The sequence below is a fragment of the Acidobacteriota bacterium genome (assembly GCA_035529075.1).
In the GTDB taxonomy this organism is placed as follows: domain Bacteria; phylum Zixibacteria; class MSB-5A5; order GN15; family FEB-12; genus DATKXK01.
Window position 1 is genome coordinate 173,015 of the sequence record DATKXK010000015.1, and the last position, 115,343, is coordinate 288,357.

97 protein-coding genes and 2 tRNA genes (2 of these 99 running past the window's edge) are annotated in these 115,343 nt (G+C 58.8%); 57 read left to right on the top strand and 42 right to left on the bottom strand.

What is annotated here, in order from left to right; translation table 11 throughout:
* The 10 genes in view from nuoF to VMY05_10505 are tightly spaced (at most 40 nt apart) and all read left to right on the top strand, a layout consistent with a single transcriptional unit that may run on beyond the window.
* Positions 1-714: the 3' portion of an NADH-quinone oxidoreductase subunit NuoF gene (gene nuoF / locus VMY05_10460; protein ID HUV31496.1), read on the top strand. The gene continues 621 nt to the left of window position 1, outside the view; 714 of the gene's 1,335 nt are visible here — the last part of the coding sequence; its start codon lies off the left edge, out of view; its stop codon occupies positions 712-714.
* 12 nt (positions 715-726) lie between these two features.
* A complete protein-coding gene (gene nuoG / locus VMY05_10465) occupies positions 727-3,285 on the top strand; it encodes an NADH-quinone oxidoreductase subunit NuoG (GenBank protein ID HUV31497.1) in 2,559 nt (852 codons plus the stop codon).
* Between the two features lie 5 nt (positions 3,286-3,290).
* Positions 3,291-4,301 (top strand): NADH-quinone oxidoreductase subunit NuoH, encoded by a 1,011-nt coding sequence (gene nuoH, locus VMY05_10470; GenBank protein ID HUV31498.1) that lies wholly within the window; start codon positions 3,291-3,293, stop codon positions 4,299-4,301.
* Positions 4,302-4,322: 21 nt separating this feature from the next.
* Positions 4,323-4,829, top strand: coding sequence for an NADH-quinone oxidoreductase subunit NuoI (gene nuoI / locus VMY05_10475; protein HUV31499.1), 507 nt, complete (start codon positions 4,323-4,325; stop codon positions 4,827-4,829).
* Positions 4,826-5,413 (top strand): NADH-quinone oxidoreductase subunit J, encoded by a 588-nt coding sequence (locus VMY05_10480; GenBank protein HUV31500.1) that lies wholly within the window; start codon positions 4,826-4,828, stop codon positions 5,411-5,413. Before nuoI ends, VMY05_10480 begins: the two co-directional genes overlap by 4 nt.
* A gap of 1 nt (position 5,414) precedes the next feature.
* Positions 5,415-5,717 (top strand): NADH-quinone oxidoreductase subunit NuoK, encoded by a 303-nt coding sequence (nuoK, locus tag VMY05_10485; protein ID HUV31501.1) that lies wholly within the window; start codon positions 5,415-5,417, stop codon positions 5,715-5,717.
* A gap of 9 nt (positions 5,718-5,726) precedes the next feature.
* Positions 5,727-7,664, top strand: coding sequence for an NADH-quinone oxidoreductase subunit L (gene nuoL, locus VMY05_10490; GenBank protein HUV31502.1), 1,938 nt, complete (start codon positions 5,727-5,729; stop codon positions 7,662-7,664).
* 3 nt (positions 7,665-7,667) lie between these two features.
* Positions 7,668-9,257 carry an NADH-quinone oxidoreductase subunit M gene (locus VMY05_10495; protein ID HUV31503.1) on the top strand — a complete coding sequence of 530 codons (1,590 nt, stop codon included), beginning with the start codon at positions 7,668-7,670 and terminating at the stop codon, positions 9,255-9,257.
* A complete protein-coding gene (locus VMY05_10500) occupies positions 9,254-9,466 on the top strand; it encodes a glutaredoxin family protein (protein ID HUV31504.1) in 213 nt (70 codons plus the stop codon). Before VMY05_10495 ends, VMY05_10500 begins: the two co-directional genes overlap by 4 nt.
* A 40-nt stretch (positions 9,467-9,506) precedes the next feature.
* Positions 9,507-10,961 carry an NADH-quinone oxidoreductase subunit N gene (locus VMY05_10505; protein ID HUV31505.1) on the top strand — a complete coding sequence of 485 codons (1,455 nt, stop codon included), beginning with the start codon at positions 9,507-9,509 and terminating at the stop codon, positions 10,959-10,961.
* Between the two features lie 92 nt (positions 10,962-11,053).
* On the opposite strand, the gene purF is transcribed toward VMY05_10505, so the two are convergent.
* Positions 11,054-12,436, bottom strand: coding sequence for an amidophosphoribosyltransferase (gene purF, locus VMY05_10510; GenBank protein HUV31506.1), 1,383 nt, complete (start codon positions 12,434-12,436; stop codon positions 11,054-11,056).
* Between the two features lie 296 nt (positions 12,437-12,732).
* On the opposite strand from purF, the gene VMY05_10515 reads away from it, so the two are divergent.
* A complete protein-coding gene (locus tag VMY05_10515; GenBank protein HUV31507.1) occupies positions 12,733-13,503 on the top strand; it encodes a histidine kinase dimerization/phospho-acceptor domain-containing protein in 771 nt (256 codons plus the stop codon).
* A 100-nt stretch (positions 13,504-13,603) separates the two neighbouring features.
* On the opposite strand, the gene VMY05_10520 is transcribed toward VMY05_10515, so the two are convergent.
* On the bottom strand, positions 13,604-14,752 hold the full coding sequence (locus tag VMY05_10520) for an FAD-binding oxidoreductase (protein HUV31508.1): 1,149 nt from the start codon (positions 14,750-14,752) through the stop codon (positions 13,604-13,606).
* A gap of 159 nt (positions 14,753-14,911) precedes the next feature.
* On the opposite strand from VMY05_10520, the gene VMY05_10525 reads away from it, so the two are divergent.
* Positions 14,912-16,672 (top strand): chloride channel protein, encoded by a 1,761-nt coding sequence (locus VMY05_10525; GenBank protein HUV31509.1) that lies wholly within the window; start codon positions 14,912-14,914, stop codon positions 16,670-16,672.
* Between the two features lie 103 nt (positions 16,673-16,775).
* A complete protein-coding gene (locus VMY05_10530; GenBank protein HUV31510.1) occupies positions 16,776-19,085 on the top strand; it encodes an HlyD family efflux transporter periplasmic adaptor subunit in 2,310 nt (769 codons plus the stop codon).
* A 467-nt stretch (positions 19,086-19,552) separates the two neighbouring features.
* On the opposite strand, the gene VMY05_10535 is transcribed toward VMY05_10530, so the two are convergent.
* The 19 genes from VMY05_10535 to VMY05_10625 form a co-directional block, all read right to left on the bottom strand.
* Positions 19,553-22,555, bottom strand: coding sequence for a tetratricopeptide repeat protein (locus tag VMY05_10535; protein ID HUV31511.1), 3,003 nt, complete (start codon positions 22,553-22,555; stop codon positions 19,553-19,555).
* A complete protein-coding gene (locus tag VMY05_10540) occupies positions 22,556-24,370 on the bottom strand; it encodes an ATP-binding protein (protein ID HUV31512.1) in 1,815 nt (604 codons plus the stop codon).
* Positions 24,371-24,472: 102 nt separating this feature from the next.
* Positions 24,473-25,114, bottom strand: a complete 642-nt coding sequence (locus VMY05_10545; protein HUV31513.1) for a DUF4390 domain-containing protein — start codon at positions 25,112-25,114, stop codon at positions 24,473-24,475.
* Between the two features lie 30 nt (positions 25,115-25,144).
* Positions 25,145-26,893 (bottom strand): BamA/TamA family outer membrane protein, encoded by a 1,749-nt coding sequence (locus VMY05_10550; protein HUV31514.1) that lies wholly within the window; start codon positions 26,891-26,893, stop codon positions 25,145-25,147.
* A 128-nt stretch (positions 26,894-27,021) separates the two neighbouring features.
* Entirely contained in the window at positions 27,022-28,365 is a 1,344-nt protein-coding gene (locus VMY05_10555) for a sigma-54 dependent transcriptional regulator (protein ID HUV31515.1), read from the bottom strand.
* Between the two features lie 3 nt (positions 28,366-28,368).
* On the bottom strand, positions 28,369-29,802 hold the full coding sequence (locus VMY05_10560; protein HUV31516.1) for a HAMP domain-containing sensor histidine kinase: 1,434 nt from the start codon (positions 29,800-29,802) through the stop codon (positions 28,369-28,371).
* 12 nt (positions 29,803-29,814) lie between these two features.
* Positions 29,815-30,387 (bottom strand): NUDIX hydrolase, encoded by a 573-nt coding sequence (locus VMY05_10565; protein HUV31517.1) that lies wholly within the window; start codon positions 30,385-30,387, stop codon positions 29,815-29,817.
* Between the two features lie 6 nt (positions 30,388-30,393).
* Positions 30,394-32,643, bottom strand: a complete 2,250-nt coding sequence (locus VMY05_10570) for a SpoIIE family protein phosphatase (protein ID HUV31518.1) — start codon at positions 32,641-32,643, stop codon at positions 30,394-30,396.
* A gap of 30 nt (positions 32,644-32,673) precedes the next feature.
* On the bottom strand, positions 32,674-33,093 hold the full coding sequence (locus VMY05_10575; protein ID HUV31519.1) for an ATP-binding protein: 420 nt from the start codon (positions 33,091-33,093) through the stop codon (positions 32,674-32,676).
* Positions 33,094-33,180: 87 nt separating this feature from the next.
* A complete protein-coding gene (locus tag VMY05_10580) occupies positions 33,181-33,519 on the bottom strand; it encodes an STAS domain-containing protein (protein HUV31520.1) in 339 nt (112 codons plus the stop codon).
* Between the two features lie 164 nt (positions 33,520-33,683).
* A complete protein-coding gene (locus tag VMY05_10585) occupies positions 33,684-34,118 on the bottom strand; it encodes a 4Fe-4S dicluster domain-containing protein (protein ID HUV31521.1) in 435 nt (144 codons plus the stop codon).
* Between the two features lie 3 nt (positions 34,119-34,121).
* Positions 34,122-34,895: a 2Fe-2S iron-sulfur cluster-binding protein gene (locus VMY05_10590; GenBank protein ID HUV31522.1), complete on the bottom strand. Its 774-nt coding sequence runs from the start codon at positions 34,893-34,895 to the stop codon at positions 34,122-34,124.
* A 6-nt stretch (positions 34,896-34,901) separates the two neighbouring features.
* Complete coding sequence (locus VMY05_10595; GenBank protein ID HUV31523.1) at positions 34,902-36,755, bottom strand: NADH-ubiquinone oxidoreductase-F iron-sulfur binding region domain-containing protein; 1,854 nt, start codon at positions 36,753-36,755, stop codon at positions 34,902-34,904.
* Between the two features lies 1 nt (position 36,756).
* Complete coding sequence (locus VMY05_10600) at positions 36,757-37,212, bottom strand: NAD(P)H-dependent oxidoreductase subunit E (protein HUV31524.1); 456 nt, start codon at positions 37,210-37,212, stop codon at positions 36,757-36,759.
* Positions 37,209-37,772, bottom strand: a complete 564-nt coding sequence (locus tag VMY05_10605; protein HUV31525.1) for a 2-oxoacid:acceptor oxidoreductase family protein — start codon at positions 37,770-37,772, stop codon at positions 37,209-37,211. The genes VMY05_10600 and VMY05_10605 overlap by 4 nt, the downstream gene beginning before the upstream one ends.
* Positions 37,772-38,536 carry a thiamine pyrophosphate-dependent enzyme gene (locus VMY05_10610; protein ID HUV31526.1) on the bottom strand — a complete coding sequence of 255 codons (765 nt, stop codon included), beginning with the start codon at positions 38,534-38,536 and terminating at the stop codon, positions 37,772-37,774. Before VMY05_10610 ends, VMY05_10605 begins: the two co-directional genes overlap by 1 nt.
* 2 nt (positions 38,537-38,538) lie before the next feature.
* A complete protein-coding gene (gene vorB / locus VMY05_10615) occupies positions 38,539-39,639 on the bottom strand; it encodes a 3-methyl-2-oxobutanoate dehydrogenase subunit VorB (protein HUV31527.1) in 1,101 nt (366 codons plus the stop codon).
* A 29-nt stretch (positions 39,640-39,668) separates the two neighbouring features.
* Entirely contained in the window at positions 39,669-39,902 is a 234-nt protein-coding gene (locus VMY05_10620) for a 4Fe-4S binding protein (GenBank protein ID HUV31528.1), read from the bottom strand.
* 14 nt (positions 39,903-39,916) lie between these two features.
* A complete protein-coding gene (locus tag VMY05_10625) occupies positions 39,917-40,651 on the bottom strand; it encodes a cobalamin biosynthesis protein CbiA (GenBank protein ID HUV31529.1) in 735 nt (244 codons plus the stop codon).
* Positions 40,652-40,868: 217 nt separating this feature from the next.
* Between VMY05_10625 and VMY05_10630 the strand changes: the two genes are divergently transcribed.
* On the top strand, positions 40,869-41,720 hold the full coding sequence (locus VMY05_10630) for a hypothetical protein (GenBank protein ID HUV31530.1): 852 nt from the start codon (positions 40,869-40,871) through the stop codon (positions 41,718-41,720).
* A 59-nt stretch (positions 41,721-41,779) separates the two neighbouring features.
* On the top strand, positions 41,780-42,556 hold the full coding sequence (locus tag VMY05_10635; GenBank protein ID HUV31531.1) for a citryl-CoA lyase: 777 nt from the start codon (positions 41,780-41,782) through the stop codon (positions 42,554-42,556).
* A 98-nt stretch (positions 42,557-42,654) separates the two neighbouring features.
* On the opposite strand, the gene VMY05_10640 is transcribed toward VMY05_10635, so the two are convergent.
* Positions 42,655-43,080, bottom strand: coding sequence for a DUF5684 domain-containing protein (locus VMY05_10640; GenBank protein ID HUV31532.1), 426 nt, complete (start codon positions 43,078-43,080; stop codon positions 42,655-42,657).
* Between the two features lie 258 nt (positions 43,081-43,338).
* Between VMY05_10640 and VMY05_10645 the strand changes: the two genes are divergently transcribed.
* Together VMY05_10645 and VMY05_10650 are read left to right on the top strand one after the other, a co-directional pair.
* The gene (locus tag VMY05_10645) at positions 43,339-44,508 is read left to right on the top strand and encodes a Xaa-Pro peptidase family protein (protein ID HUV31533.1); all 1,170 of its coding nucleotides are present in this window, start codon (positions 43,339-43,341) and stop codon (positions 44,506-44,508) included.
* Positions 44,505-45,338: a hypothetical protein gene (locus VMY05_10650; GenBank protein HUV31534.1), complete on the top strand. Its 834-nt coding sequence runs from the start codon at positions 44,505-44,507 to the stop codon at positions 45,336-45,338. Before VMY05_10645 ends, VMY05_10650 begins: the two co-directional genes overlap by 4 nt.
* Positions 45,339-45,405: 67 nt before the next feature.
* On the opposite strand, the gene VMY05_10655 is transcribed toward VMY05_10650, so the two are convergent.
* Together VMY05_10655 and VMY05_10660 are read right to left on the bottom strand one after the other, a co-directional pair.
* Entirely contained in the window at positions 45,406-47,658 is a 2,253-nt protein-coding gene (locus tag VMY05_10655) for an FG-GAP-like repeat-containing protein (GenBank protein HUV31535.1), read from the bottom strand.
* A gap of 147 nt (positions 47,659-47,805) precedes the next feature.
* Positions 47,806-48,780, bottom strand: coding sequence for a hypothetical protein (locus VMY05_10660; protein ID HUV31536.1), 975 nt, complete (start codon positions 48,778-48,780; stop codon positions 47,806-47,808).
* A gap of 224 nt (positions 48,781-49,004) precedes the next feature.
* On the opposite strand from VMY05_10660, the gene rfaD reads away from it, so the two are divergent.
* Complete coding sequence (rfaD, locus tag VMY05_10665) at positions 49,005-49,946, top strand: ADP-glyceromanno-heptose 6-epimerase (protein HUV31537.1); 942 nt, start codon at positions 49,005-49,007, stop codon at positions 49,944-49,946.
* A 20-nt stretch (positions 49,947-49,966) separates the two neighbouring features.
* Here rfaD and VMY05_10670 read toward each other — a convergent pair whose 3' ends face one another.
* On the bottom strand, positions 49,967-51,103 hold the full coding sequence (locus tag VMY05_10670; GenBank protein HUV31538.1) for a DUF3524 domain-containing protein: 1,137 nt from the start codon (positions 51,101-51,103) through the stop codon (positions 49,967-49,969).
* On the opposite strand from VMY05_10670, the gene VMY05_10675 reads away from it, so the two are divergent.
* The gene (locus VMY05_10675; protein HUV31539.1) at positions 51,076-52,113 is read left to right on the top strand and encodes an NAD(P)-dependent oxidoreductase; all 1,038 of its coding nucleotides are present in this window, start codon (positions 51,076-51,078) and stop codon (positions 52,111-52,113) included. The genes VMY05_10670 and VMY05_10675 overlap by 28 nt on opposite strands.
* 56 nt (positions 52,114-52,169) lie before the next feature.
* Here VMY05_10675 and VMY05_10680 read toward each other — a convergent pair whose 3' ends face one another.
* From VMY05_10680 to VMY05_10695, 4 genes are all read right to left on the bottom strand, one after another.
* Positions 52,170-52,838, bottom strand: a complete 669-nt coding sequence (locus tag VMY05_10680; GenBank protein HUV31540.1) for a hypothetical protein — start codon at positions 52,836-52,838, stop codon at positions 52,170-52,172.
* A 217-nt stretch (positions 52,839-53,055) separates the two neighbouring features.
* Complete coding sequence (locus tag VMY05_10685) at positions 53,056-55,122, bottom strand: M6 family metalloprotease domain-containing protein (GenBank protein ID HUV31541.1); 2,067 nt, start codon at positions 55,120-55,122, stop codon at positions 53,056-53,058.
* Positions 55,123-55,155: 33 nt separating this feature from the next.
* Positions 55,156-57,609 carry a M28 family peptidase gene (locus VMY05_10690; protein HUV31542.1) on the bottom strand — a complete coding sequence of 818 codons (2,454 nt, stop codon included), beginning with the start codon at positions 57,607-57,609 and terminating at the stop codon, positions 55,156-55,158.
* A gap of 409 nt (positions 57,610-58,018) precedes the next feature.
* Entirely contained in the window at positions 58,019-60,676 is a 2,658-nt protein-coding gene (locus VMY05_10695) for a M28 family peptidase (GenBank protein HUV31543.1), read from the bottom strand.
* A gap of 625 nt (positions 60,677-61,301) precedes the next feature.
* On the opposite strand from VMY05_10695, the gene VMY05_10700 reads away from it, so the two are divergent.
* Together VMY05_10700 and VMY05_10705 are read left to right on the top strand one after the other, a co-directional pair.
* Entirely contained in the window at positions 61,302-62,531 is a 1,230-nt protein-coding gene (locus tag VMY05_10700; protein ID HUV31544.1) for a threonine synthase, read from the top strand.
* A gap of 141 nt (positions 62,532-62,672) precedes the next feature.
* Positions 62,673-66,197: a hypothetical protein gene (locus VMY05_10705; protein ID HUV31545.1), complete on the top strand. Its 3,525-nt coding sequence runs from the start codon at positions 62,673-62,675 to the stop codon at positions 66,195-66,197.
* Positions 66,198-66,234: 37 nt separating this feature from the next.
* Here the strand turns inward: VMY05_10705 and VMY05_10710 are convergent, their stop codons facing one another.
* The 3 genes from VMY05_10710 to VMY05_10720 all read right to left on the bottom strand — a co-directional run bounded on the left by VMY05_10710 (position 66,235) and on the right by VMY05_10720 (position 69,401).
* Positions 66,235-67,491, bottom strand: a complete 1,257-nt coding sequence (locus VMY05_10710) for a tetratricopeptide repeat protein (protein ID HUV31546.1) — start codon at positions 67,489-67,491, stop codon at positions 66,235-66,237.
* A gap of 300 nt (positions 67,492-67,791) precedes the next feature.
* Positions 67,792-68,721, bottom strand: coding sequence for a nitroreductase family protein (locus VMY05_10715; protein ID HUV31547.1), 930 nt, complete (start codon positions 68,719-68,721; stop codon positions 67,792-67,794).
* Positions 68,722-68,891: 170 nt separating this feature from the next.
* Complete coding sequence (locus VMY05_10720; GenBank protein HUV31548.1) at positions 68,892-69,401, bottom strand: hypothetical protein; 510 nt, start codon at positions 69,399-69,401, stop codon at positions 68,892-68,894.
* A gap of 255 nt (positions 69,402-69,656) precedes the next feature.
* Between VMY05_10720 and VMY05_10725 the strand changes: the two genes are divergently transcribed.
* Positions 69,657-70,871, top strand: coding sequence for a hypothetical protein (locus VMY05_10725; GenBank protein ID HUV31549.1), 1,215 nt, complete (start codon positions 69,657-69,659; stop codon positions 70,869-70,871).
* A 262-nt stretch (positions 70,872-71,133) separates the two neighbouring features.
* Here VMY05_10725 and VMY05_10730 read toward each other — a convergent pair whose 3' ends face one another.
* Complete coding sequence (locus tag VMY05_10730) at positions 71,134-71,568, bottom strand: CoA-binding protein (protein HUV31550.1); 435 nt, start codon at positions 71,566-71,568, stop codon at positions 71,134-71,136.
* A 359-nt stretch (positions 71,569-71,927) separates the two neighbouring features.
* Here VMY05_10730 and VMY05_10735 point away from each other — a divergent pair, with 359 nt between their 5' ends.
* The gene (locus tag VMY05_10735) at positions 71,928-72,863 is read left to right on the top strand and encodes a DNA adenine methylase (protein ID HUV31551.1); all 936 of its coding nucleotides are present in this window, start codon (positions 71,928-71,930) and stop codon (positions 72,861-72,863) included.
* A gap of 6 nt (positions 72,864-72,869) precedes the next feature.
* Positions 72,870-73,991 carry a restriction endonuclease, SacI family gene (locus VMY05_10740; GenBank protein HUV31552.1) on the top strand — a complete coding sequence of 374 codons (1,122 nt, stop codon included), beginning with the start codon at positions 72,870-72,872 and terminating at the stop codon, positions 73,989-73,991.
* A gap of 692 nt (positions 73,992-74,683) precedes the next feature.
* Here the strand turns inward: VMY05_10740 and VMY05_10745 are convergent.
* The 6 genes from VMY05_10745 to VMY05_10770 all read right to left on the bottom strand — a co-directional run bounded on the left by VMY05_10745 (position 74,684) and on the right by VMY05_10770 (position 79,119).
* Complete coding sequence (locus VMY05_10745; protein HUV31553.1) at positions 74,684-74,947, bottom strand: hypothetical protein; 264 nt, start codon at positions 74,945-74,947, stop codon at positions 74,684-74,686.
* A gap of 65 nt (positions 74,948-75,012) precedes the next feature.
* A tRNA-Arg gene (locus VMY05_10750) sits at positions 75,013-75,086 on the bottom strand.
* A 347-nt stretch (positions 75,087-75,433) separates the two neighbouring features.
* On the bottom strand, positions 75,434-76,573 hold the full coding sequence (locus VMY05_10755; GenBank protein ID HUV31554.1) for a cytochrome c3 family protein: 1,140 nt from the start codon (positions 76,571-76,573) through the stop codon (positions 75,434-75,436).
* A gap of 1 nt (position 76,574) precedes the next feature.
* The gene (gene hybB / locus VMY05_10760) at positions 76,575-77,825 is read right to left on the bottom strand and encodes a Ni/Fe-hydrogenase cytochrome b subunit (protein HUV31555.1); all 1,251 of its coding nucleotides are present in this window, start codon (positions 77,823-77,825) and stop codon (positions 76,575-76,577) included.
* Positions 77,822-78,724, bottom strand: coding sequence for a 4Fe-4S dicluster domain-containing protein (locus VMY05_10765; protein HUV31556.1), 903 nt, complete (start codon positions 78,722-78,724; stop codon positions 77,822-77,824). Before VMY05_10765 ends, hybB begins: the two co-directional genes overlap by 4 nt.
* Before the next feature lie 321 nt (positions 78,725-79,045).
* Positions 79,046-79,119, bottom strand: a tRNA-Pro gene (locus VMY05_10770).
* 142 nt (positions 79,120-79,261) lie between these two features.
* Here VMY05_10770 and rlmN point away from each other — a divergent pair.
* The 3 genes from rlmN to VMY05_10785 are packed head-to-tail and all read left to right on the top strand — an operon-like array spanning position 79,262 to position 82,161.
* Positions 79,262-80,290 carry a 23S rRNA (adenine(2503)-C(2))-methyltransferase RlmN gene (gene rlmN, locus VMY05_10775; GenBank protein ID HUV31557.1) on the top strand — a complete coding sequence of 343 codons (1,029 nt, stop codon included), beginning with the start codon at positions 79,262-79,264 and terminating at the stop codon, positions 80,288-80,290.
* 33 nt (positions 80,291-80,323) lie between these two features.
* Complete coding sequence (locus tag VMY05_10780) at positions 80,324-81,715, top strand: hypothetical protein (protein HUV31558.1); 1,392 nt, start codon at positions 80,324-80,326, stop codon at positions 81,713-81,715.
* Positions 81,712-82,161 (top strand): hypothetical protein, encoded by a 450-nt coding sequence (locus tag VMY05_10785; GenBank protein ID HUV31559.1) that lies wholly within the window; start codon positions 81,712-81,714, stop codon positions 82,159-82,161. The genes VMY05_10780 and VMY05_10785 overlap by 4 nt, the downstream gene beginning before the upstream one ends.
* A 61-nt stretch (positions 82,162-82,222) precedes the next feature.
* On the opposite strand, the gene VMY05_10790 is transcribed toward VMY05_10785, so the two are convergent.
* The gene (locus VMY05_10790; protein ID HUV31560.1) at positions 82,223-84,022 is read right to left on the bottom strand and encodes a S41 family peptidase; all 1,800 of its coding nucleotides are present in this window, start codon (positions 84,020-84,022) and stop codon (positions 82,223-82,225) included.
* A 291-nt stretch (positions 84,023-84,313) separates the two neighbouring features.
* Here VMY05_10790 and VMY05_10795 point away from each other — a divergent pair, with 291 nt between their 5' ends.
* From VMY05_10795 to VMY05_10810, 4 genes are read left to right on the top strand one after another with little or no spacing between them, the layout of a single operon-like run.
* On the top strand, positions 84,314-85,099 hold the full coding sequence (locus VMY05_10795) for a S26 family signal peptidase (GenBank protein HUV31561.1): 786 nt from the start codon (positions 84,314-84,316) through the stop codon (positions 85,097-85,099).
* Positions 85,096-85,743 (top strand): HAD family hydrolase, encoded by a 648-nt coding sequence (locus tag VMY05_10800; protein ID HUV31562.1) that lies wholly within the window; start codon positions 85,096-85,098, stop codon positions 85,741-85,743. Before VMY05_10795 ends, VMY05_10800 begins: the two co-directional genes overlap by 4 nt.
* An 11-nt stretch (positions 85,744-85,754) precedes the next feature.
* Complete coding sequence (locus VMY05_10805) at positions 85,755-86,255, top strand: methylated-DNA--[protein]-cysteine S-methyltransferase (protein HUV31563.1); 501 nt, start codon at positions 85,755-85,757, stop codon at positions 86,253-86,255.
* A gap of 59 nt (positions 86,256-86,314) precedes the next feature.
* The gene (locus tag VMY05_10810; GenBank protein HUV31564.1) at positions 86,315-87,415 is read left to right on the top strand and encodes an aminopeptidase; all 1,101 of its coding nucleotides are present in this window, start codon (positions 86,315-86,317) and stop codon (positions 87,413-87,415) included.
* A 131-nt stretch (positions 87,416-87,546) separates the two neighbouring features.
* Here the strand turns inward: VMY05_10810 and VMY05_10815 are convergent, their stop codons facing one another.
* Entirely contained in the window at positions 87,547-89,532 is a 1,986-nt protein-coding gene (locus VMY05_10815) for a S8 family serine peptidase (protein HUV31565.1), read from the bottom strand.
* 788 nt (positions 89,533-90,320) lie between these two features.
* On the opposite strand from VMY05_10815, the gene VMY05_10820 reads away from it, so the two are divergent.
* From VMY05_10820 to frr, 17 genes are all read left to right on the top strand, one after another.
* Entirely contained in the window at positions 90,321-90,827 is a 507-nt protein-coding gene (locus VMY05_10820; protein HUV31566.1) for a prepilin-type N-terminal cleavage/methylation domain-containing protein, read from the top strand.
* A 298-nt stretch (positions 90,828-91,125) separates the two neighbouring features.
* Positions 91,126-92,178 (top strand): type IV pilus assembly protein PilM, encoded by a 1,053-nt coding sequence (pilM, locus tag VMY05_10825; GenBank protein HUV31567.1) that lies wholly within the window; start codon positions 91,126-91,128, stop codon positions 92,176-92,178.
* 6 nt (positions 92,179-92,184) lie between these two features.
* Positions 92,185-92,922: a PilN domain-containing protein gene (locus tag VMY05_10830; protein HUV31568.1), complete on the top strand. Its 738-nt coding sequence runs from the start codon at positions 92,185-92,187 to the stop codon at positions 92,920-92,922.
* A gap of 13 nt (positions 92,923-92,935) precedes the next feature.
* The gene (pilO, locus tag VMY05_10835) at positions 92,936-93,556 is read left to right on the top strand and encodes a type 4a pilus biogenesis protein PilO (protein HUV31569.1); all 621 of its coding nucleotides are present in this window, start codon (positions 92,936-92,938) and stop codon (positions 93,554-93,556) included.
* Positions 93,557-93,570: 14 nt separating this feature from the next.
* Positions 93,571-95,160, top strand: a complete 1,590-nt coding sequence (locus VMY05_10840) for a hypothetical protein (protein HUV31570.1) — start codon at positions 93,571-93,573, stop codon at positions 95,158-95,160.
* A 17-nt stretch (positions 95,161-95,177) separates the two neighbouring features.
* Positions 95,178-96,464, top strand: a complete 1,287-nt coding sequence (locus VMY05_10845; protein ID HUV31571.1) for a secretin N-terminal domain-containing protein — start codon at positions 95,178-95,180, stop codon at positions 96,462-96,464.
* Between the two features lie 159 nt (positions 96,465-96,623).
* The gene (locus VMY05_10850) at positions 96,624-98,714 is read left to right on the top strand and encodes a hypothetical protein (GenBank protein ID HUV31572.1); all 2,091 of its coding nucleotides are present in this window, start codon (positions 96,624-96,626) and stop codon (positions 98,712-98,714) included.
* A 124-nt stretch (positions 98,715-98,838) separates the two neighbouring features.
* Complete coding sequence (locus tag VMY05_10855; GenBank protein HUV31573.1) at positions 98,839-100,506, top strand: AMP-binding protein; 1,668 nt, start codon at positions 98,839-98,841, stop codon at positions 100,504-100,506.
* 30 nt (positions 100,507-100,536) lie between these two features.
* Positions 100,537-100,959 (top strand): secondary thiamine-phosphate synthase enzyme YjbQ, encoded by a 423-nt coding sequence (locus VMY05_10860; GenBank protein HUV31574.1) that lies wholly within the window; start codon positions 100,537-100,539, stop codon positions 100,957-100,959.
* Positions 100,956-101,963 (top strand): S-methyl-5-thioribose-1-phosphate isomerase, encoded by a 1,008-nt coding sequence (mtnA, locus tag VMY05_10865; GenBank protein ID HUV31575.1) that lies wholly within the window; start codon positions 100,956-100,958, stop codon positions 101,961-101,963. Before VMY05_10860 ends, mtnA begins: the two co-directional genes overlap by 4 nt.
* An 86-nt stretch (positions 101,964-102,049) precedes the next feature.
* Positions 102,050-102,679 carry a SprT-like domain-containing protein gene (locus VMY05_10870; protein HUV31576.1) on the top strand — a complete coding sequence of 210 codons (630 nt, stop codon included), beginning with the start codon at positions 102,050-102,052 and terminating at the stop codon, positions 102,677-102,679.
* Positions 102,680-103,137: 458 nt separating this feature from the next.
* Positions 103,138-103,569 carry a 50S ribosomal protein L13 gene (gene rplM / locus VMY05_10875; protein ID HUV31577.1) on the top strand — a complete coding sequence of 144 codons (432 nt, stop codon included), beginning with the start codon at positions 103,138-103,140 and terminating at the stop codon, positions 103,567-103,569.
* A gap of 15 nt (positions 103,570-103,584) precedes the next feature.
* On the top strand, positions 103,585-103,977 hold the full coding sequence (gene rpsI, locus VMY05_10880; protein ID HUV31578.1) for a 30S ribosomal protein S9: 393 nt from the start codon (positions 103,585-103,587) through the stop codon (positions 103,975-103,977).
* A 148-nt stretch (positions 103,978-104,125) separates the two neighbouring features.
* Positions 104,126-104,890: a 30S ribosomal protein S2 gene (rpsB, locus tag VMY05_10885; GenBank protein HUV31579.1), complete on the top strand. Its 765-nt coding sequence runs from the start codon at positions 104,126-104,128 to the stop codon at positions 104,888-104,890.
* A 15-nt stretch (positions 104,891-104,905) separates the two neighbouring features.
* Entirely contained in the window at positions 104,906-105,499 is a 594-nt protein-coding gene (gene tsf / locus VMY05_10890; GenBank protein ID HUV31580.1) for a translation elongation factor Ts, read from the top strand.
* Position 105,500: 1 nt separating this feature from the next.
* Entirely contained in the window at positions 105,501-106,226 is a 726-nt protein-coding gene (gene pyrH / locus VMY05_10895) for a UMP kinase (protein ID HUV31581.1), read from the top strand.
* Positions 106,227-106,264: 38 nt separating this feature from the next.
* On the top strand, positions 106,265-106,822 hold the full coding sequence (gene frr, locus VMY05_10900; protein HUV31582.1) for a ribosome recycling factor: 558 nt from the start codon (positions 106,265-106,267) through the stop codon (positions 106,820-106,822).
* Positions 106,823-106,937: 115 nt separating this feature from the next.
* Here the strand turns inward: frr and VMY05_10905 are convergent, their stop codons facing one another.
* Positions 106,938-107,378, bottom strand: a complete 441-nt coding sequence (locus VMY05_10905; GenBank protein ID HUV31583.1) for a CBS domain-containing protein — start codon at positions 107,376-107,378, stop codon at positions 106,938-106,940.
* Positions 107,379-107,530: 152 nt separating this feature from the next.
* Between VMY05_10905 and VMY05_10910 the strand changes: the two genes are divergently transcribed.
* The 9 genes from VMY05_10910 to VMY05_10950 all read left to right on the top strand — a co-directional run.
* Positions 107,531-108,196, top strand: coding sequence for a hypothetical protein (locus VMY05_10910; GenBank protein ID HUV31584.1), 666 nt, complete (start codon positions 107,531-107,533; stop codon positions 108,194-108,196).
* A 100-nt stretch (positions 108,197-108,296) separates the two neighbouring features.
* Positions 108,297-109,085 (top strand): isoprenyl transferase, encoded by a 789-nt coding sequence (locus tag VMY05_10915; GenBank protein ID HUV31585.1) that lies wholly within the window; start codon positions 108,297-108,299, stop codon positions 109,083-109,085.
* Positions 109,082-109,945: a phosphatidate cytidylyltransferase gene (locus VMY05_10920; GenBank protein HUV31586.1), complete on the top strand. Its 864-nt coding sequence runs from the start codon at positions 109,082-109,084 to the stop codon at positions 109,943-109,945. Before VMY05_10915 ends, VMY05_10920 begins: the two co-directional genes overlap by 4 nt.
* The gene (locus tag VMY05_10925; protein ID HUV31587.1) at positions 109,942-110,853 is read left to right on the top strand and encodes a UbiA family prenyltransferase; all 912 of its coding nucleotides are present in this window, start codon (positions 109,942-109,944) and stop codon (positions 110,851-110,853) included. The genes VMY05_10920 and VMY05_10925 overlap by 4 nt, the downstream gene beginning before the upstream one ends.
* A gap of 8 nt (positions 110,854-110,861) precedes the next feature.
* Entirely contained in the window at positions 110,862-111,368 is a 507-nt protein-coding gene (locus tag VMY05_10930; protein ID HUV31588.1) for an NlpC/P60 family protein, read from the top strand.
* 32 nt (positions 111,369-111,400) lie between these two features.
* The gene (uvrC, locus tag VMY05_10935) at positions 111,401-113,227 is read left to right on the top strand and encodes an excinuclease ABC subunit UvrC (protein HUV31589.1); all 1,827 of its coding nucleotides are present in this window, start codon (positions 111,401-111,403) and stop codon (positions 113,225-113,227) included.
* A gap of 140 nt (positions 113,228-113,367) precedes the next feature.
* Positions 113,368-114,582 (top strand): exodeoxyribonuclease VII large subunit, encoded by a 1,215-nt coding sequence (xseA, locus tag VMY05_10940; GenBank protein ID HUV31590.1) that lies wholly within the window; start codon positions 113,368-113,370, stop codon positions 114,580-114,582.
* 5 nt (positions 114,583-114,587) lie between these two features.
* Complete coding sequence (gene xseB, locus VMY05_10945) at positions 114,588-114,833, top strand: exodeoxyribonuclease VII small subunit (protein HUV31591.1); 246 nt, start codon at positions 114,588-114,590, stop codon at positions 114,831-114,833.
* Positions 114,830-115,343: the 5' portion of a farnesyl diphosphate synthase gene (locus tag VMY05_10950; protein HUV31592.1), read on the top strand. It continues 374 nt past the right edge of the window; only the first 514 of its 888 coding nucleotides appear in the window; its start codon is at positions 114,830-114,832; its stop codon lies beyond the right edge, outside the window. The genes xseB and VMY05_10950 overlap by 4 nt, the downstream gene beginning before the upstream one ends.

Here is a 115,343-nt window from a genome sequence, read left to right on the forward strand (position 1 = left end):
CCGCCGTTCCCGGCCGTCGAAGGCCTGTACGGATGCCCGACCATCGTTAACAACGTCGAGACGCTGGCCAGCGTGCCCCACGTGATCAATCACGGGGCCGGCTGGTACCGCTCCCTCGGCACGGAGAAATCCACCGGCACAAAGATCTTCAGCCTGACCGGTCACGTCAAACAGCCCGGGAATTACGAGGTCGAGCTGGGTTTCAATCTGAAAAAGCTCATCTATGATCCGGAATACGGCGGCGGGATTCTCGGCGACAGGAAGCTCAAGGGCGTTATCCCGGGCGGGGCGTCGACGCCGCTGCTGACCGAGGACATGATCGACGTCGGCCTTGACTACGAGGCGCTGACGGCAGCCGGCTCCATGCTCGGCTCAGGCGCCGTCATCGTGTTCCATGAACAAACCTGTATCGTCTGGGTCATGCTCAAGTTGATCCATTTCTTCAGGCACGAGTCGTGCGGCAAGTGCACCCCCTGCCGCGAGGGGACCGGGTGGCTGGAACAGATTATCCGCCGCATCGAGGACGGCTCGGGGAGTCCCGGTGACATCGAAACAATCGATGATGTGTGCAGCAATATCCTTGGCCGCACGATCTGTCCGCTCGGTGACGCGGCCGTGATGCCCATACAGTCGGCCATCAGGCTGTACTGCGATGAATGGGACTACCATATCAAGAACAAACAATGCATGGTAAGATCGGATTTCGGTTTTTAGGGAGTGCCTGACTTGTCCAAAGCGGCAAAGAAAGATGCACCGGCGGTGGACACCGTCACGCTGACAATCGACGGCCGTGCTGTCACCGTCCGCAAAGGGACGACTATCCTTCAAGCGGCCCGGGATATGGGTATAGACATCCCTACGTTTTGCTGGCACCCCAAACTCAAGTCGGTCGGCGCCTGCCGGATGTGCTACGTCGAGGTCGAGCGGATGCCCAAGCTGCAGGTTTCGTGCGCCACCGAGGTCATGGAGTCCATGGTGGTGCACACCGACTCGGATCTCGTCAAGAGGGGGCGGCGGGCGGTGCTCGAGTTCATCCTGCTGAACCACCCCCTGGACTGCCCCACCTGCGACAAGGGCGGTGAGTGCGACCTTCAGGATCTGACCTTTGCCCACGGCTTCGACGACAGCAGGTTTGCCTTCCAGAAGTACCGTTTCATCCCTGAGGAGGGGGAAAGCACCTTTGATGACGTCCAGATCGGTCCCCAGGTGATTCTCAACCGCAATCGGTGCATTCTCTGCTACAAGTGCGTTCGCGCCAACAAGGAAGCGTTCGGCGAGTACGACCTCGGGGCCTACGAGCGCGGCAATATCACCGAGATCAACGCCGCGCCCGGGCAGCAGGTGGACAACCCGTTCTCCGGCAACCTGGTGGAAATCTGCCCCGTCGGCGCCCTGACCAACAAGGACTGGCGGTACAAGATCCGCGTGTGGCTGACACAAACGGTGTCCTCGATCTGTCCCTATATGAGCTCCGGCTCGAATACCACGATTTTCAAGGAAAGTCACCAGAACCGCATCTTCCGGGTAACCGGACGCGGCAACGATGATATTGATGACGGCTGGCTTGGCGACGTGACCCGGTACGGTTACCAGATCGTGCATTCCGAGGATCGGCTGAGAACGCCCCTGATCAGGAAAGAGGGCACCCAGGTGCAGGCTTCCTGGGACGAGGCCATGGCTCTGATCGGGAAACGCCTGAGCGAGATACGCGATCAGAAAGGATGCGTCTGCATCGGCGGCCTGGCCGACCCTCTTATGGACAACGCCACCCTGTACAGCTTCTCCAAGCTGATCCGGCGCACGCTCGGCTCCCACAACATCGATTATCGCATAGATTACCGCATGCTGCCGAAAGGATCGGACGACGATTACTCGATACTGGCGTCGCGGCCGTTCAGAATCGCTGACATTGACGATTCGGACGTCATCGTGACGCTGGGCACGGATCTGCTGAAGGAACATCCGAACGAATACCTGCGAATCCGGAAAGCATACAATTTCCACCAGGCCCGCGTCTTCGTGCTGAATCCGTATTCGGTCAAGGCGTCGGATGTCGCTGAACGTGAGCTGGTGTACAGGTTGGGGACCGACGAAGCCCTGGTCAGCGCTCTGTGCCTGGCCGCGGTCGAGGAAAATCTGGTCCCGGCGGCGGACCTCGATCAGTTGAGACAGGCCGCCGGTTTCCAGGCGGCTGCCGACGCCGCCCGGGTGTGCGGGGTGGACCCGGCGGACGTCAAAGCGGTGGCCCGGGCCATGGCCGCAGCCTCGAAGGTTACGTTTATCGCCGGCGAGATCGTCAGCAGATCGAAAGACCGTCAAGCCATCGCCGCCGCCCTGTGCAACCTCAACCGAGTGTTCGGCCTGGAGGGTAAGGGACAAATTGCGGTGCTGGCCCGATATGCCAACTCCATGGGTGCGGCGCAACTGGGTGTGTCACCGGACCCGCCCGCGCCGGTGAAGGATCAACTGAAAGCCATCTGGTCGGGATGGCCGGATGCCGAGCCGTGCAACACCGACAGCATGATGGTCAACATGCGCAAGGAGGAGATCGACGGGCTGGTCATCATGGGAGCCAACCCCATCATGCTTTACCCTGACCGCGAGTTCACCCGTGAGAGCCTCGAGAAGCTCGACTTTCTGGTCGTATGTGACCTCTTTGAGACCGAGACGACGACCCTGGCCGATGTCGCGCTGCCTCTGAGCAGCTGGGCCGAGTATACCGGGCGCTATGTGAACCTTGAGGGCAGGGTGCAGGTGGCGCACCAGGCGATCACGCCCCTGTATGAATCGAAGCCGGGGTACGAGATTGTCGAAATGATCGCCGAAAAGCTCGGGGCCAGGCTGTTTGAGTCAGCCGGGGCCAGGGACGAAGAAATCGAACGACTCCTGGCGACGGATTCCACGCTGCCCTGGCCGGCCTCGTACGTGAAGGCCGCGGGAAGCAGGGATGAAGATGACAGCGAGTATCCCATACCGCTGGTCATCGGCGATGATCCGCATCACTGCGGGCATCGAACGGAGAAGGCCGGTGCCCTTGTAGACTTCGTCGGCGAGGCGTATATTGAGCTTTCCGCGGATCTCGCGGCGGAGTACGGGATCAACGACGGCGATTCCGTTCGCGTGGAATCGAAGGTCGGCAAGATCATCGTGCCGGCTCGGATTTCCGACTGTATCGAGAACGACGTCGTGTTTATTCCGCGCAACTTCTCTTCTACGCCGGTGACGTCGCTGCTGATGCGGAAGCGGCGTCTCGATATGGTCAAAATCAGCAAGGTGGTCAGTTAGCGGCTATGTTGGAGATTATAGTCACATCTTCCATCCAGGTGACGGTCGTGATCGTGGCCGTCCTGGCCGGCTGCGCCTGGGCTACCTGGCTGGAGCGCAAGGTGCTCGCCCACATGCAGCAGCGCTACGGCCCGCTGTGGACCGGCCCGTACGGGCTCCTTCAGCCGATCGCCGACGGACTGAAGCTCATGTTCAAGGAGGACCTGGTCCCCGACACCGTGGAGCGATCCATCTATGCGCTGGCGCCGATCGTGGCCTTTATTCCGGCCCTGCTGACTTTTGCGGTAATCCCGTTCTCTCCTGATTTCACGGTTTTCGGCTACGAGTTCAAGGGCGTGATTTCCGACCTGAACATCGGCATTCTCTGGGTCTTTGCGATAACGTCGCTGGGCGTGTACGGCCTGATTCTGGCCGGGTGGTCTTCCGCCTCCAAGTATTCTCTGCTCGGCGGGCTGCGCGCGTCGGCGCAGATGATATCGTACGAAATCAGCTACGGCCTGTCCATAGTCGGCGTCATTCTGATTGCCAACACCCTGTCCATGACCGAGTTGGTGGCACAGCAGGACAGCCAGTCGGTCTGGTTCTTCGAAAACTGGTTTGTCTGGAAACAGCCGTTCGGGTTTCTCCTGTATATTACGTGCGCCATCGCCGAAACGAATCGAACTCCCTTCGACCTTCCCGAGGCTGAGTCGGAGCTGGTGGGCGGGTACAACACAGAATACTCGTCCCTGCGCTTCGCGCTCTTCTTCATCGGCGAGTATGCGAATATGCTCGGCGTGGCGTGTGTGGCGACGACGTTGTTTTTCGGCGGATGGCACGGACCGGCCTTCCTGTCGTTCATCCCGCCGGTGATTTGGTTCTTGGTCAAGGTGTTCGTGTTCATGTTCTGCTATATCTGGCTGCGCGCCACGTTCCCGCGCTTCCGGTACGACCAGTTGATGCGTTTCGGCTGGCTGGTGTTGTTCCCGCTGGCTATCTTGAACACGATGATCACCGGCCTGATCGTGTTGCTGTGATGGGGAAAGAAAACTGCTGATATGAAAAAGGTGCTCACAGCTGTCGTCAACGTCTTCTGGAAGATGCCCCAGGCGTTCTGGGTTACCGGGAAGCACTATTTCAAGAAGCCGGTGACGCTTGACTATCCCCGCAAGAAAGTGCCGATGTCCCCGCGCTATCGCGGCAGGCATTACCTCGAGCGCTACGATGACGGCACCGAGCGGTGCGTGTGCTGCGGTTTGTGCGCCGCGGCGTGCCCGGCCGATGCCATCTATATGGAGCCGGAAGAGAACGAGAAGGGCGAGCGCCGGGCCCGCATCTACGAAATAAATCTCCTCAGGTGCATCTTTTGCGGATTCTGCGAGGAAGCCTGCCCCGAGGAGGCGATTTTTCTCGGTCAGGAGTATGAGTTCTCTGATAACAACAGGGATTCGTTCATATATACCAAGGAACAGATGCTGGTCCCGCATCCCAGGAAGGACAACCCGTTCAAGCGGATCATCCGTCGGGTGCGCCGGGCATACGGGGTGCCGGAATCGAGCCTATGAACGCTGATACCGTAATATTCTTCATTTCGGCCGTGGTGGCCGTCTTTGGCGCTACCATGATGATCAGTCAGCGCAATGCGGTGGCCTCGGTGCTTTATCTTATTGTCTCGCTGGTGGCGCAGGTCGTCTGCTATGTGCAGCTCGGCGCCCTGTTTATCGGCGCGGTGCTGATTCTCGTGTACGCCGGTGCGATTCTTGTGCTCTTTTTGTTCGTGATCATGCTCCTTAACCTGCGCGGGGGTGAGGACCTCGGCGAGCCGTCGCGCGGACTCAGCAGGTACAGCACGTATCTCGTTTCCATCCTGCTGATTATCGAGCTTGTCTTTGTCATCAAGGGTGTCTTCTACCGGGGCAGTATGACGGGCGTTCTGTCGATGGCGGCGGACAACTTCGGCGAGGTTGCGGCCGTTTCAAAGCTCCTGTTTACGCGATACCTGTATCCCTTCGAACTGACCGGCGTGCTCCTGCTGGCGGCCATCGTCGGCGCCGTGGTGCTGGCCAGGCGGGAGACCGGGGCGGACCGGCCGGCCACGGGAGAGCGGCAAGGTCGTGGTGAGAATGAATCCAGTGGTGGGGTAGAATAGAATGGTACCTATATCAGCGTACTTGATTCTGGCCGTGGTCCTGTTCGGGATCGGCACCGTCGGCGTGCTGATTTCCCGGAATATGATTATCCTGTTCATGTCGGTCGAGTTGATGCTGAACGCCGCCAACCTGGCTCTTATCGCCTTCTCGCGGGCGCTCAACGTCATGGACGGCCACGCGTTCGTCTTTCTCGTGCTGACCATCGCGGCGGCCGAGGCGGCGGTCGGCCTGGCCCTGATCGTCACCCTGTACAGGAACCGGGGCACCGTCAACATCGATCGCTTCAGCATGATGAAATGGTAGGCAAAACCCGTGACTGATTACCTGTACCTCATTCTTCTGTTCCCGCTGGCGGGTTTTCTGATCAACGGGTTGCTGATCGGCCGGCTGCCCCGGCCGGTCATCTCGCTGGTCGGTTGCGGGTCCGTCGGCCTGTCGCTGGTCGCGTCCGTGCTTGCCTTCTTCGAGTTGAAAGCTCTGCCGGCCGATGCCCGGGTGATCGAGCAGGTGCTGTTCGCCTGGATTCCGTCCGGGTCATTCCACGTCGACGTGGCTTTCCTCCTTGATCCGCTTTCCACGGTGATGATACTGGTTGTCGCCGGCGTCGGCTTTCTGATCCACGTCTACTCCGTCGGATACATGCACAAGGATCCCGGTTACGGACGATACTTCGCCTACCTCAACCTCTTCGTCTTCTCCATGCTTACCCTGGTGCTGGCCAACAACTTCTTGTTCATGTTTGTCGGCTGGGAAGGCGTGGGGCTGTGTTCGTACCTGCTGATCGGCTTCTGGTATGAACGCAAGTCGGCCTCTGACGCGGGGAAGAAGGCGTTCATCTTCAACCGTGTCGGCGACTTCGGTTTTCTCATCGGCATGTTCATTATTTTCTGGCAGGTGGGGTCCCTCGATTTTGTCGCCGTTATGGACAGGGCCCCGGTGATGTTTGCGGCCGGCGGCGGCCTGGTGACGGCCGTCTGCCTGCTCCTGTTTCTCGGCGCCACCGGAAAATCCGCGCAGATTCCGCTTTACGTGTGGCTGCCCGACGCCATGGAGGGTCCGACGCCGGTCTCGGCGCTCATCCACGCTGCCACCATGGTTACGGCCGGGGTCTACATGATCGCGCGGACCAACGTGTTGTATGCGATGGCGCCCGATGCGCTGCTGGTTGTGGCCATCGTCGGTGCCGCCACCGCGCTGGTTGCCGCCACCATAGGTTTGGCGCAGAACGACATCAAGCGCGTGCTGGCCTACTCGACCGTAAGCCAGCTCGGATACATGTTCCTGGCTTGCGGCGTGGCCGCCTTTTCGGTCGGCATTTTCCACCTTATGACGCACGCCTTTTTCAAGGCCCTGCTGTTCCTGGGTGCCGGTGCCGTCATTCACGCCGTCTCCGATGAGCAGGACATGCGGCGCATGGGCGGATTGAAGAAGTACCTGCCGATCACATACGCAACTATGCTGATCGCGACGCTGGCCATCTCCGGTATTCCCGGGCTGTCCGGCTTTTTCTCCAAGGATGAAATTCTCTGGAAAGCGTATTCGTCCCAGTTCGGTCACCCGCTTTTCTGGGTGGTCGGTTTCGTCACCGCCGGGTTGACGGCTTTCTACATGTTCAGGCTCATCTACCTGACGTTCTTCGGCAAGGAGCGCATGGGCGAAGAGACGCGCCGTCACGTACACGAGGCGCCGAAGTCGATGACCGTTCCCCTGACGGTCCTGGGAGCGCTGTCGATTGTCGGCGGGTTCATCGGCATGCCCCACATCTTCGGGGTAGCCAACGTCTTCGAGGAGTGGCTGCATCCGGTGATGGGCGGCGCCGCGGGCGAGCCGGCTGCGCACGCCCTTGCCTCGGGCGGGGCCGATACCGGGATGGAGTGGACCCTGATGGTTGCCTCGGTGATCCTGGTGGTCATCGCCGTCTACGCCGCCTACTACCTGTACCATAAGAACACGGCTGCAGCGACCGCCCTGCGGCAAAAATTATCCGGAATCCACCGCGTCATATTCAACAAGTATTACGTGGATGAATTCTACGGGGCGGCTATTGTGCGGCCGGTCGTGTACGGATCGCTTTTCCTCTGGAAGTTTGTTGACGTCGTGCTTATCGACGGTTTTCTGAACGGTATGGCCCGGGTCAGCCGTGATGTCTCGGACATTCTGCGCTATACGCAGTCGGGGCGCGTGCGTGGCTACGCTACGTTGTTCGTGGCCGGAGTGGTGGTCGTAATCGCCTTTTTCATATTTGGGTAGGCAATGGAACAGATCATTCTACCGCTGGTAACGTTCTTCCCGCTCATCGGAGTGATCATCCTTCTGTTTGTCCCGCAGAAGCAGGTGGAGACGATCAAGGGCGTCAGCCTGATCATCGCCTTTATTACCGTGCTCTTGTCGGTTGCCCTGTACTACTGGTTTGATCCGCTGGCGACCGGGATGCAGTTCGAGATTAACCGGATGTGGGTTACGTCGCTCGGCATCAACTTCCACATGGGCATTGACGGCATTTCCCTGCTCCTCATCCTCCTGACGGCCGTCCTGACGTTCATATGCGTGCTGTCATCGTGGTGCTCCATCACCAAGGGGGTGAAGGGATTTCACATTTCGATGCTCCTGCTGAGTACGGGCATGATCGGCGTCTTCTGCGCCCTCGACCTGTTCCTGTTCTACGTGTTCTGGGAAGTCATGCTGGTCCCGATGTACTTCATCATCGGTGTATGGGGCGGACCCAGGAGGACGTACGCGGCGATCAAGTTTGTGCTCTTTACGATGTTTGGGTCGCTGCTCATGCTGGTCGGACTGTTGTACCTGTACTTCGACTACCACGCCTACGCCGGCGAGTACACCTTCGACCTCCTGCAGATCATGCAGATGCCGATGGCCTACCACGTGCAGCTGTGGTTGTTCGCGGCTTTTGCGCTCGCCTTTGCCATCAAGGTGCCGCTCTGGCCGTTCCACACGTGGCTGCCCGACGCCCACGTTGAGGCGCCCACGGCCGGCTCGGTGATTCTGGCCGGCGTCCTCCTGAAAATGGGCACCTACGGTTTCATCCGCATCTGCCTGCCGCTGTTTCCGGACGCGACCATCACGTACCTGCCGTATATTTGCGTGCTGGCCATCATTGCCATCATCTACGGCGCTTTGGTCTCCATGGTCCAGAAGGACATCAAGTCCCTGGTGGCCTTCTCTTCGGTCTCCCACATGGGGTTCATCATGCTCGGCATCTTCGCGCTCAACGTCAGTGCCCTCGAAGGCTCGGTGATCCAGATGATCAACCACGGTATTTCCACCGGCGCCCTGTTCCTGATCGTGGGCATGATCTACGAGCGCCGGCATACGCGCATGATTGCGGATTTCGGCGGGCTGGCGAAGGTGATGCCGACGTTCTCGGCTATCTTTATGATCGTGATGCTGTCGTCCATCGGTCTGCCGTTCACTAACGGGTTTGTCGGCGAGTTCCTGATCCTCCTGGGTACGTTCAAGGCCAATGCCGTTTACGGAATTCTGGCCGCGACCGGCGTTATTCTCGCGGCCTGCTATATGTTGTGGATGTATCAACGGGTGGTTTTTGGCAAGGTCAGCAATCCCGCCAATGAGAAGCTGACTGACCTGACCGCCCGCGAAAAGCTCGTTCTCATCCCGCTGGTCGTGCTTATCTTCTGGATCGGCATATATCCGAAACCGTTCTTGGAAAGAATCGAGCCGGCCGTCAGGCAGGTGTTGACTCAGGTCAGCAGGGCCAGGGCGGTCGAGCTGGAAGGGGGCTTTCAGATTACGAAAGTCCGTGCCGGCGAGCAGACCGGTGTTGTTGACGTGGAGTTTTCCAAGCCCGGAGGTGATGAGCCGTGAGCGAAGTGACCATATACATGATACAGGGATGCCCATACTGTCAGGCGGCGAAGAAGCACTACACCGAACAGGGCATTGCTTTTACCGAGATTGACGTTCACCAGACGCCCGGCGCCATTGACAAGCTGGTAGAGCTTTCCGGAGGCCGGAGGATGGTGCCGGTGATTGTCGAGGACGGTGAAGTCAAGACGGGTTTCGGCGGGGGCTGAGGGATTTAGGTAAGCGCGACGGTCGTCGCGGAGAGGACCCATGGTTGATTACGTTTCCGCACTCTCGATTGATCTGAGCCTGATCTACCCGGAGATTGCGCTGCTGGCGGCGGCCTCGGTGATTCTGGTCACCGCCTTCGTCAGGAGAATTGCGCCGCTGGCGCCGGTCATGGCCGTGGTAGGGCTCGCCGCCTCGCTTTACCTCGCAATCGAGCAGTGGGGTGACCAGAAGGCCGGTTTTGCCGGCATGGTGACCTGCGACGATTTCGGCGTCATGTTCAAGCTCATATTCGTGCTGGCCGCCCTGCTGTCCCTGTTCATTGCCTACCGCTATCTCAAGGTCAAGGGGATCGAGTCGCCGGAATTCTACGCCTTGCTCCTGATCTCGACCATGGGCATGATGGTCATGGCCAACAGCACCGACCTGGTCGTCATGTTTCTCGGTCTCGAGATCATGTCCGTGCCGCTGTATGTCATGGCGGCTCTCAACCGGCGCTCCCTGGCCTCAAACGAGGCGGGCATCAAGTACTTTATCATGGGTGCCTTCGCCAGTGCCTTTCTGCTGATGGGCATCGCGTTTGTCTTCGGCGCCGCCGAAACCACCAACCTGAGACGCATCGTCGCCGACTTCAACTACATCTCCAGCCATTACAGGGTCTACCTGTATGCCGGTGTCGCCCTTGTGCTGATCGGATTCGCGTTCAAGATAGCCGCAGTACCCTTTCACACCTGGGTGCCGGACGTTTACGAGGGTGCGCCCACGCCGGTGACCGCCTTCTTCTCGGTCGCCCCCAAGGCGGCCGGGTTCGCAGTAATGCTGCGCATTTTTAACTTCGGCTTTGCCGATATCGGCATGCTGACCGGGGTGTTCTGGGTTCTGGCGGTGCTTACCATGTCGGTGGGCAACATTCTGGCCCTCCGCCAGGACAACGTGAAAAGGATGCTGGCCTATTCGTCGATATCGCACGCCGGATACGTGCTGGTGGCGCTGACGGTGGGCGGCGCTGATGCCGTATCGGCGGCCATCTTCTACCTGGTCAGCTACACGCTGTTCAACCTCGGGGCGTTCGCGGCCGTAACCGTTCTGGAAACCCGCTCCGGGTGCACCTGCGAGTATTCTGAGCTGACCGGCCTGTCAAAAAGCAACCCGTACCTTTCGGCCACCCTCGCCCTGTTCATGTTCGCCCTGGCGGGTTTTCCGCCGACGGTTGGATTCTTCGGCAAATTCTACATCTTCTCCGCGGCGGTCAGGGCCGGGTTTATTCCTCTGGCCGTGATCGGCGTCATGAACTCGTTTATATCGGTTTACTACTACCTGCGGGTCATCAAGACCAGTTATTTCGATCAAGTCGAGGCGGGCCGGTCGGAGCCGGCCGTAGTGACGCCGTCCGTGTTTGTCGTCCTGGCCGTAGCTGCGCTGGCTACTCTCGGCCTCGGCTTCTTCCCGCAGGATCTTCTGGAGCTTTCACGCGCGGCCATCTTCGCCTTCCTGTAAGATCCACCGTCGATATTCGGATGAAGTGATGAAAATCTATACGGCGGGGGCCGGGTCTGTCTGCCCGGGCAGCCGGGAGGCCCGGACTCCGATCAGCGGAGCCGGAACTTGCCGTTGATGTCCGGGACCCGGACCGGGTACTTGCCGGAGAAGCAGCCGTGACAGAACGTAGTCCTGGGCAGAGCCGGCATCGACAGCATGCCTTCCAGCGACAGGTAACGCAGCGAATCCACGTGCAGGTACTTCTCGATCTTCTCAACCGGAATCCGCCAGGCAATAAGTTCCTTGACCGTCGGCATGTCGATGCCGAAGAAACAGGGGGAAACGATGGGAGGGCAAGACACGCGGAAATGGATCTCCTGGGCCCCGGCGTCCCGAATCATTTTTACGAGCTTTCTGGACGTCGTCCCGCGCACAATCGAGTCATCCACCACCACCACCCGCTTGCCGTCGAGAACCCCCTTGACGGGGTTGAACTTAAGCTTGACGTCGAGGTCACGGATGCGCTGGTGGGGGTCAATGAACGTCCGCCCGACGTAGTGATTTCGGATAAGGCCGATCTCGAACTTGATCCCGGACTCCTCGGCGAAGCCGAGTGTCGCGGTGTTGGCCGAGTCCGGTATGCCGATCACGATGTCGGCATCGACTGGATGTTCCCGGGCCAGCAGGCGGCCGAGGCGCCGGCGAACTTTGTCGACGTTCTCTCCGAAGACTTTCGAGTCGGGCCGGGCGAAGTAGATAAACTCGAAGATACAGAACGCGTGCCGGGAGTTTTTCGTAAGGAACCGTGACCTGAGCCCCTTCTTGCTGATCTCCAGTACCTCCCCGGGTTCGATGTCGCGAACGTACTTGGCCCCGATGATGTCAAAAGCACAGGTTTCCGAAGCCACGATGTGTGAGCCGCGGAACGTGCCCAGGGCCAGGGGCCGGAATCCGCGCGGATCCCGGGCCGCTATGATGCTGTCCTCGGTGAGGATGAGCAGGGAATAGGCACCGCGAATCCGTGCCAGAGCGTCGCAAATTCGTTCGAAGCGCGTCTTCTTCTTCGAGACGGCCGCGAGGTGCAGGATGATTTCGGTGTCCGACGTGGTCTGGAAAATGGAGCCTTTTTGATCAAGCTTCTTCTTCAGATCAAGCGAGTTTGTCAGGTTACCGTTGTGGACGATAGCCAGGTTGCGGTTGCGGTTGGTGATCATGAACGGCTGGATGTTGATCAGCGACGACATCCCGGTCGTGCTGTACCGTGTATGCCCGATCGCGATGCTGCCGGTCAGCCTGGTGATGTTCTGGCGATCGCCAAAGACCTCCGACACTTCCCCCATTGACTTGTGCAGGTTGAATCGGCCGTTCTCGGAAGTGACGATGCCTGCAGATTCCTGTCCCCGGTGCTGCAGGGCATACAAGCCAAGATAGGTCAGTTCCGCAGCCCGCGGGTTGCCGTAAATGCCGAAGACACCGCACTTATCGTGAATCATGTTGTCCAGCATACTCGTCCAGTCTTTCCCAACGACTCTGGAAAGCGGCTAACTTAGCCCCTGGCCGGGCAAAAGTCAACGGCTTTCGCCCGCCGCGGCGGCCGGATTTGTGAAGCCGGGTGCACTCGTTTGGCCCGCCGGCCGGGCTGTTCAAGGGACGCACAGCGATTGCGCTGGATAACTCGCCGGAATTGCTGTATCTTGGCGGCGTTGCCATTTTACTTGCGGAAGTCCGGTTTTTTCGCAGGAATGCACTCCTTTTGCTGAAAAGGCAATAGGATTGCGGGACTGCGCGTATGGATAACAAAGACTCAAACAGGTATGAGATTCTCCGCCAGTTGGCTCTCGCCGGCTGCCAGGGCGAAGATCTGCAGCAGACGGGCGAGACGGCGCTCCGTCTCGCGGCCGGTCTGATCGGCCTGCAAGCGGCCGCCCTGTACCTTTGGGATGAGGCCATGACGGTCACCATGAACGCCCACTGCGCCGAAACCGAGGCAGCCCGTGAAAGGCTGGAGTCGCTTGAAGGTGATCTCTTCAGATCCCTCCGGCAGGAGCGTAAGCTGCTGTCGGCTTACATGAGTTTCGGCGGAGATTCGCCGCTGCACGCATTTACTCTTCCGCTGTACCACCAGGAGCGGGTCTTCGGGGCGGTTATCGGTATTCACGAAGGGGCCGCAAAGCTGGTCAGCGAAGACGCCTTTCTGGAAGCGTTAAGCGCCGCCATCGCTCTTAATGTCGCAGCTCGGGGAGTTGAGAAGGACACGGCCGTCGGCAGGGACGTGCTGGACAAAGAACGGCTCGGGGCCATCATTGAGACCGCCGTCACGGTCAATCACGAAATCAACAACCCGCTTACTGCCATACTTGGGAACGTCCAGCTTCTTCTGTTGAAACGTCAGGATCTGGATCAGGAGCTGGCGGCGAAACTCAAGACCATCGAGATTTCGGCTCTGAAGATTCGGGACGTTACTCAAAGGCTGCTTCGGCTCACTTCCGCTCGTTCAGTGCCTTACGCGGAAGGCACCAGCATGCTGGATCTCTCTGACCACGGTAAAGAAGATGAATAACTCACGGAGTCATCGGCTCCGGGCCTGATGACGCGCCTCAGGCTGTTCCCTCGTCCCCTGCTCCAGACCCGGCGAGCCTGCCGTCCATCGATCCCCGTGCTCAGATGACGTTGGTTTCTTCCACCAGTTCTCCCAGGCGAAACCGGTCGGGGCTAAGCGACTTGATATCCACGGACGGCTCCTTGCCGGCCGTTATCTCCGAGGTCACGAGACCGGCGGCGGGGGCGTGCATCAGCCCGTGTCCGGAGAACCCGGTGACGTGGAACATGCCCTTGACCGATGGCTCCCAGCCGATTATGGCGCGGTGGTCCGGGGTCGTCTCGTACAATCCAGCCCACTCGTTGGCCATCTCGGCCGTCTCAAGCTGAGGCATGCGCTCAAGGGCCAGCTCAAGAATCCTGTCCGTATAGTCCGGGTCGATGGATATGTCAAAACCCGGCGGCACGGACTTATCCGCCCAGCCGAGCAACAGGCCCTTTGACTCCTTATGGCAATAAAGCCCGGTCTTCACATCCACGACCATGGGGATATCCGGGCGCAGGAAGTCGAGTTCGCCGGTCGTGACAATCTGGCGGCGGTAGGGCTTGACCTCCACGTCGGCACCCACCATCCGCCCGATCCGGGCCGAGTATGCCCCGGTGCAGTTGATCACGAGCGGCGTGGCGATATCCCCCTTGACCGTCTTAACACCGGAAATCGCGCCGGCGGTCACCTCGATCCCCGTGACCTCGGTCTCCAGTTCGATGGCCACGCCAAGCCGGCGGATCGCGCGCTCGTAGCCGGAGAGAAACTCGTGAGGGTCGGCCAGCCCGTCGTCCCCACAGAAGGTCGCCAGCTTGATGTCGTCGGTCCGCACGTGGGGAGCATACTGGTGGATATCCTCGGGCTTGACCAGGTGTACGTCCAATCCCAGGGAACGCTGCAACTCGTACCCCTGCTTGTGCATCTCGATGTCCTTGTCGTCGGACAGCACGAACATGTAGCCCACCTGCTTGTACAGGGCGTCTGAGCCGGTATCCTCCTTGAAGCGCTTGAAGAGCTTCTCGGAAAGCATGGACATTTCGATATTGATCTTGCTATTGAACTGGGCTCGAACTCCGCCGGCCGCCTTGGAAGTAGAGCACGCACCGAGAAACATCTCCCGTTCTACGAGCGTAATCTGTCCCACGTTTTCGCGCGCCAGGTAGAAGGCCACGGTCGTGCCTATAATGCCTCCTCCGACAATGACCACGTCTGCTGTTGCACGCATTGTATGCCCTCGCGCCCGTAATGGCCTAAAGTGAACTTTTTCACTAATTTATGAAAATCCCGCTCCAAGTCAAGCCGGTAACCTCCTGCCTTTGCAACTATCGCAGCGCCAAACAAATGACTTGTCCGGGTAGCAAAAAATGATACATTCAGTCTTTCAATGCAAAGAATAGCCACTGAAAGACTCTCGCGGCTGATACAAATCTCGGAAACCAACCTTCTGATCCTGCTGTCAGTAGTCGTCGGCCTTACGACCGGTTTCGGGGCGATCGGGTTTATTCTGCTCATAGAGTATTTTAACTCCCTGTTCTTCGGGCTGACTGACCAGATCCTGGTCACGGCGGTCGGGTTTGCCAACTGGGGCGGGTATAAGTTCTGGCTGCCGTTGATTCCGATGCTCGGCGGCCTGCTGGCCGGACCCATCGTCTTCAAGTACGCCACCGAGGCCCGGGGTCACGGCGTGCCGGAAGTAATGAACGCGGTCGCCCGGCTCGGCGGCATTATCAGACCCCGCGTTGCCTTCGCCAAGACCATTGCTTCCGCCATCTGCATCGGATCAGGCGGGTCGGCGGGCCGTGAGGGGCCGATTGTGCAGATCGGCTCAGCGTTCGGCTCGACCATCGGCCAACTGTTCCGGATGCCCGGCGAGCGGGTCAAGGTGCTGGTCGGCTGTGGGGCGGCCGCCGGAATTGCAGCCGTGTTTAATGCCCCTATCGCAGGCGTTATCTTTTCGCTGGAAATAATCCTGGGTGACTTTGCCATCAAGACATTTGCCCCCGTCATCCTCTCCTCGGTCGTGGCTTCCGTTGTCAGTCGATGGTTTCTCGGAAACCACCCCGCTTTTGAGGTGCCGAGTTATTCGCTTGTTTCGCCCTGGGAAATACCCCTGTACGTGGTGATGGGAGTGGCGGTGGGTGCGCTGGCGGTACTGTTCACCCGCTCGCTGGGCCGTTTCGAGGATTTCTTTGAAAACCTGCATATGGCCAACTGGACCAAGCCGGCTCTGGGCGGCCTGATTCTCGGCGGCCTGGCAGTGTTCTTTCCGCAGGTGCTGGCCGACGGTTATCACACGATTTCGCTCACCCTTCACGGCAGCATGGCTGTCTGGCTGATGGTGATTCTGATATTTGCGAAAATCGTGGCCACCTCGCTCACGCTTGGCTCCGGAAACTCCGGCGGCATCTTTGCCCCGTCCCTGTTCATGGGTGCGGTGGCCGGGGGATCTTTCGGCGTCCTGATGAACTACCTGTTCCCGGGGGTCACCGCCACGCCGGGCGCCTACGCCGTGGTGGGGATGGCGGGCATGGTGGCCGGTACGACTCACGCCCCCATCACGGCCATGCTGATTATCTACGAAATGACCTGGGATTACCGTATCATTCTCCCGCTGATGGTTACGGTGGTGTTCTCAGCCCTGGTGGCCGGTCGGCTATACCCGCACTCCATTTACACGGCCAAGCTGTTCAAGCGGGGGATCGACATTCGCGGTGGTCGCGATGTCAACGTCCTGCGCTCGCTGCAGGTCAGTGAGGTCATGGATACGGATTTCGAAACGATCCGAGCCTCCACGACCCTGCTGGAAATCCTGCATAAGATAGAACTCTCGAAGGAGACCTACTTTGTCGTTGAAGGCAACGAAGGCAAGCTCAAGGGCGTCATCTCCTTTCAGGATATCCGCAACCTCCTGACCCACGACGAACTGGACTACCTCGTGATCGCTCAGGACTTGGTGGTATCGGATACGGTGGTGCTTGACATCACCGACGATCTGGAACACGCGCAAAAACTGTTCGGCCAGCGCGGCGTGGGGCTTATCCCCGTGGTACGCAAGGACAATCCGGGTAAGGTGATCGGTGTTGTCCGGCGCGATGACCTGGTCGGCTACTACAACAAGCGATTGCTCGAAACGATCCGCAGGTAAATCGGACCGCCGGTGCGGTCGGGCGACAGGGGTCGATCAGCCCGGCTCGCGGGCGGCCTGTTTGAATTCTTGCCGTGTCATTGGTAAGCGCCTATTTTGAGCCATGCCGGGATACGCCAAGCTTCGGGACGATCTGGTTTCCTCCCGGATGACCGTCGCGGGTCAGACCGTTTATACGCTGAAGGACCCGGTGGGAGGCCGATACTTCCGGCTCCGCGAGCCGGAGTTCTGGCTTGTCCATCAGCTTGACGGCCGCACCGAGCCTGAGAGGATCGCCTCGAGATTCAGGGAACGGTTCCAACTGAACATAAGCGCGGCCGACGTGCAGGCGTTTGTCGACCAACTGGAAGAGCTGCTGTTTCTGGAGAGCAGCCGGTCAGAACAACTGGTGTCGCGGGCTGGCTACCGAACCTCCTCGGGTCGGTCGCTGGCCGGCCGCATATTTTACCTGAAGCTCAAAGCGTTCAGCCCGGGGCGGCTGCTTGACCGGCTGACGGCTCTCTATCGTCCCCTTCACCGGCCCGGCTGGTTTGTCGTGCAGGGTGTAGTAATCGTGATTGGTCTTGCTGTGCTGTGGGCCAACGCCGGGCGGTTCGCGGTCGATCCGGCCGGGATCTACAACGTAACCTCGATTGCCGCTATCGTTCTGTCGATATTCATCCTGGTTACATTCCATGAGTTCGCGCATGCGGTTGTCTGCCGGTACTACGGGGGACAGGTGCGTGAAATCGGTTTCCTGCTAATGTATTTCCAGCCTTGCTTCTACTGCGACATTTCGGACGCCTGGCTCTTCGAGAAGAAGTCGCATCGCCTCGCGGTGACGATTGCCGGTCCGTATTTTCAGCTTGTGCTGATGGCGGCTGCGGTGATCATCTGGCGGGTCGCTACGCCGGGCACGGCCGTCAGCGAGGTTTCCCGCCTGGTGGTTATAGTGAGCCTGGTCAGTTACCTGTTCAATTTCAACCCGCTGATCAAGCTCGACGGGTACTATTTGCTGTCGGACTGGCTTGATATTCCCAACCTTCGCCAGAAGTCATTCTCGTACCTCGGCTACCTGCTCAAACGGGGAATCCTGGGCTGGCCGGTGGAGTCACCGGGGGTCACCCGGCGGGAGCGCAGGATCTTTACACTGTACGCTATCCTGTCGCTGGCCTATACCGGCTTCCTGATTACCTATATTCTCTTCCTGGCAGGGCGTTTTTTGCTGGAAAAGGTGGGCGGAACAGGGCTCGTATTGTTGTTGACGATCCTGTTGTTTGTGTTTAGACATAGTGTGATCGGCCTGGGCCGCGGTGTTGTCCGGCACCTTGCGTATATGAAAAGAATACTGAGAAAACCGTTGCGGCTGGCCTCGTACGTGGCCGTGTTTGCCGTCGTGCTGGTCGGGTCGTTGGCCGTGCCCTTCCCGCAGCGCGTCTCGGGTGATGTTATCGTTCGCCCCATCGCTGAGTTCACCCTGTCGCTGTCTCAGGCCGGCTTGCTGGAGACCAATCTTCGTTTCGGCGGCGAGAAACCAGAATCGCGTTCCAGCTTTCTGCAGATGACGTCCAACGAGATGGCTGTGCTTGACCTGGCGCCCCTTGTGCAGGACGGCCAGAGGGTACGTCCGGGCGATACCATTGCCCTGCTGACCTCCAACCAGATTACGCGGGAGATAACGAGCGCCCAGGCAGAACTTGACGGGCTCGAAGGCGAATTGGCGTTGCTGCAGGCGCCGCCAAAGGCGGAGGAGGTCGCCGAGGCAGCGGCTGGCGTGACCGCAGCACAAGCCTACCACGACCAGCAACTTCGCGAGTATGAGCGAGTGAAGCAACTGGTGGAGAAAAAGCTCGAGACCGCAGAGAAACTGGAAGCAGCCGGAGCGGCCCTGGATATCGCCCGGGCGGAGGTGGCCAACAAGACGTCACGCCTGCGGCTTCTGCAGTCGCCGCCCCGTCCCGAGGAGGAAGCGGTACTCCGGCACGGAATCGATAAGCAAAAGGCCAACCTGGACTTCCTTACCCAGCAGGCCGAGGCGCAGATGGTTGTGACCCCTATCGGCGGCACGGTCTCCACCCGCGCGGACGGCAACGAAATTCTCAAGGTGGCCAATCACAACACCGTGGAGCTGACCGTGCCCGTATCCGATTTCGACATCACACTCGTGCGCACCGGTCAATCGACGGCGGTAAAGGTACGATCATACCCGCAGCGCATGTTTGTCGGACGTGTCATACGCATATCGGAGGAGGCCGAGGCCGGCAGCGACAAGTCGTATTTCCCGGTCTCCGTTGTTCTTGACAACGATGACGGGCTGTTGCGTTCCGGTATGTCGGGTTATGCAAAGATCGAGGTTGGCAGAGCGTCTCTGGCCGGCCTGGCGGCACGCAAACTCACGTCGCTGCTTCGAGTCGAATTCTGGTCCTGGTGGTGAACCGTCGCACACTATAATGCGTCCACCGATGCAATGTCGGTATTATCGGTGGATTTTAGTCGCGTGCGCAACGGCAAGGAATACCCGTCCTGCGAATTTTTTTCTGCCCCGCGCGTAGCTCCTTATTTGTGAGTCACACGGGGTAGGAAAATTTTTCTCGCGTTACTGCGATCCGCGAGAATGTGGCGACAAATCTCAAGAAATATGGATCGATCTTCTTGACGGCCTCGTAGGATATACTATCATACTAGTGGAAATTGCATCTGCGTGTGTGCGAAAGCACACAGTATTGCATCCATTCTTCCATTGATAGGGAGAATGTTTAAGCACAAAGGAGGTGAGTGGATGACAGATTACAAGCTGACCGTTGAACTGCTTGAAGCTCGCATTGCACCCATCGGTGGTTGGAGCAATGGCGGCCAGTTACCAGGGATACCGTAAAGGTCTTCCATGATAGGGCAGGCTTCTCAGCCTGCCCTCCCTTTATCACCGAGCAACTCTCCGAGTTGCTTTATTTGTTTGGCCAGGAAGGCCACTGATCGCTTTTGCCGGTACCGTTGCCGGTCCGCCTCGTTGCGCAGACTATCGACAATTTCTTTACACAGTTGCAGGCCTTTTTTGCTGTCCTGGTAGCATCTCTCCCAGGCACCGCGAGTGTGTTGCAGTCTCGCGCTTAGCGCCAGTCCGACCACCATCTCCGGCAGCAATCTGCATCGTTGGGCCACGGTGAGCGCCTTGCCCACGAACGTCTCGGCTCTGTCAGGTTCTCCGGCCTCAAGCAGGGCTTCGCCGATAAGGTTGCACATCCAGGCCAGTTCAATGTCTTCCGTCAATCCGACAGGAATCCCCTGCAGTTGTTCCGCCAGGGCCTCGGCCTTGTCGAACAGCCGGCGTTCCAGAAGAAATTCAAGTCGGTTGAAGGCCAGCAACTGTCTCTCGCGGGCCATGTGCAGATTCTCGGTGAGTTCTTCAGTGCGGCGCACGTAGGCCGGGTCGTCACTCATCCGGGTGATCAGCAGCAGGGCACCGAGCTGGCTCTCGCTGTGGCCGATGGAGTCTGCCTCGTCGAGTGCTTGGCGGGCCAGGGACAGGGCCTGGCCGTCATCTCCGACCGCGTGTCGAAGGGCGGCCTCCTGCAGTTGAAGGGCTGTCTCCAGGAATCTATGATCCATCTCACGGCAGAATTGCCGGGCCGTCTTCAGGTAGTCTTCAGCTTCGGAGAATCGGCCCAGGCGCCGGTAGACCGCGGCCAGGTTGGCGTTGAAGACACCGAGATCCGCCTTGGAGTTCAGAGACTGAGCCAGCTCCAGGCCCTCGCGAAAGTAGTCCAAAGACGCCCGGAGTTGCCCGGCCGTGATCATTATTTCCGCCAGGTTCGAAAGGTTGAACAGGATTTCCTTCTTGGAGCCAATGCGGCGATTTAGCTCGAGTGATTCGGACAGGCAGTCGGCCGCCCGGCCGATTTCTCCGGTCATGTAGAAGGCATATCCGAGGTTGTTCAGGGTGCGGGCTATTTCTCCGGCGTGGCCGATCTCCTTCTTGAACTCGAGAGCCAGGTTTAGAACAGAGAGGCAGCGCGTATAGCGTCCCTGCGCGCCGTAAACGTTCCCGATGTTGTTGAGGGTGGAAGCCACCTCGGCCCTGGCATCCAGCTGCCGCTGAATCCTCAGCGCCCGGCGGTACTTGCTCAGCGCGTCGGGCAACTGGGCGGTAAGCCAGTAGATGTTGCCGAGGTTGTTCAGCACGTGCGATATCTCGAGCCGGTCATCCAACTGTCGAAAGATGTCGAGTGATTGTTCCAGGGCTTCAAGCCCTCTGGCGAACTCTTGTCTGAGACGGTACAGGTCGCCGAGATCCTTATACGTCTCCGCCAGCAGCTTGTCCGGCGGCCTGTTCCGGTACAGGTCGATCAACTCGCGGTAGGTCAGCAGGGCTTCTTCGGTCTCGCCGTTCTCCTTGTGGCAGTCACCCCGCAGCATCAGCAGGTTGCGCACGAAGAACTGATTATTCAGGAGTGCCGCGTACCGTATGACACGGTTGATCAGCGCCACGGCCTCGGTGTTGCGGTGATCCCGGTTAAGTTCGATGGCGCACTGGTACGCGCATCGCTCGGCGCCGTCAAGCTCCCCCGCCTGGATGAAGAGGTCGACGGCCGCCCGGAGCCGGCCCAGCCGTTCGGCCTGGAGCGCATACCTGGCCGAGAGCTTTCTCACCGTTCCGGTTCGCAGCAGGGGCCGCAGGAGCGTGATAAGCGCCGGCGGGATCGTGACGCCGCCCGTACGGCCGGTCAGGTTGAGCTTCCGCGCCGTCTTGTAATCGCCAACAACTGCGGCCATGATGCTCTCTTTCTTCAGCGCATCAGGCAGACTCTGAAAAACCTGAAGCTGCCGCCGACGGCAGGCTGCCGGCCAATAGATGGTCTGCTTGAAATGAAATCGCCCGGCGTCGTAGACCATGTTGTGGCGGACGAAGTTGGCCGTCAACACCAGCCGCAGCTGGGCGTTGTCTCCGTCGCACAGCAGGTCCAGCCGCTCTTTCTCCGCCTCCGACACGGAGACGGCAGCGCGGACGTTTTCCTCATAGTCTTTGTGCGGCTGCAGGAGGTGGGCCGGTCGGAGTGCCCGGGCAAACGGATAGCATGCCCCCAGGGCTTCCAGTTCACGGCACACCTCAATCGCCTTGCCCGGACGATCCGAAGCGTCCTTGGCCAGAAGGCGGCTCACGAGGCCGGCGACTTCCGGCGGGATGTCCCGTCGAAATCGGTTCACCGGGTACGGTTCTTCCTCGCGGACGCGGGCGTTCACGCGCATCGGTTCACTTTCGTCGTGCATAAAGGGATGCCTGCCGGTGAGCAACTGGTAGGCCGTCACGCCGAGCGCAAACAGGTCCGAGCTGTGGCTGACCACGCTATCCGTGATCGTCTCGGGGGCCATGTAGCCGACTGTCCCCAGGCCAAGCCGCCGGCTGTTGTCCTCTGAGACGAGGCGGCCCAGTGAGAAATCGGAGAGCTTTGCATAGAACAGGACCTTGGCCGGGGTGTCGGCCCAGTATGGCGGGATGAAGATGTTCTCGGGCTTGAGATCACCGTGCACCAGGCCCGCGGCGTTCAGGAATTCCAGGTCGACGGCAATTGCCGATATCAGGTCGAGCGTCTTATGCGGGTCCTCGACACGGCCCAGCTCGGCCAGCGACGGCCCCTCGCACAATTCGAGCATCAGGTACTCGCCCTCCCTTTGGGGCGGTTCGAGCAGCCGTACCAGGCCGGGGTAGCGACGGTCGCCGATCAACGCGTATTCTCTTTGGGCCAGATCAGCAAACGGGTGAGTCAGGCTTTTTGCCGTGTTCAGCGGGAACTTGAGCGCGGCCTTGATGTGAAGGTCGGTAACGAATGCCTTTACAACCTCGGCGGTTCCGCCGGTGCCGAGAGGTTCGATGCGTTGGAACCGGGCGTTGTCACGGGGCGTCGGCATTTACATCTGTAGCGCCTTCTGACGCTGTACGCGTGGAATGACGATTCTGAAAACGCTGCCTTCGTTCTCCTTGGAGTGCACGGTTATGTCGCCGCCGTGCAGCTCCAGGATCTTACGGCAGTTGTGCAGCCCCAGACCGTGCCCGCCCTTCTTGGTGGAGAAGTGCAGGGCAAAGATCTTCTCCTGAACCTCCGAAGCCATTCCGGTGCCGTTGTCGGAAACCTCCACGATCGCCTGGTCCGTATCCTTGTCGTAGGACGTACGGATGGCGATCTCTCTTGTGAATTCCCGTCCCTCATCCTGGGCATGAGTGGAACGTTCGCCGATGGCGTCGGCCGCGTTTATGAGCAGGTTCATAAGCACCTGCTGAATCTGTCCGACGTCTATCTCCACTTTCGGCAGGCCGGCGTTCAGGTCGTTGGTGAAGTGAATGAGTTTGAACCTTGGCTGGATGTGGAGAGAAAAGAGAACGTCTTCGACCAGGTTGTTCAGGTCATAGGTGACGTACTCCGACTCCGGCCGGGAGAAATCCATCAGGTTATCAACGAAGCGCTTGATCTTAAGGATGTTCTCGGTGATCGACCTGGCGTTGAACCCGATCTTGTCAAGCTTGCCGCGGTCGATGTTCATGGTCAGCAATTCGGCGTTGTTCGAAATGATTGACAGGTAGTTGTTCAATTCGTGGGCCACCGAGGCCGCCATTTCTCCCTTGGCCACCAGCTTCTCCGAGAGAATCACGTACTGCTCCATCGTAATTTTCTCGGTGACGTCCTCCGCCGTCATGACCAGACCGTCGCTTCCGTCAGTCAGGCCGGCCAACGGGCACAGCTTCAGTGAAAGCACCTTCTCCACGTAGCCGGTATTGTGATAGAATCGGGGGTCGGCGTATTCCTGCTTTGTAGCCAGGGCCGTGGTGATCATGGAGCGCCAGCGCGAGCGTTCCGACTCCGGGATGCAGTCGAGAAACATGCTCGGCTGACCGCCCTGACTCGTTATCCGGACCGTGCGCACATCCAGGTCAAAGATCTCCAGGGCGGCCGGGTTGATGGTGGCGATGGCCCCGCGCGAGTCGACGACGATAATGCCCACCGGCGAAGTGCTCACCACCGATTCGTTATACTGCTCCAGCCGCAGGAGCGAGTCGTAGATACTGGCGTTATGAAGAGCGTTTGACGCCAGTTGCGCGTACAACTCGAACAGGTACAGGTCCGACTTGAGAAACATCTTGGTCTGGCTCGAGTTGTCGAGGTAGATGACGCCGATGACTTTCTCCTTGACGATGAGCGGCACGCACATGATCGAGCGGAGGTGCAGTTCCATGACCGACTTGTGATGCGCGTACCGATCATCGGCCATGGCGTCGGATGTATAGACCGGCTTTCCGGTCCGCGCCACCTCGGAGGTAACGCTGCTGGAGATGTAGAAATCCTCTTCCATCATCTCTTCTTTGCAGAGGTTGTACGCGGACTTGACCTGTAGCCGCTCATTCTCGTCCAGAAGCATGATAAGGCCGCGTTCGGCCTGCATCAGTTCAATGGCCTTGTGCATCACTCGCTGCAGGACGTTATCGAGCACGAGCGAGGAGTTGACCGCCAGGGTGGTCTCGAGCAGGGCTCGAAGATCGGCGTTGCGCGCAGAATCGCCTGACTGCTCCGCCTTTATCCGGGGATTCGTTTCCGCTACCGCTTCGAGCGTCGCCTCCAAATCGGCGAACATGTCGGCAGTCATGCGCACTGTGTTTTCGCCGGCGTCACCAGACCCCGGATCGACCGCCGTTAGTTCTTCCACTGTTTTGTCACGACCGAGCTGTTTCATCGTTGTCCTGTACGTTTTTGGGGCTGTCTCTTCCACGTAATTATCGGCAGAAAGGCGGTTTGGCTTAGTCCGGATGCCCGCAGGAAGGGGGCGCAAGGGGCCTTACGGGCGCCCGGCAAGTTCCGGCAGCGAGAAGGAGCGGGAGTGGGCGCTATACTCTCTCCGGCCATACCCGGTCAGGCCGAGGAATTTCCTGAAGAGAAAGCGTACCGGTGATTCCGAGGAACCCGGTCGGTCCGCCGCAGGCTCTGCTAAGTTGAAATCAGTCAGCGTGATACAGGCGATGGTTACTTGCAAGGCATAGCGAACGTCCGGGTCGAGAGAATCCACAACGGCCAGAGGTATGATCACGGAGTCTTCCAGGTAGCGATTCAGCCCGGTCAGCGAGACGAACGGGCCGGCGCGGCCGGAGTCGACGGTCGAAATTATGATGACAAAGTCCTCGGCCACCGGGCGGAATCTCACCTGGAACGTGCGCTCACGGGCGCCGACCCGGCGGTCACCGAAGAACCTTCGAGACGCCGTCAGGGCCAGACGGCATTCAAACAAGACATCAATGCCGTCCCGTAATTGCTCCACCTCCTCCGCCCCCAGAAACCGTCTCAGATCGATCCAGACGGCCACGTCTGAGCCGGTAACAAAGATGTCGAATTCAACGGTGAGTTCGTCCGCCCTGGCGTCTCCCGGGCCTGCCACCAGCAGAACCGCCAGCGCAAGGAGGGCTGACCGGACGGCTGCCGTCATGAGAGTCTGCCCATGCGCCGGTGGTGCGAATTAAAACACATGAGCGAAACGGGCGTAGATCTGCGAATTGTCATCAGAACGATCCAGCCGCTTGGCCAGGCTGATGCGGAAGTCGTCGCCGAAGTAAGCGGCAATCCCGATTGAGTGTTTCAGCTCTATATCGCGGTCGATGCTGGCATCATTGGCGATCTGAGCAACGTCCCAGAGCAGTGAAAGAGCCAGATCGGTTTTCGGGAAGTCCACCCGGTATTCGGCGTTGGCCATCCAGAAGCGGCTGCCCATAAGTTCCTTGTGTTTGTATCCGCGCAGGGTCCCCAGACCTCCCATGTAGAACCGCTTGTACATCGGCAGGTACCCGTCGGAACCGCCGTACATGGCGCGCAACAACAGCATGATTCGCCGATGCACCCTCTGATACCGCCGCACACTGACCGTGTACCGCCGGTAGTCAAAATCAGAACCCAGGTCGGGAGTGGACCACTCGATCTCTCCCGTGACCGCCCAGGCTGACTGACTGTACGGGCTGTCCATGTCGCGGGTGTCAAAGTCCACGCGCGCCGAGAGATCGGCATTGGTCGCGGTGTCCAGTTCAGCGATCCCGATACTCCGGTAGGCCGGGTCTACGCGCGCGAAGTTGGCCGGGAAGTCCTTGTGGGAGCCAAACAACGAAAACAGGTTCCTGTGGGCGCCAAGCCAGGCCGTCTCTTCGTACCGGTACCGGCCCAGCAACTCGAGATCCTGCAGCGGGCTGACGGTCACGTAAACCGTGCCGCCTTCGGCCTCGTAGTAGTCCTTGAAATCCTCGTTCACCAGCAGGGTGAAGCATATGTTCTCCCTGTCCTCCAGCAACCAGTCATCCTGCGAGGCCAGTCGCCGGTAGTACTCGCCGCCTATGGACAGCGGCGGTCGCCGCAAGATGGTCTGCTCCAGCCCCACGGCGTACCGCCACCGCTCCGAGGCGAAGGCGTACCCGATCGACGCCCAGACCGAAGGCAGGAGAGAATCGATATCCGAGTGCCGCAGGCCGACGCCCAGAGCGGCTCCGTCGACCCGGTTGTAATCGAAATCGCCGGTGAACTCTAACTCCTCCTCGCGCTGCCAGCGGCGAAACCGATGCTTGACCCGGTGCTTGCCGGTGTATATTTCGCCGTAGATGGACGCGTCACGGGAGGCATCGACCCGGCCGGTTATGGAGACGACGTCCCCACGCACGACGGCATCCGGCCCGATGGCTACGTCGCCGAACAGCGATATGACGTCCTTGTTGACTTCACCGTACACCTTGACGCGTCCCGCCACCGAGAACACGAGTCCCCGGATGAATTCGTCCTCATCGACAGTCACACCGTTGAAAGGCTCCACGCGGTTCCGGTACCTGATTCGTGAGGGTCGGTCAACTGCGGCGGTTCGAGCGAAGAAGGTGACAACGGTGTGGTCCGTAGATTCCTCGACGCGCGCGTCGTAAATCTCGTCGTAGGGCAGGACTTCACCGGCGAGGTGCAACCCGTCCTTGTCGAAGATCACCCGGTCACCGGCTACTATGCGCCCGTCGTCTTCTCTGATCTCGTCCAGCGCGAAGCGGTCGGTGAAGTACCGGTCCGCCATGGGAATGGTGATTTCCGCATTCTGCTTGTCGAACGAGATTTCGAAGTATTCCTTACCTGCCTGAGAGCGCCGGTATTCTTTGTACTGAGTTTCTTGTGCGACGGCGCAGGTTGAAGCACAGACAGCAGCCAGTGTCAGGCATGCCAGCAAACGGTTACGTATTCTGCGAGTCATGTTCCCTCCGTTTTACCGGCTTATAAACAAGTATCGTGCCAATATATCAACCTGTTATTCTACAGGCGCTTATGTCCGCCGACAAGATAATACTGTGGCGTTGCGCCACGCCTCCGCACAGTTCCCGGTCAGGGAATCTTCAGCCTGAAGTCCTTCACTTTTCGCGACAGGTTGCTGCGATCGATCTTCAGACGCCGCGCCGTCTCTGAGATGTTCCCGCCGGTTTGCCCCAGGGTCTTCTCGATGATCTGCCTTTCCAACAGGGCGAGACGTTCGCCCAGCGACAACTCCGTCGGTCCGGGGCAGGCCGCGCCGGCCGGACCCCTGAATTCGGCGTCGATGTCCTCCGGCTGAACCGTCCGCCCCCGGTACAGGATGGTCAGGCGCTCGATCAGGTTTTTCAGTTGGCGGACGTTGCCCGGATAGAGGAGCGTGCCGATGCAAGCCAGCGCCTCGGCTGACAGCTTTACCGACTGTGAGGGGTCAAAGCGGCGCAGGAACTCGCCCACGAGGAGCGGAATATCCTCGCGTCGTTCGGCCAGCGACGGCACCCTGAGAACAAAGACCGACACGCGGAAATAGAGGTCCTGGCGAAATCTGCCTTCGCGCACAAGTTGTTCCAGGTCCTGGTTGGTGGCGCATATGATGCGAGTATCCACCAGCCTGTGGCTGTCGGCGCCCAGCGTCTCGATTTCGCCGGTTTCCAGGACGCGCAGAAGTTTGGCCTGACAGGGCAGAGGCAAATCGCCAATCTCGTCCAGGAATATCGTGCCGCCGTCGGCCATCACAAACTTGCCGGGATAGTCTTTGATTGCACCCGTAAACGCGCCCTTGACGTGGCCGAAAAGCTCGGATTCGAACAGGGTTTCCGGAATGCCCGGACAGTTCACCCTGATGAACGGACGATCACGACGGTGGCTCTGAAGGTACAGGCGCGTGGCCACCAGTTCCTTGCCGGTGCCGTTCTCGCCGGTCACAAGCACGGTCGTGTCCACGGGGGCCACGCGGGAAATGGTCGCCAGCGTTTTCTTGATCGCCGCCGACTGCCCCACGATGCGGCACCGCTCATCCATCTCGTCCACCAGCACCGTCCGCTGACGATCAGCCGCGGCCAGAAGCAGGGCGGTTTTCGCTGACGCAATCAGCTTCTCCGGCAGCACCGGTTTTTCGAGAAAGTCAACGGCCCCGAGCCGTACGGCTTCAAGCGCCATCGGAATATCCGCCTGGCCGGAAATGACGAGGACGGGCGGCGCCAGAGGATCTGCCTTGAGCTGCCGGAGAAAGTCCAGACCGGACTGCCCCGGCAACTGCAGATCGAGAAGGATCAGCTCGAAGGATTGCCGCGCGCATTTCTCGGCAGCCTGTTCGGCCGAGGCCGCGGTCACCGGTGAGTATCCCTCGTCCTTCAAAAGCGAGGAGAACGAGAGGGTGATATTGGGCTCGTCGTCAACGATGAGAATGGATATTCGCATGCTTCATTTCTTTGTCGGCAGTGAAATGGTCACGGTCGTGCCGTGCCCCGGGCGGGATTCGACCAGAACCTGACCGCCCAGTTCGCTGATTGATTTTTCCACAATCGCCAGGCCGAGACCGGTCCCGGCTTCTTTTGTCGTGAAATAGGGCAACCGCGCCTGGGCGAGAGTATTCGCATCCATGCCCGCCCCGTCGTCGCGCACGGTTATGCTGGCGCGCTCGGCGTCGGTTGTCACGCTCAATTCGATCCGCCCGCCCTCACCGGTGGCATCGATTGCATTCTGCAGCAGGTTGTGCAGTGCCTCGCGAAGATAGGTGCCGTCGGTTCGCCAGCGCAAGCTGGCCGGCGCGGAGAGAACCAACTGGCGGCTGACACACTGCTGCTGGTAGAGACTGACTATCGAGCGCGCGAGATCGGCCAGGTCAAGGTCTTCCAAGGCAGGTGCCGGGAGTTTGGCAAGGTGCGAAAAGCGGTCGGCCAGGCCGGTCAGGTGACGGATTTCCTCGGAGGCTGCCTTGAGGGGTTCGTGAATTTCACTGAGCGCGGGGGAGTCGGCCAACTGCTTCTCGATTCGGTACAGTGATACCAGAAGCGGCTGCAAGGGGTTTTTCAGTTCGTGGGCAAAACGCCGGGCTACCTGACGCCAAGCCGCGACGCGTTCCGTCTGGGCCAGCCTGGTGGTGGCCCGGTCGAGCTGCCGGGCCATCCGGTTGAAGCTGACAATCAGCGTTCGGAGTTCTCCTTCACCCGAAGCCTTCACCTCCTGGCGGAAGTCGCCGCCGGCAATCCTGCCTGACGCCCTGCTGAGCTCCTGAAGCGGCCGGGCGAGGTTTCGCGACAGGCGCGACGAAAAGAAATAGGCACCGCCCATTGCCAGCAGGGAGAGGACCACAAACAGCACCCCGACGAACTGCAGGTACTCGGATCGCAGGCGGCGGCTCGAACTCTTCAGGGCCGTTTCCCGGCGGATCGTCTCCAGCAATCCCGCGTATCCCCGGTCATGAACGATCCCCGCGTAAACGACCCCGGCGGAGTCCGTACCGCTGCGCACCCATTGGTAGAGACGATGGTCCGCCTCGACGAACCCGCGATCACGGCTCTGTCCCGCGCGTGTCATATTCTCCAGCGCTTCCTGCGGCAACACGGAATCGATCGGAGCCGTAACGGTCCGGGGGTCGCCAAAAGCATACAGGAAATCCAACCGGCCTTCCGGGACGGTGCCGGTCTGGACGTACTGCTCAAGCGCTCGGCCGATCCGTTCGTACAGGTAATCGTTGTAGTAGCCGGTCACCTGGTCGATCCCGGAGTCCTCCCGGCGGTCGGCCAGGCCGGTCTCGGTCGTAAGGTAGTAACCCGCCACGGCCAGCGTCACGACCGGCACGATCGAGAAAACGAGGAAGAGGCGAAACAGCTTTCGTTGAAACGAGGCCTTCATAAGGTCGTGTGGTCACTTCCGTGTGCGCATGCGCCGGTCATAATCGGCCAGGGCCTGCCAGTGGGCTTCGAAGGCAATGTTCTCAGGGAGCTCATCGAACCCGAAAAAACGAACGTCCTGGGCGTCGTCGGACGCGCTCAGCAGACCCCCGATCACCTCTCCGAGATAGAGTATAAGGACGGCGTTGGATCGAGGATCGTCCTGTCCCGAGTATACTTCAAAGAACGAGTTTATTTTCACTTTGAGGCCGGTTTCTTCCTCCAGTTCCCGCACGGCCGTCTGCTCCGGGTGCTCGTGCCATTCCATGAAGCCGGCCGGGATGCACCACCAGCCGACTTTCGGCGGATGCGCACGTTTGACCAGCAGAATGCGATCCTGCTGGACAATGATGACACCGGCCGCCGGGACGGGGTTCTGGTAGTAGACAAAGTCACAATCCCCGGCCTCGCATACGAGGCGCCGATGGCCGTCGAGTACATGCTCGCTAAGGGGCCGCGCGCACAGGGGACAGTACCTGTAGTCGCAGAAGCGGGCTTTCCTCAGAAACAGCCGCTCGGCGTCGAAATGGTCGTGTTTTCGTGTCATGGATCCTCACCTCCGGTCGGTGATCTTCATAGCTACGATCGTGGTGTCATCCTGGGGTGGATAGGTCGGGTCGAAGCCTCGCACGTCCCGCATGAGATCGTCCACGATGGTACGCGGATCCTTGGAGCGTGACCTGACCAGGTGATCGCGAATCCGCGTCTCGCCGTACTCCTCTCCGTCGCTGTTCATGGCTTCCGAGAGGCCGTCCGTAAACAGGAAGAGGATGTCCTCAGCCCTGAGTTGGACGGAGGCCGAGGTGTACTTCATGTCGGAGAGAGCGCCGATGATCGGTCCGCCTTCGTCGAGGAGTTCGACGTCGCCGTTTGCCCTGACAAGGATCGGGTAATTGTGGCCGGCGTTGGCGTAGTGGAACACGTCACTGTCACTGTCGATCTCGCCGTAGAAGAGCGTCACGTACTTTTCGGCCGAGGTGGAGTGCACGATCTGCTGGTTCATGTTCTCCATCATGGTGGAGATCGGATTGCCGTTGTTGACCTCGCAGCGGATTATGGCCTGCACCTGGGCAATCAGCAGCGCCGCCGGCATACCCTTCCCGGAAGCATCGGCGATCACGACGCCCACGCGTTTCTGCTCCGCGATGGTGATGAAGTCGTAGAAGTCACCGCCGACGGTGCGCGAGGGCGTGGACTGGGCAACGATAACGCTGCCCGGCAGCTGGGGCGGATGGTCGGGCAGGAGGTCAAGCTGAATCTGCCTGGCCATGCTGACTTCCTCTTCAAGCCGTATCTTCTCCAGCGAGTCGGCATACAGGCGCGCGTTGGTCAACGCGGTCACCATCTGGTTGGACAGCACGCCCAGCAGGTTGTAGTCCTCGGGCGTGTACCGGTAGCCGGCGGCTTTGGAGGTCAGGGCCAGAAAACCGAGCAGGTGCTGGGCGTCCTTCATGGGCAGGATCAGCCTGATCTTCATCTGGTGCAGGATAGAAGCCAGTTGCGAGTCTTTCTCATAATCGCCCAGGCTGCCGAAATTCGTCGGCCTGTCCAGCAGGTTGATCCCGCGAAGCATGAGGTCGTCGCGGTCGATAACGGTGCGGCGAGGGTAGTCGTCGCTCTGGAGAATCGCATACTCACCGACACCGTCGTCGTACAGCACGAAGTATACATTGTCGATAAGAAGCGCCGTCTTCAGGGTGTCCTGAATCGATTGCCGCAGCTTGACCGGGTCAAACACGGAGATCACCTGGCGCGAGAACCGCTCCATGATGTAGCGGTAGTCGGTGCGGGTGCGCATGAACATGGAGCGAACCACGTTGTCGATCCAGTTGCTGATGGGTGGAAACACCAGCAGCAGCAGGACGATGAAAACATAGCTCACCGTTTGAGCGCGCTCGCCGAAGATCGGCGTCAGGAGTTCCTGCGACCGCAAGGCCAGAAACACGTACGTGCCGACAAGCAGGGTCGAGGCGAAAGTGTAAATGAGCGACTGGCGGAAAACCAGGCGGACGTCGAGAAACTGGTGACGAACGATGGCGTACGCGAAAAACCCCGCACCGGTCGTCATGGCCCCGATGCGAAGGAGAGTCCCGGGGCTGTCGCCCAGGTCGTGTTCCACGACGTAGGTGACAAGGTACGACAAGATGTACAGCCCGAGCCCGAGCCGCGTCCCCCACAGCACGGCACTCGTCTGACTAAGCAGCCTGGGGTTGGTGACGTACCGCCGGCCGGCCTCGAGAAGGTAAACCGCCACGACCACGTAGAAGACGTTGATCGTTCCGAATACCGATTGCTCATACGTGCGCAGCAGGCCGAGAAGGATCACCAGGCGTGAGAACAGGTAGGACAACGGGCCCAGGATGATGCTCAGGAAACCGCCCTCGGCCGCGGAGGCGGACAGGCTCTCGGCAATCTGGCTGAGCTCGCGAAACGACAGCACCAGCAGCAGGTGCATCAGTTGCGGAATCAGGATGACGAGGATCAACCGGGGTCGCCGCACCGTCCTGAGACGCTCTATGGGGAAGTGCAGGGAAAATACCACCAGCAGCGGGAAGAAGAATTCCCAGGCCAGGTAAAGGTTGTAAAAGGCGGTCTGGTCCAGCGGTTGACCGGCGCTCGTGTCCTGTAGCAGAATCGCTCCGAGAGCCATCGAGATGGGACCGAACCCGGCGAAAAACAGCATGGCCCCCGTGATCCGGTTGATCCGGTTGCTGATGTTGTCACGAGTGACCGTGATGGCCAGGAAAATGAGAAAGCCACCCGTCAGGAAATATGTCAGTGTTTTCAGCAGTTCGACGTTCATCGCCACAGAACCCTGGCGCCGGTTACCGGCTCAGATTATCTTGCTGATTGTAACCGCTGTTCCCCTGTCGCTTGTCTTGAAGTCGACCGAGTCCACGAGCGACCTCACGATAAAGATGCCGCGTCCCACTTCCTTGAGCAGGTTCTCCTCGGCAAGAGGGTCCTCAACGTTATCAGGGTCAAAACCGCCTCCCTGATCGGAGACGGTTATATGCACCTGGTCTTCACGTTTCTGGATCCGGATCGTCACTGTCTTGTCCGGTGAGGATTTGTTGCCGTGCAGCATGGCGTTGTTGACCAGTTCGGTGACGGAGATGGCAACATCGGCGATCACCGACTCGCCGGCGCCGTATCCCCGCAGCGTGGCTTCGAGAAAGGCGTCTACGTCCGTCAGGTACTCCTGGTCCGAGGGAACAACCATCGTGTCCCCAACGATTTTCGGTCTAGACATGTAGCTGGGTACTCCAAAAAAACAGGCAGACGGTCACCCGTCTACCTGGCGCTTTCGGGCATAGGTTCACTCACGGATCATCGTCATCTACTTGAAACTCTCGATGGCAGCGTCAACTGAATCATACGCCTCAAATACCGTTACCAGTTTGGTGATGGTAAGAAGGGACTGGATTTTATCAGTGACGTTGGCCAGTTTCAACACACCGTCGTTGTTTCTGAGCGTAGTGTACCCGGAGATCAATATCCCCAGGCCGGTGGAGTTCATCCAGTCCACCTTGCCCAGGTCAATGATTACCTGCTTCTTGCCCTGGTCAATGTACTCGTGGAGCTTGTCATGAAGAAGGCTTGCATCCGGCCCGCCCATGATCTTGCCCTTGGGTTCGAGGACGACAAAACCATCCTGTTCGCGATCAGTCAATCTCATGACGAAGGGTCTCCCGTGCAATAGTTTAATACGCAGGAACGCACGCCGGGTTTCCGAATGCATAGAACCCGCTAAGTTCTTAATTACCTTACTATTGCAGGACAAGTCAAGTCGTTTTTGTGCGTCCCGGCCCCGGACCGGGAAAGCCGGGTCGGCTCTGCAGGTCAGGCGCTCTGCCGCTTTACGGACTCCATGGGCGAGAATTCCAGAGCCTTGGTCGGGCAGAAGTGGGCGCAGACGGGGTCCCCGCCGCACAGGTCGCACTTTACGATGATGCCGTTCTGCCCGTCATGCAGCGAGCAGCCGAACGGGCACGCGGCCACACAGGCCAGGCAGCGGACACAGCGGTCATCGTCAAGCACCATGGCGCCGGTTTCAGGATTGCGGGTAATGGCGTTCACCAGGCAGGACTTGGCGCAGGCGGGATCCTCGCACTGCAAACACGTGACCGGCACCCAGAGTTCCTTGAAGCCGCCGTCAAGGGGATAAATGCGGCTCAGCCCCAGCTTGCCGTCAACGGCGTGGGTGAACGAGCAGGCCAGCTCGCAGGTGCGGCAGCCTATGCAGAGGGTCGGTGTAACTACCAGGCGTGCTTCCACGGTTTATTCCTCCCGTCCCCACTGAGAGATCTTCCCCATCGTCCCCGCAAGCTCCTTGCGGTGGGCGCGGTCACTCAACTGGAAATACTCTTTTGGGATTTCGCGGTGCGCCGAGAGAAACTCAGCGAATTCGCGCGTGACGGTCGGCAGGCCGGTCTGCTCACAGGTAAGCAACTCGAACTTCCTGTCCCAGATGGTCCTGGTGGTGCCCTTGTCGGTGTACGTAATGAATCCGGTAGGGCATACCTGGGCGCAACTCAGACAGCCCACGCAATCGGGTGGTGGCTGCCACAGGGGGGGCGCAATCTCCTTGCCGTGGCCCCTGTTGACCGAGGATATGGCATGAAATCCCATTTCGTCGCAGACGCGCGTGCACAGTCCGCAGAGGATGCAGTCGTCACCGTCCACGACCTCCTGGTAGCTCGTGCGCATGATGCCGTACTCGGCGGCCATGTCCCGAATGAGCCTGGCGCGGGGGGACCGGGCCAGCATCAGGTCGAGGACCGTTCGGCGAAGCTCAATGACCTCGGGCGTGTGCGTACTCACGATCAGCCCGTCTTCGGCCGGGTAGAGGCACGAGGTGACGTAGTTCTTCCACCCGTTCCAGTCGGATTTGGTAATCTCGACGGTGCACAGCCGGCACGCACCGTAGGGTTCGACGGCGTCGTGATGGCAGAGGGCAGGGACGTCGATCTGCTGTCGCCTGATGACGGCCAGCAGCATCTCTCCTTCGTCGGCCTCTACCAGCTTGCCGTTTATGGTCAGCGTAACCATCATCGTCTCCTAGTAAACGTCTATCGCCTCGTAGCGGCAGACCGCAAGGCAGGCCCCACACTTGGTGCATTTGTCCTGGTCGAGCACGTGAACCTCCTGCTTCTTTCCGGTGATGGCGTTGTAAGCGCAGGCGCTGATACAGGCCATGCACCCGGTGCACTTCTCGTTGATTTCATACCGGATAAGCTCGCGGCAGACGCCTGCCGGACACCGTTTGTCGCGGATGTGGGCCAGGTAGTCGTCCCTGAAATACCGTATCGTGCTCAGGAACGGGTTTGGCCCGGACTTGCCGAGTCCGCAGAGCGAACCCCGGACTATCACCTCGGAGAGCCGTTCCATCCTGTCCAGGTCCTCTTCGACGGCCCGTCCCTCGGTGACGGCCGCGACCAGGGCGTGCAACTGGTACAGTCCTTCCCGGCAGGGCACGCACTTGCCGCACGACTCCGACACCAGGAACGAGAGGAAGTACCTGGCCACGTCCACCATGCACGTCTTGTCGTCCATTACGATCATGCCGCCCGAGCCCATCATCGAGCCGGCCTCGGTTAGCGTGTCGAAATCGACCGGCAGGTCAAGTTTGGATTCGGGCAGGCAGCCGCCCGAGGGGCCGCCGGTCTGAACCGCTTTGAACGGGCGGTCGTCGATAGTGCCGCCGCCGATGTCGTAAATGATCTCCCGCAGCGTGATCCCCATCGGTACTTCGATCAGCCCCGTGTTCTTGACTTTGCCGACAAGCGAGAACGCCTTGGTACCGGCGCTTCCCGACGTTCCGACCTTCCTGAACCAATCGGCGCCCTTTTCTATGATGGTGGGGACGTTGGCGAAGGTCTCGACGTTGTTCAGCACCGTCGGTTTATCGTACAGCCCTTTCGTGACGGACCGGATGTACTTGGCACGCGGTTCGCCCACGGCTCCGGCGACTGATTTCATCAGCGCCGAGGACTCGCCGCAGACGAAGGCACCCGCCCCGCGGGCGACACGGACCCGGAAACTGAAATCGCTGCCGAGGATGTTGTCTCCCATCAGGCCGGTCTCTTCGCACTGCTCAACGGCCTGCTGGAGCCGAACCACCGCCAGCGGATACTCTTCACGAACGTAGACGTACCCCTCCGTCGCTCCGACGGCATAAGCGGCTATGAGCATTCCCTCGAGCACGATGTGCGGATCGCCCTCCATGATCGCGCGGTCCATGAATGCCCCGGGGTCACCCTCGTCACCGTTGCAAATCACGTAGCGGACGTCCGATACAACGTCGCGGCACGAACGCCACTTCCGCCCGGTGGCAAAACCGCCGCCGCCCCGGCCGCGAAGGCCCGAGTCGGTGACTTCCTTGATTACACCATCGGGCGTCATCTTTTCAAGGACCCTGGCCAGTGCCTGGTATCCTCCGGTGGCAATGTAGTCGTCGATTTCGGCAGGGTGGATTTTGCCGAGATTGCGCAGTGCAATCCGTCGCTGGTGCGAGTAGAAGCCTATTTCCGGATAGGTCTCTTCAGTGCGGTTGGTTGCTGGATCGGTGTATAGCAGCTTGTCAATGATTTCGCCGTTTCTGATGGACCTTTCAAGTATCTCTTCGACGTCCTTGGGTTTGACCCTGGTGTAAAACCACCCCTGGGGTTCAATCACGACCAGCGGCCCCTTTTCGCACAGGCCGTGGCAGCCGGTATCCCGAAGCGCCTTGACGGAGAAGTCCTTTATGCGGCGGTTTTTGAGCACCTTGTGAAAGGCATCGACAATCTTCTGCGAGCCGCTGGCCAGGCATCCGGGCCCACAACAGACGATGATCCGCCGGGGAAATCTGTCCCGCGCCGCCAGGGCTTCCTTCTGCCGCTTCCTCAGTTGCTGGACGTTCCGTATGTGCATGTCACTTGACCTTGAGCACTTTCTTGACGGTGTTGACGTTCATAGTGCCGTGGTACTTGCCGTTAACGATTACCACCGGCGCCATGGCGCAGGCGCCGACACAGGCGACCACTTCGAGCGTGAATTTGTAGTCGGGCGTCGTCTGACCGACCTGAATCCCAAGCTGCGTCTCCAACTGCTGCTGGATCAGGTTGGCGCCGCGAATGTGGCAGGCCGTCCCCTTGCACAGGCGGACGATGTTGTCTCCGCGCCGGTGCAGGCTGAAGGCGTTGTAGAACGTCGCCACCGAAAAGACTCGGCTTAACGGCACCTTGAGGGCCTCGGCGGCGGCCTCGAGCGCTTCACACGGCAGGTAGTGATACTCCTGCTGTATGTCCTGTAGCACCATTATCAGTGAGTCGGGTTTACGAGGATGGCGATCGATCAGCCGGGGCAGCTTGCTGAAATCGTGGCTCATGCCTTTCTCTCCTGCTTGCGGGCCGAGATCGCCAGTTCATATCCCTGCGCCAACGCTTTCACGTTGGCGGCCAGCAGCTCCTTCTTCCGGCCGAGCTTCTCCTTCATGACCTCTCTGAGGTTGTCCAGCTCGACGATTCCGGAGGCTCCGGCGAAGGCTCCGAGCATGACGATGTTGGCTACTCTGACGTTACCGGCTTCGATGGCCATCTGGCTGGCCGGGACAAGGATCTCGGTGACGTCGGTGCGGTCCGTCGTCACGTTGATCAGCGACGAATTGACCACCAGCAGGCCGCCCGGTTTGACTTGGGGAGAGAATTTGTCAAAGGACGGACGATTGAAAACGCACGCCGCCCTGGGGTTGGCAATAATCGGCGAACCGATTCTGCGGTCTGACACCACGACCGTGCAATAGGCGGTTCCTCCTCGCATCTCCGGCCCGTACGACGGGATCCAGACAACCTGTTTGCCCTCCCGGATACCGGTGTAGGCGAGAAGCTGTCCGGCGACCATGATTCCCTGCCCGCCGAAACCGGCCCAGGTCACTTCGTACTGTGCCATCAGCCGTCTCCCTCCATCTCAGGTGACTTGTAACACCCCAGAGGGTAGTAGGCGACCATGTTCTCCTCGAGCCAGGCCGTGGCTTCGCTCGGTGTCTTGCCCCAGTTGGTCGGGCACGTGGAGAGCACTTCGACCAGGGAAAAGCACCTCTCCTGAACTTGGTACGTGAAGGCTCGCCTGATAGCCTGTTTTGCCCTGATGATGTGCCGAGCCGAGTGCACCGCGACCCGCTCGATGTACGACGGCGTGAACAGGGTCGCCAGCAACTCCGAGACCCGCACCGGCTGACCGACGACCGTTACGTCGCGGCCCAGGGGACACGTCGTCGTCACCTGGCCGGCCAGGGTGGTGGGAGCCATCTGACCGCCGGTCATGCCGTACACGGCGTTGTTGACGAATATAGTGGTGATCTTCTCACCACGGTTCGCCGCGTGGACGATCTCGCCCATGCCGATGGACGCCAGGTCGCCGTCACCCTGGTACGTAAAAACGATGAGATCCGGGCGTAACCGTTTGAAACCGGTCGCAACGGCCGGTGCCCGGCCGTGCGCGGCTTCGAGGAAATCACAGTTGAAATAGTTGTACGCAAAAACCGCGCATCCGACCGGCGCCACGCCGACGGTACGTTCCCGCACGCCCAACTCGTCGAGCACCTCGGCGACCAGCCGATGTATCACGCCGTGCGTGCAGCCGGGACAGTAGTGGGTCACTCTGTCCGTGAGGGAGTCCGGACGGGCGAAAATTGTTTTGGTCTGATCAGCCATAGTCACTGGCCTCTCTTTCTGCGCGGTCGGGCGGATGACTCTTCTCGGACGAGCTTCTTGATCTGCTCCTTGACGTCTTCGGGCGTCGGAACGACCCCGCCGGTGCGGCCGAAGAATTTCACCGGCCGGATACCGACGATCGCCCTCTCAACGTCCTCCAGCATCTGCCCGAGACTCATTTCCACTGTGAGAACCATCTGGATGTTCTTGCGCGAGGCTTCCTTTTTCAAAGCCTCGTTCGGGAAGGGGAAAAGCGAGATCGGCCGGAACAGCCCCACCGAGAACCCTTCCTCCTCCATCTCGTCGATGACCGTCTGGCAGATGCGGGCCATGGTGCCGTACGATGCGATCAGGATCCTGTTTTTTGGTTTGACCTTGTAAAGCTCAAACCGCACTTCCTCGCGCTTCATCTGCTCGTATTTTCGGGAAAGAGTCAGGCTGTTGCGTTCCAGTGCCAGGGGATCCAGGTCCAGCGACTTGATTATTCGCGGTGATCGCCCCTTCGCGCCGGTAGTGGCCCAGTCCTTCGGCGGCAGTTCCGGCTCGGTGTGATGCTCAGGAAACTCCACCGGTTCCATCATCTGACCGATCATGCCGTCGCCGATGATCATGACCGGGTTACGATACTTGTCGGCAAGATAGAAGGCCTGCATCGTCAGGTCGACTGCCTCCTGGATAGTTGAGGGAGCCAGAACGAGGCAGTGGTAGTCGCCGTGACCGCCGCCCTTGGTCGCCTGGAAGTAGTCGGACTGCGCCGGCAGAATGCCGCCGAGTCCGGGTCCGCCCCGCATGATGTTGAAGAGTACGCACGGGAGTTGCGCACCCGCGATGTACGAAATGGCTTCCTGCATGAGACTGATGCCGGGGCTGGAGGAAGACGTGAAAACGCGCTTGCCCGTCGCCGCCGCCCCGAAGAGCATGTTGCTGACCGCGACCTCGCTTTCCGCCTGAAGAAACACCCCGCCGACTTCCGGCATCCGTCTGGCCAGGTACTCGGCCACCTCCGTCTGCGGAGTTATCGGGTAACAGAAGTAATTGGTCGCTCCCGCCCTGATGGCCGCCTCGGCAATCGCCTCGTTACCTTTCATCAAGATCTTTGCCATCGTTTCATCCTCTTGCTCTTCCACATGCCTCAGTAGGCGAACAGGCTGTACATCGTTCCGTTTGACTGCACCGTGATGGCCACATCAGGGCAGACGATGGCACAGATACGACAGCCGATACACCGGGACGGGTCGTGCATTTGCGCGTAAAAGTACCCGCGAAGCGTGATATCCTGCGATAAAGAAAGAATCTGCTGCGGACAGGCCTTGACGCAGAGTTCGCAACCTTTACAGTGGTTCTTGTCAACGATGACACCCGGCATCAGAGAATCCTCATCTATGCGTCAGGCCCCGCAGGTTTGCGTCGTTCCCACGGCTTCAGAAGAGTACGGTCAAGAGCCAGCACCGGAACGTCAATCGCCCCCGCATCGAGCCGGCCGGCAATGTCCGCCGTGACCGTCAGCAGCCTTACGGGCAGCCCCGCCTGCTCACCAACTTCTCGTGTCAGTTGCAGTCCGTCCATGACGGTTTCGACGGTGGTCTCTTCCAGCAGGTGGGTATTGGAAATACAGCCGGTGAACTTCAGCCCGCAGGCCTCCTCGATATCCCGCATAAGCTTTAGCGTCCCCTGAAGCGTCGCGGTAAACGGCCGGTTTCGATTGAGCACCATTAGCAGGTCATAGCGTCCCGGTACGAAAGCCTCTCGCAGTGAACTGAGAACCCGCGCGCCGAGATCCTCGCCGCCCACGTCGAGAATCAACATGCCGGTGTTGGCCTTAATGGCACCCTTTATTTCGGGGATGATTATCGGGGTATCGGCGTAAGCCTGGTCGCCGGGCGGAATCAGCGACCTGATTCCCAGGGCAGCGAGTTCGTCGGCCGCTTCACGGGATCTGAAATAGGGGTTAATGATGTCCAGATCGGCTATCGTCACCGCAAGGCTCTGGCTTTGAGCCAGGTAACGCGCGAGGTTTACGGATACTTCTGATTTGCCGCTGCCGAACCCGCCTACAATGGCGATGATTCCCCTGTCGAAGGCAGGGGACTGAAACCGGATTGTCTCTCTCGTCATTGTTGTTATTTCCATCCGTGACGCTTCCACCTACCTTGGGCAACCCCTCTGGGGATAAAGAAATAGCAATCCAGGACAAGCTTTGTGTTATTTAATCCTAACCTCAAATATCGCAGCTTTTGCCTCTAAAGTCAAGCCGATTTGTGAAAAAAATAACGACGATAATGGAATTGACAGCCCCGGGAAAGATAATTATACTCTTATGTTGTTTGCACTTATGAAAATCAAGAGAAATTTTATCCCGCATTCGATAAAACCGGAAACCGGTGTTTCGTCACCCTCGGTTCGGCAAGGGGTGAGCTTTGTCAGACGGCTTGTGGTGTTGGCGGTCATAGCTATGGCGATCGCGTGCTCACGCCAGCAGGAGTCGGGAAAGCCTGCCGTACCGAACCCATATGAGGGCTGGAAGTACTTCACGTCAGAGAACGTGCGCATTTTCTATCCGCCGGGCCATCCAAACGAGGCGCAATTCCCCGAAGTCTGCTCGCGCTACGTTGACGCGATCAGGCAGGTCACCGAGAAGCTCGGCATGGAGCCGTACACTGATACATTGCTCGTGATCTACTACTCAGGGTGGGGTTCCGGACGGGAAATTACCGGGCGAGAGTACCCGTTCGGTACCGACAGCGCCATCCATCTCTGGTTGCCGAGCTTTCCCGGGCCGACCCTTATGCAGCATCTTCTGCCGCGCTGGGTACCGTTAGAGCCGCGGTCCGCGTTCCTCAAGCACGGTCTGATCGCCCTGTTTGATTTCTCCGGCCAGAACTACCACCTTTCGACAATCAGGCACTACAACCAGGGTAAGTTCATCGGGCTCGCCGATCTGGCTGCGGACACGACTGTCAACAGCAACATCGAACGGTACCAGTCGGCCGAAGCGGCATCGTTCGTAGCTTTTTGTCTGGCGCAGGCCGGGGAAGAGGGGATCAGGGCCTTGTATGCATCGCAACTGCCGTTCGAGCAGAGCAGCCGGACCCTGTTCGGTCTCGAGGTGGACTCCTTGGAGACTCTCTGGCTCAGATTTGTGCGTTTGAACGTACCTTCCGATTCCATCCATGATTCGCTGTGAGGCCGGAGCAATCCCATATACTGAAACCAAGCTGAGTGTTAACAGTTGCGAGGTAAGCCATGGCAGAGGCAGAGTGGAAGACCGCCATTACGGATATCGGGCCGGGGAGAATCGCTGTTCGAGGTTACAGCATCACCGACATTATGGAGCGCCTGTCATACGCGGAGGCGGTGTACCTGATATTGAAGGGGGAGTTGCCGGGGCAGGCGGAAGCGGCGTTGATGAACGCGATTCTCGTATCCTCGATCGATCACGGAGCATCCCCGCCGTCGGTCCTCGGAGCGCGAACGGTCATGTCCGGGGGCAATTCACTTAACGCAGCGGTCGCCGGCGGTGTGCTCGTAATCGGAGATTCGCATGGCGGAGCCATCGAGCAGTCGGCGCGGATCATGCAGGAATGGGCCGGGGAGCTGGACGACTCGGCCGGCAACGTCGTCGATGTAGCCGGGCGGCTCGTGGACCGGCTCAAGAAGACCGGGAAGCGGATGCCGGGCTTCGGCCACAGGCTTCACAAGGTTGATCCGCGGACAGCCCAGCTGTTCGGGGTTGCTGAGCGTCACGGATACAGCGGCAGGCACATCGCGCTGTGCAAAGCGCTTGAGAAGGTTCTTGCTGAGAAACTCGGAAAGCAGTTGCCAATCAACGTCGATGGTGCCATTGCGGCCGTCATCTCCGACATGGGGTTCGACTGGAGACTCGGCAAGGGGTTTTTCATCATTTCGCGGGTCCCCGGGCTGGTGGCGCACGCCTATGAAGAAATGACCCGGGAGAAACCGATGCGCAAGCTCGGACCCACGCCGTACGAGTATGACGGTCCGCCTGACAGGGCTCTGTGAGATCCTGTTTCCAGTCTGAGTAACTTTCGGTGCTGAAAATGACGAAGGGTGAGCCGCACGGCTCACCCTTCCCCGTTTCCGCACCGGAACGATTGCGTTTAGCCTACCTGCTGCGGCTCCCTGTTGACCGGCTGCTCGGGCACGGGCTGCCCGGCCGGCTCGACCTGGCGAACGCGGCCGAAAGCCATCATGCCAATCATGACAAAATTGACCAGCGGGACTATCATGAGCACGCCGATCAGAGGTGGATTGCCGGTCCGCCGGGCAACGTCCATCCACAGAATCGCAAGACAGATGATGTTGACGAACGGCACCAGACAAAACACGAACCAGAGCAACGACTTCTGTGCCATCTGAATCAACTGGATCACGTTCACCATGGGGATGAAAGCGAGCCAGGGGGTGTTGTGCCGGAGCTTCTGCGCGATTCTATACTGCGCGTAGGTGAAATAAACGTAAGCGGCGATGACGACGAGGTAGAAAAGGATGCCCTCGAATCCGCCGCTGTTGCTGGCCTCATACATACCTGCCTCCACGGTTAAGATTTCAGGTCTGGTTGTGACAGTTCGGAGATGATGTTACGATACTGCCGTAAATCGACCGGCAGGGGACGGATCATTAGGTTCCCTTTACCGCCGCGCCCGGCGCGGTTTCGGCCGACGCATACTCTGTGCAAAACTGGTACACCTTGACGGGCCGACGGCAGGCGGCCAATATGGCCGCCCGGCGGCGACCGGCTTTAATAGTTGCTCCGGCTTCGGCATTGCCCTATTATCAGGTTCGTGAGCCTCTTTCAGGAGAAGATTCAGCAGGCGGGAGGCCTGCTCGACGAGTTAAGTATTGACCTCTGGATGATCTTTGCCCGTGAGTCGAGCATGCAGGCCGATCCGGCCATGCCGATCGTGGTGGGCTATGATGTCACCTGGCCGTCGTGTTTCATGTTTACCCGGGACCGGCAGGCCATAGCGTTGGTGGGCAATCTCGACGAGCATAATTTTGTTTCCAGCGGTCGATTCACGGAGGTCCTGACGTACACTCAGGACGTTCGGCAGGAAATTGTCCGCCTGCTTGAACGCATTGATCCGAAGAAGATAGCCATCGATTACTCGCTGAGCGATCCGGCCGCGGACGGTCTGACGCACGGGATGTATCTGGTGCTCTTGGAGTCACTCGAGGATACGCCCTACCGCGAAAGGCTCGTTTCGGGCGAGGTGCTCATATCAAAACTCCGCAGCAGAAAACTGCCGTCGGAAGTTGAGCGGTTGTCCTCGGCCGCCCGGATGGGGCACGACGTCTGGCAGGCGGGGATTCCGGAACTCGCGGTGGCTCTGACGGAGAAGCAGGTGGCCGCCATCCTGGATGATCTCATCGGGCAACACGGGGGTTATAACGCTTTTCCCTCGATTGTCAACGCGGGCGACAAGACGAAGCCGGGCCACGGCCTGCCGACGGACGCGAAACTTGCACCGGGCGACCTTCTGCACGTCGATTTCGGCGTCAGTGTCGACGGTTACTGCTCCGACCTGCAACGGCTCGTCTATTTTCGCAGGCCCGGAGAAAGCCGTCCCGGGCCCGAACTGACCGACGCCTTCGCGCTTGTCTGCGATATCATTACCGAATCGGCAAAGGCCTGCCTTCCGGGGGTCACGGGATACGACGTTGACCAGCAGGCGCGCGACACCCTGCGGGACCACGGCTACCCCGAATACCAGCACGCACTTGGTCACCAGCTGGGACGATCGGTCCACGATGGCGGCGCCATCATCGGTCCCAAATGGGCAAGATACGGCGGCTCACCGTCCATCCCGCTCGAGGTCGGCAACGTCTTTACGCTGGAACTCGAGATCATGCTGCCGGGGATAGGTTGCGTGGGCCTGGAGGAGGATATTTGTATCACCGAGACAGGGGGAGGTTTCCTGTGTCCACGACAGTTGGAACTGGTTGTCAAGTGAGAAAGGTCACTGTTGTGCTTCTTATTGCGGCAGTGGCCGCCGGCTGCGGCCCAAAGAGGATGCCTGAGGAGTCGGCAGGGTGCGGCGCCCCGCAGGGACTGGCCGTGCAACCCGGGAACGGGTCAATGACCGTCACGTGGGAGCGACACGGCTGCAGGATTATAGCCGGCCACAACGTGTACATCAGTCGGGAGCCGCTGGTGCAAAGCTACCCGGGGACCGTCATGCCGGAATCAGTCCGGCCCTTCAACGTAGAGCCGTACCCCGGAGATACGAATCCCGACGACGGCATCGAGCACTTTATGGCCGAGGGGCTGGAGAACGGCGTCAAGTACTACGTTTCCGTGCGGATCGTCTTTCCGGACCGTTCCCTGTCCAGGCCTTCGCGGGAAGTCGCAACCGTCTGTGGCCCGAGGGGGGAGATTGAGCTTTCCGTAAGGTTCAGTTCCGAGAGCGACGGGTACTCGTTTGAGAAGGATGCTTACGTGCGCGCGGACTCGCCTGACAACGACGTCTACTACTTTGTCAAGGACGGGATTGACTACCTCGCCTCGCCGAACCGGCTGGGTGGTTTCCTGCGGACGAACAACCTTGTTGTTCTTCCCTTCCAGGGAGAGCTTGCGGATATCAGTCCGAAGATTGCAGCCCTGGGACCGATCCTCTCCGGCGACCGCGTGATAATCAGGCAGGGAGACTGGGTGCTGGTGCGTACGCCGGAAAACCGGAATGCCCTGGTGCACGTCCTCGGCTTTCGTGGTGAGAACAAGGAACGGCGCGCCCGGCTCTTTTTTGCCTATTCCACTCTTACCGACGGCGAGATGCTGTTCTGACGCCGCTGAAGCGGCGCCAGCGGGGGCCGCGCGCTCCGCGACGCGGGGCTCTTCCACTCCTTACCCGTTACGGGCATACGGGCGGAGGACCCTCAATGAAAAGGTACCTTATCAGGTACGTAAGGTCCGAAATGTCGACCACGCCGTCGGCGGAGCCATCGACGTTTGCCTGTTCCATGGCGGCGGGCGGGGTGTGCGTCACGAACAGGTAGTCTATAAGAGCCGTAAGGTCACCGATGTCAACAATACCGTCCGGGCTGCCGTCCAGGTTGCCGCACGCACCGCTGTAAATGTGTCCGGCAACGACGCGCGGTTGGTACGTCGTGTACAGCGCGTCCAACTCCAGCGAGTATCCTTTCAGGGTCGTGGTGTCGATGGTGTTGGTTCCCCCGATGATCTGGTAGAAGAACAGATAGAGTATCGGGCCCTTGCCGGGTTCGAGCGGGCCGGCCTCTGCTTCTCCCGGCCGCAGGCGGAACACCAGTTTCTGCTCCGAGGGGTTGGATTCGATCAGGCTGACGTCCTGGAAGTACTCGGTTCGGCAGCCGGCCGTACTGAAACCCGTATACCCCAGCGTCGGATCACCCAGGAAGGACACCGGCAGGATGAGTTCGTGCACCGGGTGGGTGTTTTTAAGGACCACCGGAATCATGACACTGGTCGGCGGATTGGTGGCCTGACCGCCGAAGAAGATCGTGTCGCCCAGGGCGACGATCATGCCACGCTGTTGGCGGCGGTGGTGACCGTCCGGCAGAACCGCGTCCAGCGTAACGTCGTACAGGCCGCCTTCGAGGTACTCGTGCGACGGGTTACGTTCCGGCGACGTTTCACCGTCGCCGAAATCCCACAGCCATCCCGATGCGCCCGCCGAACTGTCCGAGAACTGGACAGTCAGCGGTGCCCAGCCGGACCTCGGCTCCGCAAACATCTCTACTGCCGGCCTGGTCGTGTTGGCGAAGGCCATGTTCACCGTATCCCAGTTGGCCACGGTCAGGTCGTTGGTGAACGAGTAGCGGTACTGAACGATGACGTCACTGAGAGGTTCGGACGCCAGCGACACCCATCCGGAGACGAGGTCATAGCAGTAATCGGCGTTCTCGGCGGTGACGCCGTCCACGACGACCGAATCAACCGCATACAGGGGGTGGTGCCGGACATAAAAGAGCCGACGACCGGATTCGGCGGGCATGGTATCCGCAAACAACTCGACCCCGGTGCCGTCGATATCGGCCCAGGCCAGCTCCTCCGCCACAATCTCAATGTCGCTGGTCCAAACCGGCGCCGTGGTGAACGTAACCCCGAGGTTCTCGTAAATGAACAACTGGCGAAACCACCGGCCCGCGGCCAGGTCATCGTCACCGTCATTGTCATAATCATACAGCGCCAGTGCTGAACCGGCGCCGCCGTTGAATGACTGCCAGCCGTAATCGGGGTCAAGTTGCCCCGCGCCGTCATTGAAATAGGCGCGGAAATATCCGTCTCCATTCTGCTGGTTGTTATACGCGACTACCAAATCCAGCCAGCCGTCGCCGTTCACGTCGCCGAAAGTAAGGGTGTTGCCGGATTCGGCCGTTGAGGCCTGCCAGGACGGTGTCGTCTCGAGCACACCCGCGTCGTTGTAATAGACTGCGGCCGGGCTCCAGGTGTAACACAAAGCCAGGTCAAGATCGCCGTCGTTATCGACGTCTCCCCAGGCGACGTCATACGCCATGGTGGAATCGGCCGACTCCCAGACGGCCGGGGCGGCAAAAGCGCCGTCGTCGTTAAGGTAGACCAGATCCCGTTGGCGGTCGCCATAGTATCCTTCCCCGGTCGAGAAGGCGATATCCAGGTCGCCGTCGTTATCCAGGTCGCCGAGGGCACAGGAAAACGTGAAGAGGCTGTCCGGAGTGAACCAACTCGGGTACATCTCCGGAAGGGAGCCGTTGTTCAGATAAAGATCGGAGACGTTGGGGCGGGTAAACCCGAGGCCGAGGTAGTTGGCTACGATGAAATCCGGGAAGCCGTTGTCGTCGATGTCACCGACCGCACAGTGCCCGGAATAGGCGTGGTTGATCGAGGTCCACGTGGCCTGGGCCGGGAGGACGCCCAGCTGAGAGACGTGAATGGTGTTGTGGGCCATGGACATGTCGTTGCCGTTCGAAAAGAAGACGTCAATCACGCCGTCGTTGTTGCAGTCGCGCCACATCATGCCCGTGCTGTAAAGGCCAAGCTCCGCGGTCGACCAGAACGGCATGCCCTCGATTGGCGGGCTGCCGCCAAAAGCCCCGGCCGCCAGACTCACGCACCCCCAGCAGAATATGATTGACCTCAGACCCATCTCGGTTCCCCCGAATCCTATCGTTGGTTTTGTGCCTCCGGAGATCTGCCTACTGTCACAGGTGTTTCCTCACGCTCATACATCAAGACGCCTGTGCCTGCGCCTTCGTTCAATACCGGTCCGGGGCGTTGCCGCGCCCGTGCGCACCTAACGGCAGGGTGCGGGCGGCATGGGCTCAAGAAACAGGTATATGATCAGCGCCGTCAAGTCACCGATGTCAATCAGGCCTTCGGGGTCGCCGTCGATGTTGGCCTCCCCGGGACAGGACAGCGGACTCTTGCTGAGGAAAAGGAAGTCGATCAGGGCCGTCACGTCGCCGATATCGGTAAGGTCCTCGGCGTCCTGATCGACGTTCCCGGTGAGTCCTTCGCAGCAACCGCCCGGGTCGACCGTGGCAACGGCTGAAGGCGGCGAAAAACCGCCGGGAGCGTCAGTCGCCATGATCATGTAGCTGTATGGCTCTGTGCCGGTGGCCGTGGTGTCGACGTACGCGCTGTCGGCGCCCGGGTCGGCCAGGTCGCCGGCCGGATTGTCAATCCGGAAGAATGAACCGTTCGATGAGGCCGCCCGGCGGTAGACGTGGCAGGTCAGGCCGGCAACCCGGTCCCACGCGAGCTGGACTTGCGCCTCCCCGATTTTCACCCCGACCAGGCCGGTGGGCCGGGACGGAAATGCCACCGGCGCTAATTGTACATCCTCCTGCTGGTAGGAATTGTCCGGTATGAGCTTGCTTAGCCGGAAGAACTCCCCCCGGATCGTGTCGAAAAACAGGTAATCATAGGGCATTCCCGGCGCCTCGCTGAGGAAATTCTGGAAATCGTCATACCACTGGCCGTTCTCGTAACCGGCTCCGTCCGATATTGACAGCCGGACCTCGTCGTCAGTCTCGTTGAGGTAGCCGAAAAACACCAGGTCGGAATCTTCCGGTACCGCCTCATCGGCGTTGGTTGTCAGCCCAAAAATGGAGCCCTGTGCCGAAACGGAGGCTCCAAGCACGGTTAGCAGGAGAAAGCTGCTCAGAGCCAGCAGGAGTCGTTTTCCCGCGTCTTTCCGCGGTTTTTGCGCCTCCGGGCGCGGCGCTGCAACTCGCTTTGACTGAAGGTCTGCTGTGGACTGATTCATGCCGGGATCCGCTAATTGAGTATGTGCGGGTACACTGCCAGAAAGTACCGTCTCAATATACCCGATATACCTATCGTCGCAAGACTGATTTTTGAGCAGCCGTGGCCGGGGAAACCGGGCGGCCCGGGTTGTCCGCAAAATGGAGCTTGAATTATCCCGTCACGGGCACTACTATGGAAAAAACCCGGGCGGAGCAGCCACCTGACCGAAAGCAGAGAGGCAAAATGCATCTGGTAACAGGAGGGGCGGGATTCATCGGCAGCCACCTCGTCAAGGGACTCAACAAGCGGGGCGTCTCTGATATTCTCGTGGTTGACGATCTGACGAACGGCGGCAAGTTCAAAAACCTGAGCGATTGCCAGGTGGCCGATTACATGGATAAGGAAGAGATGCGGGTGGCGATCATGGACGGTTCGTTTTCGCTCGAACCCGAGGTCATTTTCCACCAGGGGGCCTGTACCGATACCATGGAGCGGGACGGCCGCTACATGATGGAAAACAACTTCACCTTCTCCAAGCTCCTTCTTGAGTATGCCCTGTCGCACCGAATTCCCTTCATATATGCGTCCAGCGCCGCGATCTACGGGCTGAACAGGTCGAGCGAACCCCTGCCGAAAAACGAACGACCGCTGAACGTCTACGGATATTCCAAGCTTGCTTTCGATCAATACCTTCGCCGCCGTCTGGATGACTCTGCGGCTACAGTTGCGGGACTTCGCTATTTCAACGTGTACGGACCGCGTGAGACCGAGAAGGGTAAAATGGCTTCCATGGTCTACCAGTTGTACCGACAGATTCGCGACACCGGCGAGGCGAGGCTGTTTGAGGGCACCGACGGGTTTGCCAACGGACAGCAGAGGCGTGATTTCATCTACGTCGAGGATCTCGTCCGCATAAACCTGTTCTTTGCCTCGAAAAGCGGATTCAGGGGGATAGTCAACGTGGGGACGGGCGAAAGCCGCAGTTTCAACGACGTGGCAAACGCACTGGTTACGCTTCTTAAGAAGGGGGCGGTCAAATATATACCTTTTGACCGAGAACTCGAAGGCAAGTACCAGAGCTTCACGGAGGCTGACCTGACCGCTTTACGCAAGGCGGGGTACGGTGAGCCGTTTACGCCGCTTGAAGAAGGTATTGCCCAATCTGTGGAATGGTGGGGCCGGTAACGCTCCATCCTCACTGTCCGTCACGTTCCGGCTGATGACAGCCTGACTCGTTCCAGCGCATCGTCGAGCCGTGGTCCGAGATTTTTCCAGCAGTACGGTGACACGGCCTTCAGCCCTCGCTGCGGATCGTCTCCCCATAGTTGACCCGAGTCCGCGAGACTCAGCAGGTGCGTGAGTTTTCTTACCAGGTCCTCGAGGCTTCCGTCGTAGAAGAAATCATCGGAGTTTTCGACGCGGTCGGGGCTGAGAATTTCCGGGTAGGCCAGGCGCCGGGGGAGGAGGGGATAGGCACCGGCCGCGATCGCTTCGACCACGCTGACACCGAAGAACTCATGGGCGGCGGTCGAGACGACGACGTCCGCTTCCAGGAGTGCGCGTTCATAATCCACGCGGCTTTCTTGATAACCCCAGCAGCGGACCCGTTCGCCGAGCCACGCTCTGGCTTCCGCGAAGACCTCCGGTACGCTTGAAAACTGTTCACCGACCACGCTCACCTGGAAGCCGACGCCACGGTTCATAAGTATCCGAAGGGCGCCAAAGAACATCTCCGGGTTCTTGTCGTGCTCCCACCGGGCGGCCCAGAGAAGGCGCGGCGGGCCGGCGGCGCGCCCGGGGTCTCGCTGCGGCATCTCGCGAATTCCCTGCGGCTGGATTCGGGATTTGGCCCGGATGCCGTCAATCCTGTCGGTCAATTGGTGGTCCGGCATCTGCTTCAGACAGCCCGTCAGCGCGCCCAGGAATGAATCCCGGTGGAAGGCCGAGTTGAACCAGACCTCGGTCGCGGCCAGCGCCGTCGTGAAATTCGTCAGGGCGAAATGAACGTCCCGCTCCTCTTGACGGCGAACCGGGTAGGTCAGCTGGTTCTCGTGAAAATACGCTATCGCCGGGAGTGCCGACACCCTCCGGCCGACCAGGCCCCTGAACTCGGCCAGGCTGAGCATGTCTGAACACCATATGATATCCCACGTTTCCCCCGCCGCCAGTAGGCGATTCACTTCCTCAGCGAGGGTGACGGGCGCATGCCGCATGCGCCATTTCCACTTGAAGGGGGGCAGAGTGAGTGTTGTCCACCCATGGTGACTGATCGCCGACCAACCCTCGAGAAAAGCTCGGTGACTGCCGCCAAAGTATGGTTCGAGTGCCAATATTCTCATCATGCCGTCCGATCCGTCAAAATTACTCGGCGGCCCACTTCCTGTCAACGTGCGACTCGACTATCGAGTGCCTTCCTGTTTACAGGCGGGACGATTTCTGGTTTATTCAGGGGGAACGTTTACGACGGACCTTGCAGGTCAACGCGGAAAGGAGCGTAATGAAGGTCGGATTTATAGGACTTGGCAAACTCGGGAGAGCTATGGTCAACCGGCTGCTCTCTCAGGGCGTAGAGTTGACGGTGTGGAATCGAACCCGGGAAAAGGCTGCCGGGCTGGCGGTGCAAGTCGCCGACACTCCGGCCGACGTCGCGTCGTCGGCCGACACGGTAGTTCTCAACCTGTTCGATTCCGATGCCGTCGGAGCGGTCCTGGAAGGTGACGGCGGGCTGCTTCGGGGCGACTGCCGGGGGAAAATCATCGTGGATACGACCACGAACCATTTTGAGGCGGTTCCGGCGTTTTACGAGAGCTGCACGGCGGCGGAAGCAACGTACTTGGAGGCGCCGGTTCTCGGGAGCGTGGTACCGGCCGCGCAGGGGAAACTGACGATACTGGTGAGCGGTTCACCGTCCGGCTTTGAGCGCAGCCGGTCTTTGCTCGAACGCCTGGGCAGTCGAATCTTCTTTCTGGAAAAGCCGACCATGGCCACCCGTATGAAGCTGGTCAACAATCTTGCCCTGGGGTCGTTCATGGTGACGATTGCCGAAGCGCTGGTGGTCGGCGAATCGCTCGGGCTTTCACGGGAGGAAGTGCTGGACATCCTGGCCGCGGGCGGCGGCAATTCCGGTGTGCTCAGGGCCAAAAGGAGCAAACTGATCGACGCCGACTTCTCGCCCCAGTTCGCTGTGGAGGCCATCTACAAAGACCTGGGCTGCCTGCAGGATCTTGCGCGGGACCAGGCCAAACCCTTGTTCATGGGGAGCATGGCCAGGGGGATTTTCGGCCTGGCGCGGGCCAGGGGAATGGCCGAACTGGATTTCTCCGCAGTGCACCGGGTCCTCAGCGAGTCATAGCAAATGCGGCCGGGGCATCACCACCCCGGCCGCGCCGTTTCCACTACCGGATCGATCTACGGCTTCTTGTCTTTGCCCCTGGATTCTTTGGTCTTCCCCTTAGATGCTTTGCGATCACCTTCGGAGCCCTTATCGGCGGCGAACTGCTTCTTACGCTGCTTGTCCTTGCGAGCCTTGACTTCCGTGTTAATGGCCACGAAGTTCTTGCCCTGTTGTCTAATCTTGATAACTTCGTCGGGTGAGTAGCCGTGACGTTCCGAAATGAATCGGAGGTTCACTAGGTTGATGACGTCAGCGTCGGCCAGCCGTATTTCACCCCATTTATTCCGGGCCCGTTTTCGAAAATGCCCGTATGCTTTCCCGTACGGCGGGCCGGGATCCACCGATACCGGAACGTAGAAGATCTCAGCGCTGAGGCCGAAGTGCAGCGTTATGGCCATCCACGACTTGTCCTTCAGGCGAAGGTCAATGATCACCCCGGGGGCTACGCCGGCACGTTTCGCGAGGAAAAAGACTACCGGCAATTCCTCGTCCGGGATATTCCGCTCCCGTACGATCAGTACCTGCTTCTGAGGCACCTGGTAGTGATCGCCGATGGCCAGGTAGAATCCCTTGATACCATCGTCGCCGATAGAGACCCCGACGTCGACATCGGCCCGGCTGCGCGTGGCCGAGAAGCCGAGGCTGAGGATAGATAGTGCAGCGAAAATGAAGATCTTACGCATTGGAATCCTCCCGCGAATTGATCGCGTTTGCGAATTCAGTGATCCGGGGCGTTTCTCAGGAAACTACATGTACCGTATATCGGCGCGAAGGGAGACGTAATTGAGGAAACGGGTCAGGCAGTGGACGGGAGAACGTCGGCCGGTCTGCCGTGTCGGCAGACCGGCCTTCAGTGCTTACTTTAAGCGCGGCGACGCGTTTGCGGTTACCGCTTTACGGTTACTGTGACGGCCGGCGCGCCTGGCCGGTATACGGCGGGCAGGCAACAGGCAACTCGTTCGAAATAAACAGGTAGCCGATCAACCGGGTAAGATCGCCGATGTCGATGGTGGCCGCCTCGTCGCCGTCGGTGTTGGCCTCGGCGTCACAACAGAGCGAAGCCTGGGATATGAACAGGTAGTCAATCAACGACGTCAGATCCCCGATGTCGACAATGTCATCTGGATCACAGTCAACGTTACCCGTGAGAGCGACGCAACAGCAGGAATCGCCAAACCCGTCGCCGTTGGAATCCTCCTGGCCCGGGTTATAGACGAAGATGCAATTATCGCAACTGTCGGGCACGGAGTCCGAATCGACGTTAAGGTGATCGTCAAAGCCCGGGCATACATCGCACGAATCGCCGAACCCGTCGCCGTCGGTATCCTCCTGGCCGGGATTGTAGGCAGCGATACAATTGTCGCAGACGTTGCCCACCGAGTCGCTGTCCTGGTCAGCCTGGTCGGCGTTGGCGCTGTCGGGGCAGTTGTCCAACTGATTGGGAATCCCGTCACCGTCAGCGTCGCCGTATGGGTTGTGCACGTAGGCATACAGATTGTCTCCGATAATGGAGTCGACCCTGACCACGATTCCGCTCGGCCCCTCGTAGCCGTCGCTGGAAGGGTACGTCGTCGGGCTGAATAACTCCTGCCCCGGCACATCGTCGGAGAACGGTGCCTGTAAACGCGTTTCGTACGGGTACCACCACCGGGCGCTGTCGGTCACGAATCCCTCCGGATTGCTCCAGGCGTCCTGCGTCGGGTTATAGCCGGCATCCTCCACGGCCACGGTGTAGTGAGGGTAGTCGGGTGTTCCCGCGTTCACGTTGCCGTACTCCGTGAGCGAATCGTGGACGTGGGTAATCAGCAGGCCCCTGTCCAGGATCTCCGCTCCGTAGGCCAGATGCGGCCAGAAGAAAACGCTGAAGTCGGAATTGCGCTTGTCGAACGACGCGGCAGAATACGGATTTCGATACTCCAGAAGAAAGTACTCGCCCTCGGCCTCGTTGATCGGGAGTTTGAAAAGCGAGTTCTCGCTCACCGTTTCAATGTTGGGAATAACCAGGTTCTCGTAGGTGCCCGCCAGGGTAACGGGCTCAATCCAGCCCAGTTGCTTCCGGCTCCATCCACACGGATGGGAAGGGATGGGGGAACCGAGCGAAAACACTCCGTAACCGTAGTACCCCATTATGCACCAGTCCACCAGCGGGTGGTCATTGGCATCGTCAGGCGTGCTGTACGTCTCCGTGTTCATTTTTTCATCGTAATCGTACAGGTCGGGTAATCCGAGGTTGTGTGTCAGTTCATGGCAGAAGACCCGGATTCTGTTCAGGGTGTCCAGGCCCAGAAACTCGGTGGGATTTGCGGGATTATGCAGCGGCAACAACTCCGGACAGGTGTTCCAGCGCGGGATATGTTCGCCGTCAAAAGGTCCCGGGCCGGTGCCGAGCGGGTAAATATAGGCGTAGGACCAGATATCATACGGGTCCTGCGTATCCTCCATCCCCGTACCGGCACGGAAGAACATGAGAGCATCCACGTTGCCGTCCTGGTCGGCGTCGTAATCAGTGAAATTGATCATCATGTCGATGTCGGGCAGCAGCGCCTCAAAGTCATACCAGCCGCTGCCGTCGTAGTACCCGGCCGGGTACCAGTCAAGGACGTCGCCGACGACCGTCATCTGTCCGTAAGACACTTCGTGGTAGTAGTCCGCGACCGAGCCCCCGGGATACACGCCGCGCGAGAAGAAAAGGCTGTCCAGTGTTTCCCGGGAGTAGGTTCCCGGGCGGTTTGACCATTCTGTCGGAATAACCAGCAGTTTGAGCGTGTCACCGGTGAAGCGGTATTGAGAGATTGCCTGCAGTTCCTCGTCGGTCAGCATGCTCGGGGGCAATCTCCCCACCTTCTGCTCGAGTACGTCCTGCGGGACGTCATAGATTACGCCTCGTGACAGGTCAATTGCTTCTGTTACGGTCGCGACGATCACCAGGAACATGGCAACCGTGAGACCCTGCTTTACCAGTGACATTTTTCCTCCGTCCAGTCGGTCACGACAGCTCAACTACGGGCACGCGGCCGGTGGCTCAGAGGTGATGAACAGGAAGTCGATAAGCGCCGTCAGGTCACCTATGTCGACAACTTTGGCCTCGTCGCCGTCCGTGTTGGCCGCGTTGGGACAACAGAGCGGTTCGGACGTGATAAAGAGATAATCGATCATCGCCGTGAGGTCGCCGATATCGACAACCTCGCCCCCGTCGCAGTCGACGTTGCCCGTCAGCGTAAGGCAGCAGCAGGCGTCGCCGACGTCGTCTGAGTTGGCGTCCGCCTGGTCGGGATTGTATACGTACGGACAATTATCCGTTTCATCCGGTACGCCGTCGCTATCGCCGTCCGGTACCGGAGTTCCGCATTCGAAATACGTCACCCTGACGGCATCGACCGCGGCCTCGACCTGTGAATCGTTCCCTAAATCCGAAGCTTCGAACCGGAACTGCACGCCCGCCGTCGGCGACACGACGTCGCTGACTCGGAACCCGTGTTCGTACCAACCGCCCGACGCCTGCACCACCGGCCCCACTGTCTCGGCCACGGTCCAGGTCGCCCCGCTGTCGTTCGAGACGTAAACCTTGAAGTAGTCACTGCTGGGGGCCGGGCCGTTGTTGTTGGAATACCAACTGACATAGGCAATCCTGCCGTCGCCGTCCGAGATATCGAATATCGGGGAATCGAGCCAGGTGACACCGCCGTCAACGTCCGAGTCGAACAAGCCGTTTCCGGTGACGTAGCACTGTCCCGAACCGTCGAAGTCGGTCGGGGGATCCCCCTCCATGGCGTCCACGGGGTCAGCCCGCTCCCAGTGGCCGGCCGTGGCATCACCGGATACGGTCCAGCCGTGGTCCGTTTCGAAGTCGTCTTCCAAAGCCGTCGTCACCAGGATAGCTCCGTAGGCGCTGTATGCCTCGCCCGGAGCGGGATTGTAATAGGTTCCGGCGGTAACTTCGTCGGCGCTGAAATAGAACGTGCACCAGCTGTCGCAGTCTATCGCGGGCAGCGTGGCGATGTAATGGTTGTCCGAGGTTTCGGTCATGGTTACGGTCGTATAGTCGCCGCCGTCAACGGCGTAATGAAGTCGCGCCGAACCCGGCACCGGCTCGCCCAGCCAGCCGCTGTCGATCACCACTGGGAACGATGTCTCCTCGCCCGGCGTGAGCAGTGCCGGAAGGCCCTCAGGGTATTGGAAGGAAACGGCTCGCGGCGAACCGGTGGCGTTCACCACGTAGGCGGTGGCCAGCGAAGCCTGCGTGAGCTTGGTCATGTAATCGTAGCTCATGTACGTCGTGCTGTCATGGGGCGAGTGGTAGACGTTGGAAAACTCCCATTCGATAATGAACGTGACGGGATAGCCGTACGACTGGAACGGCCAGTGGTCGGAGTACTGCGACGTACCGGACAGATGCCCGTATACATTAACGAGAGAATCGGCCAGCGACCGCCACAACACCGGGTACGTCTGATCCAAGCCGTGGTAAATCGTTGCCTCGTTCGTGTTTTCGTAGTGGGCGATCATATCCAGGTTGAGCATGAACCTGATGCTGTCCTCGCGGGCGTACGCCTCCTCCACGTAGTGCCAGGCTCCGTACAGACCGAATTCCTCGGCGTCCCACAGGGCAAAGACAATTGTCATCTCGGTCTCGATGTCCTTGAGGATACGGGCTATCTCCAGGACCGCGGCCGTGCCCGAACCATTGTCGTTCGCCGCCGGCGAATTATACACGCCGTCATAGTGGGCGCCGATGATGACGTGCTCACCGGGAAATCGCGTGCCTACCTTGTACGCAAGAACGTTCTGGCACTGCTTCCAATCGCCCCACAGGTCGCCCCAAAAATTGTCAATGACGACCGAATCATAGCCGAACGAGGCAAACTTGCCCGCAAGCCAGTCACGGGAAGCGTAGCTGGAGTCCGTACCGGACAATCTCCGGTAGAACGCCTGCAGGCGCTCCGTATACGATTCCAGCGAGTCCCTGTTGATCAGGGAGATGAGATCCTCGAGATCGATATCCTGGTACGGTGCCAGTTCGACCGACGGTGCCGGCTCCTGGTAAAAGATTCTCGGGGCGTGGGAGCCTACCGAAAAGAGTTCAGGCGGTTCGGAGCGGGCGGCAAGCTCATCGTAGTCGATGCGGAACAGACGGATTCCTGCCTCTTCGAATGCCAGAGTATACTTGCCTACGTTCTCGCGGTCACGGCGGCCGTCCAGGGCAAGATCGCGCCTTTCGACGCTGCCCGCTATCAGTTCGACTTCCAGGCCGGCGGTCTGCAGGGGGGCCACGGCGTCCTCATCCGCGATAACCAGGTAGCCGTCGGCCAGGCGGACAATCGGGTCGGTCCCGGCGGCCAGGAGCCGGTCGGCATCGGTGGAGCTTTGAACTGTGACTCTGTACAGATCACCCGCCAGGGCTGTGCCGCCGAGCAGCAGGCCAAAAATCAAGGCGGTGGTTGTCTTTCGAAACATCGGCGAGTCCTTTCCTCCGCGGGACACAGGGTTGTTTGCTGATATCAGCCACAGGCGAGAATAGTCACCGTGAGGGCTTCATCAGGGTGGTGGGTGCCGGCAAGTAAGTCATCGACCCCCAGGCTACCTCCAATATAGCGCCATCTTGCGCTTTGTCAATGAGTTTGACCGCCGGGCTATACTTATAGACGACACCGTCAGCGCAGGCGTGCATGCTTTTTGAGAGGCTCGGAGAAACGAGCACCGGTCCGGGAGTTCAATCGCAGCACCTGCGCCCTGGCTAGCGAACTGTCGGCGACAGGTCAATAGCTTCCGTTATAGACGCGACGATCACCAGGAACGTGGCAACCGTGAGACCCTGCTTTAGCGGTGACATTTTACCACGCTCCAGCCGCTCCGGACAGCGCAATTACGGGCACGCGGCCGGTGGCTCAGATGTGATGAACAGGAAGTCGATAAGCGCCGTCAGGTCGCCAATGTCAACAACTTTCGCCTCGTCGCCGTCCGCGTTGGCCGCGTTGGGACAACAGAGCGAAGCCTGGGATATAAACAGGTAGTCAATCAACGACGTCAGATCCCCGATGTCGACAATGTCATCGGGATCACAGTCAACGTTACCGGTGAGAGCGATGCAGCAGCAGGAATCGCCAAACCCGTCGCCGTTGGAGTCCCCCTGGCCCGGGTTATAGACGAAGATGCAATTATCGCAACTGTCGGGCACGGAGTCCGAATCCACGTCCAGGTGGTCGTCAAAGCCCGGGCATACATCGCACGAATCGCCGATCCCGTCGCCGTCGGTATCCACCTGGTCGGGGTTGTACGTAGCGATACAATTGTCACACACATTGCCCACCGAGTCAGTGTCCTGGTTAGCCTGGTCGGGATTGTATGCGTATGGACAATTATCCGTTTCATCCGCTATGCCGTCGTTGTCGGCGTCCGGCGCCGCGGCTCCGCATTCGAAATAGGTCACCCTGACGGCATCGACCGCGGCTTCAATCTGTGAATCGGTCCCGAAATCCGAAGCTTCGAACCGGAACTGCACGCCTGCCGTCGGCGGCACGACGTCGCTGACCCGGAACCCGTGCTCGTACCAGCCGCCTGATGACTGCACCACCGGCCCCACCGTCTCGGCCACGGTCCAGGTCGCGCCGCTGTCGTTCGAGACGTACACCTTAAAGTAGTCGTTGCTGGGGGCCGGGCCGCTACTGCTGGAGGAATACCAGCGGGCATACGCAATCCTGGCGTCGCCGTCCGAGAAATCGAATATCGGGGAATCGAGCCAGGTGGCACCGCCGTCGACGTCCGAGCCGAAAAAGCCGTTTCCGGTGACATAGCACTGTCCCGAGCCGTCGAAATCGGTCGAGGGATCCCCCTCCATGGCGTCCACCGGATCGCCCCGCTCCCAATGGCCGGCCGTGGCGTTGCCCGATACGGTCCAGCCGTGGTCCGTTTCGAAGTCGTCTTCCAAAGCCGTAGTCACCAGGATCGCTCCGTAGGCGCTGTATGCCTCGCCCGGTGCGGGATTGTAATAAGTGCCGGCGGTGACTTCGTCGGCGCTGAAATAGAACGTGCGCCAACTGTCGCAGTCAATCGCGGGCAGGGTGGCGATGTAGTGGTTGTCCGACGTTTCGGTCATGGTTACGGTCGTGTAGTCGCTGCCGTCAACGGCGTAATGAAGTCGCGCCGAGCCCGGCACCGGCTCGCCCAGCCAGCCGCTGTCGATCACCACCGGGAACGACGTCTCCTCGCCCGGTGTCTGCAGCGCCGGCAAGCCTTCGGGGTAATGGAAAGAAACGGCCTGCGGCGAACCGGTGGTGGTCGCCACGTAGGCGGTGGCCAGCGAAGCCTGCGTGAGCTTGGTCATGTAATCGAAGCTCATGTACGTGGTGCTGTCCTGCGGCGAGTGGTAGACGTTGGATAACTCCCATTCGATAATGAACGTGACGGGATAGCCGTATGACTGGAACGCCCAGTGATCGGAGCCCCATGAAGTACCGGACAGATGCCCGTATACATTAACGAGAGAATCGGCCAGCGACCGCCACAACACCGGGTACGTCTGATCCGAGCCGTGGTAAATCGTTGCCTCGTTCGTGTTTTCCCAGTGCGCGATCATGTCCAGGTTGAACATGACCATGATGCTGTCCTGCCGGGCGTACGCCTCATCCACGTAATGAAAGGATCCGTACAGTCCGGCTTCCTCGGCGTCAAACAGGGCAAAGACAATTGTCATTTCGGTCTCGATGTCCTTGAGGATACGGGCCATCTCCAGGACCGCGGCCGTGCCTGACCCGTTGTCATCAGCCCCCGGAGACGTCGACCCGGCGTCACGGTGGGCGCCGATGATGACGTGCTCGCCGGGAAACCGCGTGCCTGTCTTGTACGCCAGAACGTTCTGGCACGACTTCCAGTCGCCCCATAGGCTCGCCCAAAAACTATCGATGACGACCGAATCATAGCCGAACAATGTGAATTTGTCCGCAAGCCAGTCACGGGAAACGTAGTTGGAGTCCGTACCGGCCGTTCTCCGGTAGAACGCCTGCAGGCGTTCGGTATACGATTCCAGCGAGTCCCGGTTAACCAGGGAGATGAGATACTCGAGATCGATATCCTGATACGGCGCCAGTTCGACCGGTGGTGCCGGCTCCTGGTAGAAGATTCTCGGGGCGTGAGAGCCCAGCGCAAAGAGTTCAGGCGGTTCGGAGCGGGCGGCAAGCTCATCGTAGTCTATGCGAAACAGCCGCACGCCTTCCTCCTCGAATACTAGAGTATACTTGCCCACGTTCTCGCGGTCACGGCGGCCGTCCAGGGCAAGATCGCGTCTTTCCACGCTGCCCGCTATCAGTTCGGTTTTCAAGCCGGCGGTCTGCAGGCGGGCCACGGCGGCCTCCTCCGCGATGACTAAGTAACCGTCTTCCAGGCGGACAATCGGGTCGGCTTCAGCGGCCAGGAGCCGGTCGGCATCGATGGTGCTTTCAACGGTGACTCTGTACAAGTCCCCCGCCAGGGCAGTGCTGCCGAGCAGCAGGCCAAGAATTAAGGCAGTGATTATCGTACGAAACATGGGCGAGTCCTTTCCTCCGTGGGACACAGGGTTGTTTGCTGACAGCAGCCACAGGCGAGGGTAGTCACCGTGAGGGCTTCATCAGGGTGGTGGGTGCCGGCAAGTAAGTCATTGACCCCCAGGCTACTTCCAATATAGGGCCATCTCGCCTTTTGTCAAAGACTTCACCACCAAGTCATATATTGTATAGACGATGCAATCAGCAAAAACATACAGCATAATCATACATGCTCCTTGAGAAATTCGAAGAAGCGAGCACCGGTCCCGGGTTTCAATCGCAGCACCTGCGTTTTATGAAGCCAACCGCCCCGGCCCGTTCGAAAACGGACACCCGGGAAGCTGTTGCGCGCGGTCGGGCTTTCAGGCTAAAAAGCCCGGGACATCTGACCTCCGGACGCTATATTGGACTTTTCGCGGCCCGACGGCCTGCTCTGAGAATACAGACATGCGTCGCTCAATACGTGTATCGAGAGCAACCGTAGGGCAGAACCCTTTAGCGGTTCTGCCATCTCTTTTGATACGCCAGCGCGGCAGAACCACAGGGGTTCTGCCCTACGTTGGCTGATAACGAAGACATGTATGAACGGGTACGTATAACCGAACCGCAGCCTGAGTAGGAAAACATATGTCGACCTTCGTCACTCACCTGGAAAGCGCCCTTGATGGCACCCGCCTGCCGGCCGGGACAATTCAGACCGTCCACCGTGACCGCCCGCTCTGGGTCCGCTATGATCTGGAGCAGGTCGGCCGGGCGGTCAGCAAAGACGAACTCGAGACGCGCCCGCCCACAATGTGGCGGTACCGTGAACTGTTGCCGACCGGCGATGACGTGGTTTCCCTGGGCGAAGGGATGACGCCGCTTTTGCCCTGCCCGCGTCTCGGCGAGCGGTTCGGCCTGTCGGACCTCTGGATCAAGGACGAGTCGTTGTTGCCCACCGGAAGTTTCAAGAGTCGCGGTCTGGCCGTCGCCGTCAACATGGCGCGACAGTTCGGGATCAAACGACTGGCCATCCCCACCGCCGGAAACGCCGGCGCCGCCATGGCCGCCTATGCCGCGCGCGCCGGTATGGAGGCGTTCGTCTTCATGCCCAACGACACCCCCGCCGTCAACCGGTACGAATGCCTGCTTTATGGCGCGAAGACGTTCCTGGTCGATGGCCTTATCACTGACTGCGCCCGCATTGTCCGCGAAGGACGCGACGTCATGAACTGGTTCGATTTCTCCACGCTCAGGGAGCCGTACCGCATCGAAGGCAAGAAAACGATGGGCCTGGAACTGGCCGAGCAATGCGGCTGGAAACTGCCCGACGTCATCCTGTACCCGACCGGCGGCGGCACCGGCCTGATAGGCATGTCCAAGGCGTTCGATGAGCTGGCCGCCCTGGGGTGGCTCGAAAGCGACACCCGCCCACGCATGGTATCGGTGCAGTCCGACGGGTGCTGTCCGATCGTGCGGGCGTATGATAAAGGGGAGAGGTTCGCCGAACCGTGGCAGAACGCGCGAACCATCGCGACCGGCCTGCGGGTTCCGGCGGCGGTGGGAGATTTCATGATCCTCGACGCCGTGCGCGCAAGCGGCGGACGGGCGGTGGCTGTCCGGGAGGAGAGAATCCCGGAGTGGATGAACCTCGCGGCGTCCTGCGAGGGGATACCGGTCTGTCCCGAGGCCGCGGTTTGTATCGGGGCGCTGGAACGATTGGTCAGCGAGGGATGGATAGCCCCCGACGAGCGGGTGGTGATTTTCAACACCGGGGCGGCTCAAAAGTATGTCGAGGCAATCACGACCGACATCCCGCTCCTTGCCAAAGACGCGCCGGTTGACTGGGATTCACTGGCAGGTGGAAAAAGTGATTGAGAATGGAATCGGGTTATGGTACCATTTGAGTGTCGGGGAGTACGAAATGTGGCATTAGCATGGCTCGAAGCAAGCCGGGGGCAGCAACACGACGATACTGGCCAATGACCCACGCCCCCTGAAAGGTGGGAAGGGATCAGCATGACAGATTCAAATATCGACGGAACTGAGTCGCCAGTGTCTGGATTGCGCGCGGCGTCACTGAGGCTGACAGCGCGCCAGATTGTTGTAAGGGATTTCCTTGAAAAAAAAGCCCCCGGTCTTAGCGCCATGTACCACGGCGTCTTATTCGCTTTGTCGCGGCGTGATAACCCGGAGCGATTCGTTCATGCCGCTCAATCTTGTCGTGAACTGATAAGAGGGCTGAGAAGAGCTCTACCTGACGTACCGCAGGACTCGTCTCCAGCGCAGGCGATACACAAGATACGAGACCTCATCGTCTTTGAGGATGGCAACCATACGGACCAGCAAGTGCGTAACGAGGTCGCCAAACTAAAACCCTACTACGAGGCGACCCAGGTCACTCGCCGCCAAAGACATGAGGGAGTGATTGAGCACGCCAGTCAAGGTCCACCGCCGCACGATGCCGATAAGCGAAAGGCTGCCGCAGACTTACAAGGATATGAGGATTGGCTTTCCAAAATCGCTCATCACGGGCGGCAGACCACGGAGGCAGAATTCCTGCGTCGCCTGGATGCATTTGAGTCCACTCTTGAGGTTTTGGCGGCAGAGTATTTCACTGTGGATCAGCGCGTTCAGAATATGATGGAGAAAGCCGACCCAACCGAATCTGAGTTTCTGGAACTGCAACGACTTCTCTCGCTGCGCCCCCCACTTGCCGCCCACTTTTTTCGCAATCTCGCCAATCCAGATTGGCTCCCGAAGCTCAGACAGGCTGGGTACTTCAAGAGACCTGTTGACATAATCACTCACACTGGTGGAGGGGTTTCATGCCCATCTTGGCCTCAGACAACGTATCTGATCCGGTGCGCGGAGAGCAATCCGGAACTGGTGGCGACCATTCTGATGGAGGTCGAGGAAACATCGAATTCTAGAGTTCATCAGGAATTGGTAGAAGTCGCGCTCAAGCTGCCAGCATCCAAGGTTACTGACTTTGCCGAGAAAGCTGTTAGCTGGATTTATAACACTTATCACACCATCACGCTCCTACCGATCCGACTGTCTGAATTAGCCGCAAAACTAGCAGACGAGGGTGAATCAGAAATGGCATTCGAAGTCGCAGACAGAATTCTTGATGTCAGAAGCGATGAAGCTAAGTACGAAAATCAAACAGAGGAGGTAGGATCCAGCCTTTCGCCAAGTGCCGAAGCATATGTCGACGATTGGGATTACGAGAAGATGATCACAGTACTGGAGCGGCACTTGTCGAAGAAAGCCGCTTTGAAGTTCATTCGCGTTCTTTGCTACAAGCTCGCAAAGGCAATTAGATTAGAGAGCAAATACAGGAAGAATGAAGAAGAAGCAACTGATACAGATTACACATACATATCTAGACCGGCAATAGAAGACCACGAGCAAAATTTCCGAGCTGATAGCACTAAAGACTACCTGATAGATCACATCAGGGATTCGTGTGTCACCGCGATCCGAAGCGGCAAGGAGATCACAGCAGTTATCGATGTGCTAAGAGCATACAAGTATCCGGTGTTCCGTAGGATTGAGTTATATCTGCTGACAGAATTCCCCGACGAAGGCATGGAGCACATTGGCCGATGGTTATCTGAGGTCAAGAATTTTGATCACGAACACATATATCACGAGTTCCGAAGGCTCCTGCAAAGGGCCTTCGGATCAGTGCCGCCGGGTGTCCAGAAGCACTACTTGGAGTGGGTAGAAAACGGCCCAGATGTCTGCTCGTACAAGATGAGAATGAAGGAGCGGTATGGTAATGAACCAAATGACGACCAGGTTCGATCATATCTTGCCCGGTGGAGGTTGACCAAGTACAAACCCATAAAGGAGTATTTAGATGACAAACGCCGCCGCGTTCATGAAGGTCTATCCGAATTGGAGAAACCCGATGAGGGAGCGGAATTCCCGTTGTACATGACTAGTTGGGTTGGCCCCACGAGTCCAAAAGACGCCAAGCAACTGAGTGACATGGCGGTCGGTGAGGTTATCGTGTTCTTGCAGAGTTGGCGGGCATCTGGAGGATATCGCGCCTCCTCGCCGGAAGGTTTGGGCCGGTTTCTCAGAGATGACGTCAGGTCACGAGCCATGGAGTATGCCGAAATCGCCGGTACAATTCAACCAGGTTTTCTCAGGCCTGTATACTTGTACTACTTGTTTTCAGGCTTGGAAGACGCCACAAAGGATGCTAGGCAACTGAATTGGTCCGAGGTACTTCTCTTAGCCGACCGGATAGTGTTTGCCAATAATCTGCCGGAACCAGATCAATCAGCCGGCGAGTTTGAAACTGGCTGGGAGGGCGTACGGAAAGCCATAGCAAGTCTGTTTTCGCAGGCGCTGGGGGATATCAATGTAATAGCATCCAGATTTCGAGACGCTATATGGAAGCTTATTGAAAAACTCACACATGAAGGCGAGCCCACGAGTTTCTATGAAGAGCAGTATGGCGGTTCTAATCTCAGCCCGGTTGATATGTCTATTAATACCGTGCGCGGTCAGGCGGCTCACGCTCTGTTTCAGTATCTACTTTGGGTTGACCGGAATGCAAATGAAGGGGTTGAATCTAATGAGCAGAAACACAATATCCCTGAGGAGGCGCTTCCGATCTTGGAACGCTTCCTGGATACAAGCCAGGAAGCTACTCTGACAATCCGCTCAGTACTCGCGTGGTACGTTCAGTGCCTCGCCGGTCTTGATCTGGAATGGACGCGAGAGCATCTGGACAAGCTGATTCCGGCAGAAAAGGAACTGCTACGATATCGTAACGCCGCTTTTGAAGGTTATTTCTCCTTCAACAAACCCAATGGCTATCTGTTTAAGAACTTAAGGGATTTCTTCATGGAAGCGTTCATATGGGCGAACGAGAACGGTTGGCATGATGAATTCCACAGGGCAAAGGAGAACTTTGTTGCCCATGCGGCGGTTTATTATTGGTGGGGCATTGATCCGCTCACCGGCCACGATTGCCTTATAAAAAGGGTATTTGCAGAAGGGCAGCTAAAGCTACGAGCTCATGCTCTTGAGCATATTGGTCGCTCGCTAGAGACACTTTTGCCGATAGCTGAGGATGGTCCGCAGGCGCTGGAAAGGCTTCAAAGACTACTCGAATGGCGCCTCACCGAACTTGCTAAGTCTTCGGTGTGCGACGAAGAGAGGACTGAAGAATTAAAGGAGTTTGGGTGGTGGTTTACCTATGCACAGATGGACGAAAGCTGGCTTCTTGATAAGTTGGTTGAAATTCTCAACGTCACACGTGGCCAGATTGAATGGGCACACAAGGTATTAGAACGACTAATCTCATTTGTTCCGACCAGCCCAATAAAGGTTGCTGAGTGCGTCAATGCCATTGTGCAGGGCGATCCTTCTCCTTGGAATATCGACTATTGGACGGCACACCTCGACAACTTGTTCAAGGCAATAAGAGAATCACAGGACCAAGATGCGTGGTACATATGCCGGGGTACGATAAACTACCTGGGGGATAGGGGCTTTCGTTCATTCGGGAGCCTACTTTAGACCACTCTGGCAGAACCACAGGGGTTCTGCCCTACGTTCACTTTCCCTCAAGCTCCTGTATCATCTCGGCGGCATGCGCGTCGTCAGGACGCAACTCGAGAAATTTCCTGAAATTCTTCAGGGCAAGTTGTTTGTTCCCCATCGCCTTGTAAGCTTCGCCAAGATAGTTGTAACAGGTGGCGGCGTACTTCCCCTCGGGATACTCGCTGAGTGTCAGATCGTAGAACCTGATCGCCTCCGGCAGTCTGTCGTTGGCGTGCAACTTGTATGCGACGATGAGCAGTTGCGTTTCGCCCACCTCGTACTCATCGGCGTGGTTGTTCTTCAAATCGAGAAGGAGTTCGACGGCCGCATCCGTGCCGTTGTCCCTGAGCGCGTAGTACACCGGCTCGAAAACCGACTTGCGGGCTTCTTTGCCGGCTCTCTGCAAGCCCTTGACCAGGGCTCCAATCCAGTAGTCGGCCGGCGTATAGGGGCCTTCAAATGACTTGAAGTCCTTCAGGACGTCTTCCTTCTGCATGGTGGCGCCGTCCTTGCCCTCGGCGAGCCCGGCGCGGACAATCTCGGTGGTTTTGACCAGCATATCGTGAAAGGCCTTGAGATCGTCCATTGAGCAGTTTTCACTGTGACCGGGGACGATCAGGACGTCTTCGGGCAGCATGTCGATAACGCGCTTGGCGATTTCCGGATACTTCAGGATATCGCCGCTGACACCGTCCACGGAAGGAAAGTGAGAGCCGTTGGACACGGCGCCGACACAGACAACCTTTGACTGTGTGAACCAGGCGATTATGTCGTTGTCGGAGTGGCTTCCGGGGACGGCGACCAGCTTGATTTCCTCCCCGTTGAAGTACAGGGACAGCGAATCGGTAAAAGTAATCTCAGGCAGCACATAGTCGGGGAACTCGTCAAAGATGTAGGAGCCGCTCCGCAGCCTGGTTCTCACCTGCGGATGGCCGATGACAACGGGGCCTTTCCCGAACGCGAGAAGTCCCGCCACGTGCTCAACGTGCTGGTGGGTGACTACGATGATATCAGGCGGGCCGTCGTATAGCGTCTTCAGGGTGGCCTTGAAGTCCTCGCCCGCTTCCTTGTCCCCGGCGTCGACCAGCAGCATGCCGTCATCGCCGATGGATGCCACGACCTTCACGGGGTATCCGTCCGCGTAGTAGCTTACTTCGTAAATGTGGTCAGCCAGTGGGGTGACGTTCATGGGGTGTTCTTCCTGCGCCCATGCCGGTATTGCCTGGGCGAAAAAGAAAGTTGTCAGCACTGTTTTCAGCAGGCGTTTCATGGTTGCTCTCCATGTTACGTACGGCTTGCCGCGTACGCGGTGGATGTTCTCCAACCGGCCCCCTGCCTCCTGTCCGCTCTGCTTTGCGGGCAGGCCGGTCGGTTTCTTCCCCTTGCCTGCGTCAACGAAAGCTGACACCACAGGATACGTTGATTGCTCCTGGATGTTCCCCCGAATGACGGCGCAGTATACTATGCACTCGCCACGGTGTCAAGGAATCCCGGTGTCAGTCCACCATGATTCCCCGGTTGCGCAAAGTGGTTGGCTCCCGGCCGCAAACGCCGGGGATACATCCCGCGTTCATTGCGGCTCGTGGCCCGGCGGATGGTACTTCCTGAACCAGCGGAATCCGAATTCATTCATGAGTTCAAGATACGCGTCGTTGTCCGCCGGCATTTGGTCAGCGCGGTAGTGCAACCCGAAATACCGCTGGACCGCGTTTATGTATCCGTTTTCCCTGATCTTGTCGAGGCACGTCTTGGCGAAGTCTTCACCGTGCACCTCCCGGCACACCTTCTCAATGGTCGTCAGGCGCTGGTCGGTAATCTCGATCTTCAACTCGGGATACTTCTCGTCGAACGCTTTCACCAGATCGCGGTCCGGGATTTCACGGTACTTGTCCTTATGGACGATGACGTCGACCGGCAGTTTCCGGCGCCGTGAGGGTTTCGCCTTGGGATAGCCCAGGGAAAGCAGCACAACCGGAAAGACGCCGTCGGGCAGTTCGAACATGTCGCGCAGTTGGCGAAAACACTCCAGGACGGTGCCGACGTACACCGACCCCAGGCCGAGCGCGTCGGCGGCCGTGCAGATATTCTGTGCTGCAATGATCGTGTCCTGAAACGATATCCAGAAGTGACGGAACGAAGCGGTGGCGTTAAACGGGGCGAGTTCGAGCTGCGCCCAGCGTTGCAGACGGTGCCAGTCAAGGCAGAACAACAGATCAACCGGGGCCGTGGCGATGAACGGCTGGTTTCCGCACAATTCGGCCAGCGTCTCTTTGACCGCCTTATCCTCAATCCGGATGATCGAAAACGGCTGCAGGTTGCCGCCGGTGGCTGCGCGCGTGCCGGCCTCGAGCACGAGGCCAAGCACCTCGGGCGGGATCTTCCTGTCCGCGAAACTCCGGCAACTGGCCCGTTCCAGGAGCAGCCTGACGGTTTCGTTCGGATATTCTGTCTCTGAATGTTCGGCCATGCCGTGATGCGAGGGCGTTTTGTCATCGTTCATTGACGTGACTCCTGTGTGGCTGCCGGATGCGGCCGGTGTTGGACGGTAGCGACATATCATGCAAATATACGCCTGTTGCCAGCGTGGCAAAAGGAGAAGCTGATGCGGTGCGGGAGTCTCCGCGTCCTGGCGGCAGGCCGGCCGCAGAAGCGGCAGGCCTGCCGGAGAGGCTACTCTTTCGGCTTTTCGACCTGCTTTCGCGTCAGAAACATCGTGTAATCGCCCGCTTTCTTCTCGAACTCCTTGGGGCGATTGCTGTCGGGCGACGTCCGGATCTCGGCACGGCCGTCTTCGAGAACACGCACGATGCCGAAAAGAGTCGTCCATTCCGAGCCGGGTTGCCCGCACTTTTCGAGACAGAGGTCAATGCCGCACGGTTTCTGGTCTTCGTACAACAGGTACTGACCCTTCATGCCGACCCCTGTACTGTCCTTGTGCTTCTCGTTCTTCACGAAAGTGCTGTTGTCGTTGAACGTGATGTCGCCACTCGGCACGAGTTCTCGCGGCGCTATGATCCATTCACCGATAAGGAAGTCCTTGATCGTTACTTCCTCTTTGGGCGCATCTTTCTTTTCCGCCGGTTTGATCGTAGTGGTGTCAGTCGGTTTTTCCTCGTCCGCCCGCAGGATCGGAGTGATCGCAAGAATAACGATGCCGGCGAGTATAACGGCTTTTCTCATTGGTGGGTCCCTCCGCAATAAGTTCGGTACATCTGCCTACGCTGCAAAGCTATGCCGTCCGACCGTGGAGCGCAAGCTCTTGTTTGATCAACCGTAGTGTTCCGGCTGACGACCGTCCGGCATGGGGCCGCGGCCGCTCAAACGGGGTTGACCTGGCTGCTGTTCGAATGTATACTGTCGCAATCCTGGCGACGATTCTCAGATATGGTTGTCCATTTGCAGTCGCTTAGGGCAAGAGGAGCTAACGGAGATTGTGTGCGTCCCATATCGTTAAGATACTTCTTCTTACTTATCCTGGTCCTGTTGCTTTCCGTGGTTCTGGATGCCTATGAGATAGGGCATGCCCTCATAGCAGCAGTTTTGCTCGTCGTCATAGTTGCTGCCTTTATTACTGCCTTTTCTATCTTGGTAATTGATTTTAAACGCAAGACTGCGAGACTCGCTGGCGCTGTTGGCATTGGAGCCACCCTCCTATGGTTGGGCATGATCGACACTGCACTCAGCCTAGGCGCGCTTGCGGGAATCGTAGCTGCGCTTGCATTGATCAAGTTCTTCAGCAGAGAGACCGTCCGCAGTATCGGACTCCTCCTTTTGGCTCTGGTCGTATTATATAGCGGTTCCCGGTACATGTTTGCAACATTATTCAAACCGGACTTTGAAGTGGTCGAGTATAGTGCAGTTGTGAAGGATTCGTTCGATGAAGGTTCTTTCCTGCTCACCGAGACATTCACTTTCAAGCAAAAGTCCAGCCACGACATTGCCTTGAGTGGTATAATCAGCGGCGATGAACTGCATCGACTCATCGGTGGAGAACTACATGCTGTGAAGTTCCCCTGCACGATCGCTCCATCCGTTGAGTACACATTCGTGTCTACTCGCACGGTGACCGCGAACAAAGCGGGTTTCTTACTCAAGAGATGCGAATTCCGACCTCTCTCAGCGCGATACATATGGTCGCTGAGCGCTTCAGAAGGTGGAAGCGAAACGATATCTTCGTTATCGGACGCGCGCTATGCTACAAGGAGCAGAATCGAAGTGTGGCTACCGAGGGGTTCATTCTCTGGAGCTAATGGGAAGTCTGAAGCCATTCAATACGGGAATGTGGAAATCATCACCTGGGAATTGCCGTTCAAACTCCTGCAACGCGACATTGGCTTCGTTTACGTTGATCCGCCGTTCCACACATTTGCGTGGCTCATCAGACCATTTGCGGGTATCTCCTCACTCGGGGCGTTAATCGCGACCAGCATAGGGTTGGCAATTGCAGCACTTGGCGTCATTCCCCTTCTGGCGTTCAGAGACGTGATAAAAGAGAAAATAGTACAGGGGTTACTGTACAGGTTGCACAAGAGGCGGCAATGGGGGAAGCAAGCTGAACGTGGAAATGGGGAAAGAAAAGGTCCTCTTTCGCCCTCGGCGGAGGAGGCAGGGTCGGACGCCATCGATGATGAGAATGCGCCAGACTCATAGACGGTGTGAAATGGGCGCGACGTAAGCAGCCGCGAGCGGAGAAGGCTCCTGCTCTCTCCGCTTCTTAGTGCTCGTTGAATCCCTCAACTCCAATTGCCTCAATGAGATACGTTTGCGGATGACCCGGAGTGGCCCACAGCCGCGAGAAACCCGACAACCCTTGCCAGGGGCGTCAAGTCTCATGCGATCAGGCACTACGCGTAGTACGACCTATGAGAGCAACCGTAGGGCAGAACCCCTTGGTGGTTCTGCCGTTGCCGTGCTACAACCTGCCGAACAATCGCGCGAGAAACCGATGTACCGCGTGAATCCCCGTGACCGGCTGCGCGTACATGAGGACGCACTTGCGACTGACGGTCTGCATCCCCAATGCCGCTGCCCTGGCTGACGCGCGCGAGAAATTTTTCCCCTGCTGAAACCAGAGCTGTGTTATTCCGGCCGCGTGGGCGTCCTCGACCACTCCCTCGGCAGTGATCGGTGAGACCGCCACGACCGCCGCTTTTACGTGTGGCGGCAGGTCAGTCAGCCGGGGATAGCACGTGTCGCCGTCGAATGACGTACGATTCGGCCGTACCGGGTAGACGGTGTATCCTCGTTGTTTGAGGGCCTTGTATATTGCCCCGCCGAATTTCCTGTCCGACACGCCGACCACGGCGATGTGTTTTTCGCTGAGGAATTTCTCGATTGCCTGATCCACTCTGCCTGCCTCCGTTTTGGCATAAGATAGTAAATCCGCCGCTCAAGTCAAATCCGGATAATGCAGGTCAGGTTTGAGGGCTAACGATGCTCAATTGTAGGTCGGGTTCCGGCGCGGCTCAGGCGGGGGAAGGGGAAACGGCAGGCATTTCTGAGCGGCGGGACCGGTGAGGAATTATGCCTTACCAATACTAGATCGCGGCAGCTTTTTGTTTTACATTATCCTGTAACATGTGGTAATATATCGGAATAGGGCGGTGATTTCTAGGATTTTGCCAGAAAGTGATTGCGACCTTATATGGAATCTGTAGATTTGTTGTGAGTATTTACAGTAAAGGTAACGGGCTATCCGGGTAGCCTATGTCAAAGACAGCATCAAACGAACTAGAAGGTAAGAGCGCCAAGACACGTCGAAACGGTAGAAAGGCAGTGCCCATTGTTCCGAACGGCAACAAAAGGAAGCTGATTGCTTTTGGCTGGTACGGCGGCAAGTTTTCTCACCTTGATTGGCTTCTGCCTTTGCTTCCTGAGGCGCACCATTTTTGCGAGCCGTTCGGCGGGTCAGCAGCTGTTATTCTGAATAGAAAGCCCTCGCCGGTCGAGACCTACAATGACCTGGATGGTGAAGTGGTCAACTTTTTCAGAGTACTTAGGAGCCAAAAAAGAAAACTCGTTCGCTCAATCGCCTTAACTCCATTTTCACGAGAAGAATTCGCAAAAGCCTGTGAGATAGATCCTAGGCTTAGTGACCTTGAAAAGGCTAGACGGTTTTACGTCAGAGCTAGGCAGGTTAGAACTGGACTGGCACAGACCGCAACCCTAGGAAGATGGGCCAACTGCAAGAATACTTCGAGAGCGGGCATGAGTGGTGTTATTAGCAGGTGGCTCGGAGGAGTTGAGGCCCTTCCCGAGATTGCCGTGCGACTACTTCGGGTTCAGATCGAAAACCGCCCTGCTGAGGACGTAATAAAATTATACGATTCGCCCGATACGTTATTCTACTGTGACCCCCCCTATGTTCACGGCACTCGCGGTGATAGCAATGCTTATGGTTTTGAAATGACTGACGAGGAACACAAATCCCTGGCGGCTCTACTTAACCGAGTAAAAGGCGAAGTAGCAATATCGAACTACGACTGCGAATTGATGAATCAACTATATCCGTCTTCGGCGTGGAAGAAGACCGTGGGCCCTGAAAAGACAAATCATGCCACTAAGGGGGTTCGGGTTGAAGTGTTATGGACCAACTACGACCCCAAAAGAAGACGGGAAGAGCACAAACTAACACTCTTCTAGGTGCTTATGAATCCTAATGATATATTGAATAAAGTTCTAATAAGCGCAACCAGCAATCTTAAGAAGAGAAGTGTAGCGGATCCGGCTATTGGAAAACGCTTAGAATATGTCTGCAGATGTATTTCCAACCGTGCTGGCATTAGATTGTTGATGTCTTGTCTTCTTGCAAAGATGCATAAGAAGAACGTCGATCCTCGAAAACCATATACACAAATCGGCTCCACTGATTCCTTCTCCGGGCGAACCTATGATGAACGGTACTTGACACATTTCATAAACGAAAATCAACTTCCATGTAATCCGACTACTGCTTTCTTAACCCCAGCTCTGAGAAACATTGATAGGCCACTAACGACTGATATAGAAATCGTTGGGCGTCCTAGAGAGGTCTACACTTCAACATTACAGCTCTTGCAAGATGTTCATGTTAAGAGGGTAACAGCTGAGGACCTTCTTACTGATGCGGTAAGGTTCTTGATTCAACTGCGTGACGAAAAGCAACGGCGTATGGAAGAATTGGTTCAGGAACTCAAAGAAGGCAAGGGTGCTCTACCCTTATCATCGGAGCACATCGTTATTTTGATTAAGCAACACCTTTCCTGTAAGAACTCAAGCAGGCTTACTGTCTTGGTAGTCGCGGCTGCCTATAAAGCTGCAAGTTCCCGTATTGGAGAATGGAGTAAACCATTGCTCGCGCATAACGCCGCTGACTTACAAACGAAGGCTTTGGGAGACGTTGAAATCTGCCTCGTAGGTGATGAACATGTTGTAACCGCGTACGAGATGAAAATGAAACGCGTGACAGTGGATGACATAGATACGGCTCTTCAGAAGATTGCGAGAGCGAAATCCGAAATTCACAACTACGTTTTTATAACAACCGAGGAAATCGACGCTCTAGTAGCAGATTATGCTTCCAAGTTTTATGAGAAAACCGGCGGGACTGAAATTGCGATTCTTGATTGTATTGGCTTCATCCGCCACTTTCTGCACTTTTTTCATAGACTGCGCGTGGAATTCCTGGATATATATCAGGAGTTGGTCTTGGGAGAACCGGACTCGGCGATTAGCCAACCGCTAAAGGAGGCTTTTTTGACTCTGCGGAAGGCGGCTGAATCTGATGAGTAGAAGAGAAAATGTTGCTACACTGTTGGAGAAAGCTAATGACTATCTAAGACAGAATGATCCTGTACTTCGACGTGTCATCATAGATACTCTACCTTACACAGTATATCGAAAACGAAGCCATTTTGAATCGCTAGTTCGAATCATTATCGGACAACAATTGTCTACCCGGGCCGCGCGTACGATTTTTAACCGAGTCAAATTCACTATAGGAAGCCGCTCTTTCAGTACTAAGGTCTTGTCCGGTGTCCAAGATGAATCCTTGCTTAACGCGGGCTTGTCAGCAGCCAAACTAAGTACGATTCGAAGGTTGATCTCGAGTATAGAATCTGGCAGGCTGGACCTGCGAAGTATGCGCTGGAAAGAGGATAAACAAGTTTCTAAAGAACTAACTCAGATTAAGGGAATCGGACCATGGTCAGCTCAGATGTATCTCATGTTCGTTTTGAAACGTCTTGATGTTTTTCCTGAAGCCGATACAGGCATACTAAACGCGATCAGAAGTCTCTACAATGGCAATGGTGCTGCCATCAACGTAAAGAGTATATCCGATAATTGGAGGCCATTTAGAACGATAGCATGCTGGTATCTGTGGAGGTATCTGGACACTATAGAGTAGTAGAATAGCAAATACCGATAGCTAACGTAGGTCGGATCACGCAGTAGCTCACAGCCGCTAGAAACCGCATAGCCTTCTAAAGCTTGGCCTCCAGCACGGTGATTCTATTCTTCGAAGCATGCAAGGCAAGGTTTACTCCGGATTTCTTGCCTGCAGTAGAGCTTCTCTTGTACTTGTTGAGCTTTCTGACGCACTCGTCCAGCGCCAAATTGAGTTTTAGCGCCTCATCAAAGCTGATCTTGATGTTTATGACCTTCGTGTTCGAAGTCCAGCGTGCCTTTGTTGGACTGAACTTGGCTACTTCGCAGGAGCCATAACCAACGGTCTTGTACCTGCCCACTACGTTCTCCTTCCTTGTATCCCCGTTGTCAGCCTTGAAGAATAGCCCGCCTGTCGGTCTCTTAATACCCCCGGCAGGATTCGAACCTGCTACCCTCTGCTTAGAAGGCAGATGCTCTATCCGAATGAGCTACGGGGGCATTCACTTTCGCCGGTCCGGGCGCACTCAAGCCGCACGTCCGGTCCGCTCCTAAATTAGCCCGTCAGAGCAACCAGGGCAAGATATTTGTCACCGGCCCTTTTGTGGGCGAGGGGCAAGAGGCTTGTCCCGTATGCTGCCGCCCGTGGTAAGCGAGGACGTCAGGTAAAGCGAGCGGTCCGGGCCGTGCGCTCTTGTTGTCCTTCGTATTAGGAAACGACAACATCCGGGTATGGGGGACAGGTGCGCCGCGACGGTCGCGCGGCCTGCAAAAAAGGCCCGCGAACGGGCCTTGCAAGATCGATATGTCGGTGTCAACCAAAGCGGCTCGATTGTCCGCCGGGCCGCTTACCGTGAACTCAGCAGTTCGCCTGGGGGGGCGTCCTCGTGCGTGCGGCCGTCGTCATGACAGGCCGAGCAGTCCGGCGTCTGGTCGAACTTACGGTCGGCGTGGCAGTCGGTGCAGTCCAGTTCGACGTGGATTTCGTCAAGCTGCAACCCGGTGACGGCGTGCGCGAAATTCTCCTGGTTCCACCCGGCGTGGCACGCTCCGCAGTTGCTGTTCAGCCGCCCGATCTGCCGCCCGGTGGGGTGACAGGCCCGGCAGTCGAGTGTCCGGTGATACCGGTTGAGCGGCCAGCCGGTGGAGGCGTGCGAGAAGACCGGCTTTTCTTTCGTGTCGTGGCACTTGCCGCAGGCGTCGTTAACGTGGCAGTCGTTGCAGATGGCGTGGACTTCCTCCATCGACTTAGCCAGCGTGGCCGGTTTCTGGAGGTCGTGGCAGAAGCCGCAGTTTTCCTTCTGGTGGCAGTTGGCGCAGTTCAGCCCGAACAGGTGGATGTGCTCCGCGTGGTGGAACGTCACCACCGGCCCCTCGTTGTACGGTGTCCGGTAGATTTTCGTTTCGGGTTCGGTGATGACGGGGTGCGGGATGCCGATGATGTCGGTCGGGTCGGCCACGGCGGCCATCTCCCGGCCCGCTTCCGGAAGGTGACAGAGGACACAGCGGGTTTCATGGCTCCATTCCCGGTGGCAGCTGAGGCACTGGCGATGGTACGCACCCTTGAGGCCGGGCTGGCGCAGGTTGGTCGGGTTACCCTCACCGCCGTGGCAATCCCGGCAGGGGGGAATCTCTCCGGCGGGCGAATAATGATGACAGGTGGCGCAGTCGCCGCCCATCTCGGCCATTTCGGCGTGGAGTTTGTGGTTGAAATGGACCGGTTTGAACACATCGGCGATGTCACCGAGAAGCATCGAATCGGGGGCCTCGCTCAACGAGTGCGGGACCACGTTCTGGGCCATGGTCAGGCTGGGACAGGGTTGCAGGCACATGTCCGACGGGGTCGGCCGCTCGCAGGTGTGGCACTGCAGGCAGTCGAGAGTCGGCTGGACGGTGTCCTCCGTGTCTGCGGCCAGGGCCACGAGGGGCAGAACGAACGACAGGACAATTGCGGCCCGCCTTATCCGAAGTGGTGCTGCGTTTTTCATGTCAACCCCCCACGCGCGTTTGAACGGGTGCGCCGTGTTCGGCGATTTTATCAGCCGGCAACGAGATGACCGGAAACACCATGACGAACACGCGGTAAACCAGTATCAATGCGGCGATGAAACCGGTCGTGACGAGTATCTCGTATATGGACGGGAAGTACGACTTCTCCTGGTAGAGCGGTTCGTACGCCACCAGGAAGACGTTAATGCGGTTGAGGACTATTCCCAGAATCACCAGCGACGCCGCCGTGAACAGCCCGCCGACCGATTGCCGGAAACGCCGCGTCGCCAGCAGGATCAGAGGAACAATCACGCCGACCGTTATCTCGATCAGGAACATTATCGACTTTGTCGAGAACTCCAGCACCGACGGCCAGACCTCGCGGATCGTGATGTCGCCGATCCGGATGGCCAGGTAGACTCCCAGCAGAACCAGCGTGTACCGCGAGATCGACGAGAGCACCGGCAACTCCGGCTTGAGCTTGAACGAACGCGCGGCCAGGACGGATTCGAAGATGACCATGGGGAACCCGACCATTATCGCGGACAGCAGAAAGAGAAGGGGTGATATGGGGGTGTACCACAGCGGGTGCATCTTGGTCGGCACCAGGATCATGAGCGTGCCCAGGGACGACTGGTGCATGCACGAGAGCACCACGCCGGCGATAATGAACAGCGAGACGAGCCGTCCGAGTGTTCTGTTGGCAACCTGAAGAAAGGATTCGACCAGCTTGTTGAACAGCGCCAGGACGCCCGGGAGGTTGACCCGTCCCTTGAAGCGTTCCACCACGATGGGTAGGAACTCGATGTAGAGCACGGTCAGGTAGGTCATGACACAGATGCCGACCTCGAACAGCGCCGAGTTTCCCTGCCACATGCTCGGCAGCACGGGATGCCAGATGTTGTAGAACCGCCCCAGGTCGACCAGCACGCCAAGGGCCACAAAGGTGTAGCCGAGCATGGCGGTCAGCAGGGCCGGCCGGGTAATGACGTGGTATCTCTCCCGGTGAAAGACGTCGGCCAGGGCCGCAGACGTAAAGCCGCCGGCCGCCAGCGCCACGCCGCAGGCTACGTCAATGGCAATCCAGATACCCCACCCGTAACCGTTGTCGAGATTCGTGGCCGCACCCAGCCCGCCTACGAAACGATAGACCAGCGAGCCAATGCCGAGCAGCATGACGCCGAACAGTATCTTCGTCCCGGGAGTGAAGAACGTGGCCCGCATCGGAACGGGAATCTCGCGTGAACTCATCGCGGGACCTCCTGCTGGTTGTGCTCGTCACGCAGTGAGTGCATGATGAGGCCGAGAAGCCCGTAGAGTGCTAACGGCGGAACGAACCACTTGAAAATGCCGTGCTGGATCGTCTCGGTTTTCGGGGGGAGCGGGTCCGACGGCAGTTCGGGCAGTTCGGAGAATTTGAAGTCGATGGGGGAGAGGTACATCCAGCTCGTGCCGCCAACCTCGTGTTCGCCGTATACATGATCGACGTACTTGTCCGGCAGGGCCTTGATGCGGGCGCGGGCGATGTCGAGCATCTCATGGCGGGTGCCGAAGGTGAGCGCCTCGGTCGGACAGACCGTGACGCAGACGGGCCTGCGACCCTCGGTTGCCACGCGCTCATGGCAGAACGTGCACTTCCTGACCTCCGGGTCGAGCGGGTTGTCGTATTCGTAGGTCGGGATCTGGAAAGGACACGCGACGATGCAATAACGGCATCCGATGCACTTCCACGCGTCGTAGGTCACGGCCCCGAGGGGCATCTTCTGCAACGCACCCACGATGCAGGCCGATACGCAGGCCGGGTAGTTGCAGTGCATGCACTGTGCTTTCATCATGAAGCTCGTCGCCGGGTTGGCCGGGTCGGCATAGCGGTTTACGACCGTGTACGCCTTTGTGCCCGGGCGGCGGTGTTTCTCGAAGACCGTCTTGTCCTCAAACGAGGCCGCGCTTCGACCGGATTGCGTGTGCTCCTGGTCGCAGGCCAACTCGCACTTCCGGCACCCGATACATACCCGCGTGTCAACAAGCACGCTGTAGACCTCTCCGCAATCGATGGGGTATTCATCATCGGAAGCCAGCGCGCTCCCGGTCGAGAGCGTGACCGCGCCGGCGGCGGCCAGCTTGAAAAAGTCTCGTCTCTTGATGCTCACTTTACCTTACCTTCTGCTGCGCAGACTTCAACCGTCGGCGGCTGTGCGTGTGACGGGGCTACCGTGCTGGGGTGATTATTGTGAAACATTTCACAATCCAGCAACCAAGTACCCACACCAGCAGAGAATATATAACCCTCCCCCGTCAAGTCAATAGTTATTAGTAACTAATTAGCGCGCCTGTGCCGGTACGCTCCGTGCATGTGTCTGTCAGAAAAGGACTAACAGGTTCATGTGACGCAAGGGTTGTCGGGTTCGGAACGGCAACAGGGTGCGGGGGGAAGCTACGCTCGAAGCTGGCCTTGACACGTACAATACTCATCGGGGTGAGAGGATTTGAACCTCCGACATCTTGCTCCCAAAGCAAGCGCGCTACCGGACTGCGCCACACCCCGATTTCGTCGCCTGACAATACGCCACAAGTTTTACAGTGTCAAGTGGTTACTGCCATCCGAGCGATTCGCCCCGGCGCCGAACCTGGCCGAATCGGCGACATTGACCTTGCCATCGACAGGATTTCACTTACATTTGACCACTATGTCCAGGACAAACCTCATGGGCTTCACGCGCAGCCAGTTGGAAGAGGTTATGACCTCCCTGGGGGAGAAGCCGTACCGGGGCCGCCAGCTCTTCAAGTGGCTCTACCACACCCGGCAGCACGATTTCAATCTCATGACCGATCAGTCCCGGGACCTTCGCGAGCGTCTCGTTGCCGCCTATGAAATCCGGCCCATCGAGACGGCTCACCGGGCGAAGTCGGTTGACGGGACCGAGAAGTTCCTGTTCCGGCTTGACGATGGTCATGGCGTCGAGGCGGTGCTGATTCCGGACAACGGTCGCGGTACGGCCTGCGTTTCCAGCCAGGCCGGGTGCGCCCTGGGGTGCCGGTTTTGCGCCACCGGGGTGATGGGCTTGCGGCGCAGCCTGACGGTCGGTGAGATCGTCAGCCAGCTTTTGCTGCTCCGGGACCTGCGGGGAGGCGGCTGCTTTACGAACGTCGTCTTCATGGGCATGGGGGAGCCGCTGCACAACTTTGAGAACATGGTTGAGGCCATCGGTATAATCAACGACAGCAGCGGGCTGGCCGTGGCGGCACGGAAGATCACGGTGTCGACCGTGGGCATCGCTCCGAAGATCCGTACGCTTGCCGACAGTGGCTTGAAGGTCAGGCTGGCCGTTTCGCTCAACGCGGCTACCCAGGAGAAGCGGGCCGAGATCATGCCGCTGGCCCGCAAGTATGGTCTGGACGAATTGATGGAGGCGGTGCGGTATTATACGCAGAAGACCGGAACCCGGGTCACGTTTGAATACGTGCTTTTCGACGGCTTCAACGACGGTATCGAGGACGTCGAGGCGCTGTCCCGGCTGGTCAGAGGGGTACCGTGCAAGATAAACATCCTGGCGTACAATCCGGTGCCGGGGCTTGACTTCAAGCGGCCCGGTGACGACAAGGTCGACTGGTTCGGCCGCCAGTTATTTCCGCGAGCGCCGGCCGTGACCGTCCGCAAGAGCCGGGGAACCGATATCCAGGCGGCGTGCGGTCAGCTGGCCGGGCGAATGCAGTGAGCAGCGTAACAGGAGGAAGACTTGGAACACCGTTTGCGTAAAGCTGTTGGCATCCTGGCCGCGTGCGCGCTCACCGGCAGTGTGTGCGCCCAGCAGGACCTGATTATTGGTAACATCGACATCCCCTCCTTTCGGTGGGGCCGTCAGACCGCTACTTTTGAGGTCACCAACAACTCGGATTGGGTCAAGTACATCACCGTGGAGACGGAGATCCAGTTCGAGGGGACGTACCTCGACCCGGTGCGCAAAGTGCACACGTCCTATCCGCTGGCCTCGGGCGAGACCCGGACGTTGACCCCGGAAATCGACATACCCGGCAACTACGGCAAAGCCAGCCTGTACATCCGGCTGTACGACGTCGTCGATACCCTGGACGACATACTTGCCGGGCAGAAAGTGTTTGAACAGCCGTTCCATCTGACTTTCCATATTCCTCCCGAGATCCAGCCTTACTTCCAGGAGAAGATCGTTCTGCCGCCGATGGTGGACAACAACCCGGTCTGGGACAACGAATTCGCCCACCTCCTGCCGGTCTTGCTGGTGGAGGGAAAGTCGCTTCCCGAAATTGCGGCTCTCATGAACGCCGACACCGGTTTTGTCAAGGGCGTGGCCGAAGAGCTGCGCCGCAACGGGTCCCTGTACAAAAACAAGGACAGCACTTTCACACCCCTGTTTCCCGTGTTCCTGGTCGGGCAGGCCGAGGCGACAAAGCGACTGGTTGAGCAGGCTTCGGACCGGATGGCGGCCCTGATCCAAAACAATTTCAAGGACTACGACGCCGTACTGGATAGCCTGGTCAGGGCGGACGCACTGACGACGGACAGTAATGACTTCCTGGACGGCGGGACGGTGCTGTACCGACGGTACCCGATGGTCGCGGGGCTTCTTCTCTGGTACCACCTGGGCCAGGTATTCATCACCGGTCGAACACCGCTGAGTATTTTCGACCAGACGGACCCGTGCCGTGCACGCATCGGCAAATACATGTACGCGGTGCAGGGTGGGGACGTCTTCCAGGGGCGCCACTATTACAATTTGCGCCGTACCGGGACCGGCCTGGAGATTCTCTACGGCGACACGCTTCCGCGCCTGCGGTGTCCCTCCGGGGCCGGGGCCAGAGAGGCGGCGCGGGGGAGACCGGACTACCAGTACACGCCCGAGTTAACGCCGGAGCCGTTTTTAGTGTCGGCCGGCGTCGTGGCGCCGGCCCTGGTGGCCCTGAGCAAAGGTGTCGACGATGTCTTCCTGTCAATCCGCGATACCCTCACAAGCGTTTCTTCCGATCACGGTCATGAGACGGTTACGGTGGGTGAACGGTACTGGTTCTGGAACCAGTTGACTACGCGGACGATTGACAAGCTGGTCAAAAACGGGGTCCTGCAGCGGCGCGGCAACGGACAGTTCAGATTCACGGTGTCAGAATGAGCCCGGCGGCGGCACTCAGGGTGCTCCGCGTGCCGGTCGTTGCCGTGCTGGTCGGTCTTTTGAACGGCTGTAGCAAGGAGACGCCCTCGCGCGAGCACATCCCGGTCCTCCGGCAGTGCATTCTCGACCTGCAAAGCGCCATAAGTTCCAGCAACCCGGCGGCCATCGACTCCCTTCTCTCCGTGCAGATACTGTCCAATGAGCAGGACTCCGATTCGCTTCTGTCGTTCGTTTACGGTCCCGACCGTGATTTCCCCTTCGAGCGCCTGGGCGACTGTGAGATGTTCTTCACGAGGGACAAGGCCCGGGTCGACTGCTATATCATGGACAGCACGGGCCGGCCGGACCGTCCCGTTACGCTGACCTTTGTGTACGAACACGACCTCTGGCTGCTCAAGCGCTTCGAGCCCGGGCTGGCCAGGCCGCAGCCCGTTGAAGGGGAATAAGAAAGGCGCCCCGGAGGGCGCCCTTTTTCAAACAACGACGAGTGTCGCTCGGGTCGCGTACTTACAAATCTTGGCTCGCCGCTTCCGTTGTCATCAGTTTGGAATACTCCTGCGGCGTGGACAGGAGCCGGACGGCCTCCTGGACCGCCTTGTCGGACGTCAACACGACGTTTTCATACACGCCGCGTTCGCCGAACACGGAGGAGACTATTTCACGCTTGAGTGCCCGCTTGACGTACAGAAGTGATTCTTCGAAATCCGCGCTCTTTTCGCGTTCCACCATGTCGCTCAGTTCGTCCAGAGATGACTGGAAAACTTCTTCCTTGTCTTCCTCGGTGATGGTCTGGCGCATGTCTTCGAGGGCCACCTGCAACGCCGATTTGTACGTGAATTCCTTGTCCTTGATGAAGCCTCGGAACTCCTCGGCGATCTCATCGGTCACCTCGAAGTCGGGACGGATATCGGGATGGTCGGCGACGTACTGTACGGCAAAGTCGAAGAACATCGACTTGCGCTCGAGGTTGATTTCAATCGTTTTCCACGTTTCGCGGTCGATCTCCACGTCGGGGATAATGCCGCCGCCTCCGTAAACGATGCGTCCGCCGTTTGTGTAAAAGACTTCCTTCTCGCCGACCACGAGCGAGTCAGGCTGCTCTTCGTCGATCAGCGGGTGCTGCGGCGGTTCCTTTGACTGTTTCTCCGGCTTCTGGATACACCGGCCGGACGGAACGTAGTACTTGGCGGTGGTCAGCTTCAACGCCAGGGACCCGTCGTTGGCCACGGGAAATATCTGTTGAACCAGGCCCTTGCCATAGGTGGTGCTGCCCATGATGATACCGCGGTCCCAGTCCTGGATGGCCCCGGCCACGATCTCGGAGGCCGAGGCGGTCCCGGCGTCAACCAGCACCACTATCGGCTTATCCTGCGGGAGCAGAGGGGGACGCTCCGAGACATAGTGCCGTTCGGTGCTGATGTCCCGTCCCTTGGTATAGACAATCTCGCGCCCCTCGGTCAGGAACAACTCGGCCACCTCCTTGGCCTGGTCCAGGAGCCCGCCGCCGTTGGAGCGAAGATCCAGTATGAGCGAGGAAACATCCTGCTTGTTCAGATCGCTGATCGCCGTCCGCAACTCGTGGCCGGTTTCCTCGGCGAAGCGGGACAGGCGGACGTAGCCGATGTCGGTACCCGGGATGACGCCCGAGTAGTTGACGGACTTGAGTGCAATGACGGCTCGCTCGACCTCGAATTCGAGGAGGTCGGCGATTCCCGCCCGCTTGATCTGCAGCATCACGCTGGTCCCGGCGTCTCCGCGCATCAGTTCGGCCGCGTCCGACGAGTTCATGTCCTCGGTTGACTCACCGTCGATCATCCAGATGATGTCCCCGGCCCGCAGGCCCCTGCGATATGCCGGCGTGCCTTCAATCGGCGAGATGATGACGATATGACCGTCGCGAGCGTCGATCTGCATGCCCAGTCCCGAGTACTTGCCGTGGGTGCTCTCCATCAGCGCGTCGTAGGAAGACTTCTCCATGAGAACCGAAAAGCGGTCCAGGTCGGAGAGCATGCCGACAATCCCGGACTTGATCAACTGTTCGACGTCGACGTCCTCCATATAGTGATTGCGGACGCTGAACGAGGCCTGGGTCAGTTTCTTGACGTTCTTGAGAAATGTATCCCGGTCGCCGAGTGGAGGTTCGGGACTTTCGCTGGTCGTCTCATTCAGATTTATGTGCACCGTGTCGGCCCACAGCACCGACTCCGGTTCGCCGGCTGTCTGGGACGCATCGCCCGGCCCTGCAAACCATATCAGCGCAAGTGCAAAGAGAGTAATACCAAAGAGCTGTACAGAGTACCGAACCATCAGAGCCTCCAGTCTACGGCGATTTCAAGCGCAATGTAGCTACTGCCGGTTACTTGTCAAGTCAGGGCCGCCCGGCCAAGGTCCGTATCCCTTTACTATCTATTACAGTTAGCTTGACCATTTTGTTTCCAGAAGTCTTGGGCCCCGTTAAGTGTGCCGGACTAACCTCTTACCTTTCTTATCATTATGGCCCTTCACCTGCTGATAATAGTAACATTTCTCGTGCCCGTTCGTCCATAAATGTAGTAGTATTCCGATCAGGCTCATGATCCTGAGGGTAACCGATCACCGATGAGGCCGTTCAGGGAATCGTTCGCGTTTAGTGCCATCCTGCACCTGCTGTTTCCGGGACTGGGGTATCTCTTCTGGAAGGAGTATGCCTTTGGCATCTTTGTTTTCCTTATCATGTTGCTGGCCTCGGTCCTGTTCTTTGTTTCCTTTCTCGTAAGCGTGCCGTGGCACCTGAAACTTGTCCTTATGAGCCTGCCGCTGGTCTTCTACCTTTTCTCCTTTTTCGACCTGGCCAAGGCGGTCGGCATGCGGCGTGCCAAGCTCCGCCGCTCCGGGCGGGCAGCCATGGTATTCCTGCTGCTGGCGCTTGTGTATCAATTCCTGGCACCGAGCGCACCGGGCAACTTTGTCATCCGGAATCTCCCCGACGTTTACGTCATGAACCATAACCGCCTCGGACCCCTGTTTCGGAGAGGGGAGGTGCTGACGGCCAACCGGCTGGCATACTCCGCCAACCTCGTCTTCTTCAACTACCCCGTCTATCACTCGCTGCCGGCATACTTCGACGTCGTTCGATTTGCGGATCGCGACGACCGCAAGTACACGGGCCTCGTTGTCGGTCTGCCCGGTGACCGGATAGAAATGTCCGGCGGGACGCTGATTGTGAACGGGCGGCCCGAATATCATCAATTCGGGAACGCCTTCGGGCTGGCCGGGGATTGGCCGTTGACAGCGGCTCAGGACAACTCTATCTTGGTAGCTACTGTGAACCTTGGAACAATTGACAGCGTTCACCAAGTCTCGCTGCTGGCACTCATCGGTAAGGTTGACCGGCTGTTTCGATGATCATCAGAAACCTCATCTTCGATCTCGACGGCACCCTGGTTGATTCCTCGGACGGGGTCGTGGAAGCCGTCAACTACTCTTTACGGTGCGCCGGCGCGCCGGAACGTCCACCCGACGTGATAAAGGCGTACATCGGTTACCCTCTGGAAGAAATGTACCGGGACTTTACGGACCTGCCGGTCGGGGAACTGCGCGAGCATTTCCGGATCAAGGCAGCCCGAACCGTTGTCCCCTCGGCTACAGCCCTCCAGGGAGCGGACTCGGTGCTTCGCACGTTGCATGCGGCCGGCTACCGGATGGCCGTGGCCACGACCAAGATTCGGCAGCACGTTGACGGTATCCTGGCCAAGCTCGGCTGGGACGCGCTGGTCAGCGTCTCCGTGAGCGGCAACGAGGTCAAGCGGGTAAAGCCGGACCCCGAGCCTTTTCGCCTCGCCCTGCAGGGACTGGCCGGGACGCCCGAGGATACGCTGGCCGTCGGCGACACCATCAACGATGTGCTGGCCGCCAGGGCGGTGCCGATGCAAGTGGTGGCCGTGTCATCACCGTACGGCGGCAGGGAAAAATTGAAAGCGTCGAAACCCGACTTCTTTATCGAATCCATAGCCGAACTGCCCGCGTTACTCAACGGTGGCAGGTCCTGACGGGAGGCTGTATGAAAAAGCTCGATATACATTCGTTCAAGACACGTTTCGGGACCGTCAGGACGGCGGCCACCGGCGCGGGACTGGCACTCGTGTCGCTGCCCGGAGAGTCGGCGCGAGACTTTCAGCGGCGGGCGGAGAGTCTTTTCGGGGACTGCCGGCTCGGACGCGGGGGAGGCATCAACAAGCGGGCCGAGCAGCAGATTGCGGCCTTTCTGGAGGGCAGGCGCAGGCGCTTTTCCCTTCCGCTGGACCTGACGGGGACCGCGTTTCAGAAGAAGGTGCTCAGACGCGTGGCCAGGATCCCGTACGGTTCCACGATGACGTACGGAGACATCGCGCGGGCCGTCGGCCATCCGGCGGCCTCCCGTGCGGTCGGCGCCGCCAACGCCCGCAACGCGCTGCCGCTGGTGATTCCGTGCCATCGGGTCGTCAGCTCCACGGGCCTCGGCGGTTACGGGGGCGGTGTTGAACTTAAGAAAAAGCTGCTGCGGATGGAAGGTGCACTTTAAGTTCGTGACGAGCAATCTCTTCTCTTACGTGACAACCTGAAACAAACAGGGGAGTAAGTATGGACCCTCGCGTGACAAGGCTGGCGAAACTGCTTCTTAACTACTCTCTTCGCCTGAAGAAAGGTCAATTGCTGAAGATACAGGGAGAGATAGCAACCCTGCCATTGATAAAGGCGGCCTATGAAGAAGCCGTCAGAATAGGCGCTCACCCTTATACGGACATTATCGTCCCGGACAATCGAGAGATCCTGCTGAAGCATGGCTCGGACAATCAACTTGGGTACGTCACTCCGATGTCAAAGGTCGAAGTGAACAGGATCGACGCCCTGCTGGCCATCTGGGGATCGGAGAACACCCGGTACCTCTCGGGGGTCAAGCCCAGGCGCCAGGTCCTCATGCAGCGGGCACGCAAGCCGTACCTCACCAAGCTGTTCAAACGGTCGGCCGAGGGCAGTCTCAGGTGGGTCGGCACCCTGTATCCTACTCTGGCCGATGCCCAGCAAGCGGAACTGTCCCTGACCGATTTTGCGGAGTTCGTCTATCGGGCCGGGCATCTGCAGGCCGCTGACCCCGCCAAGCACTGGAAAAAGGTGCAGAAGGAGCAGACGCGGCTGGGAAGGATACTTGATCGCGTGGACCGGATTCACGTCCGAACGAGCGGCACGGACCTCAAGTTGCGCGCGAAAGGGCGCAAGTGGATCAGTTGTCACGGGACGCAGAACTTTCCGGACGGGGAGATATTCACGTCTCCCATCGAGGACTCCGCCGAAGGCAGGGTCCGGTTCTCATATCCTTCAGTTTATGCCGGGAGGGAAGTCGAGGGCGTCGAGCTGGAGTTCAGGAGAGGTCGGGTCGTGCGCGAATCGGCCGACAAGAACCTGCGGTATCTGACCGAGATGCTGAACATGGACACCGGGTCACGTCGACTCGGCGAGTTCGCCGTCGGCACCAACTACGATATCAAGCGCTTCTCGAAAAACACCCTTTTTGACGAGAAGATCGGCGGGACGTTCCACATGGCGCTGGGGGCTTCGATTCCCGAAGCGCGCGGCAAAAATAAGAGCGCTCTGCACTGGGACATGGTCTGCGATCTGAAAAAAGGCGGAGAGATTATTGCCGATGGTAAGGTGATCTACCGTAACGGCAAGTTCACCATCTAAACCGGGTTCCGCCCCGAGAGAATATCAAGAAAAACCGGCCCGGCACAACGCCGGGCCGGTTGGCTTTCAAGTCTCTGCTATGGTCAGCACATTTCCCCCCGAGGACCGCCGGCGCAACCGGCCGAACGCTCTCACTGACATGCCGACGGCTCTGTATTGCTGATAAACAGGTAGTCAATCAGCGCGGTAAGGTCGCCGATGTCCACGTCGCCTTCCTCGTCACCGTCAGTGTTGCCTTCCGGCATGCACTCTAGCTCGGTCTGAGTGATGAACAGGTAGTCGATCAGGCGGGTCAGGTCACCGATATCGATGGCCTCTTCCTCGTCGCCGTCAATGTTCCCGGTAATGCCCAGGCAGCAGGATTCGCAGACGTTACCGACGCCGTTGCTGTCAGCGTCAGCCTGGTCCGGATTGAAATCGTCGGGACAGTTGTCGACCGCACAGGTGTTGGCCGCGAAGCCGGGATTACCGTAACCGTCACCGTCCGTGTCCGTACAATCATCACAGACGTCGCCGACTTCGTCACCGTCCGCATCTTCCTGGCCCGGGTTATAAATGGCCGGGCAGTTGTCCGTCAATTCACCATACCCGTCGGCGTCCTGGTCGTAGGCGATGGCGGCGTCAACGTTGATGATCCCCCAGCCGTAAGTGGTGCTGTCCGGTGAGCCGGCCTTGGAGGCCGTCTCCCGTAACGCCTCGCGCACCATGGCCGGGGTGAAATCCGGTCGTGCTTCGATGACGAGGCACACGGCCCCGGCCACCAGGGGCGTGGACAGTGACGTGCCGTTCACGTAGGCATACGAGAAATCGCTCGAGGCCGACGCGCAATACGTCGAAACACCCCGGGCGCAAACGTCGGGCTTGGGCCGGCCGTCGGATGTCGGTCCGCGCGACGAGAAGCTGGCGATACTCCCCACCGACGTCACTGCCCCGATCGACAGAATGTCAAACGCGTCGGCCGGAGCGGTAAGCGTACCCAGCGCGGGGCCGTCGTTACCCATCGAGTTGCACATCACGATTCCCAGACCGTCGCACGTGCCGGCCGCAATGCTTATCGTCGCCGTGGCCCCATCCATGTCCTCGTACGTGTAGCCGCTGGCATCGTCCCATCGCATATAGCCGAGAGACGTCGTGATGACGTCGGTTCCAACGGAATCCGCGAACTCCAGTGCCGCCACCCAGTTGTCCTCTTCAACCGGGGTCTCGGAACGGAGATCTTCGGTCTTGCATAGAATGAAGTTGGCTTTATAGGCCGGCCCGTAAATCGTGCCGTCCAGTTCGCCTCCCGAGGTCGACCAGATGTATGTTCCATGGTTCCACTGATTGGACACGTCGCCCGTTTCGTTGGCCGTATTGCCGTCATTGAAGACAAAATCCCACTCGGCCAGCACGCGGCTTTCGGACCAGTGGAAAGCGAATGACTGGTGACTCTTGCGGAATCCGGTATCCATGATGGCCAGGGTCACGCCCTGACCGCTATATCCTTTGTCATGAACCGCCGGGACGTTGATCTGGGTGAGCTGGCTGACCGAGGCCCCGTAGTTCAAAGCGTCCGGAGCCTGCGCCGTAGGATAGCCCTCCGTGTCGCGCAGATCGGAAAGGCTGACTGGTTCAACCTTTCGGCCCGCCGCGATAGGTTTGATCCCGGTCACGAACGGCAGCGAACCGATATCGTCCAGCCGGTCCATCGGCGCCTCGAAACTGGCCGCGTTTAACCATCGGGACGTCCGGCGATGCGTGGCGCCAAGGTCAACGATCCGGTCGATATAGTCAGGCGCCACCGGGAGGTCGGCAAAGACGACCTTGTCCAGTCCCACCTTGGCCCGGCGTCTCAGGGCGCGTTCCGTCAACGTGACGGAGGACGCCGCCCGGGCGAAATCTGAGCGACTGAACACAGCCTTATCAGTGAAGAAGACCCAGATCTTGACGGTATCACCGTCACGACCGGCCAGGAACTCACGGGTAGCGGTGGTGACAGGGTGGGAGGCTTTATCGAGGACCACCGGTTCTTCGCTCAGTATCGGCCTGTCGGCCGAGTAACCGGGAATCGATGCAGCGATAGCGAGGACGATGCCGCATACAAGCAGACGAACGAATATTCCGGGACGCGTTGACATGAAGAAGTCCTTTCAGCAGAACGGATGTGTGGTTACACTATAGTTGTGAGACCATTTACACATATAATTTACGACGAGAGGTCTAATTGTCAACCGTAAACTGTTCGGCTGCAACCACCATGCACCTTCTAACGCCCTCTTGAACATATGCCAACGTGACATTGTTCCTATCAGAGTACGCCTCCCGTCTGCCGTGCTCCTAAATGCTTATCGGACAATCACGGATCATCCGTAGCCGTCAGCAACAGAAGTCGTGGCGTTCGGGCGCAGGTTCTGCGGAGTCTCGGTGCCAGGTCACGGGCGGTCCGTAAAGGCAGGCAAGAAAACCCGGATCCTGGCTGCGTCGCCGTGACGCCTGGCCAGGAAGTCGCGGGTTGCGGCGCTGACCGGTACAGGGGATTCTTCAATAAGCAGGCGTTTCTCCCAAGACTGCCTGGACCTGTAAGGCGTTATCAGGGAATATCTTGTCCGGAAACAGGTGTATTGAGATCCCAGTCTCGTCCCTACGGCATTATTCCAACACCTGTGGAATCCGTCCCATACGTTTTCGGCGGCTGGCCGGTCGATTCTGATCCTTGTAACCTTGCGGCCCGGCCGTTGTGCGGGTAACTCCTTGCCGGACAGGCGGGTCGACCGGGGCGCCACGGGCCGGGGCAGGCCGTCCGGAACCGGCACGGGTTCTGCTAATCTTTGCTTGGGCGATCCTTCGCGTGCAGGTGCCGCCGAGGCGCCGCCTCTGAGGGTCGGCCTGTGGAAAGTTACCATGTTCAAGGGTGCAGGTGATGGAAATGGAAAATAGACTCACATCGAATCGCGGCGTTACGCTCATCGAGTTGATGATTGTAACGGTAATAGTAGGTATTGTCTCTGCCATGGCCGTCCCGAGGTTTCAGATTGCCTGGGAACGGATGAAGATCAGGGGTGCCAACCGGGCCATTACGTCGACAATCCGGCTGGCTCGGTCGTACGCCATCAGTGACAAGGAACAGTACGGGCTGCTCTTCGATGGCGAGGCCCTGACCGTCACCCTGTTTAAGGACGTAGTCAACCCGAGCGGACTGCTGTTTGAGACCGGGGATTCGGTTATCCGGGTGGATACGCTGCCCCAGGAATACACCTTCCTGGGTACCGACTGCACGAACGACGTGCTGGCCTTCAGACCCAACGGTTCGGCCGAGTTCGACGGAGGCGGCAACGTGTACGCCATGGCCAGCACTGCCGACGTGGTCGCGATTCACCAGAACAACATTCTGGCCTCCACCGGGCGAGTGGCCTGCTCGAGCTATATTTACTGACCCGGCCTGCCGGCCGGCCTGGCCGCAGATTCGACCCCTCTCGTTTCGGGAGGGGTTTTTCTCTGCATGCCAACGGCTTACGTTGCCTGTCTCGGTGCCGGTAAAGGATGCCAGGGCATTTTCCGATAACAACCCTATCGCTGACAAAGACCGTCCGCCGGGCGCCATTATATCCGGAGTCGGCTGATCCGTTTTTGTCGGCAGGACCTTAACCGGAACCTGATTTTGCCGATAGATAAGGTAAAGTTAACTAATCCGGACGGACGGAAATTCGGACATCATCAAACAAGGGTAGCCCATGTTTTCCTTAGGCAAGAGTAAGAGCACGGTTGGGCTGGATATCGGGGCGAGTTCCATCAAACTCGTCAAGCTGGACCACGACAAGAACGGCTACTCGGTTTCCGCAATCGGGATCCGCGAGCTGCCTCCCGAAGCCATTGTCTCCGATGAGATACGGGACCGGGAAGCGGTGATCTTCAACGTCCAGTCTCTAATAGACCAAACTGATCCGAAAATCAGGGACGTCGTCGTTTCGGTCTCCGGACACAGCGTCATCACGGACAAGTTTACTATTGATAAGAAAACCGGTCCCGAGGCCGAGCAGGCGATCCTGTTTGAAACGGAACAGCGGGCCCCGTTTGACGTCGACGACGTCAGCCTCGACTACCACGTTATCAAGACCGATGACGAGATCAACAAGATGGACATTCTCCTGGTCGCGGCCCGGAGAGAGTTTCTCAGGATGTACCTCGAGTTGATCGAGGACTGCGGCCTGCATCCCATGATCGTCGACGACGACGCCTTCGCCATCTTCAACGCCTACGAGTGCAACTACGAGGTGGATCCCACGCGCGTTACGGCACTGGTCAATATCGGCCACGACGTCACCAACGTCACGTACCTTTCGGACGGCTTGTTCGCCGCCACCAGGGACGTTTCGGCGGGTACCCGCGAGATTTTTGACGCCGTCCAGAAAGAGTTCCGGCTCAACCCCGAACTGACCTCCAAGGCTATGAAGGGTGAGATGTCGGATTCGATTGACCAGGATATGTTCAAGGCCACCGTGGTTTCGGCAACCGAGGAGCTGATTTCGGGTATCGAGCTGGCCTTCTCCTACTTCAAGTCCCAGACCAAGATTGAACATATCGACTGGCTGGTGCTCTCCGGCGGCGGCGCTCTGGTGCCGTACTTGCCGGAATACGTTCAGTCCAAACTGAACGTGCCGCTGGAACTGGCCAACCCGTTACGGAACATTGACTACGACCCCGAACTCTTCCAGTACCTTCAGCCCGAGAAAATCGCGCCGCTGCTGACGGTGGCGGTTGGCCTGGCGATGCGGAAAGTGAGGTAGGCAACTATGATAGAAATAAATCTGCTCCCCAAAGAATACCTCAAGCGCACCCGCGCCTTTTCGCTGAGCAAAGCCGGCAAATACGTGGCCGCCGGTGCGGCCGGAGTAGTGGTTATTCTCGCGGGCATCACGTTTTACCAGATACACGAACTGAACAAACTCGAGGATAACATCGAACGGGCCAACCGGCGCGCTGACATGCTTCGCCAGGACATTCAAATGGTCGATGCGCTGATCGACGTGAAGGAGAAGATCACCAGCCGGATGGCGGCCGTGGAGAAGCTGGATCGCCACCGGTCCGCCTGGGTTCGTATCCTGGAGGATCTGGCGCGCAACGTTCCGGAGTTCGTGTGGCTGAACGCATGCCGGGAGAAGCCGGCACCGTCGATCGCGGCCGATTCGACGGCCGCAATGACGACCGACGAAACGGCGTCGATGCGTACCGCTGAGGTCGAAGGGTACTCCTTTACCCTCAACGCCCTGGCCGCGTTCATGATAAAGATGATGCGCTCCGAGTACTTCGATGACGTTGAACTGGTATCGGCCGACGAGGTCTCCTTCGATGAAGCCGGTCAGGCCGCTTCGACCAGCCAGCGGATACAGAAAGGCCAGAAGGCCTATGGTTTCGTCCTGACCTGCAGTGTCCACTACCTGTCCGAGGAAGAACTGCGCAACCTCATCGCCAACGCCGATCAGCCGGATAAGCCGAGTACCTCAACGACGAGCCACCGACAGCTTAACTAGGGAAGTGACTATTATGGATTTCAAGGATTCCAAAACGCAGAAACTGGCGATCGCCATCCTGGCCTTTTTCATAGTCACGTACTTCTGGTACTCCCGGGCGTTCTCGCTTTACAACAACAGCATCGAAACGAAGAACCAGGAGTTTGAGACCATTACCACCAACCTCCGCAACGTGGAGATGAAGGCCAAGTCCCTCGACGCCCTGCAACTGGAGTACGCCGACCTGGTCGGCCGCTATCATGAAATCGAAGCGCTGCTGCCCGAGGTAAAGCAGGTGCCCTCGTTGCTCGTGCAGATGCACACGGCCTCGTCCCTGACCGGGACCAAGATCACCAAGGTGCAACCGCTGACAATTGAATCCGAGGATTTCTATAATGTGGCGCCGTTTGCGGTGGAGATGGTCGGTACCTACCACGATTTCGGCCGGTTCATAAGCTATGTCGCCAATTTCCCCTTCATCGCCAACGTCGAGCGACTTCAGATCAAGGCCCAGGATGCCGTCGTGGCCAACGCCATGATCGAGGAGGATCGCCCGGTCGAACTTGGCCGCAAGAAGGAAACCATAACCGCCAGCTTTGTGCTCTCCACATACTTCGTGAAGGAACATGAACGGCTTGAGGATCTGGTGCTTTAGGAGACGAAGATACCATGAAACGTTGTGCTTGCATACTTCTGATCGGAATGTTCCTGGCCGCGGGTAACCTGTATGCTGCGCGTGTCACGAACGTCGAGCTGTCTCATGAGAACGGCGCCACGGTGGCCAGCATAAAGTTGGACGGCTCGATTCGGTACATGCATCAGACCGAGGTTCCCAAGGACGGTAAACCGTACCGCGTTATTGTCGACGTTCTGGCCGCGACGCACGACCTGGGCGCCTGGGAGTTTACGGACCTGCCGAAATGCCCGGTCGTCCGCATCCGCACGAGCCAGTACGCGGTAAAGCCCGAGAAAATCGTCCGCCTTGTCTTTGACATGGCGGGCTCGCCCCTGTACCGCATTGAGACCGACAAGGAGGCGATACGGGTGACGTTCACGGACAAAAACGTCGCGCCGTTCGCCGCCTGGTCCAGTTCGACTTCGCAGGCTGTAACCGGCCGTTTCAGCGCCCCCGTGACCTCCGGCCGACCGTCGGTATCGGCTGCTGAGGAGAATACTGCCATCGACAGGGATCGGCTGGCCAGCCTGACTTCGGCGGAGAAGCCGCGCCCGGACGCCGCTGCGGTCAAGGGGAAAGCGGCCGGGCAAAAACCCTCCGGCGCGTCCGTCAAGGCGAGTTCAAAGACTGATCTCCCGTCGCCCGCAAAGGCCTCAAAGGGTACCGCCGCTATCCGGCCCGCCGCGCCCGTTGAAATACCGGAGGTAACCAAAGTCAAGATGCATGATACCGTCTACGGTCCGGAAATCAGCGCGCGCAGTGCGGAAATAGAAAAGGTTCAGGAAAGTACGCCCGCACCCTCGGCCGGACTCGGGACGAGAAAAGCCCCGGCAAAAGAGAATTCAACGGCTGCGTCCTCCCGGCCACAGCAACTGACCGAGAGACAGAAACCGGCTTCAGATACGAAACTAAAGACCTCGGCGGCTCAGGTCAAGCCGGAGGTCAGCAGCAGCGAGCCGGCCAAAGCCGCTTCTTCTACCAAGCCTGCGGCCACGAAGGCGGCCCATTCCAGGCAGGAGCCGACAACTCCCAAGGCTGCCGCCGGGCAGCCCGCCGGCGACCAGAAGGTCTTGGCTAAAAAGCTGAAGGGCGATCAAAAGGGAAAGCCTGCGTCCCGGGAGCCGGCCCCTGGGAAGGCGTCGAAAGCCACGGCACAGGCACCTTCCAAAGCCGTCGGCACGGAGGCCGCCGCGACGCGATCAACGTCGCGCTTCCGGCGGTCAACCAGCAAGATCAAGGGGACCATGGTGGCCGAATTCCCGAAGCGGCTGGTAATCAAGTACCACGCCAGGCTCTCTCGTGACCCCTTCGAAGCCCTGATTAACGAGACGAAAACCTACGAAGGCCCGATAGAGACAAGGATTCCCAACGTCGAGGGGCTCAAGCTGGTAGGCATTATCGAGTCGGCGACGGAAGCTAACCGTGCGCTCCTCGAGGACAAGACGGGATACAGCTATATCCTCAAGTCCGGTGATAAGGTCAAGAAAGGGTACGTGTTGCGCGTCGAACAAGACCGCGTCTACTTTCAGATATTTGAATATGGGTGGTCGCGAACGGTCGCCCTCTCGCTTGATGAATATTAGGAAAGGCTGGTGCTGATATGTTTAGACGACAGATGAGACGGCTTCAATTCCTCCTTGGAATCACGCTGCCCGTGTTGGTCTTCCTCGTGTCGGTCACTGCCCAGGAAGGCAAAGATCCGGAGGCGCTGATCGAATCGCTTCAGTTTCAGGCGGCTGACATTCACTCCGTGCTGACGTTCCTGGCGGACTACGGCGGCGTGAACGTGGTGGTTTCCCCCAAGGTGGAGGGTACGGTAACGATCAAGCTGAGCAACGTCCACTGGCGCACCGCCATGGACATTATCGGACGCACCTACGATCTGGCCGTCGTTGACGAGGGAGACGGGTACATCCGCGTTCTTCCGTCCGAGGATTTCCGCAAGGAAGTTACGGAGTCCAACAAACACAGTCAGGAGCAGCGCCAGCTCGTTGAGCTGGAGACCAAGATCGTCAAGATCTCCAACTCGACGGCGGAGGATATCGTCAAGACCGTCAATTCGCTCATGACTGAACGCGGCCAGGCGACCGCGGACGTGCGCTCGAACTCCATCATTCTTCAGGAAGTTCCGGATAACATGGCCACGGTACTGGAGTACATCGGCGAACTGGACAAACCGTCGCGACAGATCAAGATCTCAGCCCAGCTGCTGGAAATCTCCTCGCAGGGGTTGGAGGAAATAGGTGTCTCCTGGACCTCGGAGGGCACGTACACCACCAATTCCGACCGCAGCTACACCCAGACCGGCCAGGTAGACGCCGAGGCCAAGAGCGCCGTCGGCCGGTACACGCTGGGTAGTATTCGGCCCGGTGACTGGACCCTGAACGGCTTTATTGAGGCCATCGTCTCTGAGGGCAAGGGTAAGATCATCGCCCATCCGGAGATAACCACGCTGGACAATACCGAAGCCCGGATACAGATGGGGCAGAAGGTACCGGTCAAGCAATTCGATGAATCCGGCAACGTCGTCATCAAATTCGAGGAAGTCGGTACCATCCTGGTCGTGACCCCCCATATCACGGCCGAGAACCAGGTTCTGATGCACCTGCAGCCGGAACGGTCGACCTACCAGTTTGATCCTAACGGCGTCATTATCAACACCAACAACGCCGAGACCCGGATCATAGTGGAGAACGGTCAGACCGCGGTTATCGGAGGGCTGACGACCCAGGACGAGGTCGAATCCGTCGATGGCGTCCCCATACTCAAGGATATTCCGGTCCTCGGCGCGCTGTTCCGTCACAGCCAGAAACGGACCGAAAGCCGCGATCTGGTCATTTTCGTCACTCCGAGCATTGTCGAGGATGATCTGGCCATGAAGAATTAGCCGGGCCAGGGTATTCTCCTGAAAGTAAAGGCTCCCGCCTGCCCGGCGGGAGCCTTTTGCGTCTAAAATAATAATGTTTTAGTCCGATTAATATGAGAAAGGACAATACCACACCTTCAACCGGGAAAAAACAAACCTTTTCAGATAACAGGAGACACCATGTTCAGGAAACGCTCTCTCGCCGTTTTGCCGGTCGCTCTGGTTCTGGCGGCGACCATGGCGCTGCTTATGACCGGTTGCAGTTCCAAGAGTACCGATGACGCCGCCGCGGATAACACCACCGTCGCGGTGACCGCCAGCCCCACGTCCATAGTCTCTGGAGAAACCTCGGTGGTCGAGGCTACCGTGGCTGCGGGCACGGTCGGAATACCCGATATGGTCGTAACCTTCAGCGTTACGCCTTCGGACGCCGGTTACTTTACGCCTGCCATCGATACCACTGACGCCACCGGCGTGGCCGCCACCATATTCACGGCCACCACGTCAGGATCGATCACGATCACAGCCGGCCTGGCCGGCACGTCATTGACGGCCACGGTCGGTGTGGCCGTAGCCGAGGACCAGTCCGGCGGCTCGGGCAACATCAGCATGAACGCGTCACCCACGCTGCTCCTGGCCAACGGCAGTGACACCTCAAGTATCACCGTAACCGTGCGCGATGAACTGGGCCAGCCGGCCCCGGATTCGACCATGATCAAGATCGCCTCCGGCGAGAAGTTTGTCGATATCGACGGTAACGGTTACTGGTCCGAGGGCATTGACTCGCTGGTGTTTGACGCCAACGCCAACGGTCAGTGGGACGCGCTTGGACTCATTCCGTCGGTCGCCTTCACCTCCGGCGGTACCGGCAACGCCACGGTCGATTTCGTATCGGGTTTCGACGCCGTGACGGTCTATATCAAAGTCACAATCGATGACAACGGGATCAGCGGCAGCGCGGAGCTTTCCCTGCAACTGTCGCCGGACGCCACGATCAGCTCGATTTATCTGGCTTCCGATTCGATGCAGCTTTCGGTCAAGCAGACCGGGGGCATAGAGACCGGCCTTCTGCGCGCTACGGGCTTTGATTTCAACGGCAATGCCGTCCCCGAGGGGCTGGCGGTCAATTTCATTATTATTGACGGGCCGGGCGGCAACGAGCACCTGGGTAACGTCGGCTACGGGCCGTACCAGGCGGTCACCAACAGCCAGGGCATCGCCACTGCCACCATCCACTCCGGTACCGTCTCGGGAACCGTCCGTATCCGCGCCTATGCTGACACGGTGCTCTCCAACGCCACCCAGGTGTTGATCTCGGCCGGTCCTCCCGCCTATATCGTGGTGGGTGCCGAGAAGTGCAACGTCGACTACTGGGACAACGTGGCTGAAGAAAACATCGTCACGGCCGTAGTTTCGGATATCTACCTCAACCCCGTCAATGATTCGACCGTCGTGTACTTCTCGACCGACGAAGGTACCATGGTGTCGCACCTGGAGCGCACCAAGGATCACGAAGGGATTGCCTCGTCCGTCTGGTTCAGCGGCAACAACGTGGCCACGGCTGACGGCGTGGTGATGGTGATTGCCGAGACGTCCGGCGGTACCGTCGCCGACACTTCCGCATTCTTCAATACGCACTTCCCGGCGGTCATCAGCGTCACCGGCTGGCAGACTAGCCTACTGGCCGACGGCGAGGCGAGCTTCTCCGTTTGGGTCGACGCCGTAGATCTCAACGGCAACCCGGTCATCAGCGGCACCGCTTTCAAGGCTGACGCCCAGTACCTGAAGGTCGCCGGAGGCACCTTTGAGGACGGCTGTTACTCTTCGTCCGCCCGCGTAAAGGTTCAGTCCAACACGCTGACCATGGACGCTTCGGTCACGGGTGTCAACGACGACGGTGTCGGGGCGATCGACTACGTGACCTACTGGCACGATGCCGGAGCTTCCGCGACGCAGCCGTGCTCGCTGCTGACCGGTTACGCCTACCGAGGTGCCTGCGCCATCAATGCCCAGAGCAACGCCGCGGTCGGTGAGGCCGTTAACCTGACCGTCACGATCAAGGACCGCTGGGGCAATCCGCTGGCCGACCATACGCTCAATATGGTGGCCTCCGTCGGCGTCGTCACCGGGGCTAGCCAGAAAACCGACTCCTACGGTGAGGCGGTCGGCTTCACCTGGACGCCCGGTGGAATCGGCACGGCTACCATCACCGTCACGGATATGGACCCGCGCGGGGGTGTCGTGTTGACCCACCGCATCACCGTAGAATAACTTTCGTCCGTACCAATCGAATTTGTTTGATGCCGGAGAGGAATGAGGGGACTCCTCTCCGGCGTTTTTATTAACACGTCAAAAAGCCCTTTTGCTCGCCGGTCCTTTTTCATACCTTTTTGGCATGTCCAGGACAGTTGTAACCGAGATTACCGGCCAGACCAGTATTTCGCTTGCCTTTGAACGAATCGCCGCCGCTTACGCGCGGCGTCCCGCATTCATAGGCAAGGGCGGCCTCGGGTCGGCATATACCTACGCCGAGGTTTCCGACCTCGTTCGTGCCCTTGCCGCCGGTCTGGCCGGCGAGCCGTACCGGCACAGAAACGAGGTCGCCCTGGTTTCGGAGAACCGTCCCGAGTGGCCCGTTGCCTACCTGGCGGTACTTGCCGCCGGGAAAACCGTCGTGCCCATTGACCCAAACCTCAAACCGAAGGAGTTGAGCTACGTTCTTGAGCACGCCGATATCGGCTTGGTGTTCTGCTCCGGCCGATTCGAACAAACTCTCTTGCAGCTCAGGACCGGGCTGACCGTCTTCTCCTTCGAGGAAAACTCACCCCATAGCTGGACACGGCTTGGCACGGCCGCTGTTCCGTGGGAGAATACCAGCTTTGCCCGGACGGCTGCGCTTATCTACACCTCCGGGACCACGGGCATCCCGAAAGCCGTGGAACTGACGCACCGAAACCTGCTGAGCAACGTCGAGGGAGCCAGGCAGGCCCTGGGATTGGATGAGCAGGATGTCTTTATCTCGGTCCTGCCGTTGCACCACACTTTCGAAGCCACGTGCGGCTTTCTGACGCCTCTGCTCAGCGGTGCCTCAATCGTCTATGTCCGGTCGTTGAAATCCCGGGAAATACTCGAGGATATCGGGCGCAACGGCGGTACCGTGATGTGCGGTGTCCCGTTGCTGTATGAGAAGATGTACCGGTCGATCAACCGCGGCCTTCAGGCGGCGCCTGCGGCACGGCGGATGCTGTTTCATCTTCTCTTCGGGCTGTCCGCTCTCGGCTGGCGGCTGGGGCGGAAGTGGGGCCGAAAGCTGTTTCGGCGCCTCAGGCAGAAAGCGGGGCTTGATAGCATCAGGATGTTCGTATCCGGAGGAGCGGCTATTCCGCCGCGAATCGCCCGCTTTTTCAACCTGGTCGGGTTCGACTTTCTCCAGGGTTACGGTATGACGGAATGCTCACCCGTTATTTCCGTTAACCGTCCCGACAATATTCGGTTCGGCTCGGTCGGTCCGCCTTTGCCCAATGTCGAGATCAGAATCGACCGGCCCGTTGCCGGTGGAGTCGGCGAAATACTGGTTCGCGGGCCCAATGTTTCTCCCGGGTACCGTGGCAATCCCGAACAGACGGCTGAGCTTATCCGGGGCGGCTGGCTCCATTCGGGTGACCTGGGGCGCATGAAGGGCGGTCATCTCTGGATCACCGGTCGCGCCAAAAACCTCATCGTTTCGGCCGCCGGGAAGAACATATATCCCGAGGAGATCGAAGAGCGGCTGGCGGAATCCAGATATGTCCTCGAGGCACTCGTTTTCGGGCGTGACAGGGAAGGCAAGCAGGGAGAAGAGGTGCACGCGCTTATTGTTCCCGACATGGAGCAGTTCACGGCCGAGTTCGGGTTTGTCGACGGCCACCCGGACGTGGAGAATATCGAGTTCGTGCTCAAGGGTGTCGTAGGCGAAATCAATCGGCACATGGCTGATTTTAAGCGAATCTCAAACTTTCACGTGCAGCTTGAAGAACTCGAGAAAACCTCGGCCAGGAAAATCAAGCGCTTCATGTACCGGTGAGTTCGGCCTGCAACCGGTCAGGCGGTAATGATGACTGAAACGCGGGAAATCCAGTTCAAGACCAGGGGCGACGGCGATATCATTGACATCACGTCGAAGATAGAGCAGGCCGTAAGGGCCTCCGCGATCACCTCCGGTGTAGTCACTGTCTTTGTCCCCGGGTCCACCGGCGGGGTTACTACCATCGAGTTCGAACCGGGTCTTTTGCAGGATATGCCGCAGCTCATGGAGAAGCTGATCCCGTCGGGGCGTCCTTACAAGCACGATGAGACATGGCACGACGGTAATGGTTTCTCGCACCTTCGGTCGTCACTCATCGGCCCCGGTATCACCGTTCCCTTCAGCGACTCCCGGCTTCTTCTCGGCACCTGGCAACAGGTCGTCTTTCTGGAGTTCGACAACCGCGCCCGTTCCCGCCGGGTGATTCTTCAGGTCATGGGCGACGCCGGATGAAAGTGAAACCCCTGGAACGCGTGGGCGACAGCCTGCGCGTAATAGACCAGACCGAACTTCCCGGTAAACTGGTCTACAGGCGTCTGGACGACTACCAGGACGTCATCGAGAGTATCCGGAGCCTGAGGGTTCGGGGGGCGCCCGCCATAGGAATCGCAGCGGCCTACGGGCTTGCCATCGCCGCCCGGCAGGCAACCTCCCTTGATCCGGCCTATCTCAGGACCGTCGGCGACCGGTTCAAGGCCGCCCGCCCGACGGCGGTGAACCTCTCCTGGGCGGTTGACCGAGTCCTTGATTCAATTGCCCGCGCGCAACCGGGTTCCGGGCCGGAAATGGTCGAGTTTCTGTGGCGGCAGGCCGAAGCCATCCACGATGAAGACCGCCTTATGTGCGCACGCATCGGCGAACACGGTGCTCAGTTGATCGGGGACGGCGCTGTCGTTCTCACCCACTGCAACGCCGGTGCTCTGGCCACGGGCGGCATTGGCACGGCCCTGGGCGTCATCTACACCTGCCGCGACCAGGGTAAAAACCTCCGCGTATACGCCGACGAAACCCGGCCGCTCCTTCAGGGGGCGCGGCTTACGGCGTGGGAACTGCAACAGGAGGGTATCGACGTCACCCTGATCTGCGACAGTACGGCCGGAATGCTCATGCAGCAGGGGGAAATCCACTTTGTTCTGGTCGGCGCCGACCGGATCGCGAAAAACGGCGACACGGCCAACAAAATCGGCACCTATACGCTGGCCGTGCTCGCCAAGGAGCACGGGATACCGTTCTATGTTGCCGCACCGTCCTCCACCTTCGACCCTTCGATCGATGCGGGCGATCAGATAATAATTGAGGAACGGGCCTCTCACGAAGTGACGCGCAGCTTCGGAACGCGAACGGCTCCGGAGGGGGTGTCGGTCTATTCGCCTGCTTTCGACGTTACGCCGCAACGACTTATAACCGGTTTTATCACCGATGAGGGCGTCAAGCCGGGCGGAAGAGCGCCGGCCTGATTGCCATCGAGACGTACCGCCGTTTTTAAGGTTGCCCGCCCGGCGTCCGATACATACATAGTACTCCGCTGTGAAAGGCACCCGTGATGCGCAGGACGAAACGACAGCTTAAGGCCCTGGCGGCGCTGAACCACGACCTGTTTGACGCCGCCGTCTGCACTCCGCCCGCCTCGGCCACGCTGTATACGAAAATCAGGCAGGAGGCCGGCCAGCGCCTTGACACGGCGGCGCTGTGCTTTGACGTACCCCGGCCGGAGTTGCCGTCGGTGCCGGAGCTTTACAGGCTCTTTGACCGGTACAACTGGATGTATTTTGACGGCAAGCTGCCACGAGCGCGCATCGAATACTCAAAACGGATGTCATCGGCCGGATCATACACTCCTGAAGAGAAGCTGATCCGGATGGGCCGCAAGTACCACGGCGTTTTCCCCGGTGAGGTCTCCGATACGCTCAAGCACGAAATGATCCATCTGCTCCATATTCAGCATAACGATGCTTTCAAAGCTGAGGCCGCCCGGATCGGCGCCTCAGTCAGGGCTAAGGCTCATCCTTCCCTGCGCAAACCACCGCGGTATATCTACGTTTGCCGACATTGCGGAAGAGAATACCCCCGCCAGCGCCGGTTGCGAATGGCCTCCTGCGGCCATTGTTCGCGCGCGGGCCGGTTCGACCCTCGGTTTAAACTCAAGCTGAAGGCGTCCGCCAGCAGACGTTAGCTGCCGGCCGTCCCCGCGCCCACTGCGAGCGCTTCTGTTCAGTGCATATGCAGGAACCGTCGCGGGCAGTCTGTGACCCTCAGACCGGAAAAAAGCTGGGCAACTTAGGATGCCGGGGAAACAAAGCCCCGGGCGGGCTGTTATATCACCGTTTGCAGCGGTCCGGTCCGCCTGCGGTTGGGCGACAGGAGTGTGGCGGCTTTCCGTGCGGCCGCCGCTCTGGGCACCGGGTCGCATGCTGACAATAACGCAATTCGTCAGGGCCGTGCGCCGCAGGCTTCGGCCCGTGTAAGCCCATATTGCTAAACATCTTGCGATTTTGGCCGACAATCTGATGAGTGAAGCTGATCAGATGCGCCCTCAAAAGGTTAAACGTCGGCTTGACAAAGGTGTTTTTCTGGTTATATTAACCGACCTTTTGACGCAAGTACTCCCGGAAATCTGGGGATGAGAAGGTGATGAAGACATTTATACCGAAAATCGATCCGGCCGCGCGTGAGTGGATAGTCGTGGATCTCAACGGAGCCATCCTCGGCCGCGCAGCCGTGCAGGTTGCCGATATCCTTCGCGGAAAGAACAAACCCACGTTCACGCCGCATCTGGATACGGGCGAGCATGTAGTGGCATTGAACGCCTCCGGCCTCAAGGTGACCGGGAAGAAGATATACCAGAATTACTACTACCGGTATACCGGGTATCCCGGAGGCCTCAGGAGTGTCAGTATGGCTGACCGGATGGCCAAGCATCCGGAAGCTTTATTCCTTTCGACAGTCCGCGGCATGCTGCCGAAGAATCGCCTGGGCCGGCAGGTGATCAAGAAACTGCACGTGTATGTCGGGTCTGAACACCCGCACCGGGCCCAGAAACCAGTCAAAGTCGAACTAAAATAAGCCAATCGAGAGGATATGGAAAAAGACGTTTTCATGGCAACCGGTCGACGCAAGGCGGCGGTGGTGCGCGTACGGCTGCAAGCGGGCAATGGCAGCTTTACGGTCAATGGGCGCGAAGTCGCCGATTATCTCATGCGTGAGGCGTTGATTGAGCTTGCCAGGCGGCCGCTCAAGCTGACAGAGAATCTGGGTGCGTTCGATGTTACCTGCTCGGCTCATGGCGGCGGTATCTCCGGTCAGGCGGGAGCTATCAGTCTCGCGGTCAGCCGCGCTCTGAATCGCTTCAGCGCCGACTACCGTCCCAGGTTGCGCAAGGCGGGCTTGCTCACCCGGGATGCGCGCGAAGTGGAGCGCAAGAAATACGGGCAGCCGAAGGCGCGCAAGCGCTTCCAGTATTCGAAGCGGTAGTCGCCTGGCTCTGGTCCCCCCTGGGGGGAAATAGGCAGTCCCGGTCGACCTGGCCGGTGGTCCCATGATCCACGGGTTCCGGTTGGGGATGACGCCGGGGTGAAGTAAACCAATGCTCTTATAAGGGTTTCGAATGATTTCCGAAAAAATGCGAGAATTTCTGGAGGCTGGGGTACATTTCGGCCACCAGACACGCCGCTGGAATCCCAAAATGAAGCCATTCATCTTTGCGGCGCGAAACGGTATTTACATCATCGACCTCCAGAAGACGATCAATGCGCTGGAGATGGCCAAGAGGAAAGTGCAGGAGGTCATCCAGAGCGGCAAATCGATCCTGCTTGTCGGTACCAAGAAGCAGGCCAAGGAAGTCATCCACGAGCAGGTGGGGCGCTTCAATTGCTTCTTCGTCACGGAACGATGGCTGGGCGGTATGCTGACCAACTTCAACACCATCAAGCAGTCGATTAAAAAGCTAAAAGATATCGAGCGGATGCAGGAAGACGGCACGGTGGAGAAGTTCACCAAGAAGGAGCGCAACCGGTTTGAAAACCAGGCCGGCAAGCTCCGGAAGATACTCGGCGGTATCAAGGAGATGAACTATCTGCCCGGCCTGATGATTGTCGTCGACGCGCGAAAGGAGCAGATTGCCGTTGCTGAGGCCTCCAAGCTGGGCATTCCCATAATAGGCATCATCGACACCAACGCCGATCCCGATCCTATCGATTTTCCGATCGCGGCCAACGACGACGCTATCAAGTCGATCCGTGTGATTCTCAGGGACCTTGTTGACTCCGCTCTCGGAGCCGCAGGCGGTCTGGGTGAGGAGATGGTTCAGAAGGCCGTGGCGGGCGGCGGGACGGCACCGACGAACGCGCCCGCAGCCCCCAGGCGGCAGACGGACAACGAAGTGTAAGAAGGTCTTTGGAAGATGGAAATTACAGCAAAGATGGTCAAGGAGCTCCGCGACAAGACCGGGGCCGGCATGATGGACTGCAAGAAAGCGCTGGGCGAAGCTGAGGGCGACTCTGAGAAGGCGATTGCCGTCCTGCGCGAGAAGGGCATGGCCAGGGCCTCCACGAAACAGGGGCGGGCCACGAGCGAAGGCGTGATTGCGTCGTACATCCACCCCGGCGACAAGCTGGGTGTTATGGTGGAAATCAACTGCGAGACGGACTTTGTTGCCCGAACCGATCAGTTCAGACATTTTGCGCGCGATATCGCTATGCATATAGCAGCGGCTTCCCCTCTCTGCGTCAGGCGCGAAGACCTGGATCCTGAAACGGTGGAAAGAGAAAAAGAGATTTACCGTCACCAGGCCGAAGGTGAGGGCAAACCCGCCAAGGTGCTTGACAAGATTGTCTCCGGACGGCTGGACAAGTTCTACACCGAGGTCGTTCTGCTGGACCAGCCCTACGTAAAGGATAACGATAAGACGGTGGGCGGCCTGGTGCAGGAGACGGTGGGGTCGCTTGGCGAGAACATCGTGGTCAAACGATTCAGCCGTTTTCGGCTCGGCGAATAACATGGAATCCGACAGTAGCAGCGCCAAGTATAAACGAGTCCTGATAAAAATCTCCGGCGAAGCCCTCATGGGTCAGCGCCAGTTCGGGATTGATTCTCCGACTGTCGAAACCATTTGTCATCAAATCAAGGAAATCAGAGATCTCAAGATCGAAACCGGCGTCGTCGTCGGTGGCGGCAATATCTTTCGCGGCCTGAACGCCTCCGAGCGGGGCATGGATCGCGTCACCGCCGACAGCATGGGCATGCTTGCGACGGTCATGAATTCGCTGGCCATGATGGACACGCTGGAGAAAATGGGCATTTTCACCCGCGTGATGTCGGCGGTGCAGATGGAGTCTTTTGCCGAGCCGTACATACGTCGCCGCGCCATTCGTCACATGGAAAAGGGCAGGCTCGTCATTCTGGCGGCCGGCACCGGCAATCCGTATTTCTCGACCGACACCGCTGCCTCCCTGCGAGCCATGGAGGTTAGTGCCGATCTGATGATCAAGGCGACCAACGTCGACGGTGTCTATTCGGCTGACCCGAAAAAGGTCGAGGATGCCCGCTTCTTTCCCCGACTCACCTACATGGATCTGGTGTCCAAGGACCTGCGCGTCATGGATCTGACCGCCGTATCGCTTCTGAAAGACCACAGAATACCCGTACGGGTAGTCAACATAAACATTCCCAGTGTCCTTGCACGCGTTGTTAAGGGCGAGGACGTAGGGACACTCATCTGTTGAGAGTCACATCGGACGGATATGGCTGAGGAGGCTCGGCGATGCTGGAAAAGATCTACGAGGAAACGAGAACGCGGATGACGAAGACGGTCGAGGCCGTGGCACGGGAGCTGGGGACGGTGCGCACCGGCAAGGCTTCACCGCACCTGCTTGATTCGGTCAAGGTGGAAGCCTACGGATCGACCCTGCCGCTGATGCAGCTGGCGACCATCTCGGCCCCTGAACCCAGGTTGCTCGTGGTGCAGGCGTTTGATAAGTCGACGGTCGGCGAGATCGTCAAGGGTATTCAGAAGGCGGATCTCGGCCTCAATCCGGCCGCCGAGGGGAATGCGATCCGGCTGGTCGTCCCGGCCCTCAACGAAGAGCGACGCATGGAACTCGCAAAGCACTGCAAGCATATTGCCGAAGAGGGCCGTGTAGCCATCCGCAATATCCGCCGGGACATCAACGACCGGGTCAAGAATGCGCAGAAAGAAAAACAGATCTCTGAAGATCAGGCAGCGGACGGTCACGATGAGGTCCAGAAGCTCACCAACGACTTCATTGAACAGATCGATCAGCTTCTGACCAGAAAGGAAAAGGAAGTGATGGAGGTGTAGACCTCCGTTACCCTGAAAACCGACTGCGGCCCGGACCGGACGGTCCGGGCTTTTCTGTTTACGCGCCCTGGTCAGGTAGCCGTGGCGGCATCGGGAACCGGCGCCGCCGGATCGTTCAGCCGGGATAGCTGCCGTTCAAATACTGCTTCAGATACCGGTTTTCCGTCTTGATGTCATCCATCTGTGTCTTGGCCACGTCTCCAATCGATACCAGGCCCACGAGACGATCTCGTTCCACGATGGGGATGTGCCTGATCCGGTTGTTGGTCATGATGCCGGCGATATAGCCGATTTCGTCGTCCGGCACGCCGACAATCAAGTCGGTGGTCATCAGTTCCCCGACGCTGGCGCCCTGAAAGCTCCCCGGGTCCTTGTAAGCTCTTTTGAAAATATCCTTGTCACTGATGATGCCCCGCAGTCGGCCCGAATCGTCCACCACGGGCAAGCAGCCGACCCTGTTATTAAGGAGCAGTTCCATGGCCTGGCGGACAGAGGTCTCGGGCGGGGTCGTGACTACTTCACGCGTCTTGGTCCTGAGAATGTCCTTGACTTGCATGCAGTCCCTCGCTGGTTTGGGTGTTGTCCGTCCCGAGCGGAGAAGTCCGGTGGTCAAAAATCCCTTGAGTTAGCCCGGTCGGGTTTCTATTTTAGCTTTACGAGAATAACAGAACCGGTTTTCTCCTATATTATACGACTTCGGTTCCTTGTATGTCAATGAGAAGTTACAGGGTAACGACCTGCTTGCTCCTTCTGGTGTTTGCCACGGCGCTCACGCTTGCCCGGCCGGCCGTGGATACCGATCCGGTGATTCAGTATTACTGGGACAAGGTCCGTGACGTTTATGTCTCGCAGGATCCGGTTTCGGCCGGAATCCGCTATCGCCTGGTTGCTACCACGTATTTCAAGCATATCGACTCCAAGGGCCGTGTGGAGAAAATCGATTCAGCCACCGTGGAGTACTTCTGCCGGGAGGGGCAGGTCGATTCGCAGAAGACGGTAAGCGGTGATGACTCTCGATTTCGCAACCTTGACATTACGATCACCGATATTTTCGGGCTCGACTACCAGCCGTTTTCCTTTCCTAACGATACGGGCGGCGCAGTCCTGGCCATCGGGCTGGATACCGATTCCCTGAGCGCCAATCCCGATGGTCTGATCATGGTCGATCGCTACCGGTACGTTCCGGTTTGGCTGTACCTGTATTATCCGGAGAAACGGGGGTATCGACGTTTCAGCCGCTCCTTTCGATTTACCGAGGTTGACAGCTACGTATTCCCGGACTCGATTTGGGAAGTTGGCGCCAGGCAGGGTGTGTTCAGCCTGGAACACTACCGGTTGGAGACGGGAGTAACCACTATAGAGATCCTGCCCTGAGGCGCCCGGGATCAGCTTGCCCCATGCGGGGGCGGCCTTGCGGTCAATGGGGTTGCCAACGGGGTTGCCAACGGAGCGGTGAAATGGTACCTTTCACGCTATGGCTACGAAGTTGACAGAGACGGACAGGCTCGCCGCCGAAATAGGGTGTTACCCCGACCGCATCCCCGCCCACGTGGCGATAATAATGGACGGCAACGGCCGGTGGGCGGCTCTGCGCAACAAGCCGCGGACTTTCGGCCACGAAATGGGCGTCAGGGCGGTCAAGGAAGTTGTTCGTGCTTCCTCCCAGATCGGCGTCAAGTTCCTCACCCTGTATACTTTCTCCGTCGAGAACTGGAAACGACCCAAGGATGAAGTGGCGGCCCTGATGAAACTGCTCTGTCAGACGACGGTCAGTGAACTCCAGGAGTTGCTCGATAACGACGTCAAGCTCATCACGACTGGTCGCATCAACGGCCTGTCCCAGGACGAGCGCGACATAATCCAGGAGGCGGTCAGGGAAACCAGCCACAACGGCGGCCTCGTGCTCAACCTTGCGCTCAATTACGGCGGGCGTACTGAGATTCTCGATGCCGTGCGGGCCATTGCATACGGCGTCAAGGCCGGTGCGGTTGATCCCCAGACGATTGACGAAGGGCTCTTCTCCAGTTTTCTCTATACCGCCGAGTTGCCCGATCCGGACCTGCTTATTCGTACTTCGGGAGAACTCCGTATCTCCAATTTCCTTCTCTGGCAGACCAGCTATACGGAATTGCATATCATTGATACCCTGTGGCCTGACTTTGGCAGGAAAGAGCTGTTCGAGGCTATTCGCGACTACCAGAGGCGGGAGCGGCGCTTTGGTACCGTGACGGAGGACGGAACTGTACCCGGAGCCGGTTCATGAGCAGGAACCTCGCTGTTCGCATCAGCGTTGCCCTTATTGCCATACCCATCATTCTGTGGTTCGCCTACCGTGGCCAGTGGTGGCTCTTCGGTATGGTGGCGCTCCTGGCCGCCGTGGCGATACTTGAGTTCCTGATACGCGAGGGGCAGAAACCGGGCGGCCTCCTTTTCTGGGTCGTTGTGCTCACCATGGCCGCCCTGTTCTACGCACTGGCGAGCGGCTCCTTGCCGGGCGGCTGGGACGTGCGGCCGTTTGCGTCGTCCGCGCCGCTGATATTTCTGGCCTTCTTTATAATGTCGGGCGTGCTCATATCAGTGGGCAGGGATGCGCCCGACCTGTTGTTCCGGCGCTATACGCGGCTGGTCTGGGGTGTCCTCTACGTGGGAGCGCTGTACCCGTTTGTCTTCCTGCTGGGTCAGACCGTCCGGCTGCCGTACGCGGATTCCTTTACCGGGGGTGATTGCCTGTTGTTCTTGTTCGGCCTGCTGTGGGTTGGTGATACGGCCGCCATGGCGGTCGGCTCGTGGTTTGGCCGACGTCGCCTGGCCCCGGGCGTGTCCCCGAACAAAACGATCGAGGGCTTTGTGGGCGGGCTGGCGGGGGCGCTGGCTATAGGCGTCATCATGGTCTTCTGGAAGTTCAGGGCCGTGGCATGGTACCATGTGCTTGTCGTGGCCGGCGGATGTTCGGTCCTGGGGCAACTGGGTGATCTCGTGGAGTCGGCCTGGAAACGTTCTCTCGGCATAAAGGATTCCTCTGCAATTATCCCCGGACATGGCGGCGTGCTGGACCGCTTCGATTCACTGTTGTTTGCCGCGCCGTTCATGTACTTCTACCTGAGAGCGTTCATCACGGGATGAAAATTCTCGACTGGTTCTTTGCCGCCCGCCCGCTGCTGCACGTGCCGGTCTGGTCGGTCTTTCTCGTCGGCCTGCACTATCACCATCAACTCTCCGGCGGCACGTTCCAACCCGTCGATCTGCTGCTGATGGTGTCCCTGAGTCTTCTCTTTGCGGCCGCGTTCTACGTTAACCAGGTCTTTGACCGGGAATCCGATCGGATCAACCGAAAGGGAGGCTTCCTGGAGAGCGGGCTGATTTCCGAGCGCGCCATGATGGCCTCGTATCCGCTTTTGTCGATCCTGGCGCTGGCCTCGACCCTGCTTCTCTCAGCGGTGACGCTGGTCATCTTCCTGCAGATCGTCGTACTTGCCCTCATATACTCCGCGCCGCCGGTAAGGCTGAAAGACAGGCCCGCGGGCGGCCTTTTTGCCAATGCCTACGCCCACGGATTTCTCGTGTCGCTGGCGGTCATGCCGGAGATGACGATGCACAACGCCGGCCTGCTCGGATGGGATAACCCGTTCTATTTTGCTCTTGCCGTCGGCGCCGTCTACATCCTCACGACCATTCCCGACGAGAAGGGTGACCGGCTGACCGGCAAACGGACCCTGGCCGTGATTTTCGGACGCACCGGCAGCCTCGTTGCGTCGTTGGTGCTGATGCTCGCCTCGGCATACGTTGCGCGGGAATCGGGTTTCTTTCTGCTCTTCAGCCTCTCGGCATTTGCGGCAGTGACAATTGTCGCGGCGCTGGTGTGGCGCACGCTGGCGGCGGTACGGCTGGCGGCCAAGCTCCCCCTGCTGCTGCTGACGGCTCTGGCCGGGTTCTGGTATCCCGGATACTTCGTGTTTATAGTTGCCCTGCTTGTCGGCACGCGGATATATTACAAAAAGCGGTTCGGTGTCGTATATCCGAAGGTGGCCTGAGGCGGCGCATGCGTGCAGGAATTGTCGGACTGTTGCTGGTGATTGTCGGCTGTACCCCCTTCCCCCGGTACGCCAAACACGCCTCGGTGACGCCGCGTGAGACGATCCCCTTTCGAGAATCGTATACGACCAACGACTACATCCGTCTCGGTCTCATCCTCCAGCGGTACCTCGGGAAACCCTACGTCGGAAAGTCGCGATATGAGGAGGGTCTGGACTGTTCGATGTTCGTCCGTGACGTCTTCCGCGAATTCAACAAAACCGATCTGCCGCGGACGGTCGAGGAGCAGTACGCCCAGGGCACGGAGGTGCCGCACAGCCGCATTACGTTCGGAGACCTGGTGTTCTTCCGCACCGAGCGGGGGCGGATATCACACGTCGGCGTGTACGTCGGCCACAACGACTTCATTCACGTGTCCAGCTCGAACGGCGTGATCATCAGCGGTCTCAGCGAGCAATACTGGGCGGAACGTTATGCCGGGGCGAAACGTATACTCAGCGATTCGCGACCGTGAACCGGCCGTCGGCTTTTCCGGTTACAGAGGACATGAGCAGATCCGAAAGCGAACTGAAACTCAAACTGAAAAACCTGCCCGCCCAACCCGGGATCTACCTGTTCAAGAACGCCCAGGGCAAGGTAATCTACATCGGAAAAGCAAAAAACCTGCGCAACCGGGTGCGCACGTACTTTCAGGCGTCCCGTCGGCTCGACGCCAAGACTGAGCGCCTGGTCTCCCAGGTGACGGATTTCGACCTGCTGGTGACAGACAACGAGATCGAGTCGCTTATTCTCGAAGCCAATCTCGTTCACGAGAACAAACCGCGCTACAATGTCGCTCTCAGGGACGACAAGCACTTCCCGTATATCAAGATTACCAGGGGACCCTTCCCGCGCGTGCTTATCGTCAGGCGGCTGCAAAAGGACGGCGCCACCTATTTCGGGCCGTACACGGCGGCCGGAAGTATGCGCAAGACCTACGAGCTTCTGACCCGCCTGTTCAAAATCCGAACCTGCAACCTCGTCCTGCCGCCGCCTGAAGGGAAGACGTACAAGGTGTGCCTCGACTACCATATCAACCGGTGCGGCGGGCCGTGTGTGAACCTGCAGTCGCAACAGGAGTACGGCGAACTGGTGAAGTCGGTGTCGATGGCGCTCTCCGGGCACACCAGGGAGCTTGTCAGCCGTCTGACGGAACGGATGCAGGCGGCCTCGGAAGAGCAGCAGTACGAGGAAGCCAGGGAACTGCGAGACCAGATTGACGCCATCGGATCAGTCATGGCATCTCAGCACGCCGACATCGGCGAGATACTGGATCGCGATATCATCGCCGTGGCTCGCCAGGACCGGATAGCCGTGGCCGTCGTGATGCAGATTCGCGAGGGGGTGCTGATCGGCAGGCAGGACTTCCAGCTGTCGGCCGAGAGCGAGGACAGCGACGAGACCATTCTCGAGAGCTTTTTCACGCAGTACTACAACCACCAGCCGAACCTGCCTGACGATATCTGCATTCCCCGCGAGTTGGCTTCGGCCGGGCTGATGCAGCGGTGGCTGGCAAAGTTGAAGGGGTCGAAGGTGAAGATCTTCACTCCCAAAATCGGCGCCAAGCAGAGGCTTGTCGATCTCGCCGCTGCCAACGCCCGCTTGCTTCTCGATGAACTGCTGATTCAGAAGCGCGCCTTGAACGAACGCACGAGCAAGATGGTTTCGACCCTGCAGGATGAGCTGGCTCTGACGTTTGCCCCACGGACCATGGTGTGCTTTGACATCTCCAACACCGGCGAAACGGATGCCGTGGGTTCCTGCGTGTTCTTTGAAAACGGCCGACCGAAGAAAAGCCGGTACCGGCATTTCAGGATCAAGGGTGTCGCGGGTCAGGACGATTTCAGCATGATGCGGGAAGTCATCGGTCGATATTTCCATCGCCTCAATGAAGAGAACATCGAGCCGCCCAGCCTGACAGTCGTTGACGGCGGCAAGGGGCAACTCTCCGCGGCGCTGGCCGAGCTTAAGTCGCTGGGCATGGCCAACCAGCCCGTCATCGCCCTGGCCAAGCGGCTCGAGGAGATATACCTGCCCGGTCGGTCGCAGCCCGTCACGGTCGCCAGGAGTTCCCCCGCGCTGATGCTTCTCAAGCGCATTCGCGATGAGGCCCACCGCTTTGCGATCACGTACAACCGCAAGGTGCGGCAGAAGCGCACGATCAAATCGGCCCTTGACGACATCCCGGGGATAGGCCGGGCTCGTCGGCAGGCTTTGCTGACGAAATTCGGATCCGTTGAAAGGATAAGAAAAGCTTCCATCGAAGACCTCACCGAACTTCGGGGTATCACCGAAAAACTCGCCCGGGAGATTCTCAGGGGCGTGGCCCGGTAACAGACGGGCGGCCGGTCGCGACCGCGCTGTGCTCGGACGTCGGGTACTCCGGATGTTGACTTTCTGTCCTCACGTTCAGACGACGCCGCGCCCGCCAATTAACCGTTGCCGAGAACCGCTGCGTTTGCCTATACTCCATTATGCTTGAGTCTCCGCAGGCCTATACCGTGACCGCCGTTACCCGGATGATCAAGAACAGCGTGGAAGAACAGTTCGCTGATATCTGGGTCGAAGGTGAGATTTCCAACTATCACCTGCACACCTCCGGCCACCGGTATATCAGCCTGAAGGATGAGAACGCCGTTCTCCGCGCTGTAATGTGGCGATCATACGGCGGGTACTTGAAGTTCGAACCCGAGGACGGCCAGAAGGTCCTCGCCTTTGGCAGCGTTACCGTCTATGAAAAGGGTGGCCAGTACCAGCTTGTCTGCCGCAAGCTTGTGCCGGTAGGCATCGGCCCGCTCGAGTTGGCCTTTCGGCAGTTGTACGACAAGCTCTCCCGGCAGGGTTTTTTCGACGAGGACAGAAAAAAGGAGATTCCGGAGTATCCGCAGAGAATCGGCATCGTCACCTCGCCGACCGGGGCGGCCATCCGCGACATCATCCAGATTGCCCGGCGTCGTAACAGTTCTGTCCAGCTTGTAATCTTTCCCGCGCAGGTCCAGGGGGAGGGCGCCGAGGAGACTATCGCGGCCGGTATCCGGTATTTCAACACGCGTGATGATATCGACGTTATCATCACCGGTCGCGGCGGCGGCTCGCTCGAAGATTTGTGGCCCTTCAACACCGAGACGGTCGTGCGTGCCATCGTCGACTCGATAATTCCGGTGGTATCGGCGGTGGGCCACGAGATTGACACTACCCTGTCGGATCTGGCCGCGGATCTTCGCGCCCCCACGCCGTCAGCGGCCGCCGAACTGGTGGTGTGGTCGCAGCGCGATTTCAGGCAGCAGGTGCGGTTGCTGGTGTCGGCTCAGGCACAGCATCTCAATTCGCTGGTGCGGCAGGCGCGGCAGGGCCTTCGATCCGCTCTCCGACGGCCCGTCTTCATTCGTCCGTCGGACATGATAGATCAGCGCCGCCAGTATCTTGACAACCTGTTTCGATTGCTCGTGGCGGCCGGAAAAAACCGCTTTGAGCAATCGAAAAGCAGGTTATCTTTACTGGCGGTCCGACTCGATGCTCTTTCACCGTTGAACATCCTGGCGCGGGGGTACTCGGTGACTCGAACACCCGATGATGGTGCCGTGATCAAGTCGAGCCGGGAACTTACGGCCGGGCAGAGGGTTGAGACGATACTGGCCCAGGGCCGTTTCATCTCCAGGGTAGAGGAACAGGATAGAGGAAAGCGCTGAAGCGTATGCCGGCAAAAAAGAAGTTCGAGGACTACGAATCGGCCCTGGCTCGATTGGAGGAGATCACCGAGACTCTCGAATCCGGCCAGGCGAAACTGGAAGAAGCAATCACGCTATATAATGAAGGACTGGAAATTGCCAGGTTCTGTGATCAAAAACTCGTCCAGGCAGAGAAGAAAATAAAGGTCATTTCCGATAAAGACGGACTGTTCGCCGAGGAGGACCTGGACGAGGAGAAGGAGACGCGGTGAAGTCCGTGGAGGCTGTCGACGGCCGGCTGTACCTTCAGAAGGCACGAAAGCTCGTTGACGAGTTGATTGAAAAGTACCTCCCGCCCGGCGATTCGGAACCGAAAGCCCTGCATGAAGCGATGCGGTACTCGGTGATGGCCGGTGGCAAGCGTATCCGCCCCATACTGTCGCTGGCCGCCTACGAATACTGCAACGGCGACCCCGACGCGGCCCCGGCGACGATCTATCCGGCGATGGCGGCTCTCGAGATGGTTCACACGTATTCGTTGATACACGATGACCTGCCGTGTATGGACGATGATGACCTGCGGCGGGGGAGGCCGACCTGCCACAGGAAATTCGGTGAGGCACTGGCCGTCCTGGCCGGTGATGCGCTGCACGTGGTCGCCTTTCGGCTGATGGCCCGCACCGGCTGCAACGAGGCCGTCATTGAGCTGGCCGATGCCGTGGGCACGTCCGGAATGCTGGGAGGTCAGGTTGCGGATATCGAAGCCGAGGGACGACCGGCCT

Coding starts and splice junctions, on each gene's coding strand:
- nuoH (HUV31498.1), top strand. CDS start 3,291: ATGTTGGAGATTATAGTCACATCTTCCATCCAGGTGACGGTCGTGATC.
- nuoI (HUV31499.1), top strand. CDS start 4,323: ATGAAAAAGGTGCTCACAGCTGTCGTCAACGTCTTCTGGAAGATGCCC.
- VMY05_10480 (HUV31500.1), top strand. CDS start 4,826: ATGAACGCTGATACCGTAATATTCTTCATTTCGGCCGTGGTGGCCGTC.
- nuoK (HUV31501.1), top strand. CDS start 5,415: ATGGTACCTATATCAGCGTACTTGATTCTGGCCGTGGTCCTGTTCGGG.
- VMY05_10495 (HUV31503.1), top strand. CDS start 7,668: ATGGAACAGATCATTCTACCGCTGGTAACGTTCTTCCCGCTCATCGGA.
- VMY05_10505 (HUV31505.1), top strand. CDS start 9,507: ATGGTTGATTACGTTTCCGCACTCTCGATTGATCTGAGCCTGATCTAC.
- purF (HUV31506.1), bottom strand. CDS start 12,436: ATGATTCACGATAAGTGCGGTGTCTTCGGCATTTACGGCAACCCGCGG.
- VMY05_10515 (HUV31507.1), top strand. CDS start 12,733: ATGGATAACAAAGACTCAAACAGGTATGAGATTCTCCGCCAGTTGGCT.
- VMY05_10520 (HUV31508.1), bottom strand. CDS start 14,752: ATGCGTGCAACAGCAGACGTGGTCATTGTCGGAGGAGGCATTATAGGC.
- VMY05_10525 (HUV31509.1), top strand. CDS start 14,912: ATGCAAAGAATAGCCACTGAAAGACTCTCGCGGCTGATACAAATCTCG.
- VMY05_10530 (HUV31510.1), top strand. CDS start 16,776: ATGCCGGGATACGCCAAGCTTCGGGACGATCTGGTTTCCTCCCGGATG.
- VMY05_10535 (HUV31511.1), bottom strand. CDS start 22,555: ATGCCGACGCCCCGTGACAACGCCCGGTTCCAACGCATCGAACCTCTC.
- VMY05_10540 (HUV31512.1), bottom strand. CDS start 24,370: ATGAAACAGCTCGGTCGTGACAAAACAGTGGAAGAACTAACGGCGGTC.
- VMY05_10545 (HUV31513.1), bottom strand. CDS start 25,114: ATGACGGCAGCCGTCCGGTCAGCCCTCCTTGCGCTGGCGGTTCTGCTG.
- VMY05_10550 (HUV31514.1), bottom strand. CDS start 26,893: ATGACTCGCAGAATACGTAACCGTTTGCTGGCATGCCTGACACTGGCT.
- VMY05_10555 (HUV31515.1), bottom strand. CDS start 28,365: ATGCGAATATCCATTCTCATCGTTGACGACGAGCCCAATATCACCCTC.
- VMY05_10560 (HUV31516.1), bottom strand. CDS start 29,802: ATGAAGGCCTCGTTTCAACGAAAGCTGTTTCGCCTCTTCCTCGTTTTC.
- VMY05_10565 (HUV31517.1), bottom strand. CDS start 30,387: ATGACACGAAAACACGACCATTTCGACGCCGAGCGGCTGTTTCTGAGG.
- VMY05_10570 (HUV31518.1), bottom strand. CDS start 32,643: ATGAACGTCGAACTGCTGAAAACACTGACATATTTCCTGACGGGTGGC.
- VMY05_10575 (HUV31519.1), bottom strand. CDS start 33,093: ATGTCTAGACCGAAAATCGTTGGGGACACGATGGTTGTTCCCTCGGAC.
- VMY05_10580 (HUV31520.1), bottom strand. CDS start 33,519: ATGAGATTGACTGATCGCGAACAGGATGGTTTTGTCGTCCTCGAACCC.
- VMY05_10590 (HUV31522.1), bottom strand. CDS start 34,895: ATGATGGTTACGCTGACCATAAACGGCAAGCTGGTAGAGGCCGACGAA.
- VMY05_10595 (HUV31523.1), bottom strand. CDS start 36,755: ATGCACATACGGAACGTCCAGCAACTGAGGAAGCGGCAGAAGGAAGCC.
- VMY05_10600 (HUV31524.1), bottom strand. CDS start 37,212: ATGAGCCACGATTTCAGCAAGCTGCCCCGGCTGATCGATCGCCATCCT.
- VMY05_10605 (HUV31525.1), bottom strand. CDS start 37,772: ATGGCACAGTACGAAGTGACCTGGGCCGGTTTCGGCGGGCAGGGAATC.
- VMY05_10610 (HUV31526.1), bottom strand. CDS start 38,536: ATGGCTGATCAGACCAAAACAATTTTCGCCCGTCCGGACTCCCTCACG.
- vorB (HUV31527.1), bottom strand. CDS start 39,639: ATGGCAAAGATCTTGATGAAAGGTAACGAGGCGATTGCCGAGGCGGCC.
- VMY05_10620 (HUV31528.1), bottom strand. CDS start 39,902: ATGCCGGGTGTCATCGTTGACAAGAACCACTGTAAAGGTTGCGAACTC.
- VMY05_10625 (HUV31529.1), bottom strand. CDS start 40,651: ATGACGAGAGAGACAATCCGGTTTCAGTCCCCTGCCTTCGACAGGGGA.
- VMY05_10630 (HUV31530.1), top strand. CDS start 40,869: ATGAAAATCAAGAGAAATTTTATCCCGCATTCGATAAAACCGGAAACC.
- VMY05_10635 (HUV31531.1), top strand. CDS start 41,780: ATGGCAGAGGCAGAGTGGAAGACCGCCATTACGGATATCGGGCCGGGG.
- VMY05_10640 (HUV31532.1), bottom strand. CDS start 43,080: ATGTATGAGGCCAGCAACAGCGGCGGATTCGAGGGCATCCTTTTCTAC.
- VMY05_10655 (HUV31535.1), bottom strand. CDS start 47,658: ATGGGTCTGAGGTCAATCATATTCTGCTGGGGGTGCGTGAGTCTGGCG.
- VMY05_10660 (HUV31536.1), bottom strand. CDS start 48,780: ATGAATCAGTCCACAGCAGACCTTCAGTCAAAGCGAGTTGCAGCGCCG.
- rfaD (HUV31537.1), top strand. CDS start 49,005: ATGCATCTGGTAACAGGAGGGGCGGGATTCATCGGCAGCCACCTCGTC.
- VMY05_10675 (HUV31539.1), top strand. CDS start 51,076: ATGGTTCGAGTGCCAATATTCTCATCATGCCGTCCGATCCGTCAAAAT.
- VMY05_10670 (HUV31538.1), bottom strand. CDS start 51,103: ATGATGAGAATATTGGCACTCGAACCATACTTTGGCGGCAGTCACCGA.
- VMY05_10680 (HUV31540.1), bottom strand. CDS start 52,838: ATGCGTAAGATCTTCATTTTCGCTGCACTATCTATCCTCAGCCTCGGC.
- VMY05_10685 (HUV31541.1), bottom strand. CDS start 55,122: ATGTCACTGGTAAAGCAGGGTCTCACGGTTGCCATGTTCCTGGTGATC.
- VMY05_10690 (HUV31542.1), bottom strand. CDS start 57,609: ATGTTTCGAAAGACAACCACCGCCTTGATTTTTGGCCTGCTGCTCGGC.
- VMY05_10695 (HUV31543.1), bottom strand. CDS start 60,676: ATGTTTCGTACGATAATCACTGCCTTAATTCTTGGCCTGCTGCTCGGC.
- VMY05_10700 (HUV31544.1), top strand. CDS start 61,302: ATGTCGACCTTCGTCACTCACCTGGAAAGCGCCCTTGATGGCACCCGC.
- VMY05_10705 (HUV31545.1), top strand. CDS start 62,673: ATGACAGATTCAAATATCGACGGAACTGAGTCGCCAGTGTCTGGATTG.
- VMY05_10710 (HUV31546.1), bottom strand. CDS start 67,491: ATGAAACGCCTGCTGAAAACAGTGCTGACAACTTTCTTTTTCGCCCAG.
- VMY05_10715 (HUV31547.1), bottom strand. CDS start 68,721: ATGAACGATGACAAAACGCCCTCGCATCACGGCATGGCCGAACATTCA.
- VMY05_10720 (HUV31548.1), bottom strand. CDS start 69,401: ATGAGAAAAGCCGTTATACTCGCCGGCATCGTTATTCTTGCGATCACT.
- VMY05_10735 (HUV31551.1), top strand. CDS start 71,928: ATGTCAAAGACAGCATCAAACGAACTAGAAGGTAAGAGCGCCAAGACA.
- VMY05_10740 (HUV31552.1), top strand. CDS start 72,870: ATGAATCCTAATGATATATTGAATAAAGTTCTAATAAGCGCAACCAGC.
- VMY05_10755 (HUV31554.1), bottom strand. CDS start 76,573: ATGAAAAACGCAGCACCACTTCGGATAAGGCGGGCCGCAATTGTCCTG.
- hybB (HUV31555.1), bottom strand. CDS start 77,825: ATGAGTTCACGCGAGATTCCCGTTCCGATGCGGGCCACGTTCTTCACT.
- rlmN (HUV31557.1), top strand. CDS start 79,262: ATGTCCAGGACAAACCTCATGGGCTTCACGCGCAGCCAGTTGGAAGAG.
- VMY05_10785 (HUV31559.1), top strand. CDS start 81,712: ATGAGCCCGGCGGCGGCACTCAGGGTGCTCCGCGTGCCGGTCGTTGCC.
- VMY05_10790 (HUV31560.1), bottom strand. CDS start 84,022: ATGGTTCGGTACTCTGTACAGCTCTTTGGTATTACTCTCTTTGCACTT.
- VMY05_10795 (HUV31561.1), top strand. CDS start 84,314: ATGAGGCCGTTCAGGGAATCGTTCGCGTTTAGTGCCATCCTGCACCTG.
- VMY05_10800 (HUV31562.1), top strand. CDS start 85,096: ATGATCATCAGAAACCTCATCTTCGATCTCGACGGCACCCTGGTTGAT.
- VMY05_10805 (HUV31563.1), top strand. CDS start 85,755: ATGAAAAAGCTCGATATACATTCGTTCAAGACACGTTTCGGGACCGTC.
- VMY05_10810 (HUV31564.1), top strand. CDS start 86,315: ATGGACCCTCGCGTGACAAGGCTGGCGAAACTGCTTCTTAACTACTCT.
- VMY05_10815 (HUV31565.1), bottom strand. CDS start 89,532: ATGTCAACGCGTCCCGGAATATTCGTTCGTCTGCTTGTATGCGGCATC.
- VMY05_10820 (HUV31566.1), top strand. CDS start 90,321: ATGGAAAATAGACTCACATCGAATCGCGGCGTTACGCTCATCGAGTTG.
- pilM (HUV31567.1), top strand. CDS start 91,126: ATGTTTTCCTTAGGCAAGAGTAAGAGCACGGTTGGGCTGGATATCGGG.
- VMY05_10830 (HUV31568.1), top strand. CDS start 92,185: ATGATAGAAATAAATCTGCTCCCCAAAGAATACCTCAAGCGCACCCGC.
- pilO (HUV31569.1), top strand. CDS start 92,936: ATGGATTTCAAGGATTCCAAAACGCAGAAACTGGCGATCGCCATCCTG.
- VMY05_10840 (HUV31570.1), top strand. CDS start 93,571: ATGAAACGTTGTGCTTGCATACTTCTGATCGGAATGTTCCTGGCCGCG.
- VMY05_10845 (HUV31571.1), top strand. CDS start 95,178: ATGTTTAGACGACAGATGAGACGGCTTCAATTCCTCCTTGGAATCACG.
- VMY05_10850 (HUV31572.1), top strand. CDS start 96,624: ATGTTCAGGAAACGCTCTCTCGCCGTTTTGCCGGTCGCTCTGGTTCTG.
- VMY05_10855 (HUV31573.1), top strand. CDS start 98,839: ATGTCCAGGACAGTTGTAACCGAGATTACCGGCCAGACCAGTATTTCG.
- VMY05_10860 (HUV31574.1), top strand. CDS start 100,537: ATGACTGAAACGCGGGAAATCCAGTTCAAGACCAGGGGCGACGGCGAT.
- mtnA (HUV31575.1), top strand. CDS start 100,956: ATGAAAGTGAAACCCCTGGAACGCGTGGGCGACAGCCTGCGCGTAATA.
- VMY05_10870 (HUV31576.1), top strand. CDS start 102,050: ATGCGCAGGACGAAACGACAGCTTAAGGCCCTGGCGGCGCTGAACCAC.
- rplM (HUV31577.1), top strand. CDS start 103,138: ATGAAGACATTTATACCGAAAATCGATCCGGCCGCGCGTGAGTGGATA.
- rpsI (HUV31578.1), top strand. CDS start 103,585: ATGGAAAAAGACGTTTTCATGGCAACCGGTCGACGCAAGGCGGCGGTG.
- rpsB (HUV31579.1), top strand. CDS start 104,126: ATGCGAGAATTTCTGGAGGCTGGGGTACATTTCGGCCACCAGACACGC.
- tsf (HUV31580.1), top strand. CDS start 104,906: ATGGAAATTACAGCAAAGATGGTCAAGGAGCTCCGCGACAAGACCGGG.
- pyrH (HUV31581.1), top strand. CDS start 105,501: ATGGAATCCGACAGTAGCAGCGCCAAGTATAAACGAGTCCTGATAAAA.
- frr (HUV31582.1), top strand. CDS start 106,265: ATGCTGGAAAAGATCTACGAGGAAACGAGAACGCGGATGACGAAGACG.
- VMY05_10905 (HUV31583.1), bottom strand. CDS start 107,378: ATGCAAGTCAAGGACATTCTCAGGACCAAGACGCGTGAAGTAGTCACG.
- VMY05_10910 (HUV31584.1), top strand. CDS start 107,531: ATGTCAATGAGAAGTTACAGGGTAACGACCTGCTTGCTCCTTCTGGTG.
- VMY05_10915 (HUV31585.1), top strand. CDS start 108,297: ATGGCTACGAAGTTGACAGAGACGGACAGGCTCGCCGCCGAAATAGGG.
- VMY05_10920 (HUV31586.1), top strand. CDS start 109,082: ATGAGCAGGAACCTCGCTGTTCGCATCAGCGTTGCCCTTATTGCCATA.
- VMY05_10925 (HUV31587.1), top strand. CDS start 109,942: ATGAAAATTCTCGACTGGTTCTTTGCCGCCCGCCCGCTGCTGCACGTG.
- VMY05_10930 (HUV31588.1), top strand. CDS start 110,862: ATGCGTGCAGGAATTGTCGGACTGTTGCTGGTGATTGTCGGCTGTACC.
- uvrC (HUV31589.1), top strand. CDS start 111,401: ATGAGCAGATCCGAAAGCGAACTGAAACTCAAACTGAAAAACCTGCCC.
- xseA (HUV31590.1), top strand. CDS start 113,368: ATGCTTGAGTCTCCGCAGGCCTATACCGTGACCGCCGTTACCCGGATG.
- xseB (HUV31591.1), top strand. CDS start 114,588: ATGCCGGCAAAAAAGAAGTTCGAGGACTACGAATCGGCCCTGGCTCGA.